The organism is Cylindrospermum sp. FACHB-282 (assembly GCF_014697195.1).
Classification (GTDB): domain Bacteria; phylum Cyanobacteriota; class Cyanobacteriia; order Cyanobacteriales; family Nostocaceae; genus Cylindrospermum.
In genome coordinates this window covers 1-115,343 of record NZ_JACJRJ010000015.1, presented here as the reverse complement: position 1 = coordinate 115,343, position 115,343 = coordinate 1, and the positions used below count along the sequence as shown (strand labels likewise).

Below are 115,343 nucleotides of genomic sequence, written 5' to 3'. Positions count from 1 at the left end.
ATACTGAAAGTGCCTCTGTGACTGGCATTGAAAGACATAAATGCTTACGTATTTTAGATAAAAATTTTGAGGCAACTCCAATGGTTTGGCAGCGCCCAGACGGTAGGCAATCTTACGAACTGCGTCCCATTAGCTTTCACTCCGGTTTCACCCGCTATGCAGCCGGTTCTGTTCTCGCCAAATGCGGTGATACTCAGGTACTTTGTACCGCCAGCATAGCTGAGGGAGTACCCAAATTTTTAGCTGGAACTGGCAAAGGTTGGTTAACTGCTGAATATCGAATGTTGCCTTCTGCCACACAACAAAGGCAAGAAAGGGAATTGTTGAAATTATCAGGACGGACGCAAGAAATTCAACGTTTAATTGGCCGCAGCCTCCGGGCAGCATTGGATTTTGAGGCGTTGGGAGAACGGACGCTGACTGTGGATGCTGACGTATTGCAAGCCGATGCTGGCACGAGGACAACAGCGATTACAGGCGGATTTGTGGCCTTGTCTCATGCAATATCTCAATTATTGCAGCAGTCGGTATTAAAGCGATCGCCTCTGCGCCGACAAATAGCCGCAGTTTCTGTTGGTTTATTGCAGGGAGAGCCTTTTTTGGATCTCAACTATATTGAAGATGTAACTGCATCAGTTGATTTCAACGTGGTGATGAATCAACACCTAGAAATCATCGAAGTTCAGGGAACAGCGGAGGAAGGCAGCTTTAGCCGTACCCAATTAAATCAGCTGCTGGATTTCTCAGAAAAAGGCATTCAGCAATTATTAATCGCTCAAAGGGAAGCTGTCCCCAATTGGGAAGAGCTATTTGTGGGGAATTAAGGTCACTCAATGCCAGGATTTTGGATTAACCTATGCCTTAGCTCCTCTGTTCCCAGAGTGACTCAGGAGATAAGAAGTTGCAAGTGGCGCGATTTTAATCCTCCGTTGCAAGATATAAGTCAAGACAGGGCCAAGAGAGTGAGGATTTTGGGTTGTCAGTATTAATGGCGGTAAAATTGCCACCAAAAAGAAAATTAGAGCAAACGTGGATTGTACGCTGTTTTGCCGCAGTACTGCTTTTCGGGCAAATCTGCCTGCATTTTCTGCAAGGAAAGACTTATTACCGTAAAATTCTGGAACATGCAGTAACTGCCGGGCCTGGTTCTATGGCTCCCGTGTTGCTGGTGAGTGGTTTTGCAGGGATGATTTTTACCATTCAGACAGCCAGAGAATTGGTGCAATTTGGTGCTGTCAATTCTGTAGGAGGTGCCTTTGCTTTAGCTTTTTGCAGAGAACTAGCGCCAATTTTGACTGCTAGTATTATTGCCGGACAAGTAGGTTCTGCTTTTGCCGCCGAAATAGGTGCAATGCGAGTCACAGAGCAAATTGATGCACTTTATATGCTCAAAACCGATCCGATTGATTATCTCGTGTTGCCGAGAGTCATTGCTTGCTGTTTGATGATGCCCTTGATGATGATTTTTGCTTTAGTTATGGGCATCACTGGCGGAGTTTTTGCCGCGTCACAGTTTTACCAAGTTGAGCCAGAGACCTTTTTAGACTCAGTTAGAGATTTTTTAGCACCATCAGATTTGTGGATTATTGTCCTCAAAGGGTTGATTTTTGGGACTATAGTGGCTGTCAATGGTTGTAGTTGGGGGCTAACTACTCAGGGAGGAGCCAAAGAAGTAGGACAATCAGCAACAACAGCAGTCGTCACTACTTGGGTGTCAATTTTTATCATGGATTTTGTGCTTTCTTTGCTAATGTTCGAGCATCCCGCACTTTAAACCAATGTATCAAATTATATCTGCCCCCTACAAGAAAGCAAGAAAGCCTTCTTCATTAGCGGTTAGTACAACTGACTACTGACAACTGATCACTAATAATGATAAAGAACCTCTAGGTTAATTTTTTCCCACCTAATTGATGATGTTAAAAGTTTCAAAAGTTAAAAAGGGAGCAGGTCAGAAGTTCGGTATTGTATTGCTGGAAGCAGGCAATATAAAGCCATGAACAAAACGGTTGAAGTTTTACCAGATCAGCCAGCGTTGGTAGCGCGATCGCTAGAGTTGATCTTGTCGAGGTTAAAAACTGCCATAGAGCAGCGGGGACAATTTACTATTGCTTTATCTGGCGGCAGCACACCCAAGCCGTTGTATGAAGCGATTGCCAATCTTGATTTGCCTTGGGATAAAATTCACGTATTCTGGGGGGATGAACGCTACGTACCACCAGATCATCCCGATAGCAATGAACTCATGACGCGTCGTGCATGGTTAGATCGTGTAGCTATTCCAGCGGCTAACATTCACGCCATACCTACTTTAGAAGCAAATCCAGAGCAGTCGGCTGTTAAATATGAACAGCATCTCCAAGAATTTTTTAATTCTGCACCTGGAAAGTTTCCCGCAATAGATGTGGTATTGCTGGGAATGGGTGATGATGCACACACCGCATCTTTGTTTCCTCACACCGAAGCGCTCAAAGTAAGCGATCGCTTAATTACTGTGGGTAACAAAGACGGCAACCCCCGCATAACCTTCACATACCCATTGATCAACGCAGCTCGGAGTGTAATTTTCCTTGTTGCTGGTGCTAACAAACGACCAGCCTTAGCGCAAATCTTCGCACCCGTAGCGGATGACTTCGCTTATCCATCCCGGCTAATTAAACCCCAAGGGGAACTTTGGTGGTTGCTAGATTCAGCAGCAGGTTTGGAACTAAAACCTTAAATCTCTCATCAGCAGTAATTGTTAGAATCGAAACCTAGAATCGCTCCGCTGCTTGCCAGTACTATTTTACGATGATCTTGAACAAAGGCTTAAATCCATGATCGTCTGCCCTAATTGCAATCATCCCAACCCAGACGGCGCTGTTCAGTGTGAAGCTTGCTACACGCCTTTACCAGCTACCACTAACTGCCCCAGCTGTGGGGCAACTGTGCAGGCAGATGCTGCTTTCTGTGGTCAGTGTGGCTATAACCTACACTCAAATGTCGTCGCTGCAACCGTTGCTCCCGACATCGCCGTAGAAATACCGCCCTTAGTTTCCCCTGAGCCACTTTTCAATCTTGTAGAACCCATCGCCCCTGCCGCTACTTCAAGCTTACCACCCACAGCAATGGCAGTTGCACCAGCACCAGCACCAGAAATGCCAACCATTGCTGTTGCACCCCTAGCCACTGGGCAGGGAATTCCGACTCCACCAGTACCAGCACCAGCACCGGAACCAGTACCAATGGCAGCTGCTGAACCGGAACCAGCACCAGTACCAGCACCAGTACCGGAACCAGAACCAGTACCGGAACCGGAACCAGAAACAGAAACAATAACACCAGCAGAAGCATCCACCCTAAATGCTGCAAGAACGCAATTGCAGCAAGTGATGGCGCGGTTATTCCACGTCCAAAGCGACCGAGAAATTGAATTACCGCAAAATCTTTCTGTGATTCATATCGGCAAGCCCAATGACCGAATTCCCCCTGATATAGATGTTTCAGGATTTCCCAATTCAGAAATTGTCTCGCGGATTCATGCAGATATTCGCGTTGAGGGCGATGCTCACTATATAGAAGATGTGGGTAGTTCCAACGGCACTTATATTAATAATTTGCCGCTATTACCGGGGAACAGACACCGCTTGCGTCCAGGCGATCGCATCAGTCTAGGTAAAGGAGATATGGTAACATTCCTCTTTCAACTTTCTTAGTTGATGCTGACTCAAGGGTGAGACTTACCTAGAGCGCGATTACACCCCGGATTGCTGTTTCTAACGTAGAAAGTTGGACTTTGGACGGGCGGCGGTTGACTGTAGTTTTCCGTCGTCACGCCTAGGGGCAATTCTTCCTATTGCTGACTAACTGCACTGTGATTAAAAGTCGATTAGGATGGATGAAATAGCACCAAGGCAGTTGCGGTAATTACTTCAAGGAAAGTGACATCATGAGGGAACCAGGAAAACATTTTCAACCCTTGCTCGCCAAAGAAGCCCCGCCAGAAGTTGAACGTATGGGACTAACTTGGCTGATAGCAGCTGCTTTCACCACGACTATTTTGTGGCAATTACCAGCAGGCGATTACATTTTATACCCATTCACTATCCTAGCAACTTGGTTTCACGAAATGGGTCACGGCTTGATGGCTCTGATGTTGGGGGGAAACTTTCAGAAATTAGAGATTTTTGGCAATGGCTCCGGCGTAGCAACTTATACGATCCAAACATCATTGGGGCCAATTGGCCCGGGGTTAGTTGCAGCAGCTGGGCCGATGGGGCCCCCAGTTGCCGGGACATTTTTGCTGTTAGCTTCCCGCAGTTTTACAGCAGCCTCCCTGAGTTTGAAACTTCTAGGGGGTTTTTTGCTACTGTCAACATTAATTTGGGTGCGTTCTGCCTTTGGATTTGTAGCCATTCCTCTGCTAGGTTTAATTATCCTGGGAATCGCCTTGAGAACTCCCCGTTGGGTACAGGGGTTTGCTATTCAATTTCTGGGTGTGCAAGCTTGTGTGAGTACTTACCATCAACTAGATTATCTATTTAGCTACAGTGCTGGGCCTCTGGGACTCTCAGATACAGCGCAAATGCAGCGTTATTTGCTATTACCTTACTGGTTTTGGGGTGGGTTAATGGCGATCGCATCTCTAGTAATTCTAGTTCAAAGTCTCCGCGTCGCCTACCGTTCTGACTAAATGACAACTCTCAAAACCTTGATTGCTGAATTAGATACAGAATGCGCTCTACTCAGGCATCCTCTAAAATTTAGAGTAAACGTTGTTCCACAACCTACTTCACTTTCTACAAAAATTTCTCCTTGATGCCGTTCCACACTTTTTTTAACAACTGCTAAACCCAGCCCAGTACCAACGATATTATCAATATTTTGACATCGATAGAAAGGCTCATAAATTTTTTGCTGTTCTGCTGGTGGAATGCCTATTCCTTTATCTATCACCTGAAAAACTAAAACTTCTGGCTCAGAATTTAAAATCAAATATATCTTACCTCCAGCAGATGAATATTTAATAGCATTTAAAAGCAAATTACTGAGGATAGAATACAGCAGTTTTTCATCTAAATTTGCACGGAAACACTGACCATTATTCATAAATTCTATCAGATGTGGTATTGTCCCAAAAAGCTGTAAATCTTCCACCAAATTTAAACAGAAATTTTCTACATTGATCAATTGAGGTTTGTAATCTAGCTTACCTGCTTCGGCTCTAGTTAAAGTCAATATATCTGTTAACAGATGATTCATTAATTTGGCAGAAGATTGAATGCGGTAGAGATTTTTTAATTGCTTCTCATCCACTAATTCTCCAAGAATTTCCCCCAATAACTGAGATGAAAGTAAAATTACACTTAAAGGTGTACGAAATTCATGAGAAATCATCGAAAACAACTGAAGTTTTAATTCCCCAATTTCTTTTTCTTTAGACAGAGAGAATTCTAAAGACTCAATATGCTTACGTTTTACCCATTGACGATCTAGGACAACGCATAAACTACAAATTACTAGAATACTTAAAATTATCCCGACTATTTCCATCAATATTCTTAAGCGAATACTGTTTTCAGATTCCTCAAGTGAATTCAGCAAGTAACGTTGTTCTTCAGCTTTAATATCTGCCATCACAGATAGAATTTCTTCTCGAAGTTTAACGCTGCGTTCGGTAATATTAGTTTGCACCTGTAATGCTGTTTTATCTTTTTCATAAAGTTCTATTGATTGCTTGAGAAGAGCTAATCTTTGATTTACCAATGAATTCAACCGGGCAAATCGCTGTTGCTGACTCAAACTAAGATGTATCTGCTTTTTTAACAGCATCAGTTCAGACTGCATATTGATAACTTCACTTGGATAACGGTTTAAATCTTGTTTACTCCCCAAAAATATTGACCCTCGCCGCGTCGATTCTACAACCGTCATTGCCGCAAAAAAGTTTGACAAAGTATTAAGAGTTTGGTAAGTTCTCTGTACCCTATAAGCCCCCTGTTCGATTTCATTTGTGTTCTTAAATGAAGCGAAGGTGATTAATCCAATAAGCAACAGAGTTAAACCAAACCCTCCAGCAATCCATTTTCCTTGGAGAGACCATTTCATAAAACACCTTCTTAATAAAGTTTGTGAAACAAGAGCTTGTTTTATCACTGCCTATTCTATACAGTCGCACTGCATAGGTGATAAAGTTAAGCCGATATTCCGCAGGTTTTTCCCAAGGGAACAAGGAATAAATTATGCGAATTCTTGTGGTTGAAGATGATACTCAACTAGCGGAGGTACTGACAGAAGCTTTAAGCAGACGCCAGTATGTAGTAGATGTTGCCAAGAACGGTGAAGCCGCTTGGAACTCAGCAGAGTCAATGAAGTATGACTTAGTGGTGCTGGATGTGACACTGCCTAAACTAGATGGTATAAGGTTTTGTCAACGCTTACGTACCACTAGCGCCAGCAATCCAGCATATCGAAACTCCGGCGCACCCGTGCTAATGTTAACAGCCCGTGATACTGTAGCCGACAAGATAGCTGGGTTAGATGCAGGAGCAGATGATTATGTAGCAAAGCCATTTGACTTAGAAGAGTTAATGGCTCGGATACGTGCTTTACTTAGACGCGGTAGTTCTGCAACCTCAATGAGTTTGTCTTGGGGAAAACTGTACTTAAATCCAAGTACCTACGAGGCTACTTACGATAGCTACCCTCTGTCATTAACCCCGAAAGAATATACAATTTTGGAATTACTGGTTGCTAATGGCAGAAGAGTGTTGAGCCGTTCTAGCATTATTGAGCAGGTTTGGTCAGTAGACGACTCTCCAGTAGAAGAAACTGTTAGGTCTCATATTAGATGTTTGAGGCAAAAGCTTAGAGTTTTAGGTGCGCCAGAAGATTTTATTGAAACAGTTCATGGGCTGGGCTATCGCCTCAAATAGGAATAACTTCCCTTTGGACAAAGTTATAATTTTGTCCAGTATTTTTTTCTGCACAAATTCTGCACAAATTCTACACGGCTATTGCATATATAGGTTATATGCTCTTATTCGGATGTGATAAAGCTAAAAATTTCAATCACTCAATAAGAAGGGGAATTGTGGATGAAAGAGAAAAATACATATCATGGATGGGTGATTGAATTAATACCATTATCTGAAGGTTACGCATTTAAGTGTTGGATGCCAGATGAGCAAATAGGAATTAGCAATAACCATATTTATCCTGGACTGTATCAGGCTGTTAGGGCAGCGAGGAAAAGGGTAAAACTGGAGTCTGCAAGTTTAGCACTTATTTGTTTCTTAAATGAATCTTACGAAAATTGCCATCTTAGTCACAAAGAATGTTCGGCTCTCACAAGTTCTATCTCTGACTTTACTACCTCAGCCAGTTCACCTAAAATTTGAGACTCTTAAACTTAGCAGATGAATAACCAAATTCTTTGTTTCTACAAAAACACAACTAGTAAAATTCAAATTGCTTGCATCTCAAACATTGCTAATTGGCGCTTCGAGCAAGTAGTGTTTCCAGGAGAACAACTTTTATTTGAAGCTGCTCCTGACGCTGAACTCAGAATCGATACTGATACCAAAACAGGGGCAATTGTCACAAATAGAATTCTTTGCTTAGATATCCAAGTATTAGAGTGATTATTAATTATTTAAGTAAATATACAGTGTGTCGAAAATTCTACTTAGAAAATGCATTCAGAACTTTTTGTGAATATCAAAAACGATTCTCGCGGCAGCGGTAGGTTTTACAGTGTTTAACTGTCAATCGGCTTCTCTTCGCTAGCGCCCCCCAGGCAAGAGAAGCACACTGACAAAATTGGTAACAATTCGCCAGATGTAACTAAATCTAAAATAATTGTCGAAAAGTGTCCGGAAATACAAAAAACAGGGCGTCTATTGTTACACCAAAGAACTAAAACATCATGAATATCAAACTTGACCAAAACACCCCTGATTATCTGGCATCGTTATTTATCTCTCTAATGAAAGAGGGCATCACCGCGAATCAAATCATGGTGGGTATTGTTCAACTAGCAACAGACACCCAAGATTTAGATGGCATGACTGCATCAGTTGATTGTCTCCGTTGCCTGCTTGGGACATTGCCCATAGATACCAGTGCTGAGGGTGTTTCAAATTTTGTAGCGTCTTTAGCAACAAAGGGTGTCACCACCTTAATGTTGCTGGATGCCTTGGGTTTTGCCTGCCATCAGTGCGCTTTGGCGGACTTTGCAGCTATCATTCACTTAACTTATCAGGAATTGGAAGCGGACAAATTAATATCGAAAGTGCTAGGGGAGTAAGAAGTAATGACAAACAACTTAAATTTGTTAGTCAAATCTAACCAGTGGATAGACTCATCAAGCACTATGGTTTTTCTGTCGCATTTATGGCCAGTTGTAGCGAAGCGGTGACTGAGGGCTGCGAGTTGACTCTTTCACCCAAATTAGGGCAGTTCTACAGCACTCTGTCAACAACTGGCGATGGGGTGGGAGTACAGAGGCATGGGGGCAAACCATTCCTCGTTTAACTTTTTTACTATCCCGTTATCCCTCTTGATATCCCATTAAAACTGCAATAGAGAAATTTGTGATGCCAAATTGCCAAAACCTTTCTGTCTTTATTTAAAGGTGCCGAAACTGAACCCAGAGCCATGGTTTGGGGTTCGCCAGTAGTGCTTCTACCCACCTTCTCAACTTTTTCTGAGCAATATTTCCTTAGATAAAAAGCCCATGCTGTAGCTCGCATTTGCGGTCAGCATAGGAGTACGTGCCGGAGGGGATGGGATTGCATTTGGCTTTAACAGCCAACAGAAAGTATTTTTTGATACACTGAAAATGTGGTGCATTTTTGCCGCTAGTTTTCAGTAAATCAAGAGATATCCGCTAATGAAGTCAAAAAATCCTGCCAAAGCTTTTTATGAAGTCGTCACGAAATCTGCTGATACAGGCAAAGACATACTGACAAATATCACATTTTTTGTTGGGGCAGGCTTTTCAAAAAGTTGGGATATCAACTCTCCTACGGGCAATGACCTTTTTACTTTTCCGAAAGAATTTATCCAAAATTCTCCATCAGAAATTAAAGATTTATTGACACAGCCTGGTTATTCAAGCATTCAAGATACGTCTCCTGAGAAGTTTAAGGAGTTAGTTTATCAATTAAATATGCAGCTTAAGTATCCTGGCATTAGAACACGTTATATGGATGAAAATAGTATTAATATTGCACTTGACGAACTCAAAGCGCTGACACAGAAGAGATTTGAACAAATTACATCAATTAATTATTTTGATGACCAAAGAGGTTGTTTTCCCTTGCCGACACAAATAACTGAACAGCAGGAGAATATCCTAAAGTTCTTTAAATGGTTAAGAACCCAACAAAAAGAATCTTTTGGTTTTTCCACTGGGGTTCATGTTGATTTTATATCAACTAACTACGATTATGTAATCGAGACGATTTTAGATAATGTTATCGATTCCGAATGTGTCCTAAGAAATACCTACCGGGGCATAACTCCTAATCTAATTTGTGGTCGTAAAAATAAGAATGTTATTCATGATCATTGGGCAATTGATAATATTCTCAAGATAAATGGCGGTTTTGAAATTATAAATAATCAAAACAATTATCATTTAGATTACCGCCAACGCTCATTTGAAGAGATTAAGCTGAAGCCACCAGAACTGATGATGCCATCAAAAGAGCAGAATTATACTAATCATTATTTTTCTTCGGTGTTTCCCAAAGCAGTTCGCCTTCTCCATGAAAGTCGTGTTTTAGTAATTGTGGGGTATAGCCTTTCTGAAGAAGATGCTTTATTGAGCTTTCTAATTAGACAATTTGCCGAAGATTTACGAGATGTCCATGGCAAGTATATTTTTTATATAGATTACACAAATGAGGATTATTTAGTTCAAAAGCTGCGGAATTGTTTTAAGTATATAAATTTTATAGATGTTGATAATGTATTTGCTTATTCTGGGGGCTTTACAGACTGGATTGAGCAGGTAATTGCATATAAAAGGACTGCTTAAATGATTAAAAATTAACAATTAAAAAATTAAATAAAAAACAGGTTTTAATTGTTAATTTTTAATTGTTTACGGTTCATTTTCCTCACAGAACCCGACATATCGCCCATGCCATAATTTGCCGCTTTCTGTTAGTCCTTGTGTTCGCACCGTAATTTTCACGCCTCCGGGGTTGGCTCCATGGCGACGGACTATTTCTAGCATATCTTGCTGTGTAAAGCCCGTTCCCACTAACCCCATTGGTACTAACTTCCCTTCCTTTTCTTGGGCTACCATGATGGCGCTAAAAGGTCGGCTGGGGTCATTTTTGGAGGTTAAGCCAGTAATTACCAAGTCTAATTCGACGCAATACTTTGTCCGCACAATTGCCAATGTTCGGGTATCTTTGCCGCCTATATAAGTACAGTTTTTGAGTAGCCAAATTTCCCCTTCTCTAGCTTCCAACTGCTGTTTAGATGCCAGTTCGGCTTTTTCCTGGCTGGTACGGGCTGTAGGGACTACCTCAAAAAAATCTGCTTGCAAGCATTTGCCAATTTCTTCGCCCGCTGCAATTCTTTCTGCCTCTGTGACGGTTGTCAAGTCTTTTCCTGAAAACCACAAACTCTTAAATATGGCATAAACGGGCGTTGGGGGAATATTTGCTGCTCCTGCGGCTATATTGACGGTGGCTGCTTGAGAACCTGTACGATGTTCGCTGAGAGTGACTGAGCGGTAGTACAATTCGCCATCCAGTACAAAAGATCCTAATTGGGTTGCAGCTTCTAATAATGCTTGGTTGATTTCAATTGAGGGTTGCTCTTTAATTCTCGTGGAGCGTGACTGGTAATAAATCTGTTTTTTGGTAGCAATGACAATTAACCTATTACCATCGCGTTTCGGCTGTCCCCAATAGTCGGGTGAGTTAATGTAGTAGGTGCGGCTTGATGCATCTACCGGCTGCATGGTAACAATGTGTCCTGGCTGCAAATGAGGTGGTAAATCTTTTACAAGAGTCAGGGTTTTCTGAGTTTTTGTGGTTGTTGCATCAGAGTGAGTTGAAGTTATGGGGGAAGTAGTTTTTTCTCCTGTTTCTAGCTCAAATGCTTTATTCCAAAACCCTAAAGCCATGTCTGGGTATCCTTCTGACTCGGCGCATATTGCTAGGTTAACAACTTTAGGTAGAGCAATTCCCCGACCATAATCTGCAAGATATTGGATAGCTCCCGCAGTACCCATCAAGTGTAAAGAGCGTTGAAGAATGCGGTTATTCCAGCGTTCTCGGATTTCTGCCGGAATTCTCTTGTTGGTATTTCGCTTTGATTCAATGTATACAGTGATATTCATAAATTTTTATCAGGGTGAGAGGGATGGTGTTGACTGCTGGTATCAAAGGCATGACTCACTCTGGAACAGTATATAGTATATATGTACTGCTTAATTTAATTGTCGAGATGATTTTTAATATATTTGTACTATCTAGAGACAGCAGTGAACTCCTCGTTTCTAGGTTCTACTTGTCCATGCTCTTAAAGCTGTTCTGTACCGAGTAAGGGAGGCAGAGCCTCCTAATGAGCATTCCCAGTCAGAGACTGGGAACGAGAGAACGAGAGAAACGAGACAACTTAAGGTTGGGGTTGGGTGCGGATTTCGTTGGCACAGGGACGAGCTTGTTCAAAGTCGGTCATGTTAGCCAAGGTTGTATCAGCGATATTGCGGAGAGCATCGGCTGTAAAGAAGGCTTGATGTCCGGTGATGAGTACGTTGGGAAAGGTTGTCAGGTGCTGGAAAACATCATCTTGAATGATTTCATCGGACAAATCTTCAAAGAATAATTCTGATTCTTGCTCGTAAACATCTACACCGAGATAACCAATTTGACCGGACTTTAACCCCTCAATGACTGCTTGGGTATTAATCAGCGCGCCTCGGCTAGTGTTGATAATCATCATACCGGGTTTCATTTTGGCGATCGCATCACTGCCGATTAAGTGATGAGTTTCTGGAGTCAGAGGACAATGGAGGGAGATAATATCGGAGTTAGCAAATATCTCCCCTAGTTCTACATAGGAACCACCCAGCGCTTCTATTTCTGGGTTGCGATAAACATCATAGGCGAGGATGTGACAACCAAAGCCTTTCATAATGCTTGCCAAAATCAGACCGATTTTGCCGGTGCCGATAATTCCGACTGTGCGTCCATACAGGTTAAATCCCAAGAGTCCCTCTAGGGAAAAATTGCCTTCCCGGACGCGGTTATAAGCACGATGAATTTTGCGATTTAGGCTCAAAATCAATCCTACAGCGTGTTCTGCTACTCCATAGGGTGAGTATGCAGGTACACGGACAACGGTAATTCCTAACTCTGCGGTGGCTGTTAAGTCTACGTTGTTAAATCCGGCACAGCGAAGAACTATCAGCCGAGTTCCCCCTGAAGCGAGAATTTTTAAAGTTGGGGCGTCAACTTGGTCATGCACAAATACGCAAACCGCCGGAAATCCTGCTGCTAAGATGGCGGTGTCCCGATTTAGACGGGGTTCAAAAAACACTAACTCGTGTTGAATTGGGGAATTTGCAGCTGACAAAAACTGCCGGTCGTAGGTTTTTGTGCTGAAAACTGCTACTTTCATGGCAAAACCTCTGGCTTAAAGCTGCATATTTTCTTGTAAATGATAGCTTGAGGTTTTGAGGTGCTGATGCATCTTTTATCTTTACCAGTGTTGGGGATTGGGGTTGCTGGGGAATTGCGGAATTAAAGCAAATATTTAGGATTCAGGATAAAGGGCGGGCAAGATGCCCACCCCACAAGAGTTATATTAAATGATGTTATGCAAATTATAGAATTTTCAGCTTACCTAAAATAGATTAAGTAGGTGATATAAACTAATGCACATTAAACGAGTCATTATCAAAGACTTTCGCTGCTTCGAGCATCTGGAAATCAACCTAGATCCTGACATAAATATTTTTGTCGGCAATAACGGAGCGGGGAAGAGTGCATTATTAGATGCGATCGCAGCGGCAATGTTTCCGTATGTGGCTCAAATTCAGGAAATTGTAGACAAAAAGTATCCAGAAGACTCGTTCGTTTTGCAACGAGACTTGCCAGCAAAACAAAAGGGCAGTAAACGAAAAATTAAATCAGAGTTCACTGTATCAGCTACGGATTTTCCAGATTGGACAATAGTCTATAAAAAACCTCCTGTTGACGATGATAATAAAAGGATAAAGTTAAATCCCTTTGAATTTCAGTTATTAGAAGGAACTAAACAGCTTTATTCTGTGATACGAAGCAAACTACAGAAATACCCAAAATCTGAGCTTTCTATTATAGCCTATTATAAAGGCGATCGCTATTTAACTAACATTGGCGATATTGAAAATATTTCTAATCAATCCTTTGATAGATTTGATGCCTTAAATAACGCCTTTAATCCAACAGCTAACTTCACAGATTTAGTTAACTGGTTTTTCGTGCGCGAGTTTCAAGAATTGAGGGAGGGAAAAAATCAGAAAGATATCAACTTTGAATTTCCTGATTTGAAGCAAGTACGAAATGCTATTTCTACTATTATTGCACCGAATGCTCGTGTTTATTTCTCACAGGTAACATCTGCTAAACTGATGGTTGAGTGGGAAACGGAAACAGGAGAAACAAGAGAACTTTTACTAAGTCAATTAAGTGCTGGTTATCGCAATATGCTGGCTTTAGTGATGGACTTTGCTCGGCGTTTAGCCCAAGCGAATCCAGATATGGAAAACCCGTTAGCAGCAGAAGCCATTTTGATGATTGATGAGTTAGATTTGCATTTGCATCCAACTTGGCAACAGAAGATTATACCTGATTTAAAGAAGGTATTTCCCAACACTCAAATTATCGCTACTACTCACAGTCCCGAAGCTGTGACAACTGTAAAGAGGGAACAGGTATGGCTGCTGGAAAATTACCAAGTCAAGGAATGCCCATCACCTACTAAGGGGATGAAGAGTTCAGATATTGTTAGATATGTTTTAGGTTTGAATGAGTTGCGACCAGATACAGAAGAATCAAGGACGCTCACAAGGCTTTTTGAAGCAATTGATAATGGTCAATTAGAAGAAGCAAAACGACTGCGGGAAGACTTGCGAGATTGGGAATCATTTGATTCAGATATGACTAGGGCGGATATGCAAATTCGTCGAATGGAAAGGAGGGGTGTAGTGTGAAAAAGGTGCTTAAATCCGCAGAGCCAAAAGAACTTCAACAGTATAGACAGCGATTTTCTTTTCAGGTGAAGCGATGGAGTGATTTAAAAAGTAACCGAGCAACATTCAATGCAATTCGTATTACCTTAGCTGCTGATCAAAAAGGACTTTGTGCCTATTGTGAAATGTCTCTTCATGATAAAAATCGTTCTGTCGATCACTTTATTCCTCGTAACCAATCAACACCGGAAAAAAATCATGATCTAGATTGGCAAAATATGCTGGCTATCTGCCTTCCACCTGGTGGAGTAAAAGATGATGATCTACAGAACTCACAACAACTACCGCATAATTCACCTTGCTGTGGCAAAAAAAAGGATGATTTTATCCCTGATGGTCGATTGTTAAACCCGCTGGAACTGCCAAAATTACGGTTATTTAAATTTAGTAGTAAAGATGGAGAAATTAGACCTGATGAAATGGCTTGTATCGAGGCTAATATTTCTGTATAACAAGTTCAGTTCACCATTGAAACACTTGAACTCAATGTTCAAAGATTGAAGGATCAAAGATTGGTCATAATTGAGGAAGTTACTAAAGAGCTTGATGATGAGACAATTGATCTAACTGTTTTGGAGGAGAAAGTTGCAGCAGAATATTTTGGTGACGGTGCAGGTAATTGGCCTCGGTTCTTCACAACTTATCGCTGGGTGTTAGGTGAAGGTGGAGAAAAACACCTTACCCATATTTCTTATTCAGGATGATCTCGCTATTCCTGAAGTTCTGCGATGAGGTTGAGAATTTGGCGGTAATACTGTGTATTTCCTTGTTGGTGATAGAGTTCGGCGGCTTGCTGAAAATCTAGGAGCGCATTTTGCTCACTTCCTAAATTCCGGTGGACATCTGCCCGCACAATGTAGGCTGTAGCCCAGTCAGGTTGTAGCTGCAAGGCTTGATTTAGGTCTGTTAACGCTCCTTCTAAGTTTCCCAATAAAGAACGGCTACGACCCCGGTTAAACCAGTCTTCAGCTAGACTTGGATCAAGGGCAAGTGCTTGATTGTAATCTTCTATTGCTTGTTGATATTCTTCTAGGGCATAGTGAGCATTTGCGCGATCGCTATAAAATGGGGCTGAGTCAGGATTAATCTGCAATGCTTGGGTGAAATCTGCGATCGCACTTTCATATTCTTCTAAAGCATAGCGGGTAGAACCCCGGTTGTAATAAGCTTCTATCAAATCGGGATTAATCTGCAATGCTTGGCTATAATCGGCAATTGCTCCTTGTTCATCTCCTAGCAAGCGGCGAGAATTACCCCGATTGCAGTATGCTGGAGCAAAGTTAGGGGCAATTTCTATGGCTTGGGTGTTATCTTCAATTGCACCGGGGAAATCTTGCAAGGCTTCGCGGACAATTCCTCGCCCATAATAGGCAACGGCTAAGTTAGGATTAATCTGCAATGCCCGATTATAATCTTTAATTGCGCTTTGATAGTCTCCGAGAGAACGACGAGCCGCCGCGCGATCGCAATATCCCTCAGCTAAATTAGGATTAAGTTGCAATAGTCGGTTGCTATCTTCAATTGCACCTTGATAATCTAAGAGTCGGTGACGCGCATTCGCCCGAAAGCCGTAAACTACAGCTAGGGTGGGATTTTCTTGCAACGCTTGGTTATAATCGCTGATTGCTTGTTGATAATTTCCCAAGGTGCTGTAAACCAAACCCCGCTCATAGTATGCTTGCACATCATCAGGATTTAATTTCAGGGCGGCGTTAAAGTCTGCAATAGCTCCATGATAGTCTTGGAGGTGAGCCAGAACTAAACCCCGGTTATAGTAAGCTTCCCCAAAATTGGGGTTAATTGCTAATGCACGGTTGTAATCGGCGATCGCCCTTTGATAATCTGCTAGAGCGTAGTAAGCATTACCCCGGTTATGGAAAGCCTCTGGTAGGTTAGGATCTAGCTGGATTGCTTGGTGATGATTAGCGATCGCTTCCTCATATTTCCCTAAAATATAGAGAATATTCCCGCGATTGCTGTAAACTGCGACAAAATTAGGATACCACTGCAAAGCTTCATGGAAATCTGCAATTGACCCTGGATGATCACCCCCATCAAAACGCGCTAAAGCCCGGTTGTGGTAAGCTTTAGCCAGGTCAAAATTGATATTTTGAGTTAATTGATGTTCGATAGCTTGGTGATAATCTGCGATCGCCTTGTCATACTCAGACAAAGCAAAGTAAGCTTGACCCCGATGGTAGTAAACCAAAGACAGACCCGGATTTAGCCGTAATGCCTCATTATAATTGGCGATCGCCCCTAAATAATCCCCTTGCAAATCTTGATTTAATCCCTGACTTAAAAAATATTCAGCATTCATATAACTTATTTGGGTTATGAGTTTATGGTGATTACTCATCCGTTAGCAAAACACAGAGGATAAATATTGAGAAATGCGGTAAATATCCTTGATTTTCATCAATTTTTGTTTATCCCTAGTTTTCAGATCGGCTCTCAAATGGATATCATAATTTATAAGACTTACTTTCCTGTACAAACCTCCCCACTTTTCAGGCTTTTTTGATGCATCTCTTTACCCATCCTAACCGTAGTGTGCGTTCCCTAACGCACAATCTATAGAACGTTCAATCAATAAAATCGATGATCATATTTACCATTTTTTGTCAATGCGTAAGTCCTAATTTAAACCACTAGTGTCAAGAGAGATTACACCTTCAGCCATCAAAATTATCCAGGCATAAGCAATGAAATATCCTTGGTTAAAATTTATAACATTGATCATATTCACACTCTTCTTCAATCTTACCTACCATCAGGTTACATTAGCCAGCACAAATCCGCAGCTAAATCCTAAAACCACTTCTGACTTAGTCATTTATTCCAGCTACTCACCAGCAGCCATAACACCAGATAACTCTCAGCTAGTTGATATCCAATCAATCAACAAAAAAATTGTCCTTGATATCCGCTATGCCACACCCAACAACTTTTTGAAAAAAAAGCTATATACAGACACCAGATGCATATTGCGAAACCTAGTTGCCAAAAAGCTCTCACAAGTTCAAGAAGAATTAACTAAAAATAAACTAGGATTAAAAGTCTACGATTGCTACAGACCATTGTCAATACAAAAACTAATGTGGAAAATGCTACCAAATGAAAACTATATTGCTAATCCTAGCAGAGGTTCTCGACATAATCGCGGTGCAGCAGTAGATTTGACACTGGTAGATAGTAAAGGTAAAGAATTAAAAATGCCTAGTGAATTTGATACCTTTACCCCAGCTTCCAATAGAAACTATAACGGTGGCACTCCCGAATCTCGAAAAAATCGGCAATTACTACAAGACGCCATGCAGAAATATGGATTTGTCGGACTACCAACAGAATGGTGGCACTTTGATGCATCAGGTTGGGAAAAATTCCCAGTAATTGATGCATCATTTAGCGCAATTCCTCGTGCCAGCAATTAGGTCTTAATATCAACTGCCAACAAATATAAGTTATGCTACTTATTGTTGGCAAACCATTTTTTAAACCATAAGCTTTCTCCTTCTCCCTACAATTTGCTTCCCAAGAATTTATGATATTTATTAGGGGAAAGTCTTTTTAATTTCCGATGGATCTCGTCCATCAGTGAAAAGGATTATAGCTCTAACCCAAACATTAGGATAAACCCAGCCTAGCCACCCGTTAAGGCTAGGGGCAAAATACCTTCCTTGTGATTGATAAAATACTTGTTTAACAACTATAACTGCATCCTGAACAGAGTTATTACCCTCCTTCAATGTGACTTCCATCTTAACCCAAACTTCTTCACCTTGTGGAACTTCCTGCCAAACTTCACAAGCATCTTTTACTGTGAAACTGCCATAAAAATCTACGGGCTGAAGACTGATTGGATCACATTTTTTTAATTTATCAATAGCTGTATCTTGTTCATTCATTTGGCTTTCTTAAGCCTAGTAAAAAATTGATAAGAGATTATACCAATTTCCTATGATTTTTTTACTTAAAATTTAGTCGCGTAGGTTGGGTTGAGGAACGAAACCCAACAAAAATCCTGTTGGTACTGAGTAACCATCCTGCGCTTTACCCAACCTACAATTTTATCACCTAAAATTCACTTTCTGGCACTAATAATAAAGTACAACATCTTTAACCCGCGTAGGCGGGTTTTGCCTGTGTAGCCGCGACTTCTAGTCGCTTCAAGTCGCCCAAACTTCAATTCCTGACAAAAATCAAGTACAACATCTTTAACCCGCATAGGCGGGTTTTGCCTGTGTAGCCGCGACTTCAAGTCGCCCTTCAAGTCGCCCAAACTTCAATTCTAAATCACTAATATCCTTCAGATGAGCCAACATCAACTCATCTCGTTGATGCCAAACTCCAAATATCTTTTCCCTACCATCATCAAGAGTTTCTGAATCAATTTTATAAACCTCATTTACCTGCTTCAGCTTCAAACCCAACAAACTTAACAATCGGCTGAGAATTTTAATACCCGAAACACTTTCCTTACCCCTTACCAAATCAATTCCCAGCGCCCTTTTAATGTGTTTACTACTCTGAACAGCAGCATTTTTCAGCCAAATTAAATCAGCATCCTCTTCCTTAAATACTCTGCCCAACTCCAAAAATTGCAGCATTCCCAATGCTATCATTGCCTCAACCTTCAGAGTATAAGTTTTTAAATCTGGCAGAAAAACCTTACCATCACCCCAAGACAATTGCTGATGCCATTCTTGCTGATCTCTAACATAAAAATACTCACTTTCATGAGTCAGATAATAGTGGGTTAACAATTGTCCATAATATCTTTTATCATCCTGCAACTTCAGCAAAGGAGTAACTTCAACGCCATACCGTTGTCTCAAAATATATTTATTAATTTGATTGCGTTCTCCATCACTGAGAGAATGTTTAGCTAAAAACTGCTCATATTCCACATAATCAATATCCCTAGCCTGAGCCACAGCAGTCGCCGCCGCTAATTGATTTTGCTGCTTAATATCTTTAATTTTGCGTTTAATTTCTTTAGCTTTTTGACGATTTTCTGACCAATCTTTCTGGACTTTGACAATTTCTAATATTAACCTTTTGCGGGTTGCTACATCTTGGGGGTCTGCCGCAAAAAACGCCAGACGTAAATCTCTAATAATATTATTGTGAACAGCATTACTCCGCATCCAAATTTGATGCCCATCAGTAATTAAACCATCTTGCATTGATTGACGGTAAAGGCGAATAGAAGCATTTACTCTCGCTGATAACTTTGCCCAAGTTCTTAAATGAATTGGGTCATAAACTAAAGGTAAATCCACATCTATTTTATGTAGAGGACTGAGCAAAGCTAAATTTTCTTTTTGATTTTCTTGATACCAATAAGACAACAAGCGATAATTTGTACTACCACTACCAATTAAACCAATACCGCGTTTAGCACACCAGACAACACGCGGCACATCATCCCGCACTCTGGCTAAAGCTTGACGTGCTTCTGAGTCAGAAATTACCCCTTGAAAAATCCCATAAACCCGGTCAAAATGTTGGACATCAATACTAATACCCGTACCTAAGCTAGGCGTAACAAAAACAGTATCATATTCAGTAATTTTTTGATTAATAGCTGCTATAAAATCAACCGCAGCATGACCAGGTGTATTAGTAGTGTGGCTACTAACTACCAGAGTATTAGGAAACTGCCGCCGCAACTTTTGTAAACGCTCCTTTAAATAACCTTCGATAGTTTCACAACTATACCTTCCAGTGCGACTATCGGTAGTTACATAACATTTGCGTCCTGCAAGTAAATCCAATTCCAATTGATGAATTAGCGGCGTTGGGTTCGGTGAATCATAAAACGTCACATCCCAACCTTGCTCAGGTTTCCACTGATTAACAAGTACCCAAGGCGTTAATTTAATTCCTGCTAAACCCTGCAAATATTCCAAAGAAACATCTGATAAATCAGCATCTTGGGCAATTACTAACCCCCCAGTTGTCAAAACTGTAGAAATAAGTTGTTGAAATACCCTGAGAATTTTGACACGCTTTTGTTTACAAGTCTCACTATTCAGTAAATGCCACAAAGATTGCTCAACTTCATCTAAAATAACTATCGCCCCATGCCAATCTTCTGGGTTAAGTCTCCAAATCGAATCAACGCACAAACCAAAAGATTTTGTAATGGGTAATTGAAATTTTGTAATCGGTAATGTGGGTTCATCTTCCAAAAACCATTGTTCTTTACCTATCCCCCAATTAATCCCAATCTTTTCACACAAAAATCGCCCCAACAGAATTCTGTGAGTAATTAATAAAACTGGCTGATTTCTGCTTTTCGCTTGCTTAACAACAGTTTGCAGTCCTGTAGTTTTACCTGTTCCTTTTGCTGATTTAACTCCCACTAATCCAGATGTAGGGAAACGAATCTCTTCTAAATAAGCACAGTTGACGGTAAGCGCAGCGGGAATAGTTAACTCATTATGGGGTTTAGTTTGGGCAAGGTAAACTTCTAAATCAACACTTTGGCGATAGATTTTTTCAAAACTACTTGCCCCTTTGCTAACAATAAATTCATCAACACCTTTTTCCATCCCTGGAAGTTCAATAACTTTCACAGGGCAACTTTTCTGCTGGAATAAACAACCCAGTTGGGAAATGGCATTATTGACGGCGGCAATTTTCTTAGCTTGAGTTTCAAAATCAAAGCAGATATAAAAGCTGCGGTTTGTTATAGCGAAAACAGCTAAATCAGGTATCAGTTGACGACGGGTAATTTTGCCAAATTCATCTTTAACAACTCGGTAACCGCTGGTAATTCCCGGAATAGCAATTGCTGCATATCCTTGTGTTAACAGTGTTGCCGCTTTTTTCACACCCTCGCAGATGATGAGGGCGATGTTATTTTCCATCACCCATTGCCAAAAACCTTCCGCTTCCCCATCAGCAGAAACGGTGATATTTTCAGGTATGGCTAAATTGTAACGTTGGGCGATTTGCTGCCAAATTTGCAGCGTTACCCGCAGACAAAACACCCGTGTTGGTGTGCTGGGAGGATGTTCGTATTTAATAGATTTGCCATTTTGATTTTGTCGGGGTTGGCTTGGCTTAAAGCATCCCCATTCCATCATTTGCCAATTATTTAGGGGGTCTAGTCCAGAACACCACCAACCACCTTCTGTAATATGAGCATAACGCTGCAACCACCCACTTTTCACCATTCCGGTGTTGGTGCGGGGGAGTTGTTCAGAAATCAGCAAGTATTCATAGGCATTTGCCCCTTGGAGCGATTTAAAATTAAGTTGGCTCAAGTGTAAATCTATACCACTACTCTTGACTAATTCTTCAAGGTGTTGGGGGTGTAAATAATGCAGATGCATGGGCTGAGGCGCTAAGGGAAGACAATGAAGTTAAAACCTTAGCACGCATTTTCTGATTTTTTAATAAAAAATTGGTCATATTGGCATGATGCTTTTGTTACATCGTTGTGTGATATACTTCGGTTAACACACAAATAGGTTATTTCGGCTGTTGAATGGCGGATGTGATAGGTTCCTATTGTAATATTTATGCGCTATAAAGTTTTATTTATCAGTATTTTTATCTTTTAGTAAATAGTAGAAATGTACTGCTAGCTTTAAACAGCAGATTTTGTCAAGGTGTAATAGCCATCTGGACAAATGTAACAAAAATAACTAAAACTTTTTAGAAGTATTACAAATATATATCGCTGGTCTGATTTTAATCTGAGATAATAAAGTATCCTCAAGATTGTGTTATTGTCCACATCTTTTCAATGCTTCGTTGTCGATTCACCTAAAACTAGATAGCATTTTGGGTTTTCTCGCTTCGTTGATTATTTTTTTAACAAACCACAAAGAACGCGAAGGACACGAAGGGAAGAGAGAAATTCCTGTAGGGTGCGTTCCCTAACGCACGAATTAATATTTTCAATTTTTATTAATTAAATGGGCGATTAGAAATCGCGTCTACACAAACAAAACCCACCTCCGTGGGTTAAAAACCTCGAATTTTTCATTAGTTGATAAACCTCAATCCTGTAGGGTGGGTTCCCTAACGCACGAATTAATATTTTCAATTTTTATTAATTAAATGGGCGATTAGAAATCGCGTCTACACAGACAAAACCCACCTCCGTGGGTTAAAAACCTCGAATTTTTCATTAGTTGATAAACCTCAATCCTGTAGGGTGGGTTCCCTAACGCACGAATTAATATTTTCAATTTTTATTAATTAAATGGGCGATTAGAAATCGCGTCTACACAGACAAAACCCACCTCCGTGGGTTAAAAACCTCGAATTTTTCATTAGTTGATAAACCTCAATCCTGTAGGGTGCGTTCCCTAACGCACGAATTAATATTTTCAATTTTTATTAATTAAATGGGCGATTGCAAATCGCGGCTACACAAACAAAACCCACCTCCGTGGGTTAAAAACCTTGATTTTTCATTAGTTTATAAATCTCAATCCTCTAGGGTGCGTTCCCTAACGCACGAATTAATATTTTTAATGATTTACAACTTTGCGTAATGACTCACTGAAATAAAGAATTTCATAATTAGGTGCAAGTTCTTTTTGCAGTTGCTTCCAAAGACTAATTCCTTCTTCCTCAAAAGCCGCTTCTTCTTCAGCACTGAAACCTGGTGAGTTAGCAGGATCTTCCCAGTTCAATTTTGCATTAAAAATTTCTTCCCATTTTTCTAAACGGGTAATAGTTTCTTTACTTAATGGCAATATTTCCGGGTCAATATTTCCAACTTTATCAGAACTTGCCCACCATAGCGGATAACATCCATAATCAGCCATGAGTTTGATTTTTTCTGCTTTATCCTTCTTCGTCAATTCCCAACTCCTGACATAATTCGTTGATATTTTGCGGTTTTAAAGTTCTAGATTTTCCTCTTTCTAAAGCAGTTAACAGACGTGCTGCATTTTTAGGTGAGCGAAGTAAATAAGTTGTTTCCAATAAACTATCTAGTTCATCAGCAGCAATTAGGGCGACGTTTTCACCGTCTTGTCGGGTAATAATCACCACTTCTCTATCTGTAATTACTTGTTCGCAGAGTTCAGATAGGTTGTTACGAGCATCAGTCAAGTTTGTCTGGTGGGACATGGTGGGATTTTTCCTAATGCTGCGGTTGATTTTGCTTTAAGCTGTCTGTCTTGTATCATGTTCTGCACTTCCCCAGGCTTCAGGTAGAGGGTTAACCCAGGAGATAGGGACAGAAACAACATCTAGACTTTCACTATCTTGAAAAACTTCTAGAATATATCCTGGCTCTGGCTGAGTTTTGGTAGGATTTACATGATCTAACACAACTCCCCTATTGCCAGCTTTTACAAGGCTGTTAGGAACATCCTGCTTCAGTTCTACCCACTGAAATAAGCTAGCTGTTGTCATTGTTTAATTCTCCTGTGACCTATCAGTTAAGCATTATATCTAAATGTTGGGTTTCACTTTGTTCAACCCAACCTACTGGCTAATTCTGTATGGTTTTATTGACATTTTAATACTAGCAAAAGTAGCTTTTCTGAAGCGTCTTTCTTGGCTTCTTTTTTTGAACGACCAATTCCATCTGCTTTTAAATATTTTCCTCTAAAGTTACAACTAGCTCTGATAGTAAATATTGGTGTATGAGCTTGACCCTTTTGTTCTATATCAAAATAGTCTGGTGGAGAAATTCCGTATTTGGCTAGCAATTCTTGTAATGTAGAAATAGGATTTTCTATATTTAGACTACTTGTTTCTACATGGTTATAATTATTTGTTGTGTAGGGATTCCTGATTTTATTAAAATCCAGTAATTTAGAGACAATTTCTCTACATTTATCTAGTCCTTGATCTAGATAAATTGCTCCTATTAATGCTTCTAAAATATCAGCTAGTACTCTGTCAGTAATTTGTTGTCTAATGCTTGTACTCGGAATAATTACTATTGAACTGAGGTTGATTTGTTGAGCTATAAGAGCTAAATTTTTGTCTTCTACAAGTTGAGACCTAACTTGAGTAAACCATCCTGGTTGATCTACAGAATAATGTTTTATTAAATATTCGGATACTAAAAACCCTAGTATCGAATCTCCAAAAAATTCCAGAACTTCATATTGTCTAGTGGTAATTGCTCTTCTATATTTGCTTAATTCCTGTGGAACAATACCAAATTTGATTTGAATCCATTGGCTTAACTCTCTGTCATTCATAGACTTTTATATATGGTTTAAACACAATAAAAAAATAAGAGTAGCTCAAAAAAGAGTACTCTTATATCATAATCTGCTTAAAGCTAATAGTTAACCGTAAATCTACGCACCGACTGATTCCTTCGCAGCGTACAATACCTCAGTTGTAATTTCCTTAAACCCACGCTCACGGGCAAACTTTTCAGTGTTGCGCTTCACTTTACCGCGCACAAAACCAGGGATTTTGTTGAGTTCTGCTTGACCATCTTTGCTCCAATTCAAATCAGAATCAGCAGAAATTCCTCTACTAATTACTTCCTTGGTGTCGTGTCCACCAAAGATTTCTAAGAGGTGATCTTCCATTCCTAAAGTGAAGGAATTGTAGATTAAATCTGTGATTTGATTTGTGCCTTCGTAACCCATAAATGGTTTGTAACCAATGGGGAAGTTTTGCACGTGGATTGGTGCTGCAATGACGCCGCAGGGAATGTCCAAACGCTTACCAACGTGGCGTTCCATTTGGGTACCGAAGATGGCGGAGGGTTCAACGCGGGCGATCGCATCCCCAATTGCGCCATGATCATCTGTAATCAGCACTTCGTCGCAATATTCGCTCACCTGTTCGCGGAACCAGTCAGCATCATATTTGCAGTAAGTCCCAGCCCAAACAACATGAATCCCCATTTCCCGCGCTAAAATCTTGGTCATGGCCGCAGCATGGGTATTATCCCCAAATACCACCGCTTTCTTACCAGTCAAGTTCTGACAGTCGATAGAACGAGAGAACCAAGCCGCTTGAGATACGTGGAGAGTTTGCTCATTGATGAACTCTTCATAGTCAACTTCCGCACCTTGGGCGTTAACCACCTGCTGAATCTTGCGAATACAACGGGCTGTTTCAACCACACCCATCGGGGTAATATCTATATAAGGTGTGCCAAATTGCTCTTGTAAGTACTGGGCTGTGGCTAAACCGAGTTCACGGTAAGGAATCAAGTTAAACCAAGCTTTCGGCATTTTCTTCAAATCGTTCACCGAAGCACCTTCAGGAATTAAAGTATTTACCTCAATCCCCAAATCAGCCATTAGCCGTTTGAGTTCGGTGCAGTCGTGATTGTTGTGAAAACCGAGGGTGGAAGTACCAATGATGTTAACGGAAGGCTTTTCGGTTTTACCTTCTGGTAGTTCCCCCCGCTTCCGGGCTTTCTCAATGTAGTATTGGACAATTTGATGTAAAGTGCGATCGGCGGCTTGTAGTTCGTTGTAGCGGTAGTGGTTCACATCCGCTAGCATTACGTCCCCTTTCGCTTCCAGCTGCGCCCGTTCGACAAAGTTGTGCAAGTCCTCTTGCAAAATGCTGGAAGTGCAGGTGGGAGTTAAAACAATCAAATCTGGGTGTTCCTCGGCATCTTTGCGGGTGATGTTATCTACCACCTTTTCTTGGGAACCACGGGCCAAAACGTTGCGGTCAACGACGCTGGTTGTCACCGGGGTAAAGTTTCTCTCCCGCGATAACATGGAGCGCATGACGTTAAAGTAGTCATCGCCAATGGGAGCGTGCATGATTGCATGTACGTTTTTAAATGAACTAGCAATCCGCAAAGTGCCGATGTGGGCTGGCCCTGCATACATCCAGTAAGCTAATTTCATGTTTGTGTTCTCCCTTCTCAACTGAAATAACTATAAGTGCTTGATTAATTAAATCGTTTCTGATTTTCTCAAACCTACTGGCTAGGAAAAAATAAGGTTTGTTGCGGGTTGTAGAGGAGGCGATGTGGCTGAAACCTAGTTACTGCTGGGGATGCGGCTATCTATTTAAACAACATTTATGTTGTTTTTGTAAAAAAATCTTAATATTCCCATAAATTTGTTTACCAATCTCTATTTCCCTAGTCGGTTGCGTTTTCAGCAGTCACGGTCAACCGCAAAAATAGAGCGAAATGATATAATAAGTGTACACTAAAATGTACACTTATTGATATGCCAAAGTACCTCACCATTACGGAAGCTCGACGACAGCTGTTAGATTTACCGGATGGGTTAAAGGATGAGCCAGTAATCATCACTAAGCATGGTAAACCGGTGATGGCAGCAATTAGCTTTGAGCAGTATGAATCTTTGTTAGAAACCCTAGCAACATTATCTGATCGGGATTTTGCCTATAAGCTACAGGAGAGTATAGCCCAAGGAAAACGGGGAGAATCCATTAGCTGGAAGGATGCAAAAGCTAAACTTGGACTCTGATACACCGCAACCAGGTAATGTAGAGTTTGAAATTCGGTTAACACCTCTAGCATTAGAGATGTTGGCAGATATCAAAGATCAACGTCAACAGCAAGCTTTAAGCTTACGCATCGACAAGCTGAAGACAGATCCAGAAAAGCAAGGAAAACCTTTAGTTAACAAGCTTAAGGGTTATCGCAGTGTGAGGGCTGTGGGTCAACGCTACCGGATTATTTATCAAGTAGAACTTGATCAAGTGCTGGTTTTAGTCGTTGGTGTGGGACTGCGAAAAGAGGGCGATAGAGCGGATATTTATACTTTGTTGCAGAAATTGTTAGAGGAATAAGTGGGTAACCTATTGTTAAGTAGCTGGGCATATTCCTCTTCTGTCACTTTCCCAAGATGAAAAGATGTAACCCCTACCACACACGAGTTTTACGGCTAGTGAAACCAGAAGCCAACGCCGTAACTGCACTCAGTCCAGCGTTGGGTAGTTTACCGAAAAATTGGGTCTAAAGCCCCGTCCTTCTAGGACGGCTTTATATTCTATAATATTATTTTATCTGCAATATTCCATGATAAAATATACAGATGATAGTAAGAGAAGCGAAGCTACTAAAGGGGACTAAGGAGCAATACCAAGCTCTTGATGATGCCATTCGCGCTGCCCAATTTATTAGAAATAAAGCAGTTCGCTATTGGATGGATAATCAAGGGGTTGGTAAAGCTGACTTATATAAGCTGTGCAAAGACTTAGCAGCCGAATTCGACTTTGCTTTGAAGTTAAACTCTGCTGCGCGTCAAGCCAGTGCCGAAAGAGCTTGGGCTGCTATCTCTAGTTTCTATAAGCGTTGCAAAAAGCAGGAAAAAAATAAAGGTTATCCGAAATTTCAAAAACATTGTCGTTCTGTAGAGTACAAAGTTTCGGGATGGAAACTTTCAGATGATTGCATGAGCATCAATTTCACTGATGGATTTCAAGTTGGCTCTTTGTCTTTATTCTGCAATAACGAAACACGCCTTGACCTTCACAGACTTAAGATTAACCGTGTACGAGTAGTCAGAAGAGCAGATGGCTATCACGCTCAATTCTGTTTTGATACTGACCGCAAGGAAGTTGGGGAATTCACTGGTAACGTTGTTGGATTGGACTTGGGGTTAAAATATTTCACCAAAGACCAAAATGATAATGCTGTAATTTATCCCCAATTTCTGAAAAAGTCAGAAGGTCGACTTAAAAAAGCTCAGAAGCGGTTGAGTAAAAAGTTTGTTAAAGGTAAAAAACCTCAGTCAATCAATTATCACAGGTCGCGGAAACGATTAGGTAGAGTTCATCTTAAAATCCAAAGACAGCGTAAAGATTGGGCTATAAAGCAAGCCCGATGCGTAGTTCACTCTAACGATGTGATTGTCTATGAGGATTTGAAGATTGCGAACATGGTCAAAAATCACCATTTGGCTAAGTCTATTTCTGACGCTAGTTGGTATCAGTTCACTCAATGGCTAGACTACTACGGAAAAATCTGGGATAAAGCAGTAGTAGCGGTATCGCCTAACTACACATCTCAGGACTGTAGCCATTGTGGACATAGAGTAAAAAAATCACTTAGCACCAGAACTCATTCATGCTCATCCTGTGGGGTTGAAATATGCCGTGATACGAATGCGGCGATTAATATCCTGAAGAAAGGTATGAAGATATTAGGATTTGAATGGCAGAGCAACAGTACCTTTGGGCAAAAGGGATCTGCCTCGCAAGAGGGAAAGCATAGGGAGAAAACCACCAATACTATTGATAGGAAACTTGATATAGCAAGCGGATTTCTGTGAACTATGAATTAGAATCCCCGTGCGTTCACGCCGGGGAGTATGTCAAACTTCTAGACAGCTACAGATTTACCAGTAGCAGGAAGCATTGAAGGATCAATTGAAATCCCTAACCCCTCAGCTACACGACGACCATAGGAAACATCTGCCCGGAAAAAGTGGCAAATTTGACGCATTTGGATATCTTGCCTTGCTTGACCGAGACTGCCGATAATGTTTTTAACCAGACGCTCTTGTTGCTCAGGATTTAGTAACCGATAGAGATCACCAGCCTGGGTGTAATCGTCGTTTCCTGGACGATGATTGTAACGATCAATGGCAACATCACCTAGATGTAGGGGTGGCTCTGCATAAGATGAAGTTTCTTTGGGCGTACCCTCAGCACTATTCGGTTCATAGTTGAGAGCGCTACCGCCATTGTTTCCTAATGCCATTAAGCCATCTCGCTGGTTATGTATGACTGGACATTTGGGCTGATTGACGGGTAGTTGCTGATAGTTACCACCCAAGCGATACCGTTGAGCATCTGGGTAAGAAAAGAGGCGGGCTTGAAGAACTTTGTCTGGAGAGAAACTAATGCCGGGAACTACTGCGCTAGGGCTAAAAGCGGCTTGCTCAACTTCGGCGAAATAATTCTCAGGGTTGCGATTTAGCTCTAAAATTCCGACTTCGATTAAGGGATATTCTTTTTGCTTCCAAACTTTTGTTAAATCAAAGGGGTTGTCTGGATGTTTTGCGGCTTGCTCTTCTGTCATCACCTGAAGACACATCCGCCATTTGGGATAATCTTTTTGAGCGATCGCATTAAACAAATCACGAGTTGCATGGTCGGGGTCTTCTCCCTTAATCTTAGACGATTCCTCATTGGTTAAGGTTTGATGTCCTTGCAGCGTCTTGAAGTGAAATTTGCACCAAACTCTTTCCCCTTGAGCATTAATCAAACTGAAGGTGTGGCTACCAAAACCGTCCATGTGTCGATAGGTTTTGGGAATTCCCCGATCTGAAAACAAAATCGTCACTTGGTGGAGTGATTCAGGACTGAGTGACCAGAAATCCCACACTGCATTATGGTCTTTGCAATTGGTTTGAGGATTACGCTTTTGGGTATGGACGAAATCAGGAAACTTCAGCGGGTCGCGAATAAAGAAAACAGGGGTATTGTTGCCTGCAATATCCCAGTTGCCTTCTTCAGTGTAAAACTTGAGGGCAAAGCCTCTAGGGTCACGCTCGGCATCTGCTGAACCCTTTTCTCCTCCAACCGTAGAACAGCGAAGCAGGACTTCTGTTTTTTTACCAATCTCTGAAAAAAGTTTGGCTTTAGTGTAGCGGCTAATATCATTAGTAACAGTAAAAGTACCGAAAGCCGCCGCACCTTTGGCATGGACAACCCGCTCAGGGATTCGTTCTCGGTTGAAATGAGCCAGCTTTTCCATGAGATGGAAATCCTGCATTAATACAGGGCCACGCGCTCCAGCGGTGAGTGAGTTCTGGTTATCAGCAACGGGGATACCGTCAGCAGTTGTCAATTTTTGAGGTTCAGTCATGGGTAAAGAAGCTCTCCATTAAGTGACTTAGATTGCCAAAAGTGTACTTTGGGCAGGTGAGATACGGGCGCTCATTTATCAAGCAAATTAAATCATAGTCATATCGACTACGTAGATAGAGCATAATCGATATGACTATGATATGCAACAAACTTGTTTTGTATGGGAGCAGGTGAGGGAATTCGTCAAACAGCTAATTTGGCGCGATGGGCCATGGCAATCAATCCATTTAGTAGCGGACTTATGCATTGACAAAAAATGCTAAATATGGAATCTAGTGGTGCGCCACACTAACTTTGATGGGTGAATAAGTTCGTAGTCAGGACTTTAGTCCTTGCCTTGAGCGCTTCAGCGCTGACTACAAACCCAGCAAAGTTGTCTTGCTAGACCACTAGTGTTATTCATTAAAAATCTTAATCCGTAGGTTAGGGAACCCACCCTACGGGTAGGATGCGTAAAGAGACGCATCAGAACACCATAGGGAACCCACGCTAGGGGTAGGATGCATCCCCTGACGCATCAGAACACCATTAAAAAAGCCCAAAATTAGGATGAATTTCCAAAGGAAGTAAGTCCTAGGTTAGTTTATTCGGATAAATTAATTGCTGGGTTACGGGGAAAGAAACCTCTAGGCATAAGCTTAAACCCTATGCGGTGTGTTGGCATTACGGGCCAATCTTCTGGACGGGGAATATGAGTCATGCCCATTGTGTACCACAAAACGACATCTTCACCCGTTAAAGACTCGTTATCGGCGATGTATTTTGGTAACCCTTGTCCGGCTTTGGTTTGGTTGGGATAATCACCACCTGCATAGAGTTCGCTGGGTTTGTATTTTGTTACCCAAAGATGATGAGTGGCAAATTCAGCTTTTTGGCGGATTTTCGCTCCTTCAACTGGATAAAATATGGAATTCCCTCCTGGCATTAGCATATATCCAGGCGCCATCCCTAAAGCGTTCTTTTCATCTGCACTGGCAATCATCCATTCTCGACTCTGTTTCATGTCCAAATCGCGAACAGCAGCGGTTTCTGTTGCTAGTGGGGTTTCTTCTACTACAATGGCATTTCCTAAAGGGTTTTTCTCGTTGATGGGTAAGGCTTTGACATTCATTTCCATCACAGAATTCGCCTGACCATCTACATCCATATCTAGGCGATAATTAAAAAAGTGCTGGTGATTTACCCCAAAGATATTTTTGGCAATTAACCGACCATAGGAATTATCATCAGACTGTTTTTCAGCCGTTGTTCCCTGTGTCAATACAATACCCGTTAACTCATTCTCAACTTCTAAAGTGCCATCTTGGTGAAAAATCCAATTGATGCCGTAATCATAGTTGTCAATTGCTGCTGTCATCTTGATGACTAATTCACGACTACGACGCACATCATTACGCTGGGTGTTTAATTCATAATGCTTCCAGAGGATGCCGTTATCTCTCTCGTAGATGCCAATAACGTTTGGCATTGTGTAGGGTTCACCGTCACTATTAGCAAACACTGCATCGAGTAAAACGCCATTTTCTGGAATTTCTTTACCTAATTCCATTTTGTTTGCTAACAACCCAAGGCTGTATTCCCCAACATCAAAGGCATTTCTAAATGTCCAGTTAGCCGCGGGATCGCCATAAGGTACTACCATTTCTGATAAGCCGGCGCGGTAAAGAATTGGTCGGTTTTTGTCTCCGTTGTTGTAATTCACTAAGTACAACACCAAGCCATCACGGGGATGGATTAAATAACGAAATTGCCAACCTTGCCAGCTAATTTCATTACCGTTAATTTGAAAGCTTTTCCCTTGAGGTTGGAGAATTGTTAATGCTTTTAGTGGTGAAAGTAATTTGCCTAAAGACTGAATATCATAGTCCCAGTTTTCTTGAGAAAAAGGAACTACACCGTTATCTACAAAACTGGCGATTTTACCCTTGTTCAAATCCACTGTTGCTAAAACGCCTTCGATGGGACTACCGTAATAATTCCAGCGTTTGCCTTTATAGTAAGATAAGGCGCGACACAGACGATTACCTGCGGTTTCTTCTTGTTGACTCAGGATTCCCGGCGCCCAGCAACTGATTTGAACTTGATCGAAATCTGTAATTTCCCGCTTTTCCATGGCTTTTTGCCATTGGGGATGAGATTTGACTACCTCCCCTGCCAATTGATAGTCTAGAGGGAGTAAAGCGGGTTGAGCATTAGGGATCTGTTGCCAATAACTTAAGGTTTTGGTTTTTAGATCAACAATTCCCTCAAAAGTTTTATTTTGTGATCGCTCATAGATTACCAGAAAAACCTGGCGTGTAAACGGTTTACCTGGTGTAAAATTTAGAACTTCTTTTTTATCTGGTTCTTGTAAGGCAATAATGGGGAAAGCTGCCGTTTCGCTCAAGGTATTTTGTTTTTTGACTACCGCAACAGCCGTACTAATTTCTGCCTCTGTTAAGGAAGTCAAAGGATGGGAAATAATAGGCTGTTGAGCAGACACTAATCCCATCAATCGAAGTGAGATAGAAATTAAAACAATGATGGCAATAGCTAGCGCAAAAAACAGTCTCAGCCTCTTAGTCATCACTTTAGATTTTTACAACAATGTGTAATTATCTATTTCCTAGCTATGGCTCAGAAACCGTATGATTAAGTGACTAATTCTTCAATAAATTGCCCACAGTATCAGCTATTACCCAATAACCAAACGGCGCAAAGATTCAGCACGACGTTTAGCAATGGCGTTATTGGGGTCTAATTTGAGCGCTTCTTCATACATTTCTAGCGCCGGAGCATTTAATTTTTTCCGCTCGTAAGCGTGACCAAGATTATTCAGTGCTGTTACGTAGTCGGGTTTATGTTTGATGGCTTCTTTGTATTGACGAATAGCTAGATCATATTGCTCTTGGGCAAAGTAAGTATAACCCAAACCATTGTAAATGGGGGCAATTTCTTCTCCTTCTTCGACCGCTGCTTTAATAGCTTTTTGAAACAGTGGGATTGCCTGGGCAAATACTTTTTTTTCAGAATAAATACTGGCTAACTCATAATATTCTTGAGCCGTGCCTTTGTCTTTATCCAGCTTTTTTCGCAACCGTGACAAAGAGCTTTCAAGCTTACGAGTTTTAAATATTTCGCGGAAAACAATCACACCTGCAAATGTGAGTATGGCGACGAAAATTGAAAGATAAACAACCGCTAAATTTTTATCCATTGCCTACGAATACAAAATACAAATAAAAGGTGCTTCTATTTTTATGATCAGATTTTTGTCAGTTGTTTTACTCGACTAATGACCCTTCGGGTTCGCCAGTTGCTCATGGGGAGCCACTGCGTTGGACGGGTTCCCCGGCTTAAAGCACGTGGCGTGGAAACAAGACGGTTCTGCGCACTGGCTCACCAATAACTAATGACCAATGACTATTGACCATTGACTAATCCCCAATATTGGGCGCGTTCTTTGAGCCAGCCGGATTCGATGTAACCAGCGATCGCATTATTCACCCGTCGTCTTAACTCATCGTACTGCAATCCCTTGGGCATGACTACAGACAAGGGAAAGGTTGATAGGTTGGTTGGCAGTAGGCGATATTGGGGATATTCTTGCACCCAACCACTCAGAACGCTAGTATCGGCGGCAAATGCATCGGCGCTGTTGCTTTCGATTAGCTCTCGCCCTTGGGTGTAGGAATTCACTCCCACCAATTCAGCCTTCGGTATAAAATATCGAATTTGGGCAATAGTGCTGGAGTTGTTGAGTACAGCAATTTTCCGGTTAGCCAAATCCTTTAACTGGTTAATTGCAGTATCCTTTGTAACTAAGCTTGTGCCATCAAAGTAGTAAGGAACACTGAAATTAACTAAGCGGGAGCGGGACTCGGTTGCTGTAACTCTGGCGATCGCCAAATCAACTTTTTTGTCTAAAACCACAGAGAGGCGATCGCCATTGGCTACTGGTTGCAACTTGACAGCATCGGCAAAGCCTAGCAAGTCAACTGCCAAGCGCTTTGCCAAATCAATCTCTAAGCCTTGTAAATTGCCCTTAGCATCTCTAAATCCCAAAGGGCGTAAGTTATCCTTAACGGCCATTGTTATATAGCCCTGCCGTTGAATTTCTGGCATTTGGGCGGCAGATGCAATCCATCCTCTCCCCAGCAAGAGGAAGTACAAACACAAAATAAGGGTAGCGGACAATATCAGATGTAACCGATTAATTCCTGACCATCTGTTACATCTTTTATTCATCCGTTGCCACCTTTATCCTTTATATTGACTTGCTAATTCAGCGACTTTGCCGAAGCTAGCGGGATCGAGGACTGCCAATTGTGCCAACATCTTGCGATTTAGTTGGATATCAGCTTTTTTCAAGTTGCCGATCAACTGGCTGTAACTCAAGCCATGCTGTCTGGAAGCTGCGTTGATCCGGGTGATCCAGAGACGACGGAAATCGCGCTTCTTCTTTTTGCGATCGCGATAGGCACTCCGTAGGGCCTTCATTACCTGTTGGTTAGCGGTTCTAAACAGAGTTGAGTGAGAACCACGAAACCCTTTAGCTAGTTTGAGAACTTTATTGCGGCGTTTACGAGCTACATTACCGCGTTTTACCCGGGTCATAACTTAATTTCCTAACTTAATTCCTGAAAAATTTACAAATATGGCAGCATCAAGCGCACGTTGTCTGCGTCAGTTTCATGTACAAGGCCGGTTTGGCGTAAACCGCGCTTTTTGTTAGAAGACTTGTGCTCTAGAAGGTGGCTTTTGAAGGCTTTGCGACGCACAATTTTACCGGTGCCGGTGGCACGGAATCGCTTCGCAGCTGCTTTACGGGTCTTGAGTTTAGGCATGGTTTGGCTTTAATTCAACACGATCCATCATTATATACTATGAGATTTCGACAAACATGGCTGAAGACACAAATTTATTGGCTAAGAGTCGCGCTGACTTTGGGGTCTAAAACAATTTGCGAGCCAGATTGATTTACATGGTAAGTCCAAGATTGCTGCTTAACCTTCACAATTACTTCCCAGCCTTCCACGGGGTCGAATATCTGGGTGCAAATTTCACCAAAGCCAAAAACGCAGGGATTACTGAAGGTTTTTTGTGTAGCTTCAGTGATTTTTAAAGCATTACTTGGTACTCCAGAACGCTTTGAGGCATCGGTCAAAACTGCTTTGGCGATTGCCTTTGGCAATTGGTTAGTACTAGATACAGTGACTTTGGGATCTAAAACGATTTGCGAGCCGGATTTATCCACATGATAAGTCCAGGATTGATCCTTCACCTTGACAACTACTACCCAGCCCTCGATGGGGTTATATTCCTTAGTGCAAATTTCCCCAAAATTGAAAATGCAGGGATTACCAAAGGTCTCGGATGTAACTTGAGTAATGGTTAAATTAGCAATTCCTACCCCAGAAACCTTAGCAGCATCCTGTAGCACTGCCCTAGAAATAGCTTTTGGCAGTGTGTTTTGGCTATTTTGGGACAATTGCATCTGTTCTGCCCTGGGAAGCGCCACACCAGTTTTGTTGCTAGTGATGCTGAGTCCACAAGCTAGTAAGCTGCTTAATGCCAGAGTTAAAACAACGCTTTGAGGAAAGAATTTCATCTCTTACACCTGGAACATAATAGTTAATCTGACGCTGTATTCAGAAAGCTGTTTCCAGTCCTCCCAACATAGGAATAACAAGATCCCCGACTTCTTAGAGAAGTCGGGGATCTGAAAAGTGTCTGAGTTTTACGCTTACCGAGTAATCCTATAAAAATGCTAGTTAAAAACCCAAAAAGTTTTTAGGTTTGAACGTGTTTATAAATTGCAGGATTAACCACATATTCAGGAAACTGGCGCTTTAATGCTGGAAAAACGGGACAAGGGGCTTGATCTTGCAAATTTTCTGGTTTACTCCAAGTAAAGGGCGCTTTTTGGGCAGCCGACATCCACAACAGCCGCTTTGCTCTAGTCATGGCCACGTAAAGTAAACGGTACTCTTCAGCGGTTTTTAGATGCTTTGCTTGTTCCCAAGCTTGGGTAACATTGGGGATGTTAGATCCATTGTGGTGGAGAGCAGCGCGAATTTGGGCGCGGGCTACTTCTGATAAAGTAAAGTCACCTAAAAACTGGCTTTGGGGAGGAACCCAAAACCTACCAGGAATTAAGTTTTCGTGGAGAAATGGCAGAAAAACATAGTCCCAATCCAGCCCTTTGGCTTTGTGCATGGTAATAATTGTCAGTTGACCGGCACGGGTGTAACGCGCTTCTGAGTCTTCTGTGTCCACTGGTTCAAAGCGTTCGGAACTGACGATTTCACTCAAAGCCGACAGCATCGCCCCCATGGAACTATTACCAGCTATTTGTTGATTTACCCGTTCTGCGAGTTTGTCGGCGGTTGCTAATTCTGCCTGTTCGTACTTTAATGCCAAGGCGAGGAAGAAAATCATCTGAGATAGGGGCAGTTCTAAGCAGGCGCGGAGTAAACTACGACATAAGCGGGCGGCTGTTTCGACTGGCTCTAGTTGGGTTGGTGCTAGGGGCCCAGGATATAAAAATTCTTCTGGTAGACTGGCGAGGGTGTTTAGGTCTTGGGTGGGAATTAATTGGCGCTGTACCAATACCTCTAGGGCGGCTTTGAGATAATCGGGGGAGTGGGGGCGAGAGCAAAATTGCAGTAATACTAAAATCTCTTGGGGAACACGAGAACGACGTTCGCTTTCTTCCACATCAAAAAGTCTGATTTTATGCTCTTTGCATACAGGTGCAAGATTCTGGGCTAGCCATCTTCCTTGGCGATTTTCCCTAACTAAAACCGCTGCACAAGACTCAGGATTTTGAGTAAATAACTCTACTACTCTGTGTCCCAGTAACTCAACTGTGTGATGGATATCGCGGGGAGTGTAAAGTTCTAGCCCCCGTCCTACTTGGTCTGGGTTAGCATTTTTTTGAGGGTCATCAGGGTCAACAGGACAAATTTTCTGGAGTTCAAAAGGCTTTTGTCTGTTATTTGTGGCGACTGATGGCAGACTATTCACACAGAGAAGAGCAAAGTTAGCCGCTTCAATGATAATTCTTGTACTGCGCCCTGCTTGATCCATTGTTGCCAATAGTTGATGGCGATCGCACTTTTGACAAAATTCCCGAAAATAAATCGGATCAGCCGGTGTAAAAGTCGAGTTAATTGCCTGATTGGGATCACCAACTCGCACTAAATTGAGTGAGAAATCATCAAAATTATCCCCATCTCCCCCATTACAAGCCAATATTTTTAACAATTTCGTCTGAAGAGGGCTAGAATCTTGGGCTTCGTCTTCAAAGACGGCGAAAACTTGGTTTTGTTCAATACGGCGGGCGTGATCATTTTTGAGTACTCGCAAAGCGGCCACAATCATGTCGTCGTAGTCGATGAAGTCACGGGAGCTCATTAAATTTTGATATTCTTCATACAACCCCGCGGCTACCCTTAAAATTCCATATTCATCTGTGGTTTGCTGACTCCACTCCCGGAGTTTTTCTGGCGATGTATCAGAACTTTTGGCTTCATGAATCACGGTATAAGCCAAATCTGGCAATACTTCTGTCCGTAGCACCGACTGACGACGTAGTCCTTCTGTCTCTTCACCATCAAATTGATTACCAGCCAACAGCCGAGAATAAGGCTCCGGATTCTGAGCAATCCATTGTTCTACAGCATTTCTAATCAAGCGGTGGCTTTGGTTGGGAGTGATTAAGGTGACATTTTCTAACTGCAACCGGGATAAGTCTGGATGGCGGCTGGCAATGTTTAATGCTAGACCATGGAGGGTATAGACAACAAAACCTGTTTGCGGTAAAGATAATTTATCTCGTAAGGTTTCGCGGATTTTTGCTTTAATATTGGCAGCAGCGGAGCGTGTAAAGGTGACAACCACCAGCTGAGTTTGGGAATTTCTCCGGGAATTTTCATACTGACGGGCTATGGCAATTGCTGCTGCATCTGCCATGCCCTTTGATTTACCAGCACCAGGAACGGCAGAAATAGCCAGAGGACCAGATTGCCAATCAGCCATCTGCCTTTGTCCAGGACGCAAGAGTTGGCGAATTGCGTCAATCTTCTCCCGCAGCACAGAAACCCGCGATTGCTGAGATAATTCTAAGTGGAGAGATTCTGGAGGGATAAGAGCGGTAATTTTCGGGTCTGACATAGAGAATTTTAGATTTTAAACGTAATTCCTAAACCGCAGATATGAATAATCTTCGGTTATTTTCTTTGTTTATCTGTGGTGAAAAATCTTCAATTACAAATTAATAGATGGCTAATAACTCAATAATGACAAATCGCCGACTTTCTCTACATTATCTGGGTTTGGTTGGGGTGATTGCCCTTGGTGCTATCTTGCGTTTTTGGCATCTAGGCTTAAAACCTCTGTGGATGGATGAGGTGATTACTGCCATTTTCAGCTTGGGTAAAAATTACCATGATTTGCCTTTGGATGTAGTCTTTCCTCTGAACCGCGTGCAGGAAATTTTTACTTTTCAGCCTGGGGTGAGTTGTGAGCAAATTGCCGCAAACATTGCTACTCAGTCTACCCATCCGCCGCTGTTTTTTTGTGGAATGTACAGTTGGTTAGGGTGGATGAGTCCTTTGGGGACAGAGTGGATGGCAAAATTGCGATCGCTCCCGGCTTTATTTGGTGTATTGGCGATCGCCGCAATTTATGGTGTCAATCGGATTGCTTTTTCCCCAAAATCTGGAATCATCGCCGCGTTGATCATGGCAGTTTCCCCCTTTGCCGTTTATCTTTCCCAAGAATCAAGACACTACACCCAACCTATGCTAATCATCACTTTAGCATTATTCTTGCTGATGCAAATTCAGCGAGATATCTTCGAGCATTCTCGAATCAGGTTTTGGGTTTGGCTGTTATGGGCAATTATTAATAGTATCGGTCTTTATGTTCACTACTTTTTTGCTCTCGCTTTTATTGCCGAAATCGCTACACTACTTCTGCTGATGTATTGGGGTAGGGCAAAAATAAAACAGCTTCGCCAAATCTGGCTAGTACTAATCCTCTCTACCAGTGGCGTTGTCATTAGCTTCCTTCCCTGGTTGTTGGTGACATTGAGTCATGTTAACCGTTCAGAAACCAGTTGGTTACCATCTCCCACCATCGTTGCACCTCTATATCAAACTCTAATTAACTGGGTGCTAATGGTAATTGCTCTCCCTGTAGAAAATCAGCCCCTACCAATTGCCGTGATTTGTGGCTTGTTAATGGTGATATTTGCTATTTGGCTGGGTAGGCAAGTATTCTCAGGTTTAAAGCTGCTGTGGTCACAAAATACCACTCATTCAGCCACACTAACGCTTTTAAGTTTTACTATTTTCGTTTTGTTACAATTTTTTGCTATTGCCTATTTATTTGGCAAAGATATTACTGTCGTTCCCCGCTATAACTTTGTTTACTATCCCAGTTTTTGCGCTCTACTAGCAGCCAGTCTAGGGAAAATTCAAAATGCAAAATTCAAAATTCAAAATTCTATATTAATTTTTTTGCTGGTTGGGATGATTAGTTCTATTTTTGTTGTTTCTAACTTGGCGTTTCAAAAGCCCTTTCAGCCTGAACAAGTCGCCAAGAATATGAATATAGAACCAGCAGTACCCCTAATGCTAGTGGTGAAATATAAAAGTTATCAAGATGTGGCATTGGGATTAAGTTTTGCTTTGGCAGTAGAGAAAATCAGAAATGATGATCTAAAAAATCCGGTTCGGCACAATTCCGCTATAAATGCCGATGGTTTGGCTTTTTTACAGGAATCTCCTGATTTTTTTGCTGTGATCAGCAAGCTTTCTCCACAGTCCACACCAGGAATATCTCAGTTAAATTTGTGGTTTGTGGGGCCAGGAATGAGACGGCGGGACTATCCCCCCCAATTAGCACTTGCTAGGCAAACTAGCTGCACTATAGACCCCACACAGCACCATCGCATTGGTGTTCCCTATCAGCTTTATCGCTGCGCCAATGTTCTGTAACTAATATTGGGAATTGGGAAAAAAAATTACCCATTACCCATTACCCATTACCCATTACCAATTACCCATTACCCATTACCCATTACCCAGTTATTCGTCAATTTGCCAAACATCCTTAGTCAAGTTTTCATCAAGGATTTTCTTAGGACGGACAATCACAATAATTTTCCCTAGCAGGGGAACTTCTGGGGCAGTTTCAAACCACTTAAAATCTAATTCACCTGCTTTGTCAACTACAAAGTAGCTGGATTCATCCCATTCTCGTTGTGCCCGATCTATAACTACGAGGACTGGGGTTGGCTTGTTTTGTGACTGCAACGGGAAGATATCGCTATTGGCAATAATTACTACTGGATCTTCGGCACCCAACAGCACTTGCCAACCTGGTAACGGTACCCAAGCTTGTTCGCCGCTAAATTTGACAATGCGAAATGGTTCAATTTCAGTAATTATTGGTACAGCTTTTAAATCTTGTGGTGTTAATGGCAACTCACCAACCAAAGGTAAGATGCGGGGTAATTCTTCTTCCGACTCTAGGCGGTAAAAGGGTAAGGTTGGGGCTGGACGCTTGGGTGTGACGGTAAAATCAAGGAGTAGTTCTTCGATTTTTTGTCTAGCTGTTTGGGTGTGAGCAAAGCGCAAACCTTTGGCGATCAGGCGCGATCGCTCTTGAAAATCTGAGTATTGGCGTGCTAATTTCCAAGCTTGATAAGCGATCGCATCTCCTGGATGGGCAGAAAACCCTTCTGGCAAGATGGAGAAATAAGAGTAATCTTTAATTCCTTTGGCTACATCTCGCACCTCTTCAATGCCGAGTTTATGGACAAAGGTCAGTTCAGCCGCTGCGGCCCGGTCTTCTTGGGCGAGCAAACGTAGTTCATATAATACCTCGCTGCCGCGTGTGCTGTAGTGCGATCGCGCTGCCTCTGAGGCGCCAAACTTTTCTAAAGAGCTATAAACTTGGGAGCCAACAGTCAACTGATTTTGTAGCAGTGGCTCAAATCCAGTAGCTTCAAAAATTTCTTGGCCATTGTAACCAGCTTTTTGCAGATAGGCGATCGCTACTCCCCATTCCACCCAGTTACCTTGCTTCTGCCTCAACTTGATCAGCAACTCTTGTGCTAAATCATTATTAGTAGGATCTTCGTGATTTTGGGTGTTGGGTGGTAGATCAGTCATAAAATTTCTCAGATGTTTGGAAACCCAGTGGCTACACAGCCCTGGCAATAAAAACGTCGTTAACAATTCTGGAGTAAGAGCTTTAACTTATTTTAATCTTAATAAGTGCCCGCACAAAATTACTCGACTGCCAGCTAAAATCTGGAGTTATCAACAACTCTTAGCAGTCACCATCGTAAACTAAGGTAGGGAATACCGCACAAATTATTTATCAGACGGTAGCAATAAAGGAATCTCAAACTAAACCCTAGTCGTCAGTAGTCATTAGTCAGTTAAAAGTTGTCCCCAATACAAGCTATACACAAGTTTTCCGTAAGGAGTGTGAATATTTATTGATTTACGCCCAGTTACCAAAAAAAGGCAGAGGGCAATAGGCAATATATTTTTGGACTCTGCCACAGGGTTTAAAGTCCCTAAATTTATTTACAAAAATGGTAAAAGGATTTTTTCTCGCGCAAAGCCCTTTTAAAAAAGGCGTTCTTGTTTGAAAGCTCTACAATTTATTCATGGGGCTTCCCTTGTGCCTTGTGTCTTCTGGCTTTTGCCAATTCATTTGGTGGGGATGGCATCAATTTTCTTGGGTTCGGAATTTGGGCAGGCAGCTTTTTCTGCTGTGATATTCACTTTTAGATGGGTGAAATCCGCCCTATTTTTCATCTAGAAGGCTATTCTTAACTAAGCTTGGTATGTAATATAACAAAACGGTGAAAATTTCCAGCAGTTATCTTATGAATAATCCCAATCTCGAATTTAATAAAGCCCCCCGTCCGTTAATGACTCTCGAACGACCGAAAAAACTCAAAATCCTTGTAGTAGACGATGAGCCAGATAATCTTGATCTGCTTTATCGCACCTTTCGGCGGGACTTTCAGGTTTTAAAAGCTGATAGCGGCATCAACGCTCTAGAAGTATTGGCAGCAGAAGGAGAAGTGGCAGTTATTATCTCCGATCAACGGATGCCGGAAATGAAAGGTACAGAGTTTCTGAGCAAGACTGTACCGCAGTTTCCCGATACGGTAAGGATAATTCTCACCGGGTTTACTGATATTGAAGACTTGGTAGAGGCAATTAACGCTGGGCAAGTCTACAAATACATTACCAAGCCTTGGGATCCTGGGGAACTGAAGGCTGTAGTGCAAAGAGCCGCAGAAACCTACGACTTGCTTAAGCAACGGACAGAAGAATTGCGCCGGGCCCATGCCCAAATGGAACTGCTGAATGTTTTGGTGGATTTAACCCAAGCAGCTTCTAGTTTAGAAGAGACTCTAGCACCCATTGCTAAGGCTTTTAGTGAAACTTTTGCGGCGGATGGCTGTATTTTACAACTCATAGAGGGCAATGCCCTGGTTGCGACTCAAGGAACTTACAGCGAAACGGGGACAATAGAAAATTGGCTAGCACAAGACCCCCTGACCCAAGATGCGATCGCCACTGAGAAAATCCAAATATCCTTGAATATACCTAAAGATTCTAAATTAGATGGTATTAATCATTATAGTAATAATGGTGTGCAAGCACATCTAATTATCCCTATTAGCTACCGTTCGGAAATTTTGGGGGTGTTGTCACTACAGTGGAAACAACCCTGCACTTTGCGAGAAGACGAAATCAAGCTGATTCATTTATCAGCAGAACTAGTAGCGATCGCCCTTACTAGTAGTCGTAACCATCAACCCACTGTGTAGTTATTTGTCCTACCATTGACTAATGATCAATGACTAACGAAATTCGCGCTATTTTTAACCGTATTGCTCCAGTGTATGACCAGTTAAACGATTGGTTGAGTCTGGGACAACACCGAATATGGAAAGAAATGGCAGTAAAATGGAGCAACCCCCAACCAGGAGATACTTGCCTAGACTTGTGCTGCGGTAGTGGAGACTTAGCCCTCCGTTTGGGACGGCGTGTCGGCTCAACAGGACAGGTATATGGAGTTGACTTTTCCCCAAACCTCCTAGAAACTGCCAAAGAACGCTCACATTGGCAATACCCCCAAAGACCTATTACTTGGGTAGAAGCCGACGTGTTAAATTTACCCTTTGGCGACAACCAATTTGACGCCGCCACAATGGGCTATGGTTTAAGAAATGTTAAAGATATTCCTCGCAGTCTTCAAGAGTTATACCGTGTCCTCAAACCTAATGCCAAAGCTGCGATTTTAGACTTTCATCGACCCAGTAATGAGCAATTTCGCGCCTTTCAGCAGTGGTATTTGAACCATTTCGTCGTCCCACTAGCAACTAATTTAGGCGTCAAGGAAGAATATGCTTATATCAGTCCCAGCTTAGACCGTTTTCCCATCGGAGGAGAGCAAATAGAGTTAGCGCGTCAAGTTGGTTTTGCATCTGTAACTCACTATCCTATCGCTAACGGTATGATGGGAGTGCTAGTGGTCAGCAAATTTTAGATTTTAGCTAAAACAAAAAGAAGCCTCTCACTCACCCCCATAGGGGAGTGATGAGATGAATTTTTGGGCGGTAAGAAGTCCCACCCCCGATCAATAGCGACTATCACTCGCTGAGGGAGTGGGGTGGGCGACGAATCGCCAAGCTTTGAACTAGGGTTCTTAGCGCTTCAGACATCGGTATATCCAAGCTTTGTGCAAACTCCTTCAAAAGTGCCAACTCTCTATCATTAAGCCTTGTTTCAACTCTGTTTATTCTAGACATATTTACGACGATTCACCGTAACCATGATATGCTTAAGTAGTGCAGGTTTAATCAAATTAATAGCTAACGGCTTCCTGCACTCTGTACCTTGAAAACTCAGAGTATGGGGTTCTACCCAGTAACAGATACTTATGTTTGCTTTCTGTGGGTAGGTAAAACTCTGACAGTACATAGGTTGAACATATTTTGTACTTGTTCAATTCTGCGGAGGGGCATCTCGTGGAATTAAAATAAAGCTCAGTTAATGTCCGACGGGATACCGGGAGTCTCTGAGAAGCCTACACTTTATGCAAGCATAAAGTGTAGGAGTATGTCACATTGGCTAATAGGTAATGGCTAATGGTTTTTTCCAATTACCTTATTTCCCAATTACCTTTTTTCCAAACGCTTATCCCCAAATCCTAATCCAAAATCCAAAATCCTGTGGATTGGTCTCATCTTTGGCTTTATGTATCGGCCCCTGTTCTGGGTGGAATAATTGGCTATTTCACAAACGATATAGCCATAAAAATGTTATTTCGTCCCTACAGGGCATTTTATATTTTCGGACGAAGAGTACCGTTTACCCCTGGATTGATTCCCCGCAACCAGGAACGTCTAGCGAAGAATATCTCCGATACAATTATGGGGTCACTGTTGACGCCAGAAGAATTGCAAAAACTGGCGCGGCGTCTTTTGGAAACCGAACGAGTCCAAGGAGCAATTCTCTGGTTATTACGGCTGGCTATCGAACAAATTCAAGTTGATAAAAACCAGAAAAGCGCCAAAATTGTGGCGGGAATTTTGCGTGATTTGTTAGGAGAATCTTTGCCACGACTCCTCAAGGTTTTGGCGCGACGGGAAGATTTTTTGGAAGTGCAGATCAATCAAATTTTTGACCTGGTATTGCTGGAATTTCAACTGAGTGAAGAACAAGCCACGCGGCTGGCAGATTGGTCGTTGGAGGTAGTGCTACCACCGGATATACTGCGACAGGCAGTAGTTGATTTTTTGACTGATCGCACAATTCAAATTATTGATGAAAGCTTTCGGGAAAAAACCAGCGGTACTTACTGGGTAGTGGCAAATTTATTTGGCTTACGCAATACGCTGACGCGACTACGAACATTTTGCTTAGATGAAAAAGAGGCTACGAACAAACGCTTGCAAGAATTGAGTCAAGATTTGCAAATGCGCGATCGCCTCAAGAAAATCCTGCAAAATTTATCTTTACAAAACTTGCCAATGGGGACAGTACGCCAACTGCGAAAAACCACCAGGGAAAGCGTCCGCCATTACTTACAAAGCAGTGGCAGCGATGTGTTACAAGGATTAACCGACTCCGTTGACTGGGAAAATATTTCTGTCTTGCTTTTAGATCGTCTTAGTACTTCACCTGTTGTCAGTTCTTCCTTAGAAGTCGTCAGTCAAGAGTTAGCTCTAATTTTAGAGCGCTATTTGGAAAGAGATTTAGAAGTAATTGTGGCTCAGGTGATTCCGATTTTGTCGATAGATCAAGTGATTGTTGATCGGGTGAAATCAACTTCACCTGCTGATTTAGAAGCGGCAATTGAGGGAATTGTCAAAAATGAATTGCAGGCAATTGTGACTTTAGGCGGTGTTTTGGGTTTTGTTGTTGGGTTGTTCCAAACAGCATTTTTACTGTTGAACCAATTATAATTTTGGTTCTTCAGATTCCCCCTAAAAACAATCTTTATTGAGGCTCTGCTTCATATTCGTGAACATAATAGAATGTTTACAAAATTTGCGCCAAATCTAGCATAAATCCAGGCAGTACCTCTTCTCCTGATAAACTAGTAGGCGATTGCAATATCTCAACTTCTTGCTGTGGGCGATAAATTTCTACCCGTTGGTTTTGAGGATCAATTAGCCAACCTAAACGTACACCGTTGTCAATATATTCCTGCATTTTGCGTTGCAGTTTTTCCAAATTATCTGTAGCGGAGCGTAATTCGGCCACAAAATCGGGAGCTATGGGCAGAAATTTGGCTGGATCTGGATTGAGGGCTACTAATCTGTCTCGTTTCACCCAAGAGGCATCAGGAGAACGATCTGCACCATTGGGGAGTTTAAAACCTGTAGAAGAGTCAAAAGCCAAGCCTGTACCATCAGCATCTGTCCAATTACCTAAGCGCTGCGTTAGTCGGCTATTCCGATTTCCAGTTTCCCATCCCGTTGGTGGCATAATAATTAATTCTCCCTCAGCCGTCCGTTCTAGGCGCAAATCTCGATTGTGCTGACAGAGTTGTAGAAATTGTTCATCTGTTAACTCAATGCTGGGGTGGAGGTTGAGGATTAGAGCAGTCATATTAACCTCTTAATCTTCCTAAATTTAGTCTAACATTTATAGTCGTCAATTATCAGTAAATAGAATTTGGTTTCATTCTTCCTCCAGATTTAGTTAAAAGTCGTTTATTTTATGTTCTTTAAAATCTGTTATTAATCAAGTAAAGCTAAATTCGATTCAAGTTAGCCGCGTTATTTTTTCAAGAATTAGTTCTCAAAATAGGCTGTTTAGTTGCTGCTAATTTTTCTAGCAGAATAGCAGCTTGAGTAGGTGCATTATAACTGTTAATTTTGGCTTTCAGCAGTTCCGCCCGATGTCGATATTCAGGTGAGGCGAGAATTCTTTTCACGGCTTTTTTTATTTGTGTTGGTGTTGGTGTATTGGTTTGCAAATTAATTCCCACACCTGCCCACTCAATGCGGGTACAGATTTCTGGTTTCTCTTCAGTTTGACCTGCTGCAACCATCGGTACACCATTTGCTAGGGCAATTTGTACACCGTTGTATCCACCGTTAGTCACCATGACATCTACATAAGGTAACAGATGGTAATGAGGAATAAAAGGTTCTAACCTGACATTTTTTGGTATTGAATCGAGTTTCAAACTATCAACTGGTTTACCACCTGTAGTTGCCACAACTAAGACGTTTTCATCAGCCAGTGCTTGAATTGTGGGGAGAATTAAGTCATCTGCCTGGGTTGATACAGTGCCTTGGGTGATATGAATAACTGGCTTACCACTTTATTGTTTTTATTCTGACTAACAGAATTTTGTATCCCTTACGGGAGCCGTAGGCTCTATTTTGCATTTTGAATTCAAAAAAGGTCACTTAAGATAATGTTCGTGAGCGAATGTGAAATAGATAATTTTAAATTTTGAATTTCCTATTACTTACTAGCGGTTAACTTGGGATAAGCAATGCGTTTGTGATGAAATTGCTGCCAAACATCTACGAATATTTGAGCAATTTTTGACATTTCGTCCCTTGTCAGTCCAGAATCTAGCAGCTGTCCATCTTGCCATCGGGCCCGGAGAATATTGTTCAGCATTGTTAAAGCTTGTTCACTGCTGGCGTCTTTGAGCGATCGCAAAGCTGCCTCACAGGAATCAGCCAACATGACAATGCCTGTTTCTCGCGACTGGGGAATTGGGCCATCGTAGCTAAAATCTGCCTTGTCTACTTTTAAACTGGGGTCTTCCTTAGCCATTTGCTGTGCTTGGTGATAAAAATAGGCGATCGCCATCGTTCCCTGATGTTCGGGAATAAAAGCTTGAATCGCCTTTGGTAAACTGTGTTTACGTGCCATCACCAACCCTTCAGTGACGTGCTTTTTGATAATTGCCGCACTTTTCCAAGGGTCATTAATCTCCGTCTCATGTTTATTCGGCCCCCCCATTTGATTTTCAATAAAGCCTTGGGGGTCATGCATTTTACCAATATCGTGGTATAGTGTCCCAGCCCTTACCAGTTCGACATTACATCCCAGTTGTTTGGCAGCAGCTTCAGCCAGAGTAGCGACAAACAGGGTATGTTGAAAGGTGCCCGGAGTTTCAGTAGCGAGTCGTTTTAACAAGGCGCGATTGGGGTTCGCCAATTCTGCTAATCGGATCGGCGTGACTAAATCAAAAAGTTTTTCCAGATAAGGACTCAAGCCCAAAGCCACAATACTCCAAGCTAAACCGGATAAGGCAAAGAACACCGCTTCTTGAAGGACGAGATACCAAGCTGAACCAAATGCCTCACCGATCAACATCTTCAAAAGCAGATAAATACCGCCTTGAGTTAAGGCAATAGCAACACCCAATAGCGCTAATTCCTCACGCGATCGCAGCCTTTGGGCTACACAACTGCTCAAGATGCCTCCAGCGGCACCAGCCAAAAGCCAAATCTTCCCGATTTCCAGACTAAAGGGTAATATCAGCAACAGCAGCATCACCACTGTCAAACTCAAAGTAGGTCCGTAGAAGCTACCCAACAACAAGCCCAAGGCGCTCCAGGTAGTGTATGGCACACCCATCGCTAACAGCCCAGGGGTACTCACAGTCAGCAGCAATACCAACAGGCGATCGCGCTGTCGCCAATGACAGTTAATTCGTCGTTCTACCCAAACAAAAATACCAATTGCTGAAGTAATCAAGGCTGCCAACCCTAGCAACCCCAGCCAATTCACCTCCCGGCGAATCAGGTGATAATGCTCCAACACCGCAAAGTTCCAGAATGTAATTTTCTCACCCTTTTTGACAATTATCTCTCCTTGGCGCACCTTGATGATTACGGCTGGCACCCCGGCAGCTGCCTGTTGCGCCCGTTGTTTTGTTTGCTCTTCATCTTGCTTCAAATTTGGCTTGAGTACAGCCAACAACAGTTTGACTGCCAAGGGTTCGGCGTCACTGGGTACAAGCATCTGCACCTGTAGGCTCACGGCATCATGTAAAATATTCGGCGGTAGTCCGTAGGAGATGCCTTGGGTAAGAATTCGCTCTAAACTCTGGTGGATTCCCGTTTTTGTTTTTCCCCAGTCCTCATCTGATAAATCCAGGAACACAGTTGACTCATAAACTGTTTCTGGGCTGACAGTATCCAGCTGAATAAGTTTGGCGATGGCTTGGGAGTATCGTTTCCGGGCTTGAGAAATTTGGGCAATTACTGAAGACAAGCTTTGTTCTGAAGTCGTGTTCCGGTAAGCTTCTAGTTCCGCCACTATTTGAGTTAAGGGATTGTTCTGAGTACTGTTAGCGTAGCGGGGCATAGTCCGTGCTGATTGGGAAAAATTCTCCTGTGATTCTTGATTCTTCAGCTTTGGGAGTGAAAAGCCTAACTTTTGCTTTCTACTATTTTCTAAAGCTACTTGCATCTCTTGCCATTCTGAGTGAGAACAAGGGCGGAGATAACGCTGGCTAGAGATGGACAAAGCTAAAGTGTCAAAAAAAGGAAAAGGCCCAGCAGCGGCCCGAATTTCATTACCATCATCCAGAAGTCGTTGCAACTTTTGGCTGATTTGTTCATTTATTTCCCCATCAACCATCAGCACGGGGATGGAACTTTGGCTAACGGCTTTGCGCTGGGTTGTTGTTTCTTTGTGGTCTTCTATACTAGCTGTATAGGGTGCTATAACCGTCTGTGGCGCAAAAGTCCCCACTTTTAACTGGGGTTGATTATATGATTTATGCCCGATAACCCCTGTGAGAGATACTACGGCGAATACTAAAATTACTGAGGAACGCTGTTCATGGATCCAGCCGAAAACAATTGCATTAATGCCACTGTTAGGGTTAGCCGATCTGGATGGTTGCTTTGGTTTTCGCTGTCCGCCTGTGTGACTATTTGTTGATAAATACAGAAGTATATTCTTGAGGACAGCCAATGGATTTTTCCGCCTGGAGCTTTTACTGCTAGTACTATTCCCAAGCAACTTACCTTTACGCCATAGAACTTTGTACCATCGCCGCAATTGCCTTAATTGTTGGGTCAAGGACTGCAAAAGTTGCTGAGTTTTCATTACCTCTGGCTGTAGTTGCTTACCTTGATATCTGGTTAAAAGGATTAACCGAAAAATTGAGTATAAAAAATTACTAGTTTTAGTAGCTGCTGCCTGGATTAATCCGATTGTTGAAAATTGAAAATAGCCTTAACGTGAGCGGATGACGCGAGGGGCTGCAAACACAGAAATGGTTGCGGAATCAAAAGATGTGGTAGATCCTTCTTGTTTGCCAAGATTATACACCCCTGACCATACAGCCGCGAGTGCATCAGCTAATTCTACCATCTGGTAAAAGCTGCTCAGTTTCTGATATTGGGAAGAATTTGTAGGCGATAGCCATATCTGCCAATTTGCGGGAATGCCTACTGTGCTGTTATATGCCCCTGATAAAGCGCCAGTTATTGCACCTGTGGCTTGTGAATCGTCGTTGTGAGTAGCCCGCAAAACTGCCAGGCGGAAATCTTCTAAGGTACTCAGAAAACAGTAAAATGCGATCGCAATGACCTTACTCAGCTTTTCTTGCCGACTTAACTCGGCTTGGGCCCTTTCTAAGCCAGCCCTCTCATTTAACAAAGTATTGACAATTAATAGTTGTTGTGGTATAGAAGTTGATGTGTTTCCGAGAAACGAAATTATCTGGGGGATGAGGTGGAGTTGGTCAAGTTTTTCGGTGAGGGATTGAGCTAGAGCATATCCTACTGCTAGTGTTGCATCCCTAACCAATGGGTCATTTTCCCAGATTGGCGCTGCTTGCAGCAAGTTTTCCCGTAGTTTAATCTTATTTTCGTGATAAAAAAGTGCCACTGGTAAGGTGGCGAAAATTATTTGTGCCGAAGAGACATCAGTTACTTGCAAATCAAGGGTTGCTTGTTGCTGACGCTTTAACCAATCATCTAAATCTAAACAGCCAAATTTAATTAAACTTTCAGTACTCAGAATCACCCTTGTGCCAATACTACAGGGACAAGGGATCTGTTTTTCACCAACCTTGGCTAAACTTTCCCCTAGGAATGCTCCAAGTATTGTGCCTCTAAACCGACTTACGAGAGAGTAGCGCATAAAATTTAGGATTTTAGATTTTAGATTGAAGAATTTCAGCCAAAATCTAAAATTGGCTGATCACTGAAAGTCATAACCAGCCTCTATGTTACCTCTATGTTAATTTATGCTTACCTAGGTACTTGCTCTTTCATCTTTTCTGAGATAATCAACTAAAGCTTGTAAGCCCAACAAATAGCTTTGGACACCAAAGCCACTAATTTGGCCAATGGCTACCGGGGCGATGAAAGAATGATGGCGGAAATCTTCTCGGCGGTAGATGTTACTTAGGTGGACTTCTACTGTAGGCAAATTCACAGCAGCGATCGCATCTCTTAATGCCACACTTGTATGGGTATATGCCCCCGCATTGATTAAAATTCCCTGATATTGCCCTAATGCCTCATGAATACTATCTACTAAAATTCCTTCATGATTTGACTGCACAGGAATAACCTTCGCCTGTAACTTGATTGCTGCTGCTGCTAAAAGGCGGTTAATTTCCGGCAAGGTCAAGGAACCATAAATTCCTGGTTCGCGCTGTCCTAGCAAATTTAGGTTGGGCCCATGCAGTACTAGAATACTTATTGGTGGCAACGTCAACTCCAGCATCTTGAGAATCTTAGCGACGGCGCGAGCGATCGTTTACAGGAATCGGAATCAGTTCCGGTTCCGGCTCAACCTCTGGCCCCAGTAAGGCTTCAATTAGCTTGCGTGCTAATTCCTTAAGCTTTTCCAGTACCTTTTCTATATAGTCCATTGAACTGACCGCTCCTGAGATACTACCTCAATTTTTGATTAACTCTCTTGGCAGAAACTGGGTATTTTTGCACCTTTGGCTGAAGAAAGGCGTTGACACACTGCCTTTTTTGGGGCATGAACCACTTTTAAAATTTGGTCTTGTGTTCTCCCTTACCTATAAGAGTATCACATTAGCAACCTACCAGTTAGTCATTAGTCATTAGTCATTGGTCAAGAGTCAAAAAACTCGCTGATGATGGACTTTCGACTCTTGACGGTTGACATTAACTGGCCTTACGTATCTTTTTTTTTCGTGCTGGTCGTTGGCGACTTAGTGGAAGACTTAGTAGTTGACGACTTAGATTTAGAAGTCGTTGATTTACCATTGGTCTTGCGCGGAGATTTGGCGGTTGAGGCTTTAGCTTCCAGCAATGTCAGCGCTGTAGACAGGGTTACATCTTCCACCTTTTGACCTTCTGGAATGCTCACATTAGTTTTGCCATGCTTAATGTAAGGTCCATAGGGCCCATCATAGATGTTTATTGGTGACCCCTCCTCAGGATGGGTACCCAATTCCCGTAAGGCAGCCTTTGACTTGCTATTTGTAGAGGTGCGTCCCTTTTTCGGTTCAGACAACAACTCTAATGCACGTTCTAGAGAAATTGTCAATACATTGTCAACAGCTTTCAATGAGCGATAGTCTTTCCCTTCCTTACCCTGGTCATGAACGACATAAGGGCCAAAGCGTCCTAAACTGGCTTGAATTTTGCCACTGGTTACTGGATGAACTCCCAATGTTCGTGGTAGTGCCAAAAGACCAACAGCCAAATCCAGGGTGACATTTTCTGGTGTGACACCTTTGGGTAGAGAAGCTTGTTTGGGTTTGGGATTTTCGTCGGTCTTGTCACCTAACTGGACATAGGGCCCATAAGTACCGATTTTTACATAAATCGGTTCACCGGTTTCGGGATGGCGACCAACTTGGTCAGGCCCACTGGTTTTTTGCCGCAGTATTACTTCTACCTGTTTGGGATCGAGGTCAGCTGGTGTCAGGTCTTTGGGAATGGAAGCGGTAACAACACCGTCACCATTTTCGACTTCGATGTAGGGCCCATATTTACCAATACGGACTTTAGCATCTAAGTTTTCCAGTGCTACTGTTCTGGCAAGAGTTGCATCAATTTGGCTTTCCTGTTCCTTAACCAGGGTTTCTAGACCTTTCTCTCCCAAATAGAAATTCCGCAAGTAGGGTAACCACTCAACTTCGCCATCAGCGATGTCATCGAGAGTTTGCTCCATCTTGGAGGTAAAGCTGGGATCAACAATATCGGGGAAATATTTTTCCAGCAGGTCGGTAACGGCGAAGGCGGTGAAAGTGGGGATGAGGGCATTACTCACCAATTGGGCATAACCCTTGTCGATGATGGTGCCGATGATGCTGGCGTAGGTACTGGGACGGCCAATGCCTTCACTTTCTAGGGTTTTGACGAGAGTGGCTTCGGTGTACCTGGCTGGGGGTTGGGTTTCGTGACCAACGGCTTCCAAGTCATTACACTTGGGATGATCCCCAACTTTCAGCGGCGGCAAAATTACTTCTTGGTCTTCCAGTGCTGCTTCAGGATCGTCGGAACCTTCGACGTATGCCCGTAAAAAACCGGGAAAATCAATGCGTTTGCCAGAAGAACGAAAACCCGCGTCTTCAACTTGTAGCTGTACAGTGATTTGTGTTTGCCGAGAGTCCGCCATTTGGCTAGCGACGGTGCGCTTCCAAATTAAGTCGTATAAGGCAAGTTCCCGACCGCCTAAACCAGTTTCTTGGGGAGTGCGGAAGCTGCTACCTGCTGGGCGAATGGCTTCGTGGGCTTCTTGTGCGCCTTTAGATTTGGTTGTGTATTGCCTTGGTTGGGGGCTGAGGTAAGGTTTGCCGTAAAGTTGTTCTACACAGTTACGGGCTGCGGCGATCGCCTGCTCTGACAAATGCACCGAATCTGTACGCATATAGGTAATATACCCTTGCTCATACAACTTCTGGGCAATACGCATCGTGTCTCGTGCCGAGAGGCGCAACTTGCGGTTAGATTCTTGTTGCAGGGTCGAAGTTGTAAAGGGTGGCGCAGGTTTGCGCGTTACTGGGCGTTCTTCGATGTCCGCTACATTCCAGGTTTTCCCCGTTAGACGTTCTTTGAGAGCGACTGCTTGTTGCTCTGTCAATAACACGACATTGCGCCCAGCGGTAATTTTTCCCGTCGCGGGGTCGAAATCGCTGCCGGTCGCGATTTTGGTTCCTCCCAAGTTGACCAACTGGGCGCTAAAGGGGGTTTTTTCCTGCACCAAGCTAGCTTTTAAATCCCAGTATGTACCTTCATGGAAAGCACGGCGTTGGCGTTCTTTGGTGACTAAAAGCCGCACCGCTACAGATTGCACCCGCCCAGCGGATAATCCCCAGGCGATTTTTTTCCATAGCAGGGGAGATAGGGTGTATCCTACCAATCGATCTAAAATCCGCCGGGTTTCTTGGGCACGAACCAACTTTTCATCAATAGTGCGGCAGTTTTTCAAAGCTTTTTTGATGGCTTCTTGGGTAATTTCGTGAAACACCATCCGCTTAGTCGGTACTTTTGGCTTGAGCAATTGGTATAAATGCCAACTAATGCTTTCACCTTCCCGGTCTTCGTCAGTTGCCAGGATTAATTCATCGACATCTTTTAGAGCCTCTTTGAGTTGGGTGACAATTTTCTTTTTATCCTTGGGGACTACATACACCGGTTCAAAGTCGGCGTCTATATTTACCCCGAGCTGCGCCCATGTTTCCCCTTTGACAGCAGCGGGAATTTCGCTTGCTGACTGGGGTAAATCACGCACATGACCCATAGACGCTTCTACCCGATAGTCTTTTGGTAGGTAGTTGCGAATGGTACGAGCTTTGGTCGGAGATTCGACGATGACGAGGGTTGACATGGAAATTTCAAAAAAAAGAATAGCTGCAAAGCTAAACAGTCAAATTGAGATAATTTCAGCGAAATGTCAAGATAAAACGTCACCCTGAGGGCGGTGATTTAATCCTCACACAAACTGCCCGTTAGGGCGAAAATCCGCTCAACTCCAGGCGCAGTTCTTCCCAGATGTCTGGGGAAGTAAACGCCGGGTGTGGAATGCCAGCTATTTCAATCTTTAACTTATCTAGCGCATAATTGGCGAATACAGTTTTCAAAATACCCCTGAAGTGTAATACTGTGATACCTTCTGTCGTTGAGGACTGGGGGATAGGAGAAATTCAAATTTATAAATTATAGATTACCTCACTTTCCCCATTTGCCACTCCCTCTCTTACCTGAACCCATAGAGGTTGTGCCAAAATTAAATCAAACTTGAGAGTAAAAGCGAAGTAGGGTTTATACCCATCCCGTAGAGACCAAACTATGGAACTAATTCGTCAAGGTGATGTCATTCTACTGCCTGTGCCATAAATTGAAGGACAAAAGATACCTGACTTAACTTTGGCAGCAGCGGAAGATACCGGACATCAGCACCCCATTCCTCAGGGCTTTGTTGTCCCTAGAAGCTGGATGAAAATTAGTCTTTTCCACATCTTAATTTTTAAGACTGATAGATGAATGCAATTTTGGTGAAGAACAATAGATAGAATAAACAGAGTTAGCCTTAACTTCTGATCGCCAAAACCTATACATCTCATGGATTTTGCTAATCTTGCATCCCAGTTAAATGCTGGAACGATTTTACCAGAGGGGATTGTAATTATCACCCTCTTAGGGGTTTTGATTGTTGATTTGATTTTGGGGCGCACATCCGCACGCTGGATTGGATATCTAGCGATCGCAGGTTTACTAGCTTCGATTGTCGCCCTATATTTCCAATGGGATGCTACCAATCCCATTTCTTTTAGTGGTGCCTTTAATGGTGACGACCTCAGCATTGTCTTTCGCGGGATCATTGCTTTGTCTGCTGTTACCACAATCCTGATGTCAATTCGCTACATTGAGCAGAGTGGCACCGCTTTAGCAGAATTCATCGCGATTTTGCTAACTGCTACCTTAGGAGGGATGTTTCTCTCCGGGGCTAATGAGTTGGTGATGATTTTCATCTCACTAGAAACCCTGAGTATTTCCTCTTATTTATTGACAGGTTATACTAAGCGTGACCCACGCTCTAACGAAGCGGCGCTGAAATACCTGTTAATTGGAGCTTCCAGCACAGCCGTATTTTTATACGGTGTATCGCTACTATATGGTCTATCCGGTGGACAAACGGAATTAAATGCGATCGCCAACGGTATTGCCACAGCTAAAGTTGGTCAATCATTAGGTTTGGTAATTGCCCTGGTTTTCGTAATTGCCGGTATTGGCTTCAAAATCTCCGCCGCACCTTTCCACCAGTGGACACCAGACGTTTACGAAGGTGCTCCCACCCCAGTAATCGCCTTTTTATCTGTCGGTTCCAAAGCAGCTGGGTTTGCCCTAGCTATCCGCTTACTGACAACAGCCTTCCCCCTCGTCGCTGAGGAATGGAAATTTGTCTTCACGGCCCTCGCCGTTCTGAGTATGGTGTTGGGTAACGTAGTTGCCCTAGCACAAACCAGCATGAAACGGATGCTAGCTTATTCATCCATTGCCCAAGCTGGGTTTGTGATGATTGGCTTGATTGCTGGTACTAACGCTGGATATTCCAGTATGCTATTTTACCTGCTGGTCTATCTGTTCATGAACCTGTGCGGCTTTACCTGCATCATTCTGTTCTCCCTGCGGACAGGAACCGACCAGATAGCCGAATACTCTGGTTTGTATCAAAAAGATCCACTCCTAACATTGGCGTTGAGTATCTCCCTGCTTTCCTTGGGTGGAATTCCCCCACTAGCTGGGTTTTTCGGGAAGATTTACTTGTTTTGGGCCGGTTGGCAAGCCGGTCTTTACTGGTTAGTTTTGCTGGGACTAGTTACCAGCGTCGTCTCCATCTACTACTACATTCGCGTAGTTAAGATGATGGTAGTCAAAGAACCTCAAGAAATGTCCGACGTAGTCAAAAATTATCCAGAAATACGTTGGAATTTGCCAGGATTTAGACCTTTGCAGGTAGGGTTGATAGTGACTTTAATCGCCACTACGATAGCAGGGATTTTGTCAAATCCGCTGTTTACCTTAGCAAACAATTCAGTTGCTAATACTCCCATGTTGCAAGCAGCAATAATTGTCAACACTCAGGCAAGCATAATTACCACTGAGCAACCAGAAGCTTTGTAGGTTGGTAATGGGTAATGGGTAATGGGGAAAGTACTTCTCCTCTGCCCCATGCCCAATTACCCATTAAAAGTTAAAAGTTAAAAATTAAAAATTAAAAGTTAAAAGTTAAAATAATAAAGAAGTTGATGCTTGGTGTTCTAATGGGTAGGAATAGTAATCAGAAACTCCGAACCCTTTCCCAGAATTGATTTTACCTGTAGAGTTCCCCTGTGTTTTTCGACAATGATTTGCCGGGCAATTGATAATCCTAACCCTGTGCCTTGACCTATGGGCTTGGTGGTGAATAAATTGTTAAAGATTCTTTCCTGAGTTTCATCTGACATACCCACCCCATTATCTTGAATCCGAATCATGACATGATTTTTATCTTCAGTGAGAGCAGTCTGAATTTTAATTTGATGAGGATTTGCCTGAATATCATGGAAACTCCGCCCAGAATTGGATTCTTCTAAAGCATCAATCGCATTAGCTAGCAAATTCATAAATACCTGATTTAGTAGTCCGCTGAAGCATTCTATTGGGGGTAAATTGCTGTAATTTCTGAATACTTGAATATCCGGACGGGCTGATGTTGCCTTTAAGCGGTGTTTGAGAATCATCAGGGTGCTGTTGATGCCATCATGAATATTGCAGGAAGTTTTGCGATCGCTATCTGCTCTCGAAAAGGTTCGCAGACTAGTGCTGATATTGCGAATACGCTGAACACCCTCTTTCATGGAGGCTATCAAATTAGGCAAATCGGTACGTATATATTCCAGATCAATGGCTGCGATTTCCTCGTGAATTTCTGGAACTGGCTCAGGATAGTACTTTTGATAGAGGTCGATGATGCGAAATAAATCCTGTATATAGTTCGTCGCAGGTTGTAAATTACCAGCAATAAACCCAACGGGATTGTTGATTTCGTGTGCTACTCCAGCTACAAGATTGCCCAAAGCAGACATTTTTTCCTTCTGTATCAGCTGGAGTTGAGATTCTTGAAGGTCATTTAATGCCTGGGAAAGTTCCGCAGTTCTTTCTAATACTCGTGTTTCTAAACTTTTAGTTAAATTTCGCAATTGCAGATGGGTTTTAATCCGAGCTAATACTTCATCCTTTTGAAAGGGTTTAATGATGTAATCAACTGCGCCTAAATTTAGACCTTTTACTTTACTTTCTGTATCAATAATGGCAGTCATGAAAATTATGGGAATATCACTAGTTTCCGGATTTTCCTTTAATCTTTTACAGGTCTCGAAGCCATCTATTCCTGGCATCATTATATCTAACAAAATTAAATGCGGCTGTCTAGATTGAACCTGCTTGAGAGCTTTTTCTCCATCAATCGCCGTAGTCACTTCAAAACCTGCATCTATCAACAAATACGAGATAATTTCTAGGTTAGTAGCGGTATCATCAACTACTAAAATTAAACTATTTTCTTCTTGTATATTATTCATCTTCATTCCTGCCAAATTAATTTTTAATTATTTTTTTTGTTCATTTTATTAGTCTTTTTAGGTTAATTTACTGGGCTATTTAAGGCAATATTGCTAACTATTCTGGTTTGGGACTATGATTTTATAGAGATTAATATCAGTATTAGCTATAGCCACATAAAGCTAATGGCTCGTGGATTGTTTTTATTCGCGTTTTTTACTCCTATTGCCAGGTGTTGCCACCTTATAGTTCCCAGAAACTCCCACAATAGAACAGTTGCTGGAGAAAACTTACCAATAATGGCTGCGTCAATAGACCCCTGGGATAAATATCTAATACCAAACTGGGACATTGCACAACGGTTGACTGGTATGAGTTTAAACAGTATCAACACCACAGCGATGGAAGTCAAGCAAGTCACCAGAAAGACAATTTAGCTATCGGTATCATGAAACCCACTGCTGTTCCGGGCGAGTTGCTTGAGATCACAGAGAATGATCAGTGATTATTTTATCAGAATGTTAGGGTCTAATACCCATACCCTACAGCAACGCCCTTAGCCATGAGGTCAACTTAGAGCCAGGGCGATTAGAAAGATACCTCCGGCTCCCGTAAGGGATACACGGCTATACAAACCTTCGCGTAGCGTCCTGTAGGGATAGTCCACCGACCTGGACTAAGGAAAAACTAGATGTTTGAAACCCATGCAGGTGTCCTTCCCGAAGAGAAGCAGCTTTGCCTCTTGCCTGTGTAGTTGCGGTTTCTATCCGCCGATTTAAGCTTAAGTTGACACCAATGGCTAAGAGCGTATGTCTTCACTCTTGCTACAGTCGGGTGATGTAACAGTTTTCAATTTTGAATTTTGAATTTTGAATTTTGATATGTCTTCACTCTTACTACAGTCGGGTGATGTAACAGTTTTCAATTTTGAATTTTGAATTTTGAATTTTGATATGTCTTCACTCTTACTACAGTCGGGTGATGTAACAGTTTTCAATTTTGAATTTTGAATTTTGAATTTTGATATGTCTTCACTCTTACTACAGTCGGGTGATGTAACAGTTTTCAATTTTGAATTTTGAATTTTGAATTTTGAATTTTGAATTGTTTATGTGTTATCGCCAATTGCCTATATGTGTCGAAGAAACCATTTGCAGTATCTGGCAAATCTGGACACAAGGCTTTTTGAGCTTCTGGAAGCTTGTACCAGGGGATCGTGGGGTAAAGGTGATGGACATAATGATATCCACGGTTATGAACTAAAAGGTTAGTCAGAAAACTAATGTTTGACCTGGTTCCTGACTGAGTATTAAAATGATCCCGTAGTTCTGACCAATATATAAAACAGGCAAAAGGCCATAGTAGAGGAATAAACCAATACAGAATTAGTAGATGGAAATTGCCTGAAAGATAGAAAGTGAGAATAATCAACAGCCAAAAAATAGATAATTTAAAACCATTCTGGAACGGACGATAGTCCAAAAGCTTTAGCTCATAATATATTCCCGTATGTAAACCAAGAAAAAGATAGAAGGTAGCTAATCCAATTAAGGGCTGAATAAACCAGATAAAGAATAGGTTATTATTGGGTTTGTATACCCCTATTTGTTCATAAAGCGCAATTGAATAATCTTGCTTTTTGCCTAAATATTTATGATGAGGTAAATGATGTTTACGATAATTGGCAACTGTGCTAATGACAGGAAAAGCGTAGAGAAGCTCTAAGTTTTCGTTCCACTCTCTTTTTTTAAATAAGTTGTAATGTGATGCCTCATGGGTTAGTACTTCTCCGAGAGCAAATTGAAATAAGCCAATAATCCAAATGGAGAGGAAATAAACAAATATATTATTTGCCCAAATGCTGAAAGCAGCTACCAAAAAAATCGCACTCCAATCTCTGAACAAAGCTAAGGACGCTTTGAAGTTGTTCTGTTCTACAAAGTCACTTGGCTTGAGTTGTGTCATAAAATATCGCATCCAGCGCTATGGAATTGGCCAAGCGCCGGGAATATGTCAAATTTAATAAATGTTGTTTGAGACTAGTACCGCTTTGCTTGACAGAGTACTAGCCTGCAAAATATCCCCTAACTGAGTTTTGAATATATCTAGATAATCGAGGCATAACCGGATGCTCCTCCAGTCTAAAAGAGGATGGACGTCGTAAACCCCTATCTTAAGGTAGGGAAGTGGTTTGTCGTCGCCTATGTCTAAGATGTGAATGATCAATTTTGCCATTGTGTACGTACTACAAAAAACAGCACTTTTAAGAAGTACCAGCAGTAAGTTAATTTACTTGACACCTTGGCTATACTTAAGTTTAGACGAAACGGCTAAACAGCTTAAGCACCTAGCGAAAGCAGCAGGTACTAATTTTTATAATCAAGCTAATACGGCTACCCTCGTACCCATAGAATTTCCAGCAGATACTAAGGCTAATACTGAAAGTAAACCTATAGCCAAAGTAATTTCAGCCCTAGAACGCATTGAGGCTGATGATTACTTTGAGCATATGTGCAGTGCGGTAAAAGATCATCTGCAAAATAATCGTGATGCGGATGAAGATGAGATCGAGTCATCTATTGATAGTCTCAAAGCCGAGAAAGAGGGAGCAAATAGTCAATTAACTCGTTTTTTGAACTTCTTAGACGATGAAGCATTAGCGAGAGTGAGATTGACGATTACCTTTCGGATTATGCAGGCGATCGCAGAACATAGCCGCACCCATCTGCAACCCGGACACCAAATGTTAGCCGAATATGTGCATCGAGTCACCAGTCTGTTAGCAGATGTTAGTAATGCCTGTAATAGCGCAGTATCAAAGGTTTCCTTGGGTAGCTGTGGCAGGTAGGTGGGTTTTTAGCCAATTAGAAACCACTTTTAGCGATCGCTATTTTATGGTATCCAGCGAACTGAATCTTCTCAACACCATCTTGATGTAAGCGGGATTTTTTTTACAACGCAACTTGGGGTTTGAATCCCCAATCCCTAGTTCAATTGTCTGATTTTTACATTCTTTCCTCACTTTTTTTAGCTTGTATCTTGCAGCACCGTACCGTGGTAAGATACGTCTGGCACAAAAAATCAATACCCATTATCCATAGATTCACTGCTCACATAGCTAAGTTTGGCTGTGTTTGGGTACAAAATCGTTTGACTATCCCATCTAAGCCTAAAGGAGTTGATTATATTGTGGACATCTTCTCTCAAGCAATTCAAGATAATCTAACCACCCTCGCAATTATCGGTTTTTCGGCAGGGATAGCAGTCTTGTTTGTGGCCTTTTTGTTCTTTTTGGTATTTTTATTCAAAAAAATGAATGAATTACTCACACATCGCTTCTTATCTTCTCAAGGGAGAAAAATCTATGGGCAAGTTTTTTCTCCTTACGAAAAGAAGTTAGGAATAGTTACTAGTTTGATATTTCTTGACTTGACGCTCCTAATTATTCCTAAGCCAGATTGGCTCAAATATTTAGAAGTTGCTCTTGGTTTATCACTAACTGTTGCAGTTGGCTGGTTAGGCTCTCGCTTGTTTGACAAGTTTTTTGATGCTTACCTGCGAGAATCTGCAATCAAGGGAAAAATCAATGGTGAGTTGTTAGTAGTAGTTAACTTTTTAGCAGACACAGTCATTTGTGTTACCATCATTCTAATTTTTGCTCAAATACATCAAATCAATGTATTGGGTTTAATAGCAAGTTTAGGAATTGGGGGATTAGCCATTGCTTTTGCTGCTCAAGAAACTTTACAGCAATTACTAGGCGGAATCGTCATTTATATTGATAAACCTTTTGTAGTTGATGACTATATCGGCTTACCTGATGGCACATTTGGTAAAGTTGAATCAATTGGTTTACGTTCTACTAAAATTCGTAATTCTGGGAAAGGGACATTAACTATAATTCCTAATAGTTCTCTGACTCAAACAAGCATTGAAAACTTCACAGTAGCCAGAAAAGTTGTTTCCCTAATTTATTTAAATTTCTATCAAAACATTCCTGAACAGGAAAAAGCTTTGATTCGTCAAGTAATTTTAGAAAGTACCAAAGATTTATTTGGAATCGACTCTCGCAATACCGTGGTAAACTTCAAAGATGTTTTTCAAAATGAAAATTCTAATGTTACCCAAGCTCAAATTAACTTTTTTATTCTTGGTTATGGTGAAATGGGAATGGATATGCGCCATCAGTTATTAGATATGGCCAAACAAAATATTACTCTGCAACTGAAAGAATACGGCATTTCTTTTGATATCGAAGAGAAACCAGTCAATATTGATGCACCCATTACTATCTAACGACAATGGAAATTCTGCTAACGAATATAAAAAAATGGCTTCTTTTGGATGAGGAAACACGTAAGTTTTTTATCTTACTGGGAGTAAACTTCGGCTTATTCTTTCTGTTTATTATCCTGTCTTTACTAATTGGGAAATATACTGCTCAGATTATAAGCACAATCATTCGGAGATTTTCGCCCCAACAAATAGCAAGGATTTATGAAAGCTTAATTACCCCCCTAGAAAAAGTTCTTCAAGTTACAGGTACTTTATTTCTGATTAGCTTCTGTTTAAATTTTATTCAAATATATGCAGGATTTTATCAATTTTTAAAATTTTTCATCAACTTAGCAGTAGTTATCAGTTTGGCTACATTAGCATCAGGCTTATTTAGGCAAATGTTACGAATCTACGGAATTGATTTGCTTCGGAAAATTGGTCTAGAAGTTGATGAATTACTGCTGGTTTTTGAAACTATTGCTAATACCATTATTGGGTTTATTTCCGCTTTGGCATTTGCTCAGAGCCAGAATATTAATTTAATTGGGCTACTTGCTGGTTTAGGTATTGGGGGAATAGCAGTTGCTTTTGCGGCTCAAAATACCTTGGAACAGCTTTTAGGAACAATTGTTTTGTATCTAGATCGTCCTTTTGTTCCTGGAGAATATATTCGGATAAATTTAAGTTCTCAAGGTATATTATTTGCCCGTGTCGAAGCTATTGGTTTACGTTCGACTAAGTTGAGAACTCCTGCTAAAAGTACCCTTGTCATTGTGCCAAACTCAATGATGGCAAATGCGGATGTTGAAAATATTACCAGGGGAAAAAAGGTAATGGTTTTGCTTTATCTTGATTTTCCTCGAAGCTTAGACAAATCCGAACAAGCATTGCTCGAAAAAGTTGTTAAAGAAAGTACCGGTTCTTTATTTGGGATTGATCCTGATAGTACAAAAATTAACTTATACCCTCAAGAAGATCAGCCGGGAACTCGCGCTAGGGTGAGTTTCTTTATTCTGGGTTCAAATGAAAATTCGATTGACTTCCGGAAGCGTTTACTAGAATTGGCGAATGAAGGTATCTCTAAAAAGCTGATTTTTTATGGCATAGATTTCACGATGCAAGAACCAACACTCTATGTGGATTCACCTGTGACAATTTAAGTTTGCCTTAAACTATTCAAAATTCAAAATCTGCCTAGGGCAGGCTGCGCGAACAAAAACACTTGTTTTTATTCCCTTCGGGTTTCATTAAAGTTATCCAAAATCTATTCGTTAAATGCGTCAACTCGGTGCGCAGCGCGGCGTCACCCAAGATTTTGTGTGAAAAAGAGATTATATAAGCCGCCAACAAGCGTTGGCTTACCAATTTTGGACAGGTTTTTTCCAAGGGACTAGTAGTCTGTCAAGAACTAATTGACGGGTAAATAAATCTTTTAGTTTTTCTTCTTCCTTCTTCCTTCTCTTCGAGACGCTTCGCGAACGCGCTCTACAGCCCTTTGGGCAAGAGCCTACGGCACGCTTCGCGAACGCTGCGCGCGAGCGTCCTTCGCGGTTGGTTTCTTTATCCGTCAAAATTTATTTGACAGACTACTAGGACTTAACGGACAGAAAATAGCAAATATGGGGTATAGTTTGTGTCGTTAAAAATCATGATTCGTGCTGGGCAGCACCTACAGGTAGGATGGGTAAAGAGACGCATCAAAAAAACCTGAAAAGACGGTAAATTTGTCAAGGAAAGTAAGTCCTAGGGACGCTAGGCGAAGGACTAAGGGGGAGGCGAATTGCGGATTTAGCTAACTGTTGCTCCCTAGATTTATTCGCTTGCAGTAGGAGGCGTTGGAGCCGATGGCGATTGAGATTGTTGGCGAAAACGACGTAAAGACGCCCTTAACTTGCTTTGACTGGGAGATGAAGCTTCCTCACTGCGTCGCCGCCTATTGGATCTTTGTGATCTAGTTGATGAATTGGCAGCTACTCCTTGAGGCTGTGTCCGGTTTGCTGTAGGAGTTTCTGCCCTCTGACGACGAAGCCGACGAACAAGTGAAGATTCTCTGGGTTTTGTTGCCGCAGGGGCTGAAGATGAAGGTGTAGACTCTCTCCTCCTCCTGTATCTAGTTGTATTAGTATCTTCGGAAGCAGCCCTTGTATTATTACTAATTGCTGCTATTAACCGCCGTCTGCGTCTTGGTGCACCCTCTTCGGTTGAATTTGGGTTTGCAGCCGTAGTTTGAGTTTGTCTAGCTACTGTTTCTCTTTGTCTAGTACGTTCTTGGGCTTCGCGATGACGTCGTGAGCCTCTAATAGCGTAATCAGTGGCGATTGAGACTCCTTGTCTACCACCAGATGCAGGTTTTAACTTCCAGTCACGCGCCTGTCTAATGGTCTCTTCATCTAATTCGCGGTTCCCACTGGAGCGAGCAACCCGGACATTAGTAACATTACCTTTTTCGTCAGTATCAACAGCCACTTCCACTCTACCTTCAATTTTCCGTCTTCTTGCAGCCTCTGGATACTTAGCGTTGCATTCGCGACAAGCTGCTCGACCATTGCCGGCAGAATTACCCGTATTATTACTGTTTTCTGATGGAGTTTCTATCTTGGGATATCTTGGTGCTGTGGCTATTGAGGGAGCATTTCCTGGTTGATTGCCAGTACCTGAGCCTGAGCCAGTACCTGAGCCTGAGCCTGTACCTGAGCCTGAGCCTGTACCTGAGCCTGTACCTGAGCCTGTACCTGAGCCTGAGCCAGTACCTGTACCTCTAACAACAGTAGAAGGCCCGTTTCCATTAGATTGATTTGATGCGATCGCACTATTGCCCACAGTGCCCTGGCTGGCCCTAGTTTCTCTTAACCCCCTTAACAGCTCTGTGAGTTTTCCATTAGGTTGTGCTACAGGTTGAGAAGACGGAGTTTTAGCCACTGAGTTAGACTCGCTTCTTGATGCTGATTGTGACACAGGGTCAGGTTTTGTAGTTACTTCCGGCTTGAAGGATGGAGATTTTGGCGAAAAAGAGGCTGTTTCAACTGGTTTTGGTTTCTCAATTACTTCGCTAGTTTGGTTGGATGATCGTTGAACTGGCGGGGTTTTTAGATTAGCCAAAAACTTTTGTACTGGCGCAGTTGACGCTTCTACAGGCTGTTGTTGAGATTGCAGTGCAATTTCACTACCTCCAACTGTTCCTGAACCTCCAGGGGAACCACTTGCAGTGAGGATCTCTTGGGGTGGTGGTTCAACCAACTCAGTTGGAGCATCAACTATTGCCACCTCTATCGGCTCATTTTCTGCTTCCGGCGCGATCGCTAAAAAATTGCCTATACCTGAAGCGAATACGCCAATGTGTAGGATTAGCGAACCCATCAGACTATAGACCATAAAAGATCGGAGAGCCGCAGCTTCTTGGGATCGTTGCTCAAAAGCAATGCCGGAAAAGCTCATAGCTTATTGCTACCTATTATCACTAATTTAGTTATCCTATGATACTTAGATACAAATATCAAGGGAGAAAATTTTTAACTCCTGACATTGCTACATACCAGTCTAAAAGGCATTTTTATCTGGTAGTGACAATATCTTTTCTCAAAAAGCGATTTGATTATCTCAGATTTTATGGTAATAACAATATCATTAACTTGAAAAATGTTCTCATCTTAGCTAATCTCTTTTTTGAGAAAGACTGGCAATCTTGCTCCCTGTTCTAGTAGTCTCACAGTATATTTTATGGGAATTAAAAATCTGTTTACGGCAGGCGGTGTCGTGATGTGGCCCCTGCTGGCATTTTCAGTATTGGCAGTGGCATTGATCATGGAGCGTGTGCGGTTTTGGGTGATTATCAATCGCCGTCAAAGCCGTGTGATCCGAGAGGTATTGAATCTATATCGCCTCGATAATGTCGTGAGTGCTGTGGATAAACTGCGACAAAATGCAGATTTGCCTTTGTCGCGAATTTTTCTTGCCGCTTTAGAATTAGAAGAGCCGACTCCGGAGGAATTTCGTCTAGCATTAGAAACTGAAGCACAAGCTGAGATACCTTCACTCAAACGCTTTCAAAATTTCTTTGACACAATCATTGGTTTGGCCCCACTGCTGGGACTTCTGGGTACGGTGTTAGGGTTGATTGCTTCTTTTGCCTCTCTAAATCTTGGCGATGTGGGAGGTACGAAAACAACGGGTGTAACGGCGGGGATTAGTGAAGCGTTGGTATCTACGGCTTCAGGATTGGTAGTAGCTATTTTTACCCTATTTTTCGCCAATAGCTTCCGAGGACTCTATCAGCGGCAAATGGCACTCATTCAGGAATATGGCGGACATCTAGAATTACTTTATCGCCGTCGCTATGAACGAGGAGGAGAGAAGTCTTATGCGATTACCAGATGAACCAGATATTCCTGTGCAGATTAACATCGTGCCGATGATTGATGTGATATTTGCAATTTTGACGTTCTTTATCATGTCAACACTATTTCTCACACGTTCAGAAGGATTGCCTGTAAATTTACCGAAGGCGGCAACGGCAAATCAACAGCAGGTAGCGACAAAAATCACCGTGACTGTAGACCCACAAGGACAGGTGAGCCTGAACCGCAAACCAACTACCATTGATGCTTTGAGCGAGGAAGTGCGTATTTTAGTTGGTTCTAACGCCGAAGCTTTGGTGATTATTAATGCTGATGAAAAAGTAGAACACGGTCAAATAGTGAAGGTAATGGATCAGGTGCGTCAGGTGAAGGGGGCAAAATTAGCGATCGCCACTCAACGCCAATAGTCTATCTACTGTTAAGGCAGTTTGCGGTTGAGTAGACCACACTATAGAGACGTTGCATCCAACGTCTCTACAAAGGTTTTAAAATCAAAGTTTTGAAGTTGACAATTCAATGTTGATCAGCAATATACAGTTGTTTGGGCTTGTGGATTTTTGGCGCTCTCCCAGCAAACGCCATATCCTCAGAGTGTTTCCAAAAAAATTATTTCGGATTTTACCGTTGATACTCAGTTTGATCTTAACTGTAGTTGTGGGCGGTCAAAGTATCAGTGCTCCACCCAAATCCACGGAAATACTTTGGGATACCTATGGTGTGCCCCATATTTACGCTCAAGATGACCGCAGTGCTTTTCAAGCCTTCGGCTGGGCACAGATGCAAAGTCACGGTAACTTACTTTTGCGGCTTTATGGTCAAGCGCGGGGGCGTGCTGCCGAATATTGGGGAGAGAAATACCTAGAATCAGACCGTTGGGTGTTAACTACCGGAGTTCCAGAACGCGCTCGTTCTTGGTATTTGGCACAGAGTCCCAGTTTTCGCAGATATCTTGATGCTTTTGCCAAAGGCATCAATGCTTATGCTCAGGAACATGGGGATCTGATAGACGATGAAGTTGAGGTAGTACTGCCAGTCAAGCCAGAAGATGTACTTGCTCACCTAAATCGGGTACTTCATTTTACCTTTGTCGTCAGTCCAGAAAAGGTTGCAGGTATTAGTGAGCAGGAGCCAAAAGCAGGGTCTAATGGTTGGGCGATCGCACCTTCACATTCTGCCAGTGGTGCAGCGATGCTACTTGCCAATCCACACGTCCCTTGGTCAGACTTATTTCTGTGGTACGAAGCCCAACTGACCGCACCAGGTATGGATGCTTATGGGGCAACTCTCCTGGGGGTTCCTGTATTAGCGATCGCCTTTAACGATAATTTGGGTTGGACTTATACAGTCAACACCTTTGATGGTTGGGATCTCTACAAACTCAAATTAAAAGGTAAAGGTTATCTTTTTGATGGTCAAGTTCGGAACTTTGAAACCAAAACCCTGCCATTAAAAGTTAAGCAACAAAACGGTACCCTAATCGATCAACCCCTAGTAGTCAAACATTCTATCCACGGGCCTGTAGTCACACAGCAAGAGGGAAAAGCCTTAGCATTGCGGGTTGTGGGTCTTGACCAATCAGGAATCCTGCAACAGTGGTGGGATATGGCGCGGGCAAAAAACCTCAACCAGTTTGAAAAAGCACTCCAACGTTTGCAACTCCCGATGTTTACCGTGATGTATGCAGACCGTCAGGGAAACATCATGCACCTGTTTAACGGTCAAGTACCAATTCGCTCTCAGGGAGACTTTGAATACTGGACAGGTGTGATTCCCGGAGACACATCTACCACCCTATGGACAAAAACCCATCCTTATCAGGATTTACCCCGCATCGTTAACCCTGCCAGCGGCTGGTTACAAAATGCTAATGACCCACCTTGGACAACGACGTTTCCAACAGCCATCAACCCAGATAACTACCCGCCCTACATGGCACCACGGTTTATGGATTTTCGGCCCCAGCGTTCGGTGCGGATGCTGCTAGAAGACGAAAAAATCTCTTTTGAGGAAATGATTGCTTACAAGCACTCAACCCGGATGGAACTAGCGGATCGGCTACTTGATGACTTGATTCCCATCGCTCGCCAGCAGGGAGGAGAATTAGGACGACGAGCAGCGGATGTTCTCTCAGCTTGGGATAGACAAACCAACGCCGATAGCCGGGGGGCAGTACTATTTGCCGCTTGGGCAGAAGAAATAGATTTAGAGCAAGGGTTTAGCATCCCTTGGAGTGAAAAATCTCCCCTGAACACACCCGATGGTTTAGCCGATCCTCAAGATGCCGTTACCAAACTCCTAGCCGCAGCTAAAAAAGTAGAAAAAGCTTATGGAGCGCTAGATGTGCCTTGGGGAGATGTTTTTCGGCTGCAATATGGCAATCTAGACTTACCTGCCAATGGTGGCCCGGGCTTTCTGGGAATCTTCCGCGTACTCAGGTTTGCACCTACTGCTAATGGGCGTTTTCGCTCAGTCCTGGGTGATTCTTATGTAGCGGCCATTGAGTTTTCTCAACCAGTAAAAGCCAAGGTACTTAACAGCTACGGTAATGCTACTCAACCCGGTTCACCCCATATTGAGGATCAATTGCCACTGTTTGCTCGTCAACAGCTAAGAGATTGTTGGCGCGAGCGATCGGATATCCTGGCCCATTTAGAACAACGCCAGGTTTTCTAACCCTAACGCCAGCAAGGGTGGAGTTTCTCTGCCGTTCTATAAGAGTTAACAAATACTAACAAGTTATAGCAATCCTATTTGATTTGTGAACAGTTTTTTTTTAAACGAACCGCCAAGACGCCCGCGCGCAGCGATGCCCGTTGGCGTAAGCCTGCCGTTAGGCATAGGGCTGTAGAACGCCAAGGGAAAGAGAATAATCAGAGAGGTTGCAAGTTTCACAAATGATTTAGGATTGCTATAGATTTGAGCTTATTTCTTGCTTCAACTAAGGTAAAAATCCTCCCTCTCGCAGTGCCTTAATGCTATCTTTAACAGCCTGGATCACATAATCAACATCTTCAGCCGTATGGGCTGTAGATAAATAACCACTTGCACCCAAAAGATGAACACCTCTATACATCAAGTGATAACGTAATAAATCCAGACTCGCAGATATAGAAGCATTTCCCCCAGAGCTAGATTCTTCCGAAGCAGCAGGGCCGAATAGTGAGCCAAAATTCGTCATCCGCAGCGGTACATTATCTTCTGCAAAATAAGCATTCAAAGCGGCAACGAATTGGGAAGTACGATGATTTAACTGCTCTTGCAGGGCACTCCCCTGAGTCTTCAGATGCTGAAGAACTGCCCGTGCAGCCGCCATTGCTAATGGATGCTTGCAGAAAGTCCCCGCAAAAAAAGTCTTGTTAGCACTTGGGTAAGAAGAATCTGCATAATTCCACATACCACCGTCAATTGCATCCATATAGATAGATTTGCCAGCAATAATGCCAATTGGCATCCCACCACCAACAATTTTTCCATAAGTGGCAATATCAGCCTGCACACCAAAATATGCCTGTGCCCCACCTGGATGAATGCGGAACCCAGTCACCATTTCATCAAATATTAAAGGTATTTTTGATTCTGTGGTTAATTGCCTGAGTTGGTGGAGAAAAACTTTTGGTTGTAAGCCTGGCCTGCTAGTTTGTACAGGGACAACGAGAACCGCAGCCAGTTCTTGTTCATGAGCTTTGATGATTTCTAAAGATTCAGGATTCCCATAGTCCAAAACCAAAACATCTTTCACAAAATTTAGCGGAATTCCCGGAGCAATGGGAACTGTATGTAACTCTCCATCTACAGTTTGTGTTTTGACTAAAGTGCCATCAAAATGACCATGATAAGAACCCGAAAACATAGCAATTTTTTCACGCCCTGTTAACGTTCTTGCCAAGCGAATTGCCGTCATTACAGCTTCTGTGCCGGTATTACTAAATGCTACCCGCTCCATATTAGTTAGTTCACAAATTAACTCAGCCACTTCACCAACTAAATCTGATTGTGGGCCAATTTGTATGCCTTTTTCCAGTTGCTCTGTCAATACTTCTTTGATAAATGGTGGATTATGACCAAAGAGATTAATTCCCAACCCCATCATCAAATCTACATATTCGTTGTCATCAACATCCCATATTTTGGAACCTAGAGAGCGTTTAGCCACAATTGGATAGTACATTTGCTTGAGAGGCAAACGAAACTCTCCTAAATTTTTATTATCAGCTAGAACCGGGCGATAAACTTGCGAGAGTTGTTTTGATGTTTTTGTTCGCTGGTTGTAGCCAGCAATAAAATTTGCTAAATATTGCTGCTTTAATTCAACAGCAGATAAATTGTTGGGTTTTTGTTCCAGATCAATTTGTGATGTTTGTGCATTCATAAATTACCTATCTTACCTGAGCAACAGTTTTTCAACCAACAAACTTAGCTTTGAGGGATAAATCCCTCACTACGAACAAAATTGCTTTGAGGGATGAATCCCTCACTACGAACAAAATTTAGATTTAATGATGTCTACCTACTTATTCAACCGCTTGCGAGCAGAGAAATAAGTATTGCCCGGAGATTTATTAATGGCAAAATCACGTTGAGCATCATAAATACCCAGTTCAGTAAAACCCGCCTTTTCTAAAGCAGATTTAACTTCAGTAATGGAATAACATTTTTCTTTTATTACGGCATCTAAACGTTGCCAAGTTTCCTCTACCAAAGAGAATATCGTCAAGTTAAATTGAGCTATTTTGGTTTCAGAGTTATAGCTATTTTGAGCAGCCCAAGCATACTCCTCTTTAACTTTGCCAGTCAAACTACCATTCCAATTTGACTGATACTCTTCTTCAAAAAACATATAGAATATGAACAAGCCATCGTCTAATAGTGCCTGATACACGTTATGAAATATCTCGGTTAATTCTTCAAGCTCCATCACATGATTGAAAGCGCCAATCGAAACAACAGCATCAAAGGTATGTGGAAAGTTAAAGAAGCGTGCATCACCTAAGATAAATTTTCCCTCTCCTGCATTTTCCTGAGCATAACGCAGCATTCCTTCGGAACCATCAAGACCAGTTACTTGATATCCTTTGATTAACAATTGTTGTGCTAGATGTCCTGTACCACAACCGAGGTCGAGAATATGCGCCCCCGTAGATAGATGTGGTAATAGCAATTTTTCTAAGGCTGGTAGTACTTCTTGAAGTACTCCTGGTGCCCAGTCTTCATTATATACTCTTGCCAAAGGATCGTAGCCAGAATAACGAGTTTTAGAAGTCATAAAACATTTATCCTTGATGTAGAAAAATTTTCACTATTTGACAAATGTCAAAATTTAGTTAACTAGGACTGAACGGACAGAAAATGGCAAATATGAGGTATGGTTTGTGGGATTAACAATCATGATTTGTGGGTTAGAGAACGCATTAAAAAAGCCTAAAAAGAGGGTAAAATTCTATTGTCTCTAAGCCCTATAACTTCAGATAGCGACGGCAAACTATCCAAAAATCCCTGCTTTAACAGATATTTAAAATAGGTATCCAACAACTGATTATTTATTGCTGGACAAACTATCGAAGTATCTGCAAGTCCATCTAGGGTATTGTGGCAGTCAAACTGCAAAACTCCTGAGTTGGGCGTTTTTTCCTGATAATTAATTGCCGGGAAAAATGGCACAAGTGGATATAAAGGATGTGCTGAAGAACCTTTAGTAACCTTGAGCAATTCTGCTCTCCACTGCTGATAGGAAATTTGCTCAATTGGATAACCCAGCATCCGAAACTGGTTAAGCAGCATACTGGAGTTGAGAATCTGGGAATTAACCAAGTGAAAATTCTTGTTCAGAGATTTTTCTTGTTTTGATAAATAGACAATAGCTTTGCTGACATAATCAACAGGAACTATGTTGTCTTTCATCTCCCTATCCGGTAAACTTCCTAGTTGAATACAGCCGATAATTAGTCTGTATAAAAAATCATTGGGATTAAAAACACCAGTTTGGCTGTGTCCTGATATTCGTGATGGTCGATAAATACAAACTGGTAGACCTCTTTCACCCGCAATTTTGACTAACTTTTCGGCAACCCATTTAGTTTGCGAATAACCATCACTAGATACAGGAGCATCATCAAGGTTATCTTGTTCATGAGCTACTTTAGTCCCCGAAAAACCACTTAAGGAGAAAACACTAGAAGCAGAAATGAAATGTACAGGTTTGGTTTTGATGTAACTTGCCAAACGCAAAACTTCTTGAGTACCTAGTACATTGGCTGCCTTGAGAACTGAATAGGGATAAATATGATGAACCCAAGCGCCATTGTGATAAATTACATCCACTTGATGTGCTAGCGATGCAAATTTCTGCTCTTCTAACCCCAACAGTGGCTCAGATAAATTACCACAAATTGGGATAATTCTGGAAGTTAAAGATTCATGCCAAAGTAAATATTTTTCTAGACTAGCTTGCAGCTTTTTCTTACCTTCTTCAACATTTGGGCAGCGCACCAAACAATAAATATCGGCTTTTGTCTGCTGTAAAAGTTCAGCGAGTAAAAAAGCTCCTAAAAAACCTGTAGCTCCCGTTAAGAAAATACTAGTAGGTTCAGTTACAAAAGTCTCGAATTTTGGGGGTTGGATGGTAGAATCTAAAACTACTTCAGCTGGCCAATCTACTGCTTGATGATCAAAAGTTTGATTTTGCTCTATTTTATCAGCTAAACCTGCTACAGTCGGATTTTCTAACAAACTGCGTAAAGACACATCTAACTGAAACTTATCTCTTACTTGGGAAAGGAGTTGAGTTGTGAGTAAAGAATGTCCTCCTAAATCAAAGAAATTGTCATGAATGCCAATTCGTTCAACTTTCAAGACTTCAGACCAAATTTTAACCAACATTTCTTCAGTTGGGGTGCTAGGAGCAACAAAAACACCTGTCAATTCTGGCCGCACTTGGTCAGGTGCTGGTAAATTTTGCCGATCTACTTTACCGTTTGGTGATAAAGGTAGTTCTTTTAATAAGACAAAAGCAGATGGTATCATGTACTCAGGTAGTTTTTCCCTGAGAAACTGGCGCAGTTCGTTAACTGTGAAAGCTGCATCTCGGTTAGGCGTTGCATAGGCTACTAAACGCTTATTATCTGGGATATCTTCGCGCACTATAACTACAGTTTCCTGCACTCCTGGATGCTGAGTGAGTGCTGCTTCAATTTCGCCTAATTCAATTCGGAATCCGCGAATTTTTACTTGGTTGTCAATGCGTCCGAGAAATTCAATATTTCCATTTGGTAAATAACGAGCTAAATCACCAGTTTTGTACAAACGTGCCAATTTTGATTTTTTAAATGGATGAGGAATAAATTTTGCGGCTGTCAGTTCTGGCTGGTTGAGATAACCTCTAGCTAGACCTTCACCACTAATACAAAGCTCACCAGCGACACCAACAGGAACCGGATGTAAATGAGAGTCTAGGATATAAATTTGTGTGTTGGCGATAGGACGACCAATTGATGGTTGGGTTTGCTCATTCTGAAAACAGCAATGGTAGACACTGCTCCAAACTGTTCCTTCTGTTGGACCATATTCGTTAAACAGAGAGGCTTGAGTTTGTAACTCTAAATGACGGCTTACCAACTCTGTTGAACAAGCCTCGCCGGCAACAATTACGGTACTAAGTGAGATTAATTCATCAGGTTTTGCAGCTTCTAAAATGAGAGCATATAGAGAAGGTAGACATAATAAATGGGAAATGTGTTTTTGAGAAATCAATTTGATCAGTTTGTCTACTTCCCCTTGTAAGTCTGGTTGGGGAAGATGAAGAATTCCTCCAGAGCAAATTGTCCAGAAAATACCGGCGACAGAACTATCAAAAGCAAAGGAAGAAAGTAATAAAAAGCTGGTGATAGGTTCTTGGTAGTAAGCAATGCGAGCAGTAGTGGAGTGGACTAGGTTGCGATGTGATATCTGCACTCCTTTTGGTTTACCTGTAGAGCCGGAAGTGTAGATCATATAAGCCAAATTTTCGGGATTTACACTCAGGGCGGGATTGTCGTTGCTCTCCCTAGCAATGGTTTCCCAGGCTGTATCTATGCAAACCGTCTGACTGCTGTGTGGGGGTAAGCTAGCTAGTAGGTGTTGTTGAGTTAGTAAAACGGATGTTTGAGCATCCTGTAATATGTAGGCTATACGCTCTTGGGGATAGGCTGGATCGATTGGTACATAAGCGCCACCCGCTTTGAGGATGGCTAAAATACCAACAAGCATTTCTGGCGATCGCACCACACAAATTCCCACTAGTACTTCAGAACCAACTCCCAGTTTTTGCAGATAGTGAGCCAGTTGATTTGCGCGGGTGTTAAGTTCGCTGTAGGTGAGTTGCTGCTGCTCAAAGGTAACAGCAATACTGTTTGGTGTGCGTTCTACCTGTTCTGCAAATAGCTGATGGATGCATTTGTGTTGTGGAAAATCAGCTTGGGTTTGGTTGAACTCAGTCACCAGTTGATGAAAATTGCGATCGCCTAAAATTTCTAACTCACTAATCCTCATCTCTGGATTCTCAACAGCACTTTCCACCAACTGATAAAAATGCTCTGCTAACCTTTGAATATCTTCTACACTCAATAAATTGGCATCATAATGGAACTCTGCATTTAAACCATCATGATCAACTACGCAAGCCAGCTTAATTTTGAATCTGTCAATACATACATATTCCTTGACAATTTCAAAAGATACTTCCCCTTGAGAATAATTAGCTGATTCTGGCTCAAAATCAAAACAAATTGGGCAATAAGCTAAGTTATCAGCATTTTCATCAAAACTCGAAATTTGTTCCCAAACAAAACACTCCGACCACTTTGAAATCTCTTGTGCAGCTTCAGCCACTTGCAGCAAAATTTGGCTAAATGTAAATTTATCTACCAATTTAACCTGGAGTGGTAAATACTTAGCAAATAACCCGAAAGCATCTTTGAGTTCATCATATTTTCTGCCAGGATAATTTATCCCAACTATTACCTTTGACTCTCCATTAAGTCGCCACAATAAAATCTGCCAGCAAGTTAATAAAAATACAGCAGTTGAAATCTCATATTTTGCGGCTGTAGCTGAGATTTTATCTAGAAAATCGACAGAAATATTTGTTCTCAAAACTTGAGGATCAAATGCTCTATTTTCTTTAACCTTATTTGCAGCAAAAGGAACTTCTAAATTTAGGATATTAGATAAATCTTGCTGTTGCCAATATTCTTTACCTACTTCTGCATCTTCTGATGATAACAACTCATGCTGCCACTCAGTAAAATCAGCATATTGCAGCGGTTCATCTGTTAGTTGGTCGCTGTGTAAAGAACCGTTGTATAAATATCCAAGCTCTCGCACAAAGTTTTTAAGAGTTGCCGAATCGCCACAAAGAGCAGGCATCCTGATAAACAGGATATATTTATGAGACGATAAAGTAGCCAGAGAAATATGTAAAAGTCTTTTTTTGGTGAAATTATCAGATATCTGACTTAATTCCTGGAAGACTTCCTCAATCTTATCTGTTTGTTCCTGGATATTTAGCTGCTCAAAATTGTAGATATGAGCAAAATTTATCTTGTGATTGTTAATCACTTGCACTGGAATTGTCATACCAGGTAGACAATGAAAACTAGTACGCAAAATTTCATGGCGCTGGACAATATCTTCCAAGGTTGATGTTAATATTTCTACATTGACATTTCCTGTGATTAGCACAGCACACTGGGCATAATAAGCAGTGCTTTGGTCAAATTGTTGCCATAAATATAGATGCTCTTGTTGATGGGAAAGACGAAATCCTTCAAGAGTTTCTGCTAGCATAAAAAATCTCCATATTCCTATTTTAAAGGTCTTTGCTATTTAATGATTCAGCCATTCCCACTAAAATTTTTCTGGGGGCAACAAATGGTTGGCGAGCATGGACAGCTAACATATTATCCAGCATTAACATATCTCCTTTTTGCCAGGTAAATGCTATCATTTCTTGCTGATAAGCTGCACGCAGATGCTCTAAAACTGCCGATTCAATCGGAGAACCATCACCGTAATAGGTATTAGTTGGTAAGTCTTCTTCCAGAAAATTTGCTAATAATTGTTTGCTGATTGTTGGCGCTAATGTGGAAACATGAAAAAAGGTAGCGTGATTGAACCAGACCATTTCATTAGTTAGAGGGTGTTTGATAACAGCTGGCCCAACTTGACGAGTTCTTAATTTATTACCATTTTTCCATTCAACTTGAATACCTTGGCTGTAACAATATTCTTCAACCTTTTTTTTGTCTGAAGTTTGGAAGACAGTTTGCCAAGAAAGACCGAATCCATCGCCAAAGTTACGCATATACATTACTTGCTTTTCAATAAAGCGATCGCGTATTTTTGGATCAATGCGCTCTAACACTCTGCGACAACTACCAATTGGTGTTTCTCCTCCCTGTTGTGCAGGACTTTGGCAAAAAAAGAAGATTTTCAGAGGAAAAGTAGGAGAATAAGCGTGTTCATTATGGGGAAAAATACTTTGATCAGCTGGATAATCTGTTGAAGTATAAATTCTCCCACCTACTTGTGTTCGTGGTGAGGCTCGATAACGATATTCCATCGCTTCCCCACAAATTGCAGCAATAATCTGCTCAAATTCATCTATTGACTTCACCTGGAAATCCCGGAAAAGTATCGCTCCATATTTTAATAATTCTGCTTGGATAAACTCCCGGTTCTTCTTAGCCCAGATTTGTAAATCAACACCTTTGACAGCAGGTTTGATCACCAAAGGAAAATTAGCTTCTCTAGGTAAAAACTCAGTCTTTATTAACTCTTCTTCAGATATATTAACAGCTTTGCGTCTCACAGTTCCCAGATTTAGCAAACTGGATTTTTGATTTTCGGTTTTTTTCATAACTTGTCTCCTAATGGCGCTGAAGGACTACTAATAGACTTGCGCTTAATCTGAGTTAATTTCTTGTGAATAGTAGTTTGATAGTGTGTTTCTCTCTTCAGTTGCTGCTGCTTGTCTGCTGCATGGAGAAATTCTTTGAACTCATGCAATTTTGCTTCTGGGTGTGTGGCAATTTTGTCTAGAAGTGCCGCAAAAATTCCCACCATGCGGACAATAGTGCCAGAATCAAATAAGTCTGTACTATACTCCCACAAACCAAATAGTCCTTGCTCCGTCTCATTTAGCTCTAGGAGTAAATCAAATTGCACTGTTTCATTTTCAACCTTCAGGGGAATAAGCTGCAAATCTGAAAGTTTTAAAGATGATGTTTGGATATTTTCTAAAACGATTTTGACCTGAAACAACGGCGTGCGATTGAGATTTCGTTCTGGATTGAGGAGATTGACCAACTTATCAAAGGGCAAATCCTGGTGAGCATAAGCGCCTAGGGTGATTTCGCGGACTCGTTCTAGTAACTCCCTAAAAGAAGGGTTTCCTGATAAATCTGTCCGCAATACTAATTGGTTAACAAAAAACCCAATTAATCCCTTGGTTTCGCCTTGGTTGCGGTTGGCAATATCTGTGCCGATAACTATATCTTCTTGTCCCGAATACCAATGCAGCAGATACTGAAACGCCGCTAGTAGGGTCATAAATAATGTGATCCCTTGCCGCTGATGCAGAGCCTTAAGCTTGTCAACTAAGGCTTTAGGTAACACCATAGATTGTCTAGCACCGCTATAAGTCTGAACTGCTGGTCGAAGACGGTCGAGGGGTAATTCGACTAAAGGGAGCTTACCGAGATGTTGCTTCCAGTAGGCAATCTGGGCTTCTAGTGCTTCTCCTTGCAACCACTGCCGCTGCCAAACAGCAAAGTCTGCATACTGGATTGGTAATTCAGGCAATGGTGAGGGGTTCCCATGGGAGAAAGCTTCGTAAAGGACTGTAATCTCGCGAATGAGTACCCCCATAGACCAACCGTCAGAGACGATGTGATGCATTCTCAAAAATAATGTATGCTCTACCTCAGTCAGCCGCAGTAGAGTAACTTGCAGTAAGGGGCCTTTGGCTAAGTCAAAGGGCTGCTGCGCTTCCTGATGAGCCAGTCGCAGAACTTCAGCTTCTCGCTGATCTGCGGGGAGTTTCTCTAAGTCTAGGACTGGCAGATTTAAGGTTAAGGTGGGAGCAATTACCTGGAATGGTTGCCCATCAACTGTAGTAAATGTGGTTCGTAAGGCTTCGTGACGCCGCACAACTTCATTGAGACTACTCTGCAATGCTGGTACATTTAGGCAACCTGTCAGGCATATCGGATAAAAGAGATTGTAGGCGGTGTTTCCTGGCTCTAATTGGTCGAGAAACCACAGACGTTGCTGGGCAAAGGATAGGGGAAAAGAGTCAGAATTTCGGTTTTGGGGGATGATTTTTGTTGGTGAGCCTACTGCGGTTTTTTGATTTTTCAATCGTTGTAAAAACAATTGACGTTTCTCAGGAGAAAGGTCTGCAATCCGTTGGGAAAGGTTACTCATTTAAATTGCCTCTTGCCTCGCCAGTATTTTCTGTGCCTCATCTTGAGATAGTTGCTCAATTTCGGCTAAGGCTTGAAACAGTGCGGCTTCCGAAGCCTGTTCGGTGAGTTTTTGGACAATTACTACTGCCAATTCAGCTATGGTGGGTTGATTAAAGAAATTTTTATAAGACAGTTCAACTTGGAAGATTTTGCACATCTGAGAAACTAGCTGTGTGGCGAATAATGAGTCTCCGCCCAATTCAAAAAAGTTGTCGTGAATGCCGACTTTTTCAATGCTCAAAAGTTTTTGCCAAAGGTCGGATAAAGTGCCCTCGACTTCATTTTGAGGCGCAACATAAGCATTCTCCAATTTGGGGCGGGGATGAGTCGGTTTAGCAGGTCTGAGTTGGGCTAATTTTTCTGCCAAATATTTGACCGTAGACTGCCGCTGCACTAGGTGCTGAAAGTTTTGGCTGGAGACAATTACTTGGGGGACAGGGCTACTCAAGAGAATGCGTCTAAAGGCATCAATGCCTTCAGTTAAGGTGATTCCGGCTGCTAGTTTTTGTCCAGTTATGCCCTGATGCCGTGCTTCTATAGCAACTGCCATACCTAGATTTTCCCATCTATCCCAGTTAATGGAGGTAATGAACCTGTCGTTATATTTAGCGGTACTGTAGTGAGCAAAGGCATCAAGAAAGGCATTTTCGGCAATATAATCTACCATTCCCGGCACGCCTAAAAAGGAGTTAAGGGAGGAACAGAGGATGAAGAAATCTAATTTAGTGTTCTGGAAGAGAGCATCAAGTACACGGGTGCCTTTGACTTTTGGGGCTAGGGCATCGGCAGCTGCATCTGCTGTTTTGAGTTGTATCATCCCTCCTCCGGGGACGGCTGCGGCATGGATGACGCCGTGAATTTGACCAAATTGCTGATGGGCTTGTTTGAGGACTGCTGACATTTGCTCGGTGTTGGCTACGTCGGCAGTAGCTACCATGACTTGTGCACCTAAGGCTTCTAAATGTTGCAATTGGCGGATTTTGCAGCTTGTTGAATCATGTTGATGATGAGCAGATAGCCATTCTGGCCAATCGTCGCGGTGGGGAACAGCTGAACGCCCAATCAAAATGAGTTTTGCCTGTAGGGTTTGGGCTAGGTATTCGGCAAGTGCTAACCCCACACCACCTAATCCCCCTGTAATTAGATAGACGCCCTGTTGTCTGAGTCGCGGATTTTGGGCAACATTGGTGTTTAATTGGACTGGTTCAAAGGTTTGTACCCAGCGATGATGTCCACGATAGGCGATCGCCTTTTCGGTGTTTGCCAGGGTGAGTTCTGCTACTAGCCATTCTACTAACTGTGCTTCTTGGCTACTTGCTGATGCTGGCAATAAAACATCGATGCTGCGGCAGCTAATATTGGGGTATTCCAAGGGTACAACTTGACACGCACCCAAAATCAGGGCTTTCTCTGGGTAGAGTAAATCTGATCCTGTGACTTCTTGCATATTATTGGAGACAATGGCGATCGCGATCGCCATTGTGAAATTTTGTTCTCCTAATGCCTGTGTGAGATACAGCAAGCTATAAAACCCTAAAGTTTCATCCCTTTCCCAACCGTCTGGATAGATATCTGCGGTCACACTCCACAAATGAACAATTCTCTGGGGAATTTTCCCCCTAAGACGCAATTCTTTGAATAAAGCGTCGTAATCATCCCGTTTGCCGGGGTTGATTGTATAGCTAGGTGGAGAAGAATCACCACTAAATTGCTCCCCAACTCTGACGATAATCACATCCTGACCTTGGAGTTCCAATCTTTGAGCCATTTTTTCACCCAAGCCGCACTCATCCACAAACAATAAGCAACACCCTGCCGTAACTGCCTCAAACTGTGAACTAATTGGTGGTAAAGACCGTTTCCAAGAAGGGATGTAAAACCAGTCAGCAATATCCAGTTTTTTGGTGTCTGTAAATTTGCTTGGTAGTTCCTTTTGCAGTTCAATCCAGTAACCCTGACGCTCAAAGGGATAAGTTGGCAAAGGAAGATGACGGCGTTTTTCATGGATATAAACACCAGACCAATCGATTTTTACACCTGCCAACCAGAGTTGACCTAAACTTTTGAGTAAAAATTCAACATCCGATTGCTGTTCCTGGGGATGGCGAATTGAAGTCAGTACCATCAGTTCCTCAACCTGATGCTGCTGGACAAATCTACTTAAAGTCCTGCCCGGCCCAACCTCCAACAGAATAGACTTAGGTTGTTTAAGTAACTCAGCAATTCCTTCTTCAAAGCGTACTGGTTGCCGGAGATGCCTAGCCCAATAATCAGGATCTGTTGCTTCTGCTGTGGTAATCCAAGTGCCGGTGACATTAGAAATAAATGGAATTTGGGGAGAACTGAGTTGAACTTTTTGTAACTGCGCTGTAAATGGCTCAATTACCGAATCCATCATCAACGAGTGAAAGGCATGGGATGTATGCAGTTGCCGACAAGCTACACCCCTGGCATCTAACTGCTGTGCCAATTCCTCTACCGCCTCGATGCACCCAGCAACTACACATAAGCCTGGTGCATTCCTGGCAGCTAAAGACAGGGTTTCGCCCAACAGGGGTTGAATCTCCGACTCTGGAAGTTGAACAGAGAGCATCGCCCCCTTTGGTAATTGCTGCATCAGTTGTCCACGGGTAGCAACTATTGCTAAAGCATCTGCCAATGAGAACACCCCAGCAATTGTTGCTGCCACATATTCACCAATACTGTGACCAATCATCGCCTCTGGAACCACTCCCCAGGCCATCCATAACTTAGCTAAGGCGTACTCAATCGCAAACAAGACTGGTTGAGTAATTGCCGTCTGTGTCAACTGCTGTGCTGCTGTCTCGGCGCTACTGGGGTAAAGTACATCGCGCAAATCTAGCCCTAAATGGGGTTTGAGCAGTTCGCAGCAACAGTCCAGATGTTGTCGAAAAATCGGTTCTGTTTGATCAAGTTCCCGGCCCATGTTGACATATTGGGAACCCTGACCGGGAAACATGAACACAACTGGGCGATGAGTGGGGGTAAAAATTGTTGGCGGTTTTAAGTTTTTCAACCCCTTCACCGCATCATCTAGATTTTCACACACTAACATCCGGCGATGCTCAAAACTTCGCCGACCCATAGCTAGAGTGTGGGCGACATCGGCTAAATTTAAATTTGGCTGTTGCTGGAGATAATCAGCTAAATTTTTGGTGGCGGTTTCTAGGGCGGTATCCGTTTTGGCAGAGAGCAACAACAACTGCCAAGGGCGAGAAGGGCTAGAAGCTTCCAGCACTGGTGCTTCTTCTAGAATTACATGGGCATTAGTACCACCAATACCAAAAGAACTGACACCGGCGCGCCGGGGAATGCCGTTTACCTGCCATTGTGAAAGGGAAGTATTGACGTAAAAAGGACTGTTGGCAAAGTCAATTTGGGGATTGGGTTGTTCAAAATGTAAGCTAGGGGGAATCTGTTGATGCTTGAGGGCTAAGACGGTTTTGATTAAACCCGTTACCCCAGCAGCAGTATCCAAATGCCCGATGTTGGTTTTAACCGAACCAATTGCACAGAAGGATTTTTTTTGTGTACTGGCTCTAAAAGCTTGTGTGAGTGCCGCAATTTCAATCGGATCTCCTAGAGAGGTGGCTGTACCGTGGGCTTCAATATAGGTAATTGTTTCCGCTTCAACTTCTGCGATCGCTTGAGCAGTTTGAATTACCTTTGCTTGTCCTTCTATCCGAGGTGCTGTATAACTGACTTTGAAAGACCCATCGTTATTCACAGCTGAACCTTTAATCACCGCTTGAATAGAGTCTCCATCAGCAAGGGCGTCTTCTAAACGCTTGAGAACTACAATCCCCACTCCTTCGCCCCCAACAGTACCCTGTGCTTTAGCATCAAAGGCGCGACAGTGTCCGTCGGGAGAATGAATTCCTCCTTCTTTGTAAACATAACCAGCTTTGCGCGAAGAACTAATAGATACCCCACCAGCTAAAGCCATATCGCATTCACCATTCAACAAGCTTTGACAAGCTAGGTGAACAGCTACCAATGAAGTTGAGCAGGCGGTTTGAATTGTATAACTAGGTCCTTCTAGATTAAGTTTGTAGGCAACACGAGTTGTGAGGAAATCTTTATCACCAGCTATTGTCAGTTGGTGAGAGTCTATTGAGTCAATCAGGTTTTGGTTTAAACAAATGTTGAGTAAATAGCTGCTCAAACCAGATCCAGCGAAAGCGCCAATTGTGCCTTTGTATGTTTCGGAGTCGTAGCCAGCGTTTTCCAGGGATTCCCAAGCACATTCTAAAAAAAGGCGATGTTGAGGATCGGTGATTTCTGCTTCTCTGGGATTAAAGCCAAAGAAGGCAGCATCAAACAATTCAACATCTTTTAATACAGCCCGTGCTTTGACATAGCGAGGGTTTTTTAGCACCTCTGGATTTATTCCAGAATTTAGCAGTTCTTGCTCATTGAAAAAATCAATCGACTCTACGCCATTTTGGAGATTGTGCCAAAATTCATCAATATTTTTTGCACCGGGAAATCTGCCGGATAATCCAATGATTGCTATTTCTGAGCCATTTTGGAGATTTGTTTGTGTTGCTGTATTCATCTATTTAGTAAACCCGTAAATTTAGCAATGTTCTTTGAGGTATATTTTTTTTTGCAACGAACCCCAGAGCCAAGAAAAATATAGTTTTTATAAATCATTCGGTAACGAGATATTTTTCATGGATTTCATTTTTTGCAGGCGGCTTTTTTGCTGCGCTTTACCAGCAAGAATTTTGTCAGTTTCAATATCTCTTGGTTGTTGAGTTGATGTTGGCTTTTTGCTTTGACTGAAATTTTCTGCTAATGAACTAATAGTTGGATATCTAAACATATCGAGCATAGATAAATCGGTCTGTAATATTTCCCGCAATTGGCTATTTACCTTAACCATGAGTAATGAATGGCCGCCGAGTTCAAAGAAGTTATCGTGAATACCTATCTTTTCGATATTCAGAGCCTGTTGCCAAATTTGAGCAATGGTGCGTTCGACTTCGGTTTGTGGCATCACATAACCAACTTCTAACTCTGGACGCATCATTTCTGGTGCTGGTAGTCCTCGCCGGTCGATTTTGCCGTTGGGTAAAAGTGGTAGGGTTGAAAGTAGAACAAAAGCAGCAGGTATCATATATTGTGGTAACTGCTCTTTCAGAAAGCTACGCAATTCTGTGACTTTAGGTGTCTGCTGTGATTGATATTGAATATAAGCCACAAGGCGTTGATCACCAAGTTCATCTCCCCATGCTAAAACCACACTTTGGCTGACATCAGGATGTTGGTTTAATTTGGCTTCAATTTCGCCTAGTTCGATGCGGAAACCACGAATTTTTACTTGGTCATCGATGCGTCCAAGCAGTTGGATTTCTCCATTGGGTAGGTAGCGAACTAAGTCCCCAGTTTTGTACAGACGTGCCCCTGAATTTTGATTGAAAGGGTTAAGAATAAATTTTTCGGCAGTGAGTTCAGGGCGGTTGAGGTAGCCCCTAGCAACACCAACACCACCAATATAAAGTTCACCTGGTACTCCGATGGGAGTAGGTTGCAAGCAAGAGTCTAAAATGTAAGTTTGGACATTTTGAATTGCTTTACCAATGGGAACTTCTAACTTTGTCGATTGTGACAAGTTGCTGATAGTTGCCACGATGGTTGTTTCTGTAGGGCCATAAGAATTGATTAATTGCACGTCTTTGCTGACGTGCTTGTGCCATAAAATTAAGCGTTCTGAAAGTGCCTTTTCTCCACCAATAATTACTAAACGCAGTTGTTCGGGTAGGGGTAAATCCTTTTCAACTAATTCGGTTGTGAGTTGATGCCAAAAAGCTGTTGGTAGATCCAAAACAGTTAATTTCCAATCGCTGCATTTTTCTAGAAAATCAGGTATTGAACTGAGCATGGACTCTGTACGCAGCACCAATGTAGCCCCTTGGGTTAAACAAGGAAATATCTCCTCGGCTGCGGCATCAAAACTGATGGATGCAAATTGCAAAATGCGGTCACTTGGCTGTAGACCATAGTGCAAGCAAGCAGCGTGGGTATAGTTGACTAAGGATCTGTGCTGAATTGTTACACCTTTAGGTTTGCCTGTAGAACCGGAGGTATAAATTACATAAGCTAAGTTATCTGGTGTTGTCAGGTTGTTAAGGTTCTGTTGACTTGCTTGGGCGATCGCATTTTCATCGCTATCTAGGCAAATAACTTTTGCATCATGTTGAGGAAGTCCGGCAACTAGCTGTTGTTGAGTGAGTAACACTGATATTTGGGCATCCTCTAACATGAAACCCAAGCGTTCTGGTGGATAAACAGGGTCTAGTGGTAGATATGCACCCCCAGCTTTGAGAATGGCTAAAATACCTACGACCATTTCTAGCGATCGCTCTACACAAATCCCCACCAATACCTCTGGCCCTACTCCCTGTTGTTGCAGGTGGTGTGCTAGTTGATTAGCGCGTTGATTGAGTTCCCGATATGTTAGTTGCTTGTCTTCAAAAACTACAGCTATGGCATCAGGCGATCGCACCACCTGCTCCTCAAATAACTGATGAATACATTTATCCAGGGGATAGTTTGTTTGAGTATCATTCCATTCCACCAGCAGCTGATGCTCCTCTGCTGCCGTCAACAGGGGCAAAGTTGAGATTAGCTGGTCAGGATTAGCGACTATGCCTTCTAGCAACGTCTGGAAATGTCCTAACATCCGGGTGATGGTAGCTACATCAAACAAATCCGTGTTATGTTCCATCACTCCCATCAGCCCTTGCTTAGTGTCCGTCATGGATAGAGCCAAGTCAAACCTAGCCGTTTCCCTGTTGGACTCCACAAGGAGCAAAGACAAGTCTGGTAGATCCAAAGTTGTAGCTGGAGTATTTTGGAGTTGAAACATCACCTGAAAAAATGGTGCATGACTAAGGTTCCTTTCCGGCTGTAATTCCTCCACCAATCGCTCAAAGGGCAAGTCCTGATGAGCATAGGCACTTATAGAAACCTCTCGCACTCGGTGCAAAATCTCCCGAAAACTTACAGCACCCCCAAGGTTAGTTCGCATCACCAGGGTATTGACAAAGAAGCCAATTAGCCCCTCAATTTCGAGCCGGTTACGACCAGAGATAGTAGTGCCTACCAGGATATCGTCCTGTCCACTGTATCGGTAGAGCAAAGTATTGAAAGCTGCCAGCAAAGTCATAAATAGCGTCGCCTTGGACTCCTGGCTTAAAGCTTTAAGGGCTTCAGTTAAAGGTTGGGACAGTACCAGAGATTGCCTCGCACCGCTATAACTTTGAACCACCGGGCGAGGGCGGTCAGTCATTAAGTCCAATAGCTTTGGCCCATTGCTCAACTGCCGCTTCCAGTAGGAAACTTGAGCATCTAGCACTTCTTTTTGCAACCACTGCCGTTGCCAAAGGGCAAAGTCAGCATATTGGATTGGCAGTTCTGGGAGTGGGGAAGGCTGACCTTGAGCAAAGGACTGATAGAGCGCCATCAATTCACGGATAATGACCCCAAAAGACCAGCCATCACAGACTATGTGATGCATCGTCCACAGTAGCAGATACTCAGTTGCGCCCAATTTCAGCAGAGTCACCCGCACTAGCGGCCCCTGGGACAGGTCGAAGGGAAGTTGAGCCTCCTCAGTGGCTAACCTTTGAGCCTCAGTCTCTCGCTCCTTTGGAGGAAGGGACTGTATATCTACTATCGGTAAGTCCAGGGTCAAACTTGGGGCGATAACTTGGCTTGGTTGCCCTGCCAATACACAAAAAGTCGTGCGTAAAGCTTCATGACGCCGCAGGATTTCATTAAGTGTCTGCACCAGTGCAACCACGTTAAGCGCTCCCTTCAGGCGCAAAACTGTGGGTTCATTGTATAAAGGTTGATTAGGCTGGAACTGATCTAGAAACCACAGCCGCTCTTGGGCAAAAGATAGGGGAAAACAGTTAGACTCTCGACTTTGGGGTTTGATTTGTGTTTGTGAGCCGACAATCTCTTTTTTCTGGTTAAGCCGTTGCAGCAAAAGCTGACGTTTCTCCGGGGAAAGTGCGCCGATTTGTTTGCTAAAGTCACTCATTAGGCCTCTCCTACTTCAATCAACTGTTCTTGGGAAGTAAGTATTGTCTGCACTTCCTCATCTGATAGTTCTTGGATTTCTGCTAAGGCCTGAGCTAGTATTTTCTCATCTGTCTGTTGAGCCAGTCGTTGAACAATCGCCTCAGCTAATTCAGCTACAGTAGGAGTTTCAAAAAAGCTTTGATAAGGTAGTTCTACCTCAAAGGTTTTGCACAGCCGAGAAACAAGCATAGTAGCAAACAAAGAATCACCTCCCAACTCAAAGAAGTTGTCGTGAATGCTCACTTGTTGATTACCCAGAAGTTCTTGCCAGATTTTCCCTAGGGTAAACTCAATCTCGTTACGGGGAGCAACATAAGCCTTTCCCAAATCGGGGCTAGAACGAGTGGGTTGAGACTGATTCTCCTGCACCAATTCCTCTGGCAAAATCTCCGGCTTTTTACGCCATAAGTCTTTTTGTTCAAGAGTCGCGGTAAATGCTACAGGTGTCTTCTTCTCTACCGACCCAGAAGCTTGAGCCGCAAAAACATGATGCCCGAAAGCTTCAGTTTCCGATAAAGTCACCACGGAAACAAACCCAGAGGAACGTAGTGCTGTATCCCACTGCTCCTTTGATAAAAATGGATTACCTTTGCTGCGTTCTTCATCTGCCAACAGATTCATCAACAGTCCGCCAGTAACATCAAACTCTGGTTGAGCTTGGGTAATCTCCCACAGCAGAAGGAAACCGCCTGGAGCCAACAAAGAGCGGACATGCTGGAGGGTTTCTCCTATATTGCGAGTAGTATGTAGCACATTAATTGCTACCACCACATCAAAGCTGTGGCTAGAGTACCCTTGTTGGGTTGGAGGTTCCTGGATGTCTAGAAAACGATATTCGACAAATGGATAAACGCTAAACTTCTGTTGGGCTTGCTTCAAGAACCAACCGCCCACATCGGTAAAGGTGTAGTTTGTTTGCTCTAAGGGCAACACAGGCAGTAATTCTGCCGTGGCGATACCAGTTCCCCCGCCGATTTCCAGAATTCTGAGGTTTACCTTTGGTGATAATGACTTCACCACATCTTCCAAGCTGGCCCGGATAATCTTCTTGCAGTGGTTATACAAAGGTGAGTCTACCTTTGTAATTCCTTTGTTTTGCACAGCAACGTGAAGTTCCAACGGCTCTTTTTCACCAGTAAGTACGGCTGCCAGATTTTCGCCACATTTTTCAACGAGATTTACCAATCTGGATGCATCTGCAAATCTGACTTTAGCTTCTTGTAAAAGAGCATTAATAGAGTCTGTGGAAACTGGCAGCAGGTTGGCAAAACTCCCTGCATCTTGCTGTAGCTGGCCTTGCTCTACTAGCACTTGCATCCATCGATGTAACAATTGTTGGTAGCGAGGAATAATCTGACCTTGCTCAAACAACTGCTCAAGAGAATACTTTTCGTCAGCTTTGCTAAAAGTACCTAAACGCCTCAGAGCCTGATTCATGTAGGCAGCACATAAACTATCCAAGCACTGTTTGTTTGCCAGATAAGTTTGTTCGTCAAGTTCCTTGATTCCAGCACGGTCTTGTTTGTGACAAGCGTTGACTAGAGATTTCCAAAGCTCTGATGCTGTTGATTGTGGCTGAAACTGTACAGCGTCTGATGTCGGTTTTTGGGGTTCAATCCAGTAACGTTGGCGCTCAAAGGGATAAGTTGGCAAAGGAATCCGATGACGCCGTTCATTGGCATAAAAACCTGACCAATCGAGTTTGATTCCATTCAGCCAAAGCTGACCCAATGTATTCAACAAAAAGGCTAGATCAGATTTTTGTTCCTGGGGATGACGTAGCGAACAGAAAACCAACTGACCCTTTGCCTGTTGTCTGGTGAGGGTACTCAATGTCCGCCCAGGGCCAACTTCCAGAAAAATTTGATTTGGCTCTTTGAGTAACTCAGCAATTCCCTCACCAAAGCGTACTGTTTGGCATAGGTGCTGTGACCAATAACTGGGATTTGTGGACTCAGATGCAGTAATCCAAGTGCCCGTTACATTAGACAAAAAGGGAATTTTGGGAGAATTAAAATTTACTTTTTCTAGTTGCTGAGTGAAGGGTTCGATGATTGAGTTCATCATCTGGGAATGAAAGGCATGGGAGGTGTGCAAAGGGCGACAGTCAATTCCTTGTTTGGTCAGATGATTTTGCAAATCATCAATGGCCGACTTTGGCCCCGAAACTACGCAACGGTCTGGGGCATTGCTCGCTGCTAGGGAAAGTTTTTCACCTAGCAAGGATTGCACTTCTTTCTCTGGTAGTGGTACAGCCAGCATTTCACCAGCCGGAAGTTGTTGCATTAGTCGTCCACGGCTGGCTACTAGCACCAATGCGTCTTCTAGAGAGAACACGCCAGCCAAGCAAGCGGCTACATACTCGCCAATGCTATGACCAATCATTGCTTTGGGATGCAGACCCCAGTCTATCCACAACTTTGCTAGGGCATACTCAATCACAAATAGGGCTGGCTGGGTAATATAAGTTTGTTTTAACTGCTGTGCGGCGGCGGCTGTCTGTTGTTCCTGTGGGTATAGTACAGTGCGTAAATCCAGACCTAGGTGAGGTTTGAGCAATTCGCAGCAGTAATCAACCTGTTGGCGGAAAATTGGCTCAGTCTGGTATAAGTCTTGCCCCATTCCTACATACTGTGTCCCTTGACCAGGATACATAAACACAGTCTGTTGCTCACAAAGTTCGGTGAAGTTGGTGCAAGACGGTTGTGTGTCTGTGGTTTCTAGGGCTTGCACTGCATCGTTAAGGTTTTGGCAAACTATCACCCGACGATGGTTAAATTCTTGACGACCTACCTGAAGTGTGTAGGCGGCATCGGCTAAATTGAGTTGGGGATGGTGCTGGAAGTGCTGGAATAGGTTAACTGTGGCGGTTTCTAATGCTGATTTGGTTTTAGCTGAGAGGACTAACAATTGCCATTGGCGCGAGGCACTGGAGGCTTCAATAGTAGGGGCTTCTTCTAGAATTGCATGGGCATTGGTGCCGCCAATGCCAAAGGAACTGACTCCGGCGCGGCGGGGGTTGCCGTTTGATTTCCATTCGGCAAGAGTATTATTGACGTAAAAGGGGCTGTTGGCAAAATCAATCTGCGGATTTGGCTGTTGAAAGTGCAAGCTGGGGGGTATTTGTTTGTGTTTGAGCGCTAAGACGGTCTTGATTAAACCTGCAATCCCAGATGCAGTATCTAGGTGTCCGATATTAGTTTTCACTGAACCAATGGCGCAGAATTTCTGCTTGTTTGTGCTGGGGTGAAAAGATTTGGTTAGGGCTGCAATTTCAATCGGATCTCCAAGAACTGTCCCGGTGCCGTGGGTCTCTATGTAGCTGACCATGTCTGGCTCAATTCTTGCCATGGCCAGGGCTTCGGCGATTACTTTGGCTTGACCTTCGACGCTGGGGGCTGTGTAGCCAACTTTGGCAGACCCATCGTTATTAATCGCGCTCCCCTTGATCACAGCATGAATACAATCTCTGTCTGCGATCGCATCTATTAGTCGCTTTAAAACTACAATGGCTACACCGTTACCGTTGACAGTTCCTTGTGCTTTGGCGTCAAAGGCTCGACAGTGTCCATCGGGTGACAAAATTCCCCCTTCTTGATATACATAACCAGTTTTTTGTAATGCAGATATGGAAACGCCACCAGCTAAAGCCATATCACATTCATGATCTAGCAAGCTTTGGCAGGCTAAATGCAGGGCAACTAAGGAACTAGAACACCCTGTTTGGATAGTAATAGCTGTCCCTCTGAGGTTTAATTTATAGGCAACTCTTGTCGTTAGGTTATCTGTCCGATTGTTATGCCTAATTTGGTCAAAACCAACTAATTTTAGTAATTTTGTGTTGCAAAAAAGATTGAACAAAAAGTAGCTGCTAATGCTTGCACCACCGTAAATACTAATTTCTCCTGGGTAGGTTTCAGAATTGTAGCCAGCATTTTCGATAGCGTCCCAAGCAGATTCTAAAAAGAGTCGGTGCTGTGGATCCATGATTTCTGCTACTCTGGGCGAGTAATCAAAGAATGAAGCGTCAAATAATTCTGCGTCTTCTAAAACAGCGCTGGCTTTGACGTAATTGGGTTGGCTCAGATCACTCTCCTCTACCCCCTCGTTTCTCAACTCTTGCTCTGAAAAGAATGAAATTGATTCGACTCCATCTCTTAGATTCTGCCAATATTTCTCAAGATTCTGGGCTTGAGGAAACCGCCCCGACATACCGATTATTGCTATGTCTAATTCGCTGGGTTGATTGATGTCTTCTGGATTTTTCATCACATTTTCTGAATTTTGAATTATTTATCTGTTTCTTGTTCTTTGTTGTCTGGAAGCTATCCGACTTTCAGCCCGTTTATTACTTTCTATAAATGATGCTGTTTCACCAATGTCCTGAGTTAAATATTTAGCTAAAGTCCTGATGGTTGGATATTCAAAAAGATTGGTTATTGAGATTTGTTTCGGAAAAATTACTCGCAGTTTGCTATGAACTTGAACAAGGAGCAATGAATGTCCACCAAGATCAAAGAAGTTATCATTAATCCCCACTTTCTCAAGATGCAGCAACTGTTGCCAAATCTTAGCGATGGTTTCTTGTGTACCTGTTTGGGGTGGTTCATAGGTTGCTTCTAACTCTGGGCGCAGGCTATCTGGTGCTGGTAAGGCATGACGATCTATTTTCCCATTGGGCGTTAAGGGCAAGGTTTTGAGAAATACAAATGCTGAGGGAATCATGTACTCTGGCAATTTATGTTTGAGGAAACTACGCAGGTGATTAATGCTTGGGACTTGTTCGCGGTTGGGAACAATATAAGCTGTCAATCGTTGATTATTTTCGGCTTTGTTAACTGTAACTACGGTTTGTTGGACTCCAATATTTTGGCGTAATAAGACTTCAATTTCTGCCAATTCAACCCGATAACCCCGGATTTTTACCTGCTGGTCAACTCTACCCAAAAACTCAATGTTACCGTCACTTAAATAACGCCCTAAGTCGCCAGTTTTGTATAAGCGCGATTCCTGATTAAAGGGGTGGGAGATAAATTGCTGTGCTGTTAATTCTGGTTGGTTAAAATAGCTGCGAGCTAAACAGGCTCCACCTATGTAAAGTTCACCGGGTACGCCAATGGGTGCTGGTTGTAATTGTTGATCTAATATATAAACTTGGGTATTGGCGATTGGGCTTCCTAGGGGGACTGTTTCTGAATCGAGATTTGCTGGCTGACTCTGGAAAACCGGATAAGTCAAAACGCCTACGGTGGCTTCGGTGGGTCCGTAATGATTAAAAATTTGGCATTGGGGGGCTTGCTGTTGGATTCGTTCAACTAGTTCCCAAGTGGCTGCTTCACCACCTAAAATTAGGCGCTGACGCGGCAGGATAAATTGTGATTCTGCGGGGGCTGATGCGAGGAGGGCGGCTAGATGGGAGGGGACAATTTTCAGACAGTCAATTGAATATTCACGGCAATATTGGGCAAGGGACGTTGCATCAGTAGCACAGTCTGAAGATATGATATGCAGACAACCTCCCCGACAAAGGGCAGGGAAGATCATGGTGTTACCTAAGTCTGCACTCAAGGTGGAAACAGTCGCAAAGTTAGCTGTTGCTGGCAAGTTAAGTTTGTCGGCGATCGCCAAGGTATAATTGAGCAGTTGTTGATGCTCAATGGCTACTCCTTTGGGTTTACCTGTAGAACCGGAGGTAAATACTACATAAACTAGATTCTCTGGGGTTACTTCACTCCCAGGATTAACATCACTTTCTTGAGCAATTGTTTCCCAATCGGTATCTAGGCAAATTACCTGGGTTGTCTGTATGGGTAACACCTTGACTAGATGTTGTTGGGTCAATAACAATGGTGTTTGGGCATCCTGTAAACGGAGATTTATACCCTCTGTTGGTAATGCTGGATCTAGGGGTATGTAGGCTCCACCTGCTTTGAGGATTCCTAGCATTCCCACAATCATATTCAGAGAACGTTCTACACACAGCCCAACTAGAACTTCTGGTTTCACTCCTTGCTTTTGTAAATAGTGCGCGAGTTGGTTAGCTTTGCGGTTCAATTCTTGGTATGTTAGTTGCTTTCCTTCACAGATAACGGCAATCTGGTGAGGTGTGATTTCTGCCTGTTCTGTAATTAGTTGGTGAATGCATTTATTTTGTGGGTAATCAATCTGCGTTTGGTTAAACTCCACCAACAGTTGATGGCGATCGCACTGACTTAGTATATCTAATTGGTTAATCGCTGCTTGGGGATGCTCTGTAGCACTGGATAGCAAAGTCTGAAACTGTCTCCCTAAGCGTTCAATGGACGCGGAGGAGAAGCAATTGATATCATAATCAAATTTGGCGGTAAAAGTGCGATCGCCTTGAATGCAGGTTAATTTAACCTTGAATGGCTCAATACAACTGTAGACTTTGTCAACACTAAACGATACACCCCCAGCCAAGGACTTTTCCGGGATTTGCTGAAACTCGAAACCAATGGGGAAGGCTAAAGGATCATCATCTTCCACCGGTTCGGGAACGAAATAATCCTGCCATTCTTTACCATTTTCTAGGCTTTGGGCTAGGAGTTCTAAGACTTCAGCAAACCGTAAGTCTGCGGCTAAATCAGATTTAATCGGTATCCAGGTAGCCAGAAGCCCCAAAACTCCATGGAGTTCTGCATATTCTCTGCGATCGCTAGCCATACCAATCATAACTTCCGACTGTCCTGTAAGTCGCCAAATTAAAGTTTGCCAACAAGCTACTAAAACTACAGCGACAGAAACATCCTGCTGGTGAGCTAAAATTTCCACCTTAGCTCTTACGTCCGGATCTATGATTAATTTAAAATCATCAGTCTCGAAACTAAACTCATTTTTATATTTACGTTCAAAAGGCAACTTTAATGTAGCTAGAGATGAAACTTTTTGCTGACTCCAATATTCCTTAGCTGCCTCTGCATCCTCATCTTCAAATAATTGATTTTGCCATTCTGAAAATTGCAAATATTGCACAACTTTATCAGATAATTCTTCACCTTCCACCCAAGCAGCATAAGCACCGCTGATTTCATTCACTAAATTATAAATTGTCTGACTATCTGCACACAAAGCAGGCAAATCAACAATTAAAATATGCTTATCTTTAGACATTTTAATTAGAGACAAACACCATATTTGCCCTGACTGCTTGGCAGCGAATAAATCTTCAACATTAGCTAACTGTTCCTGCTCATTTGCATCACTTAAATCAATATATCGCCACGAAAAAGAGTTATTTTCACCTATTACCATAACCGGAGTCTTTACACCAGGTACAGTATCAAAACTTGTCCTGAGAATTTCATGGCGATAGATGACTTGTTGAATAGCAGTTGTGAAAATTTCTGCTTGCAGATGCCCCCCAATCACAACCAGGCATTTAGTGCGGAAAGCAGAACTATTCTGCTGCAAAAACCAAAGGCGTTTCTGTTGGGGAGAAAGTTGAAAACCGCTAATAGTTTCAATCATTATTTTCTACCTCTGGTAATATTTTGGCTATTAATCATTTCTCCCATTGCCACTACAATTTTGCGCTGTCCTTCATAAGGATTGCGTCCGTGTGCAACCAGCATATTATCAAGCATCAAAATATCTCCTTTCTGCCAACAAAAGCTAGTTTGAGACTGTTGATAAACTTGATTTATTTGGGAAATTACTGAATCTTCTATCGGGCTACCATCCCCATAATAAACATTCCGTGGTAGTCTTTCATCCCCAAATAAAGATAACAGAGAGTCTCGCGTTTCTCCATCCAAATATGCAATGTGGTGTAATTGAATTTGATTGAAAAATACCCAGTCACCAGTTTTAGGATGTGTGATTAGTGCAGGGCGAATTTGCCGTGTAACCAAACAATTACTATCATACCATTCAAAATCAATTTCAAACTGACGGCAGTAACTTTCTACTACAGCTTTATCCTTAGTGTGAAAGAAATTTTGCCAGCTAACATCAAGACTATTAGTGTAGTTACGAACATACATTAACTGTTTCTGCTGTAATTTCTCGCCCAACTCAGGTTGAAGTAGTTTATAAGCCTTTCTACAGTCAATTATTGGTGTTTCTCCCCCAACTTGAGACGGTTGAACACAATAAAACCAAATCTTTAAAGGCCACTGATGTAAGTGAGAACTTTCATTGTGAAACAAAATCGCTTTATCGGCTGGATAAGGCGTAGAACCATAAATTTTACCACTCACTCCAGCGCGGGGTAAATCGCCATATTCACCAAATAATTCTGGGCAAATTCCTTGGGCAAAACCTTCAAATTCAGCAGCAGAATTTACAGGAAAACCTCTAAACAGAATTGCCCCATGCTGTAATAATTGTGTTTCGATAAATTCCCGGTTATTTTTCGCCCATTCGGCAAAATCAATAGCCTCTACATCAGGCTGAATGACTAGAGGGAACTTTTCTTCTTGTTGCAGATAGCTAGTTTTAATTAATTTTGTAGATGAAATACTAACAGCTTTCGGGGCAATACTCCTAAACTTTTGGCGTTTGAGTTCTTGACGCTCCCGTTTTTGCAAATCTTGTTGTTGAATTTCTGTATCTGTCAGCATTTCTAAGCTGTTAATTTTTGCATCTGGTTGTGTCACCATGCTATTCAGTAGAGTTTGGAAGTGAGATGTAATTTGAGTGATGGTACTGGTGTCAAACAGGTCAGCATTATATTGCCACTTACCTTTAATTCCCTGTTCTGTTTCCGTGAGAAACAAAGCTAAATCAAACCTGGCAATTTTGTTTTCCATTTCCATCAGGCTTAATGTCACTCCTGGTAATTCTAAGGCTGGCATAGGGGCATTCTGGAGGACAAATAACACCTGAAATAGTGGCGGTGTGTTGCTCAAGTTTCGCTCTGGGCGCAATGCTTCAACTAATTTCTCAAAGGGCAAATCTTGATGAGCATAAGCGCCTAATGCTACTTCACGCACTCGTTTAAGCAATTCTCGAATAGTGGGATTACCACTTAAATCAGTACGCAAAACTAGCAGGTTGACAAAAAACCCAATTAATTGTTCTGTTTCCCAGCGGTTGCGGTTGGCGACATCAGTACCCACAACAATGTCATCTTGATTGGTATAGCGTTGTAGCAACACTTGAAAGGTTGCTAATAATGTCATAAATAAGGTGACACCCTCTTGGCGTGAGAGCATTTTTAGAGATGCAGAGAGAGGGGAGGGAATAATAAATGATTGACTAGCACCCCGGCTAGTTTTGACTTCTGCCCGTGGACGAGTTGTTGGGAATTGCACTATCGGAAGATTACCGCTTAATTGCTTTTTCCAGTAGGTGAGTTGGGCTGCAAGTACTTCACCCTGTAACCATTGTTTTTGCCAGATAGTAAAGTCTACATATTGGATAGGTAGTTCTGTGAGGGGTGAAGGAAGGCTAGCAGAAAATGCTGTATACAGTGCTGCTAATTCCCGCACAAATACGCCTAATGACCAACCATCAGCAATAATATGGTGAATTGTGAATAAGAAAATATGCTCCTGTTGGCTGATTTGTAAAAGAGTGCATCGCAGTAATGAGCCTTGGGTGAGGTTAAAGGTGCGTTGCGATTCTTCTAAAATCATTCTTTGAATAACTGCTTCTTGCTCTGTTGCTGGTATCTCCTGCAAGTCTACTATTGGCAGGTTGGCAATTATATTTGGGGTGATGGATTGAAATGGTTGCCCATCAACTACATAAAAGCTAGTACGCAATGTTTCGTGGCGACGCACAATTTCAGTTAAACTCTGTTCCAGGGCGGCTAAATTCAAGTTACCCTTCAGGTACACAGCCGCCGGCATATTGTAGATAGAAGTATCTGGCTGGAGTTGTTCTAAGAACCACAATCTTTCTTGGGCAAAGGATAGGGGTAAATTTCCATTGCGGGAAACAGGCTCAATGGGGAGGGTTGTTTGTCCTAGTTTTGCCTGTAAATTGTTGGCTAGTTCAGCAATTGTCGGTGATGCAAACAAACTCCGTAGGGCTAAATCTACCCCCAAGGTTTGCCGGATGCGAGAAATTAACTGTGTAGCTAATAATGAATGTCCGCCTAATTCAAAGAAGTTGTCGTTGATTCCTACCTGTTCTACACCAAGTACTTGCGCCCAAATTCCGGCTATCATCTCCTCTGTAGGATTTCGGGGAGAAACAAAGTCTGTTGTCAAATCAGTTCTAGATATATCTGCTGCTGGTAAAGCGCGACGGTCTATTTTACCGTTGGGTGTCAGGGGCAATTTTTCTAGCGTCACGAAGGCTGAGGGCAACATATAACTAGGCAGCTTTTCTTGGAGGAAATGACGCAGGGAACTAATTGTCAGTACCTGCCCTGGATTTGATACCAAATAAGCTACCAAGCGTTTATCTCCGGGAACATCTTCGCGGGCTATGACTACAGCCTGGAGGACATCTGGGTAAAGGCTCAGTGCAGCCTCTATTTCTCCCAACTCAATGCGGAAACCACGTATTTTTACTTGGTGGTCAATGCGTCCCAAGTACTGTAGATTGCCATTTGCTAAGTAGCAGGCTAAGTCCCCAGTTTTGTACAGACATGCTTCGGGCTGATCGCTAAAAGGATTGATAACAAATGCTTGAGCCGTTAACTCCGGTCGATTGAGATAGCCACGAGCTAAACCCGCACCTCCTACATACATCTCACCAGGAACGCCCACAGGTAGTAGTTGCCGCTGTTGATCTAGGACATAAACCTGCAAATCGGGAATCGGACGACCGATGGAACTCTCTATACTCAGACTCAAATCTGTTGCTGTGATTAGGCGATAAGTGACATGGACAGTGGTTTCTGTAATGCCATACATATTGACTAATCTCGGCGCCTTGTCTCCGTGACGGGCAAACCAAGGCTTTAAGCTTTGAACGTCCAAAGCTTCCCCACCGAAGATCACCCAACGCAAAGCCAAGTTTCTCGGAGTTGTGATTGTCTCCTCAGCAGCAATCAATTCCCGGAAGGCTGAAGGGGTTTGGTTGAGAACCGTAACTTGTTCTTGGCAGAGTAAGTCATAGAAGGCTGCCGGGGAACGACTCACCCAATAAGGTACAACTATTAACCGCCCACCATAAATCAAAGCACCCCAGATTTCCCACACTGAGAAGTCAAAGGCATAAGAGTGAAATAGAGTCCAAGTATCTTGTTGATTAAAGTTAAACCAAGGTTCCGTGGCAGCAAACAGGCGAACAATATTGGAGTGATTAATTAATACGCCTTTAGGCTTACCAGTTGAGCCGGAGGTGTAAATTACATAAGCCAGGTTCTCAGATGTGCTGAGGTTTGTCGGATTCTCTAGCGAGTTTTGAGTGATAAGTTCCCAGTCGGAATTAATGCTGAATACTGGAGTGTGATGTTGGGGTAAATTTTTTAGCAGGTGCTCTTGAGTTAATAATAGGGAGATTTGAGCATCTTCTAAGATGAATGCTAGACGCTCCTGTGGAAGTTGGGGATCTAAGGGTACGTAGGCTCCTCCTGCTTTGAGAATCGCCAGCAGTCCCACCACCATCTCTAAGGAGCGTTCTACACAAATTCCAATGAGTACATCTGCTCCTACACCCAAACTCCTCAAGTGGTATGCTAGTTGGTTGGCGCGGATGTTTAATTGCTGATAAGTTAGTTGCTCATTTTCAAACACTACTGCTACAGCGTCCGGGGTGCGTTCTACTTGAGCTTCAAATAATTGGTGTATGCATAGGTTGGGATAATCTATTTGAGTGTTGTTCCACTGCTGAATCTGTTCTATTTCTGGTGGAGTTAGTAAGGGTAATTCAGAAAGTCGTTGTTCTGGATTGGCAACAATGCCTGTGAGTAATGTCTGGAAATGTGCTTGCATTCGGGCGATTGTGGCGGCGTCAAACAAATCGCTGTTGTATTCCCACACCCCCATTAATCCTTGTTCAGTTTCCGTCAAAGCCAGGGTGATATCAAACTGGGCTGTTTCGCTGGGAACTTCTACCGGACTTAAACTCAATCCGGGAAGCTTTAACACCTCCACTGAGGCATTTTGCAAAACGAACATCACTTGAAATAGTGGTGAGTGGCTTAAATTTCGCTCTGGCTGTAACTCTTCTACCAGTTGTTCAAAGGGCAAATCTTGGTGAGCATAAGCATCTAGGGTGATTTCCCGCACCCGTCGCAGCAATTCTCTAAAGCTGGGATTACCTGATAAATCGGTACGCAGTACGATAGTATTTACAAAAAACCCAATTAACCCTTCTATCTCACTACGGTTGCGGTTGGCGATGGGAGAGCCAACGAGGATATCAGCTTGACTCGTGTAGCGATAAAGCAAGGTTTTAAAGGCTGCTAGCAGAGTCATAAACAGGGTAACTGTTTCCTGCTGGGAGAGAGACTTTAGTTTTTTGGTTAAAGTCTGGGAGATTAGCCAAGACTGCTTTTTGCCCCGGAATGTTTGCATAGGTGGTCGTTGGCGATCGCACCGAAGTTGCAATACAGGCAAATTACCAGCCAGTTGTTTTTGCCAATAAGCTATTTGAAGCGATCGCACCTCTGGCAACCATTGTCGCTGCCAAACCGCAAAATCTGCATACTGCAAGGATAATTCTGGTAATGGTGAAGGCTGCCCCAAACAAAATGCTGCATAAAGTGCCGCTACTTCTCTCACCAATACCCCTGCTGACCAACCATCAGCAATAATATGGTGAATAGTAAATAGCAAGATATGTTCTGCTGTTGCCAATTGCAAAAGTGTGACTTTTAATAACGGACTTTGGCTTAAGTCAAAGGAATGCTGAGATTGTAACTTAGCTAATCTTTCCACCTCTACCGCTTGCTGTTCTGGCAGTAATTCCCGCAAATCAACCATAGGTATACTCAGATTTAACGCCTCAGCAATCACCTGGATTGGTTCCCCCTTGGCACTGGTGAAACTTGTCCGCAAAGCTTCATGTCGCCGCAGAATTTCGTTAAAACTCGCCTCCAGTGCAGGGACATTTAACAAGCCTTCCAAGCGTAAAACCCGTGAAATGTTGTAAGTATGATTACCCGGTTCTAACTGGTCGAGAAACCATAGCCGTTGTTGGGCAAATGACAAGGGTAACTCGGCTGTGGGTTGCATTCGCGCAATGGGTGCAACTGCTAATTTTTGCCCTTCCCCCATTACCGTTTCTATCTTTTGAGCTAGTCCGGCTACTGTCGGCGTCTCAAACAAACTCCGCAGGGCTAACTCTACACCAAAGGCTTCCCGAATTTGAGAAACAACTTGAGTTAACAACAGCGAATGTCCACCCAACTCAAAGAAATTGTCGTCAATTCCTACTTGTTCCAAATTCAGAAGTTTAGCCCAAATCGCCGCCAGAACCTCTTCTACAGGTGTGCGGGGAGCCACAAAGGTTTTTTCTAACTCAGGGCGTGCTGTATCGGGTGCTGGTAGCCGTTGACGGTCTATTTTGCCATTGGCAGTTAAGGGTAAAGCTTTGAGAATGACAAAGGCAGAAGGCACCATATATTCAGGCAATCTAGCCCGCACATAACTAGGTAATTCATTGATTTGGCTGGGGGAATCCTGGACGATATAAGCCGTCAGATGGGTATCTCTGGCTAAGACTACTGCTTCCTTAACATTTGGATGCTGCTGCAATATGGTCTCAATTTCTCCCAACTCCACGCGGAAGCCGCGAATTTTTACTTGGTAGTCGCTGCGTCCCAAATATTCGATTGTCCCATCTGGTAAATAGCGCCCCAAATCGCCGGTTTTATAGAGTCGCGCTTCTGGTTCGTCGCTGAATGGATGGGGAATAAATTTTTCAGTTGTTAACTCAGGCTGATGTAAGTAACAACGTGCTAACCCTGCACCACCAATGTAAATTTCGCCCTTAACTCCCACAGGTGCTAGTTGCATATTTTCCAGCACATATACCTGGGTGTTAGGAAGTGGTTGACCAAGGGGGACTGTGGCAGATTGGGGATGATTGCTAAACTCAACGGAATAGGTAAGTACACCCACTGTGGCTTCTGTGGGGCCGTAGTGATTGAATATTTGACAATCTGGTGCATACTCCCGAATCTGCTGAATTAACTGCCAACTGAGAGTCTCACCACCTAAAATCAACCGTTTTCTAGGGAGCAAAGCCTGGGGTGTGGGGGATTTTAACAGGGATGCTAAATGAGCGGGTACAATTTTCAGACAGTCAATCGGATATTTGCGTGTGTATTCCACAAGTGCGGTTGGGTCAGTTGCGCGATCGCCAGATAAAATGTGCAGACATCCCCCCGTACACAAAGAAGGGAAAATTGAAGTGTTTCCCAAGTCGGCTGCTAAGGTAGAAACTAAGGCAAAGCTCAGACCCTCTGACAGATTTAACCGGTTGATGATCCCATAGAGATAATTCACCAGCTGACGGTGTTCAATTGCTACTCCTTTTGGTTTACCTGTAGAACCAGAGGTGAACAGTACATAAACAAGATTCTCTGGGGTAACGTTGCTGTGGAGATTAGTATTACTAGTTTCCCAATCAGAGTTTAAACAGATTATCTGAGCAGCATTATGCGGCAAAGTTGCAATTAAATGCTGTTGTGTCAGTACTACTGAGGCTTGAGCATCTTTTAGCCGTAAAGCTAAAGCTTCTGTAGGTAATGTTGGGTCTAGGGGGATGTATGCTCCACCTGCTTTTAAGATGCCCAATATCCCGACAATCATTTCTAAGGAACGGTCTACACACAGTCCCACCAACTCCTCTGGCCCCACTCCCTGATTTTGCAGGTGGTGAGCTAGTTGATTTGCTCGTTGGTTCAGTTGTTGGTAGGTTAGTTGTTGGTCTTCAAAGACGACAGCTATGTTGTGAGGTGTTTTCAGTACTTGTTCCTCAAACAGTTGGTGAATACATTTGTTTAGAGGATAATCTTGCTTGGTGTTGTTGAACTGGTGGAGTAATTGTTGTCTCTCCCTGGGGCTGAGAATGTTTAACTGACTGATGGTTGCATTCGGATTGGCGATCGCACTAGCTAACAATGCCTGAAACTGTCCAGCCAAGCGGGTAATGTCTTCTACAGCAAATAAGCTAGAGTCATAGTGGAAGGCTGCGGTGATGTGGCGATTTTGGCGAAGACAGGAAAGTTTGACTTTAAAGCGATCGCCACAAAGGTATTGTTGATAAATTCCCCAAGATACATCAGCAGCTACACACTTTTCGGGTTGCTGATTAAACTCAAAGCAAAGCGGAAAAAAGCGGGAATTATGAGTATTTGATTCTGCTATTTGTTCCCAACTGAAGTAATCCTGTAGCTGGGAGTTTTCACCTATAGTCTGGCAATTTTGAGATAGTATATCTATTAAATTAGATTCTGCTGTTAAATTTATCTGTAGCGGTAATAATTTGGCAAATAGCCCCAGGGCATTCTCTAATTCCTGATATTTACGTCCGGCAAAAGCCATACCAATAACTAAATTTTCTTCTTGAGTCAGACGCCACAGCAAAATCTGCCAGCAAGCTAATAAAAACTCAGCTAGAGAAGTATTGTATTGCTGAATGAAAGTTTCAATCTGTTCTCCAAGAGTAGAATCAATAATCAAAGTTTGGGTTTGCGGCTGAAACTCTAATATTTCAGGAGGTTGTTTTTCTCCAGGAATTTTTAATCTTCTTAAGTCATAAATATCCTGTTTACGCCAATAGTCTCTACCTGCTTCTGTATCTGCTCCCTCCAACAATTCATTTTGCCATTCTGCCAAATCTGCATATTGTAATGGTTCGCTATCTATGACTTTCCCTGCCACACAAGCTGCATAAGACTGGCTAATTTCTTGCACCAATATTTTTAGGGTTTCAGCATCTGCACACAACGCCGGCAAGCTAATCAGTAAAATATATTTAGATGGAGCTAAAGTCACCAAAAATAGATTTAAAGAAGAACCTTGCACCAAGTCAAATGGCTGTTTGCTTAACTGATGAAATAGACTTGTCAATAATTCTTCTTGTTCGGGAATCGAGCAACTACTAAAATCATAGCTTTCCCTCCAGGTGATGCTGTTATTTCTAATTACCTGCAACGGCATATCCATTCCTGGTAAGCAATGAAAATTACTCCTGAGAATTTCATGCCGTTCCACAACTTTTTCTAAAGCTAATTTCAAAATATTGACATCAAGATTTCCTTCTATCAAAACACCACACTGAACACGATAAGCTAGTTGGTCATTTTGTTGCAAATGCCATAAATATTTTTGCTGGGGTGATAGTCGAAAACCTTGCATTTCTTCTAGCATGAACTTTCTCCGTATTTGACACTAAATAAATTAATTACCAAATTGTTCTGCCATTCCTACTACAACCTTCCGCTGTCCTAGATATGGCATTCTTCCATGTGCTGTGAGCATATTATCGAGCATTAAAATATCTCCAGTCTGCCAAGAAAAAATTACCGTTTCTTTTTGATAAGCGGCACGAATTGCTTCTAAGGTAATATCTTCGATGGGTGAACCATCACCGTAATAAGTATTATGTGGTAGTTCTGCTTCTGTAAACTCTGCTAACAATGCTGCGCGGATGGTTGGTTCTAATGTTGATATATGAAAAAATGCAGCATGATTAAACCAAACTTGCTCACCGGTTTTTGGATGTGTAGTAATAGCTTGACGACGTTGCCAGGTTCGCAAGCGATTTCCCGGCTTCCACTCAAAGTCAATACCATTGTTGTAGCAAAAAGTTTCTACTTCTGAGGGGTTGGTGCTTTGAAACACTTTTTGCCAAGGTAAACCAAAACCATCACCAAAATTACGGACATACATTACTCCTTTTTTGAGGAAGCGATCGCCAATTTTGGGGTTAATTTGTTGCAATAGTTTTCGCGTGTCCGCAATTGGTGTTTCTCCACCTTGATCTGCTGGTGTTACACAGTGAAAGAAAATTTTTAATGGCCAAGTTGCAGCGTAGGAGTTCTCGCTGTGGAGAAAGATACTTTGGTTAGCTGGATAATCAGTTGAGGTGTAAATATTGCCTTGTACTAAACTTCGAGGGGAAGAGCGATCGCGATATTCAATTAACTCACCAGAAACTGTCTGAATAAATTGCTCAAACTCAGCCATATCTCTCGTTTGAAAGTTGCGAAATAATATACCCCCATGCTTTAGCAAATTTGTGGCAATTAACTCCTGATTACTTGCTGCCCATGTAACTAAATTCACTCCTTCTACAGTGGGTTGAATTAGCAAAGGTAAGGAATTATCAGATGATAAAAATCTTGTTTTTACCAATGCTGCATTTGTTAGATTAATCCCTTGCCTTTTTTTTGATCTGATTTGTGGTAATTCGGGAATTTTCATTATTTGTCTCTTGTTACATCATGTCCGGCTGATTAGTTATGATTCCTTGTTCTGAGCAAAAGTCTAAAAACTCTTTCTCCCCCTGCAAGAAACTCCCCTCCACCCTTGCACTCTTAATGATAAGTTTTTAACCAGACGCGATATTATTCCTCTGCTTCAACAAATACCTTCTGCTTTTAATCTTTGAGAAATTATAATTAATCATAAAAGTCCAATATTTCGTTTAATTCATTGTTTTTGCTTCAAATCACTCGATGAAGATAAAATTACAAGTCATTATTTATTAACCGTTGATTTTTCTGGAAAATTCAACTAACAGCAGCTTGGTTTGTGTAGTTTTTATCTAGTTTAAATTCATCTTTTTTGAGCATATACAATACAACTTCTTGAGCATAATCCTTATCAACAAATCTTGCCTGAAGTTTAAGACCTGCTTTTTCCATCACTCGTATAGAAGGCGCATTTATCGCAAAAGCAACAGCTAAAATACACTCTATTCCTAACTCAGAAAAACCTTTTAAAATCAGTGCTTTAGACCCTTCCGTTGCGTAACCTTTTCCCCAAGCAGCTTTTTGCAAGCGATATCCTAGCTCAATATCATTAGCATTAGCCAATTTGGGATCGAAATAAGAGGCATCTCCTATAAGTCTAAATAGGAACCAGCCAATAAACTCTTGGCTTGATTTTTCAATTGCTGCCCAAATTCCATAATGATCATATTTTTCATAGTAGGAAAAAAAATTAGGTAAAATTTGGGTTTGAATAATTCTGTATTCAGTTGGCTGTCCTAGATTAGTTGTAAAACGAACGACATCAGGATCACTATCTAATTCAAACAAGTTATCAGCATCATCTTCTGTAAATTGTCGCAAAATTAATCGCTCTGTTTCCAATAATATTTTCATGCTTGACGAATTGCCTTCCGTTTGCTTAGTTTTAGCTTTTGCAGTGAGCTATCTTCCAGCTTTTTGGCTTGGTTGAATTGTTCTTCTTTATCAGCTAAGGCAAGTATGTTAGCCAACTCATTTAAACTGATATCTGGTTGTGCAACAATCTGACTGAGAAGCATTTCAAAATGAGCGCTCATTTTTTTAATAGTCATTGGATTAAATAAATCTGTTTTATACTCCAATGAACCTTGAAAACCTGCGGGACTTTCCCAAATGCTAAACTTTAAATCAAACTTAGATGTACCGCTATCAACCTCTAGGGGATGAAGAGTTAATTCAGGCAGTTCAATAGTTGGTATCGAGGCATTTTGCAGAATAAACATAACTTGAAAGAGTGGATTGTGACTCAAGTCACGCTCTGGTTGCAATTCTTCGACTAGCTTCTCAAAAGGTAAATCTGGATGAGCATAAGCCCCTAAAGCTACTTGGCGCACTCGTCCTAATAATTCCCGAAAGCTGGGATTTCCTGATAGGTCAGTACGTAAAACTAGCGTATTGATAAAAAACCCAATTAACCCTTGAGTTTCTGCTTTGTTACGACCAGCCACAGGGGAACCAACTACAATTTCGGTTTGTTTGCTATAGCAGTAAAGCAATGTTTTGAATACAGCGATGAGAGTCATAAACTGAGTTACACCCTCTCGTTGGTTAAAGTCGTTGACAGATGCCCTCAGAGTCTGGGGAAATTCAAAGAATTGCTTTTTCCCTATAAAGGTTTGGATAGCTGGCCGGGGTCTGTCGGTGGGAAGTTGCAATATAGGTAAATTACCCCTTAACTGCTGCTTCCAGTAATTTATCTGGGTGTTTAAATTTTCTCCTTGCAACCATTTTCTTTGCCAATAGGCAAAATCTGCATATTGGATGGGCAGTTCAGGCAGAGGGGAAGTTAAGTTATGAGAAAAAGCTTGATAAATTGCCGCTAGTTCTTGAATCAAAATACCAATTGACCAACCATCAGAAATAATGTGGTGCATGGCCAGCAACAGCACATACTCCTGCTGTCCTAAATGCAAGAGTTGAACTCTTAGGAGTGGTTGTTGGGATAAGTCGAAAGGCTGTTGAGCAAACTCAGTGGCCAGAGGCAACGCTTCAGCCAAAGTTACTCCTAACAATTCTACAACTGGCAGTGTCAACTTGTAGTCAGATATCGCCTGGACTGGTTTACCATCCACATCTAAGAAGCTCGTCCGCAAGGCTTCGTGACGCTGCACGACTTCATTTAGACTTTGTTCTAAGGTGGTTACATTTAATTTTCCAGTTAAATGCACAGCAATTGGCACATTATAAAAGGGATTCCCCGGTTCTAATTGGTCGAGAAACCACAACCGCTCTTGAGCCAAACACAGGGGTAGATATCCATCACGGGGTATCGGCTTGAGTTCTGGCTGCTGAGATTTGGTACTTGTTGATAAAGATGGAAATATATCAGCGATACTGGCATCTTGTAACAAGTCAGTTACAGATATCACCACCCCAAAATCTACCTCTATCTGATTTTTGATCTCGAAAGCCATTAAGGAATCAATACCCAAAGCAGTTAAAGGTTGTTGCGGTTGCACTTGGGATAGGGGAATTTTTAATACTTGAGCTACCAATGCTTGCAGGTAAGACATTGATCCCAAGTTTGGCTGGTCGCTGCTAACAATATCTGCACTGTCCAGGATACTTTCGCCTACTACCTGCAAATTACTTGCCAAAAACTCGGCTTTACAGGCCCGGCGTTGAATCTTACCGCTAGAAGTTTTGGGAATAGTACCCGGTTTGATTAATACTACTGCATAAGCTTGCACCTCATATTCTTGGGCTACTGCCTGACGAATGGCTTTGGTGACTTCTTCTAGATGGGGTTTGGCGCGAAACTCTAACTCTTGTACCACTACTAGCCGTTCTTCGTTGTCAACATCTACCGCAAAGGCGGCACAACTACCTAAACGTAAGGATGGATGGCTGGACTCTGCTGTGAGTTCGATGTCTTGGGGGTAAAGATTTCGACCCCGAATGATAATTAAATCTTTGCTTCTACCTGTAATGAAGAGTTGGCCATTGTGCAAAAAGCCTAGGTCACCTGTTCGTAAGAATGGCCCTTCATCAGGATCTTTTAAATATGCCCCAAAAGCTTGCTCTGTCTGCTCTGGGCGATTCCAATAGCCTTTACCTATACTGGGGCCAGATACCCAAATTTCTCCAACTTCATCAGGTTGGCAATGAACTAGTTTTTCTGGATGTGCAATGATAATTTTTTGGTCAGGTATGCTTTGACCACAACCTACTAAGCTGTAAATGTTTTGAGATGGGGCAACATCTACAATTACTTTGTTGCTGGCTAGTGCTGCTTTCTGGACTTTTTGAATTGTGGGTGCTGCTGTTTTTTGACTACCGGAAATCATCAGAGTTGCTTCTGCCATGCCATAGCAGGGATAAAATGCTTCTGGGCGAAAGCCACAGGAGGCAAAGGAGGCAGCAAAGCGTTCTAGGGTATCTTGTCTGATGGGTTCAGCACCGTTAAAAGCTACACTCCAACTACTTAAGTCTAGGGTGGCTTTTTGTTCTGGGGTGATTTTTTGGCTGCACAATTCATAGGCAAAGTTAGGCCCACCACTGGTTGTGCCTTGGTAATGGGAAATAGTCTGCAACCAACGGTAAGGACGTTGGAGAAATGAAGCCGGCGCCATGAAGATGCAAGGGAAGCCACCATACAAAGGTTGGAGTATGCCACCAATCAGCCCCATGTCATGATAAGCCGGTAGCCAGGAGACAAATTTGCTGCTGGGGGAATGTCCCATCAATTGGTAAGTTGTGGCAGCATTGTGCAAGAGATTGCCATGACTGAGCATGACACCTTTGGGTGTGCCTGTTGAACCGGATGTATATTGGAGAAAGGCGATCGCCTCTGGATTGATTGCCGGTGCTTGCCAAGATGCTGCTATTCCCTGTTCTAGGTTGTCGGTAGTTAACCAGTGCAAACTTTCTTGGTTTGTTTTCTCTGCAAGTAAAGATTGGATTGTGGGCAAAATTGCGGTTGTTGTCAGGGCAACTCTTACCTCTGCATCTGCCACAATAGCCTGGATTCTGGGGGTGTTGCGCTGATTGCGCGGTGGGTAAGCCGGAACTGCGACTACGTTGGCATACAGACATCCGAAAAAAGCAGCGAGATAATCTAATCCTGGTGGATACAGCAATAAAGCACGTTCACCACTATAACCCAATGCTTGAAGTTGAAATGCGATCGCCTGACTACGCCGATCTAACTCTTGGTAAGTTAGTGTTGCTGTTTGGGTTTCGCCATCTTGCAAGAATGTAAAAGCGTAACTATCTGGCTGGATAGAACTTCTGTAGCGCAGAAGATCAACCACTGTAAAACAGTTAGCCAAAATTTCTTTTAAGCCGTTGGAAGGTTTAGTCATTTTCATGGGACGCATCTTACCTGTAGGGTGCGTTCCCTAACGCACAAATCATGATTTTTAACGACACAAACCATACCCCATATTTGCTATTTTCTGTCCGTTAAGTCCTAACCATGTCGGATGGTAATTGCTGATCAAAGGTAGGAGTAGGATTCTTTACGCACACTACCTGTAGGGTGCGTTCCCTAACGCACTAGTTACCATTAGGGCTTACTTTCCTTGACAAATTTACCGTCTTTTCAGGTTTTTTTGATGCGTCAGGGGACGCATCCTACCTGTAGTTACCATTAGGGCTTACTTTCCTTGACAAATTTACCGTCCTTTCAGGTTTTTTTGATGCGTCAGGGGACGCATCCTACCTGTAGGGTGCTGCCCAGCACAAACCATACCCCATATTTGCTATTTTCTGTCCGTTAAGTCCTAACCATGTCGGATGGTAATTGCTGATCAAAGGTAGGAGTAGGATTTTACTGAGTTATATTGCTATAACCTCTCAATTACGCAAAATCATATTAATGCAAATCTTTAGCATTTACAACCCCTTACGTAAGAAATATTTTGCCACCTCTTTCAGAACACTTAAGTTATACCTATTGACAAAGAATGTCTATCTCATGGTAGAAATTAGGTAACAGCCCTTTCGGGTCTCTTGCTTTTTACGCTGAAAAATGGCATTTTGTTGCCGGATATAAGTTGTCTAAAACGCCAGAAATACTTCCAAAGACTGACTTTTAGCAGATAAACACCTATTATGGTTTATCTGTTGCCATCAACATTCCCTTGCTAAAGCCTGTTGCTAAAGGACAGAGATAATTCTACAAACTTGATAATTATTTTCGATAAATTATGTATCACAGATAACAAAAAACTATTCTAGAAGTATCCTATTTTTGCAAAGAACTACTAATAAGTTAATGCTTAATTAGTGTCAACTGCCAGTCAAATGGTGCTATTGGGTGTGAGGGTTAATCAGAGAAACGTATGAAACGACAACAATTATTACCAAGCCTGTTGCTCACAGGTTCAGCTATCGTCTTGCTCACAACTCCGGCTGTAAGTCAGGAGGTAGAAAATCTAGAAGGGCAGAGCAAAGGTGTTCTCAATACTAAAGACACTAGTTCTACTCAAACATTACCCCTGTTAACTGCGGTACAGACATCTGTGCCAACCACCAACATCCCGCGACTGAGTCAAACAGTTCCCGACTCGCAAACTTCGCCGGCAGTCTCACAAGTTATCGGCATCAAACTGGAGTCAGTAGATAATGGTCTAGAACTAACTCTGCAAACCACCGATGGGGAAAGTTTGCAAATCCTGAATCGGAGTCAGGGCAATAATTACATTGCCGATATTCCCAAAACCCAACTACGTTTACCATCAGGCAATACATTTCGCCAAGACAACCCAGTAGCCGGAATCACTTCGGTGATAGTGGCTAATCAAGATGCCAATACTATCCGAGTCACTGTCACAGGAACAGCAGGTTTACCAGCAGTCGAATTGTTTGATAGTGATGAGGGTCTGATTTTTGGGTTGGTGCCAGTTGTATCTTCAACACCACCAGAGCAACCAACAGCCCAGACACCACCAGAGCAACCAACAGCCCAGACACCACCAGAGCAACCAACAGCCCAGACACCACCAGAGCAACCAACAGCCCAAACACCACCAGAGCAACCAACAGCCCAAACACCACCAGAGCAACCCCAACCGCAAACAGAGCAACCAGCAGCCCAAACAGAGCAACCAATTGAATTAGTAGTAACAGGTGAGGAAGATGGATATCGCATATTAGACGCCACAACTGCCACCAAAATCGATGCTCCCCTGCGTGATATTCCCGCCTCTATTCAGGTGATCCCCAAGGAAGTTATAGAAGACCGGCAAGTTGTACGTCTAAACGAGTTAGCGAATAATGTCAGCGGCGTCCAACAACAAACAGGTTACGGTGGAATCTCTTCTCAGGGTTACTTTATTCGTGGGTTTGGGTCTGGGTTTGAAACTATCCGTAACGGTTTTAGAGATTTCGGTTTTCTCTCTCCTCGTGATGTCGCCAATGTTGAGCGAGTCGAATTTCTCAAAGGGCCTGCATCAGTGCTTTACGGTAGCGCTCAAAGTCCAGGGGGCATAGTTAATACCATCACCAAGAAACCATTGGCAGATCCGTTTTACAGGGTAGGGATGACCGTTGGTAGCTATGACTTTTACCGCCCGACGATTGATTTTACAGGGCCAATCACAGAGGATAAATCCCTTCTTTACCGCCTCAATGCAGCCTATGAAAGTGCCGGCAGTTTTCGGGACTTTAATGAAAGCGAAAGTACTTTTATCGCTCCGTCACTTAGCTGGAAAGTTGGGCCGCGAACTACTATTGGATTCGATTATGAATACCAGAAGTATGACTATGTTTATGATCGCGGCTTACCTCCATTAAATATTTCTTTAAATGTTCCCATTAGCCGCTCCATCATCGAGCCTGATTTACCTCGTTCCGAGTTTAGATCCTCTTCATTCACTTACACCCTGGAGCATGAAACCAGTGATAATTGGAAATTCCGCCAGGGCTTAAATGTCCTGAACGTTGATGGACTCACCCGGATTATTCAAGGTACGACATTGGCAGCAGATGGCAGAACATTGCAGCGTCAATATCGAACGTCAGATGAGGAGCAGAATAATATCTCTCTGCAAAACGAAATTAGCGGTAAGTTCAACACTGGCTCAATTCGCCATAATGTTTTGTTTGGTTTGGAAATAGGCCAATACAAACTTGATTACGACTTTTATAGAGGATCTATTGCTGGACTCGATCTGCTAAATCCAGTATATGGTGCCCAACCAGGGCCTGTGAGTCGGTCTTTCTATGATCAATATGGTAGTCAAAATGTGGCGCTGTATGTTCAGGATTTATTTGAGTTAACGCCCAATTTAAAAATCTTGGCTGGTGGTCGCTTTGATTGGGTAGATTCTTACTACAGAGACGTAGTTGGCAATGCCTATAATATTGAAACATCGACTTCAAATTTTTCACCACGAGTTGGCATAGTTTACCAGCCTAGTAACTCTACTTCGGTCTATGCTAGTTGGACAAATTCATTTAATCCGCAGATTTTTTCTCGTAGTCGCTCAGGAGAAACTTTTGATCCGGAAACTGGGGAACAATTTGAGGTGGGGATTAAGCAGGAGTTTTTGAATAAGCGCCTCTCGGCTACTTTGGCGTATTTTGATATTACTAAGCAAAATGTACTGACGACTGATCCAGTAGATGATGCCTTTAGTATCCAGACAGGTGAACAAAGAAGTCGTGGTCTTGAACTAGATATTACAGGTGAGATTCTCCCAGGATGGAAAGTTATTGCTACCTATGCCTACACAGATGCTTTTGTTAGTCAAGATAATGATCCTGGCTTGGTTGACGACAAATTGCAAGGCGTACCCGCACATAGCGCCAGTTTATGGACAACCTATGAACTTCAAAGTGGTAATTTGCAAGGTTTAGGATTTGGAGCGGGTTTAGTGTTTGTGGATGAGCGGGAAGCGACTCTGCCTAACAGTATCAAAATTCCTTCTTATGTCAGAGCAGATGCTAGTGTGTTCTACCGCCGAAATAATTGGCGAGCTGCTCTCAATATCAAAAACCTGTTTGATACTAATTACTACGAATCCCAAGGCTATTACTTAACGCCTGGTGCGCCATTGACTGTTTTGGGAACTGTTTCCATCGATTTTTAACTTCACAAGCTGTCGTCAAGATTCAAACAGGAGCATCTAAAATGAAGCCTATGAAAATCCGCAATATTGCCTTCATTCTGCACCGCTATATCGGTTTAGCCGTTGGATTGCTGCTGATTTTTGTTGGTTTGACGGGCAGCTTGTTAGTTTTTGAAGATGAAATCGATGAACTGATCATCGCTCACCAATTTGAAAAAGTGATTCCCCAAGGGGAAAGGATTTCTGTTGAGTCGGCGCTGAATCTTGTGACAGCAGCTTATGCCAATCGGCCTGATCTTCAGCCGACATCGATCATTACCCTGCCAAAAAAAAGCACTTATGTTGTACGAATGAGTCCAAAGGAGGGCGAAAATAGGGAGGTTTTTGTCAATCCCTATACTGGTGCAATTTTAGGCGATCGCGGACAGGAAACGTCCCTCCGGTTTAAGATGATTGATTTGCATTACAGTTTGCTGGCTGGTAAAACTGGGGCAATTATCGTTGGTATTGGGGGTTTTTTGTTATTTGTCCTGGCTATCTCCGGCTTAGTTCTCTGGCCGGGTTGGCGCAGGCTGATTAGTGGCTTCAAAATTAAACTCAATGCCCATCCGAAAAGGGCACTCTTTGATATTCACAAAGTTGCAGGCATCGTTTCTGCTGTCTTTCTCACCCTGATCGCTTTCACTGGCTTCTGTTGGAATTTTGAGGATTTCACTAAACCTGCTATCTATGCCGTCACCTTTACCTCAAAGCTATCTAAACCTGTTTCTCAGCTTGTGCCTGGTAAATCACCCCTAGGTATAGATGAAATTTTACAGAAAGTTGATTCAGCTTTAACCGATGCTGTGACATCTTTTATTTTGCTACCCAAAAAGCCAGAAGATGTCTTCAGTATTTATCAGAAATTGCCCCAAGAAATTAATAGCTACGGCAACAGTGCTATTTATTTAGACCAATATAGCGGCGAAATCTTGCGGATAGATAATGCACTGAAAGCACCATTAGGCGATCGCATTTTAAATTCTTTTTATCCTTTGCACTATGGCACCTTCGGTGGCTTACCTACCCGCATTCTCTACGTTTTTGTGGGACTTTCTCCCCTGATTTTGTTCATTACGGGCTTGGGGATGTACCGCTATAAATACCCAGGGAAAAATGGCAAACAGCAGGCTATGAAAATATTTGAGCCTTCAGACCGATGAAAAATTTTCTGATCGTCTGGATCGGCCAGACGGTTTCGATGATTGGTAGTAGCATGACTAGCTTTGCTATCACTATCTGGGTATGGCAAGTTACAGGACAGGCTACGGCTTTAGCTTTGTTTGGTTTTTTTACACAAGTACCGCAAGTATTGATGGCGCTGATAGCTGGGGTGATTGTAGATCGCACCCAGCGAAAATTACTGATCATGCTTGGTGATACAGTCAGCGGTTTGGTGACGATCGCCATCTTACTCGTTTATTTAACCCATCATCTGCAACTATGGCACTTATATCTAGCTGTGGCTGTCAAGGGAACTTTTGAGCAATTCCAACAACTAGCTTACAGTGCGGCGATTTCGACAATGATCCCCAAGCAGCACTACGGCCGTGCTAGCAGCATGGGCTTTTTAGCAAGTTACGGCGCTCAAATCATGGCGCCAGCACTAGCTGGTATGGTCTACGCAACCATCGGGCTTGTAGGGATCTTAATTATTGATCTCACAACTTTTGCGATCGCCATAATCACAGTTTTGCGAGTACACATCCCCCAACCGACAATCACAGTAGCAGATACCCAAAGCCCGACAAATATTCAACAGGAAATGAGCTTTGGCTGGCGCTACATTACCGCACGCCCCAGTTTACTTGCCATTTTAGTAATAACTTCATTGTTTTGGTTAGCCCATGACATTGGCAGCTCACTTTATGCACCGATGATTCTGGCCCGCACTGGTAACAATGCCCAGTTGCTAGGACTCTTAGCCTCAGCAGCGGGAATTGGTGGGGTTATAGGAGCATTGGTTACTAGCCGTTGGGGTGGTTTCCAGCGTCGGATAGATGGAATGTTGCTGGGTATGGTGGGTGCCGGCTTGAGCAAGACTATCTTTGGTTTGGCAGGAATGCCATTAATTTGGATTCCTGCACAATTTTGCTCATCTCTCAATTTTCCATTGCTGGGCAGTTCTATCGATGCTATCTGGTTAAGCAAGGTTAAACCTAATATCCAGGGGCGTGTCTTTGCCACACGCTCAATGATTTTGCTGATAACTTCAGCATTCGCTACTTTAATTGCTGGCCCCCTAGCAGATTACGTTTTTGAGCCGATGATGATGCCTGGCGGTAGTCTCACACCTATAATGGGCAAGCTATTTGGCACTCAAAAAGGTGCAGGTATAACCCTTTTATATGCGGTATCTTCCCTGAGTTTGTTAGTTGTCGGTTTCAGTGGATATGCCTGCCGGACGCTCCGCAATCTAGACACCATTTTGCCAGATCACGACGCGGATACGGCTTAGATCGCCGATTAGAGAAGTCGGGGATCTTGTTGTTCAACACCTCCGGAAAAGGTTTTAATTTAGCTTAAACGAAAAGAAGCCCCACACTCACTCTTAGGAGTGTGGGATGAATTTTTGGGCGACGACGAATTGACCCCCAACTAATTCAAACCATAGGTTTGACAGGACGGGG

Annotated in this window: 77 protein-coding genes; 33 read left to right on the top strand and 44 right to left on the bottom strand. The window is 42.5% G+C overall.

Annotation, left to right across the window (positions count from 1 at the left end; translation table 11 throughout):
* The first annotated feature begins 80 nt into the window (after positions 1 to 80).
* The 5 genes from rph (at position 81) to H6G32_RS10385 (ending at position 4,672) form a co-directional block, all read left to right on the top strand.
* A complete protein-coding gene (gene rph / locus H6G32_RS10405; RefSeq protein ID WP_190457829.1) occupies positions 81 to 824 on the top strand; it encodes a ribonuclease PH in 744 nt (247 codons plus the stop codon).
* Positions 825 to 988: 164 nt separating this feature from the next.
* Positions 989 to 1,774, top strand: coding sequence for an MlaE family ABC transporter permease (locus H6G32_RS10400; protein ID WP_190457810.1), 786 nt, complete (start codon positions 989 to 991; stop codon positions 1,772 to 1,774).
* Between the two features lie 222 nt (positions 1,775 to 1,996).
* Positions 1,997 to 2,719, top strand: a complete 723-nt coding sequence (gene pgl, locus H6G32_RS10395) for a 6-phosphogluconolactonase (RefSeq protein WP_190457808.1) — start codon at positions 1,997 to 1,999, stop codon at positions 2,717 to 2,719.
* A 97-nt stretch (positions 2,720 to 2,816) separates the two neighbouring features.
* Complete coding sequence (locus H6G32_RS10390; protein WP_190457806.1) at positions 2,817 to 3,695, top strand: FHA domain-containing protein; 879 nt, start codon at positions 2,817 to 2,819, stop codon at positions 3,693 to 3,695.
* 233 nt (positions 3,696 to 3,928) lie between these two features.
* Positions 3,929 to 4,672 carry a M50 family metallopeptidase gene (locus tag H6G32_RS10385; protein ID WP_190457803.1) on the top strand — a complete coding sequence of 248 codons (744 nt, stop codon included), beginning with the start codon at positions 3,929 to 3,931 and terminating at the stop codon, positions 4,670 to 4,672.
* Here the strand turns inward: H6G32_RS10385 and H6G32_RS10380 are convergent.
* Positions 4,669 to 6,087 carry a sensor histidine kinase gene (locus H6G32_RS10380; RefSeq protein ID WP_242046549.1) on the bottom strand — a complete coding sequence of 473 codons (1,419 nt, stop codon included), beginning with the start codon at positions 6,085 to 6,087 and terminating at the stop codon, positions 4,669 to 4,671. The genes H6G32_RS10385 and H6G32_RS10380 overlap by 4 nt on opposite strands.
* A gap of 134 nt (positions 6,088 to 6,221) precedes the next feature.
* Between H6G32_RS10380 and H6G32_RS10375 the strand changes: the two genes are divergently transcribed.
* The 6 genes from H6G32_RS10375 to H6G32_RS10355 all read left to right on the top strand — a co-directional run bounded on the left by H6G32_RS10375 (position 6,222) and on the right by H6G32_RS10355 (position 10,024).
* Positions 6,222 to 6,914 (top strand): response regulator transcription factor, encoded by a 693-nt coding sequence (locus H6G32_RS10375; RefSeq protein WP_190457802.1) that lies wholly within the window; start codon positions 6,222 to 6,224, stop codon positions 6,912 to 6,914.
* Positions 6,915 to 7,076: 162 nt separating this feature from the next.
* Complete coding sequence (locus tag H6G32_RS26715) at positions 7,077 to 7,379, top strand: hypothetical protein (RefSeq protein WP_242046548.1); 303 nt, start codon at positions 7,077 to 7,079, stop codon at positions 7,377 to 7,379.
* A gap of 18 nt (positions 7,380 to 7,397) precedes the next feature.
* The gene (locus H6G32_RS26710; protein WP_242046547.1) at positions 7,398 to 7,622 is read left to right on the top strand and encodes a DUF1830 domain-containing protein; all 225 of its coding nucleotides are present in this window, start codon (positions 7,398 to 7,400) and stop codon (positions 7,620 to 7,622) included.
* Between the two features lie 284 nt (positions 7,623 to 7,906).
* A complete protein-coding gene (locus H6G32_RS10365; protein ID WP_190457801.1) occupies positions 7,907 to 8,287 on the top strand; it encodes a hypothetical protein in 381 nt (126 codons plus the stop codon).
* Between the two features lie 44 nt (positions 8,288 to 8,331).
* Positions 8,332 to 8,514 (top strand): hypothetical protein, encoded by a 183-nt coding sequence (locus H6G32_RS10360; RefSeq protein WP_190457798.1) that lies wholly within the window; start codon positions 8,332 to 8,334, stop codon positions 8,512 to 8,514.
* A gap of 358 nt (positions 8,515 to 8,872) precedes the next feature.
* Positions 8,873 to 10,024 (top strand): SIR2 family protein, encoded by a 1,152-nt coding sequence (locus tag H6G32_RS10355; RefSeq protein ID WP_190457796.1) that lies wholly within the window; start codon positions 8,873 to 8,875, stop codon positions 10,022 to 10,024.
* Positions 10,025 to 10,090: 66 nt separating this feature from the next.
* Here the strand turns inward: H6G32_RS10355 and H6G32_RS10350 are convergent, their stop codons facing one another.
* Together H6G32_RS10350 and H6G32_RS10345 are read right to left on the bottom strand one after the other, a co-directional pair.
* Positions 10,091 to 11,344 carry an ATP-dependent DNA ligase gene (locus H6G32_RS10350; protein WP_190457794.1) on the bottom strand — a complete coding sequence of 418 codons (1,254 nt, stop codon included), beginning with the start codon at positions 11,342 to 11,344 and terminating at the stop codon, positions 10,091 to 10,093.
* Between the two features lie 278 nt (positions 11,345 to 11,622).
* On the bottom strand, positions 11,623 to 12,627 hold the full coding sequence (locus H6G32_RS10345) for a 2-hydroxyacid dehydrogenase (RefSeq protein ID WP_190457792.1): 1,005 nt from the start codon (positions 12,625 to 12,627) through the stop codon (positions 11,623 to 11,625).
* Positions 12,628 to 12,883: 256 nt separating this feature from the next.
* Between H6G32_RS10345 and H6G32_RS10340 the strand changes: the two genes are divergently transcribed.
* The 3 genes from H6G32_RS10340 to H6G32_RS26455 are packed head-to-tail and all read left to right on the top strand — an operon-like array spanning position 12,884 to position 14,946.
* The gene (locus H6G32_RS10340; protein ID WP_190457789.1) at positions 12,884 to 14,203 is read left to right on the top strand and encodes an AAA family ATPase; all 1,320 of its coding nucleotides are present in this window, start codon (positions 12,884 to 12,886) and stop codon (positions 14,201 to 14,203) included.
* Positions 14,200 to 14,694 (top strand): hypothetical protein, encoded by a 495-nt coding sequence (locus H6G32_RS10335; protein ID WP_199328064.1) that lies wholly within the window; start codon positions 14,200 to 14,202, stop codon positions 14,692 to 14,694. Before H6G32_RS10340 ends, H6G32_RS10335 begins: the two co-directional genes overlap by 4 nt.
* Positions 14,695 to 14,754: 60 nt before the next feature.
* Positions 14,755 to 14,946: a hypothetical protein gene (locus H6G32_RS26455; RefSeq protein ID WP_199328063.1), complete on the top strand. Its 192-nt coding sequence runs from the start codon at positions 14,755 to 14,757 to the stop codon at positions 14,944 to 14,946.
* Between the two features lie 5 nt (positions 14,947 to 14,951).
* Here H6G32_RS26455 and H6G32_RS10330 read toward each other — a convergent pair whose 3' ends face one another.
* Positions 14,952 to 16,562: a tetratricopeptide repeat protein gene (locus tag H6G32_RS10330; RefSeq protein WP_190457787.1), complete on the bottom strand. Its 1,611-nt coding sequence runs from the start codon at positions 16,560 to 16,562 to the stop codon at positions 14,952 to 14,954.
* 385 nt (positions 16,563 to 16,947) lie between these two features.
* Between H6G32_RS10330 and H6G32_RS10325 the strand changes: the two genes are divergently transcribed.
* Entirely contained in the window at positions 16,948 to 17,676 is a 729-nt protein-coding gene (locus H6G32_RS10325) for a M15 family metallopeptidase (RefSeq protein WP_190457785.1), read from the top strand.
* A gap of 120 nt (positions 17,677 to 17,796) precedes the next feature.
* Here the strand turns inward: H6G32_RS10325 and H6G32_RS10320 are convergent, their stop codons facing one another.
* The 7 genes from H6G32_RS10320 to bchB form a co-directional block, all read right to left on the bottom strand.
* Positions 17,797 to 18,150, bottom strand: coding sequence for a hypothetical protein (locus H6G32_RS10320; protein ID WP_190457783.1), 354 nt, complete (start codon positions 18,148 to 18,150; stop codon positions 17,797 to 17,799).
* 309 nt (positions 18,151 to 18,459) lie between these two features.
* Entirely contained in the window at positions 18,460 to 21,588 is a 3,129-nt protein-coding gene (locus tag H6G32_RS10315) for a plasmid replication protein, CyRepA1 family (protein WP_190457781.1), read from the bottom strand.
* Positions 21,589 to 22,737: 1,149 nt separating this feature from the next.
* Positions 22,738 to 23,037 (bottom strand): hypothetical protein, encoded by a 300-nt coding sequence (locus H6G32_RS10310; RefSeq protein WP_190457827.1) that lies wholly within the window; start codon positions 23,035 to 23,037, stop codon positions 22,738 to 22,740.
* 19 nt (positions 23,038 to 23,056) lie between these two features.
* Positions 23,057 to 23,344 (bottom strand): type II toxin-antitoxin system Phd/YefM family antitoxin, encoded by a 288-nt coding sequence (locus H6G32_RS10305; protein WP_190457779.1) that lies wholly within the window; start codon positions 23,342 to 23,344, stop codon positions 23,057 to 23,059.
* A 36-nt stretch (positions 23,345 to 23,380) separates the two neighbouring features.
* The gene (locus H6G32_RS10300; protein WP_190457777.1) at positions 23,381 to 23,632 is read right to left on the bottom strand and encodes a DUF4926 domain-containing protein; all 252 of its coding nucleotides are present in this window, start codon (positions 23,630 to 23,632) and stop codon (positions 23,381 to 23,383) included.
* 95 nt (positions 23,633 to 23,727) lie between these two features.
* Positions 23,728 to 24,432, bottom strand: a complete 705-nt coding sequence (locus H6G32_RS10295) for a ribonuclease III family protein (RefSeq protein WP_190457774.1) — start codon at positions 24,430 to 24,432, stop codon at positions 23,728 to 23,730.
* Positions 24,433 to 24,534: 102 nt separating this feature from the next.
* Positions 24,535 to 26,061 (bottom strand): ferredoxin:protochlorophyllide reductase (ATP-dependent) subunit B, encoded by a 1,527-nt coding sequence (gene bchB, locus H6G32_RS10290; protein ID WP_190457772.1) that lies wholly within the window; start codon positions 26,059 to 26,061, stop codon positions 24,535 to 24,537.
* A 330-nt stretch (positions 26,062 to 26,391) separates the two neighbouring features.
* Here bchB and H6G32_RS10285 point away from each other — a divergent pair, with 330 nt between their 5' ends.
* The 3 genes from H6G32_RS10285 to H6G32_RS10275 all read left to right on the top strand — a co-directional run bounded on the left by H6G32_RS10285 (position 26,392) and on the right by H6G32_RS10275 (position 28,464).
* Positions 26,392 to 26,655, top strand: a complete 264-nt coding sequence (locus tag H6G32_RS10285; protein WP_190457770.1) for a type II toxin-antitoxin system Phd/YefM family antitoxin — start codon at positions 26,392 to 26,394, stop codon at positions 26,653 to 26,655.
* Positions 26,630 to 26,980, top strand: coding sequence for a type II toxin-antitoxin system RelE family toxin (locus tag H6G32_RS10280; RefSeq protein WP_190457768.1), 351 nt, complete (start codon positions 26,630 to 26,632; stop codon positions 26,978 to 26,980). The genes H6G32_RS10285 and H6G32_RS10280 overlap by 26 nt, the downstream gene beginning before the upstream one ends.
* A 245-nt stretch (positions 26,981 to 27,225) precedes the next feature.
* Positions 27,226 to 28,464 carry an RNA-guided endonuclease InsQ/TnpB family protein gene (locus H6G32_RS10275; RefSeq protein ID WP_190457766.1) on the top strand — a complete coding sequence of 413 codons (1,239 nt, stop codon included), beginning with the start codon at positions 27,226 to 27,228 and terminating at the stop codon, positions 28,462 to 28,464.
* A gap of 50 nt (positions 28,465 to 28,514) precedes the next feature.
* On the opposite strand, the gene H6G32_RS10270 is transcribed toward H6G32_RS10275, so the two are convergent.
* The 8 genes from H6G32_RS10270 to H6G32_RS10235 form a co-directional block, all read right to left on the bottom strand.
* The gene (locus H6G32_RS10270) at positions 28,515 to 30,005 is read right to left on the bottom strand and encodes a catalase (protein WP_190457765.1); all 1,491 of its coding nucleotides are present in this window, start codon (positions 30,003 to 30,005) and stop codon (positions 28,515 to 28,517) included.
* A gap of 585 nt (positions 30,006 to 30,590) precedes the next feature.
* Positions 30,591 to 32,573: a primary-amine oxidase gene (locus tag H6G32_RS10265; protein WP_190457762.1), complete on the bottom strand. Its 1,983-nt coding sequence runs from the start codon at positions 32,571 to 32,573 to the stop codon at positions 30,591 to 30,593.
* A 108-nt stretch (positions 32,574 to 32,681) separates the two neighbouring features.
* Positions 32,682 to 33,203: a tetratricopeptide repeat protein gene (locus H6G32_RS10260; protein WP_190457760.1), complete on the bottom strand. Its 522-nt coding sequence runs from the start codon at positions 33,201 to 33,203 to the stop codon at positions 32,682 to 32,684.
* 206 nt (positions 33,204 to 33,409) lie between these two features.
* Entirely contained in the window at positions 33,410 to 34,234 is an 825-nt protein-coding gene (locus H6G32_RS10255; RefSeq protein ID WP_190457758.1) for a transporter substrate-binding domain-containing protein, read from the bottom strand.
* A 12-nt stretch (positions 34,235 to 34,246) separates the two neighbouring features.
* Positions 34,247 to 34,603 (bottom strand): 50S ribosomal protein L20, encoded by a 357-nt coding sequence (rplT, locus tag H6G32_RS10250; protein WP_190457756.1) that lies wholly within the window; start codon positions 34,601 to 34,603, stop codon positions 34,247 to 34,249.
* Positions 34,604 to 34,635: 32 nt separating this feature from the next.
* Positions 34,636 to 34,833, bottom strand: coding sequence for a 50S ribosomal protein L35 (rpmI, locus tag H6G32_RS10245; RefSeq protein WP_190457754.1), 198 nt, complete (start codon positions 34,831 to 34,833; stop codon positions 34,636 to 34,638).
* Positions 34,834 to 34,907: 74 nt separating this feature from the next.
* Positions 34,908 to 35,597 (bottom strand): hypothetical protein, encoded by a 690-nt coding sequence (locus H6G32_RS10240; protein ID WP_190457752.1) that lies wholly within the window; start codon positions 35,595 to 35,597, stop codon positions 34,908 to 34,910.
* Positions 35,598 to 35,779: 182 nt separating this feature from the next.
* Positions 35,780 to 38,164: an ATP-dependent helicase gene (locus H6G32_RS10235; RefSeq protein ID WP_190457750.1), complete on the bottom strand. Its 2,385-nt coding sequence runs from the start codon at positions 38,162 to 38,164 to the stop codon at positions 35,780 to 35,782.
* Positions 38,165 to 38,289: 125 nt separating this feature from the next.
* On the opposite strand from H6G32_RS10235, the gene H6G32_RS10230 reads away from it, so the two are divergent.
* Positions 38,290 to 39,993, top strand: coding sequence for a glycosyltransferase family 39 protein (locus H6G32_RS10230; RefSeq protein WP_190457825.1), 1,704 nt, complete (start codon positions 38,290 to 38,292; stop codon positions 39,991 to 39,993).
* A 90-nt stretch (positions 39,994 to 40,083) separates the two neighbouring features.
* On the opposite strand, the gene H6G32_RS10225 is transcribed toward H6G32_RS10230, so the two are convergent.
* The gene (locus H6G32_RS10225; RefSeq protein WP_190457748.1) at positions 40,084 to 41,172 is read right to left on the bottom strand and encodes a RuBisCO accumulation factor 1; all 1,089 of its coding nucleotides are present in this window, start codon (positions 41,170 to 41,172) and stop codon (positions 40,084 to 40,086) included.
* Positions 41,173 to 41,900: 728 nt separating this feature from the next.
* Here H6G32_RS10225 and H6G32_RS10220 point away from each other — a divergent pair.
* The 3 genes from H6G32_RS10220 to H6G32_RS10210 all read left to right on the top strand — a co-directional run bounded on the left by H6G32_RS10220 (position 41,901) and on the right by H6G32_RS10210 (position 45,500).
* On the top strand, positions 41,901 to 42,857 hold the full coding sequence (locus tag H6G32_RS10220) for a response regulator (protein ID WP_190457746.1): 957 nt from the start codon (positions 41,901 to 41,903) through the stop codon (positions 42,855 to 42,857).
* Between the two features lie 29 nt (positions 42,858 to 42,886).
* On the top strand, positions 42,887 to 43,579 hold the full coding sequence (gene ubiE / locus H6G32_RS10215; protein WP_190457744.1) for a bifunctional demethylmenaquinone methyltransferase/2-methoxy-6-polyprenyl-1,4-benzoquinol methylase UbiE: 693 nt from the start codon (positions 42,887 to 42,889) through the stop codon (positions 43,577 to 43,579).
* 685 nt (positions 43,580 to 44,264) lie between these two features.
* The gene (locus tag H6G32_RS10210) at positions 44,265 to 45,500 is read left to right on the top strand and encodes a DUF445 domain-containing protein (protein WP_190457742.1); all 1,236 of its coding nucleotides are present in this window, start codon (positions 44,265 to 44,267) and stop codon (positions 45,498 to 45,500) included.
* 76 nt (positions 45,501 to 45,576) lie between these two features.
* Here H6G32_RS10210 and H6G32_RS10205 read toward each other — a convergent pair whose 3' ends face one another.
* The 7 genes from H6G32_RS10205 to topA form a co-directional block, all read right to left on the bottom strand.
* Positions 45,577 to 46,149, bottom strand: coding sequence for a Uma2 family endonuclease (locus H6G32_RS10205; protein WP_190457740.1), 573 nt, complete (start codon positions 46,147 to 46,149; stop codon positions 45,577 to 45,579).
* Between the two features lie 178 nt (positions 46,150 to 46,327).
* The gene (locus H6G32_RS10200) at positions 46,328 to 46,765 is read right to left on the bottom strand and encodes a glycosyltransferase (RefSeq protein WP_190457739.1); all 438 of its coding nucleotides are present in this window, start codon (positions 46,763 to 46,765) and stop codon (positions 46,328 to 46,330) included.
* Positions 46,766 to 47,016: 251 nt separating this feature from the next.
* Positions 47,017 to 49,629, bottom strand: a complete 2,613-nt coding sequence (locus H6G32_RS10195) for an HD family phosphohydrolase (RefSeq protein WP_190457737.1) — start codon at positions 49,627 to 49,629, stop codon at positions 47,017 to 47,019.
* A gap of 129 nt (positions 49,630 to 49,758) precedes the next feature.
* The gene (locus tag H6G32_RS10190; protein WP_190457736.1) at positions 49,759 to 50,670 is read right to left on the bottom strand and encodes an ADP-ribosylglycohydrolase family protein; all 912 of its coding nucleotides are present in this window, start codon (positions 50,668 to 50,670) and stop codon (positions 49,759 to 49,761) included.
* Positions 50,671 to 50,784: 114 nt separating this feature from the next.
* Entirely contained in the window at positions 50,785 to 51,261 is a 477-nt protein-coding gene (gene aroQ / locus H6G32_RS10185) for a type II 3-dehydroquinate dehydratase (protein WP_190457734.1), read from the bottom strand.
* A 10-nt stretch (positions 51,262 to 51,271) separates the two neighbouring features.
* Entirely contained in the window at positions 51,272 to 51,409 is a 138-nt protein-coding gene (locus H6G32_RS10180; protein ID WP_190457732.1) for a hypothetical protein, read from the bottom strand.
* 275 nt (positions 51,410 to 51,684) lie between these two features.
* Positions 51,685 to 54,348 (bottom strand): type I DNA topoisomerase, encoded by a 2,664-nt coding sequence (topA, locus tag H6G32_RS10175; RefSeq protein WP_190457730.1) that lies wholly within the window; start codon positions 54,346 to 54,348, stop codon positions 51,685 to 51,687.
* 734 nt (positions 54,349 to 55,082) lie between these two features.
* Here topA and H6G32_RS10170 point away from each other — a divergent pair.
* Positions 55,083 to 56,645 (top strand): NAD(P)H-quinone oxidoreductase subunit N, encoded by a 1,563-nt coding sequence (locus tag H6G32_RS10170; protein WP_190457729.1) that lies wholly within the window; start codon positions 55,083 to 55,085, stop codon positions 56,643 to 56,645.
* Positions 56,646 to 56,782: 137 nt separating this feature from the next.
* Here the strand turns inward: H6G32_RS10170 and H6G32_RS10165 are convergent, their stop codons facing one another.
* Positions 56,783 to 58,084, bottom strand: a complete 1,302-nt coding sequence (locus H6G32_RS10165; RefSeq protein WP_190457727.1) for a hybrid sensor histidine kinase/response regulator — start codon at positions 58,082 to 58,084, stop codon at positions 56,783 to 56,785.
* Between the two features lie 279 nt (positions 58,085 to 58,363).
* Between H6G32_RS10165 and H6G32_RS10160 the strand changes: the two genes are divergently transcribed.
* On the top strand, positions 58,364 to 58,501 hold the full coding sequence (locus tag H6G32_RS10160) for a hypothetical protein (RefSeq protein WP_190457725.1): 138 nt from the start codon (positions 58,364 to 58,366) through the stop codon (positions 58,499 to 58,501).
* A gap of 628 nt (positions 58,502 to 59,129) precedes the next feature.
* On the opposite strand, the gene H6G32_RS10155 is transcribed toward H6G32_RS10160, so the two are convergent.
* Complete coding sequence (locus H6G32_RS10155; protein WP_190457723.1) at positions 59,130 to 60,029, bottom strand: fatty acid desaturase family protein; 900 nt, start codon at positions 60,027 to 60,029, stop codon at positions 59,130 to 59,132.
* A gap of 54 nt (positions 60,030 to 60,083) precedes the next feature.
* Positions 60,084 to 60,299, bottom strand: coding sequence for a putative PEP-binding protein (locus H6G32_RS10150; protein WP_190457721.1), 216 nt, complete (start codon positions 60,297 to 60,299; stop codon positions 60,084 to 60,086).
* Between H6G32_RS10150 and H6G32_RS10145 the strand changes: the two genes are divergently transcribed.
* From H6G32_RS10145 to H6G32_RS10135, 3 genes are all read left to right on the top strand, one after another.
* The gene (locus H6G32_RS10145) at positions 60,283 to 60,912 is read left to right on the top strand and encodes a hypothetical protein (RefSeq protein ID WP_190457831.1); all 630 of its coding nucleotides are present in this window, start codon (positions 60,283 to 60,285) and stop codon (positions 60,910 to 60,912) included. The two genes, H6G32_RS10150 and H6G32_RS10145, sit on opposite strands and share 17 nt — an antisense overlap.
* 206 nt (positions 60,913 to 61,118) lie before the next feature.
* Positions 61,119 to 62,360 (top strand): mechanosensitive ion channel family protein, encoded by a 1,242-nt coding sequence (locus H6G32_RS10140; RefSeq protein ID WP_309232580.1) that lies wholly within the window; start codon positions 61,119 to 61,121, stop codon positions 62,358 to 62,360.
* Positions 62,361 to 62,365: 5 nt separating this feature from the next.
* A complete protein-coding gene (locus tag H6G32_RS10135) occupies positions 62,366 to 63,502 on the top strand; it encodes a mechanosensitive ion channel family protein (RefSeq protein ID WP_190457719.1) in 1,137 nt (378 codons plus the stop codon).
* A gap of 652 nt (positions 63,503 to 64,154) precedes the next feature.
* On the opposite strand, the gene H6G32_RS10130 is transcribed toward H6G32_RS10135, so the two are convergent.
* Positions 64,155 to 65,777, bottom strand: a complete 1,623-nt coding sequence (locus H6G32_RS10130; RefSeq protein WP_190457716.1) for an energy transducer TonB — start codon at positions 65,775 to 65,777, stop codon at positions 64,155 to 64,157.
* A 282-nt stretch (positions 65,778 to 66,059) separates the two neighbouring features.
* Here H6G32_RS10130 and H6G32_RS10125 point away from each other — a divergent pair, with 282 nt between their 5' ends.
* The 3 genes from H6G32_RS10125 (at position 66,060) to H6G32_RS10115 (ending at position 69,370) form a co-directional block, all read left to right on the top strand.
* Entirely contained in the window at positions 66,060 to 66,716 is a 657-nt protein-coding gene (locus H6G32_RS10125; protein WP_190457714.1) for a MotA/TolQ/ExbB proton channel family protein, read from the top strand.
* The gene (locus H6G32_RS10120; RefSeq protein WP_190457712.1) at positions 66,700 to 67,104 is read left to right on the top strand and encodes an ExbD/TolR family protein; all 405 of its coding nucleotides are present in this window, start codon (positions 66,700 to 66,702) and stop codon (positions 67,102 to 67,104) included. Before H6G32_RS10125 ends, H6G32_RS10120 begins: the two co-directional genes overlap by 17 nt.
* A 109-nt stretch (positions 67,105 to 67,213) precedes the next feature.
* Entirely contained in the window at positions 67,214 to 69,370 is a 2,157-nt protein-coding gene (locus H6G32_RS10115) for an acylase (RefSeq protein WP_190457710.1), read from the top strand.
* Between the two features lie 265 nt (positions 69,371 to 69,635).
* On the opposite strand, the gene H6G32_RS10110 is transcribed toward H6G32_RS10115, so the two are convergent.
* The 13 genes from H6G32_RS10110 to H6G32_RS10050 all read right to left on the bottom strand — a co-directional run bounded on the left by H6G32_RS10110 (position 69,636) and on the right by H6G32_RS10050 (position 108,963).
* On the bottom strand, positions 69,636 to 71,066 hold the full coding sequence (locus tag H6G32_RS10110) for an aspartate aminotransferase family protein (RefSeq protein ID WP_190457708.1): 1,431 nt from the start codon (positions 71,064 to 71,066) through the stop codon (positions 69,636 to 69,638).
* A 138-nt stretch (positions 71,067 to 71,204) separates the two neighbouring features.
* Complete coding sequence (locus H6G32_RS10105) at positions 71,205 to 71,960, bottom strand: class I SAM-dependent DNA methyltransferase (protein WP_190457706.1); 756 nt, start codon at positions 71,958 to 71,960, stop codon at positions 71,205 to 71,207.
* 155 nt (positions 71,961 to 72,115) lie between these two features.
* On the bottom strand, positions 72,116 to 76,516 hold the full coding sequence (locus H6G32_RS10100) for a non-ribosomal peptide synthetase family protein (protein ID WP_190457704.1): 4,401 nt from the start codon (positions 76,514 to 76,516) through the stop codon (positions 72,116 to 72,118).
* 22 nt (positions 76,517 to 76,538) lie between these two features.
* Entirely contained in the window at positions 76,539 to 77,588 is a 1,050-nt protein-coding gene (locus H6G32_RS10095) for a TauD/TfdA family dioxygenase (protein ID WP_190457701.1), read from the bottom strand.
* Positions 77,585 to 79,156: a condensation domain-containing protein gene (locus tag H6G32_RS10090; RefSeq protein WP_190457700.1), complete on the bottom strand. Its 1,572-nt coding sequence runs from the start codon at positions 79,154 to 79,156 to the stop codon at positions 77,585 to 77,587. Before H6G32_RS10090 ends, H6G32_RS10095 begins: the two co-directional genes overlap by 4 nt.
* On the bottom strand, positions 79,157 to 83,776 hold the full coding sequence (locus tag H6G32_RS10085; protein ID WP_190457697.1) for a type I polyketide synthase: 4,620 nt from the start codon (positions 83,774 to 83,776) through the stop codon (positions 79,157 to 79,159).
* A gap of 87 nt (positions 83,777 to 83,863) precedes the next feature.
* Positions 83,864 to 87,271: a non-ribosomal peptide synthetase gene (locus H6G32_RS10080; protein ID WP_190457694.1), complete on the bottom strand. Its 3,408-nt coding sequence runs from the start codon at positions 87,269 to 87,271 to the stop codon at positions 83,864 to 83,866.
* A complete protein-coding gene (locus H6G32_RS10075) occupies positions 87,271 to 91,581 on the bottom strand; it encodes a type I polyketide synthase (RefSeq protein WP_190457692.1) in 4,311 nt (1,436 codons plus the stop codon). The genes H6G32_RS10080 and H6G32_RS10075 overlap by 1 nt, the downstream gene beginning before the upstream one ends.
* Before the next feature lie 24 nt (positions 91,582 to 91,605).
* A complete protein-coding gene (locus H6G32_RS10070) occupies positions 91,606 to 94,800 on the bottom strand; it encodes a non-ribosomal peptide synthetase (RefSeq protein WP_190457690.1) in 3,195 nt (1,064 codons plus the stop codon).
* Complete coding sequence (locus H6G32_RS10065; protein WP_190457688.1) at positions 94,800 to 103,553, bottom strand: non-ribosomal peptide synthetase; 8,754 nt, start codon at positions 103,551 to 103,553, stop codon at positions 94,800 to 94,802. Before H6G32_RS10065 ends, H6G32_RS10070 begins: the two co-directional genes overlap by 1 nt.
* Positions 103,554 to 103,583: 30 nt before the next feature.
* Positions 103,584 to 104,609, bottom strand: a complete 1,026-nt coding sequence (locus H6G32_RS10060) for a TauD/TfdA family dioxygenase (RefSeq protein WP_190457686.1) — start codon at positions 104,607 to 104,609, stop codon at positions 103,584 to 103,586.
* A 308-nt stretch (positions 104,610 to 104,917) separates the two neighbouring features.
* Positions 104,918 to 105,514: a GNAT family N-acetyltransferase gene (locus H6G32_RS10055; RefSeq protein ID WP_190457684.1), complete on the bottom strand. Its 597-nt coding sequence runs from the start codon at positions 105,512 to 105,514 to the stop codon at positions 104,918 to 104,920.
* Complete coding sequence (locus H6G32_RS10050) at positions 105,511 to 108,963, bottom strand: condensation domain-containing protein (RefSeq protein WP_190457682.1); 3,453 nt, start codon at positions 108,961 to 108,963, stop codon at positions 105,511 to 105,513. The genes H6G32_RS10055 and H6G32_RS10050 overlap by 4 nt, the downstream gene beginning before the upstream one ends.
* 981 nt (positions 108,964 to 109,944) lie before the next feature.
* Between H6G32_RS10050 and H6G32_RS10045 the strand changes: the two genes are divergently transcribed.
* Genes H6G32_RS10045 through H6G32_RS10035 form a run of 3 tightly spaced genes read left to right on the top strand, consistent with a single transcriptional unit; the run spans position 109,945 to position 115,171 of the window.
* Positions 109,945 to 112,695, top strand: coding sequence for a TonB-dependent siderophore receptor (locus H6G32_RS10045; RefSeq protein ID WP_190457680.1), 2,751 nt, complete (start codon positions 109,945 to 109,947; stop codon positions 112,693 to 112,695).
* 41 nt (positions 112,696 to 112,736) lie between these two features.
* Positions 112,737 to 113,876 carry a PepSY-associated TM helix domain-containing protein gene (locus H6G32_RS10040; RefSeq protein ID WP_190457678.1) on the top strand — a complete coding sequence of 380 codons (1,140 nt, stop codon included), beginning with the start codon at positions 112,737 to 112,739 and terminating at the stop codon, positions 113,874 to 113,876.
* Entirely contained in the window at positions 113,873 to 115,171 is a 1,299-nt protein-coding gene (locus H6G32_RS10035) for an MFS transporter (protein WP_190457676.1), read from the top strand. Before H6G32_RS10040 ends, H6G32_RS10035 begins: the two co-directional genes overlap by 4 nt.
* The last annotated feature ends 172 nt before the right edge of the window (positions 115,172 to 115,343 follow it).

Excerpts from the sequence above, each read along its gene's own strand:
- rph (WP_190457829.1), top strand. The coding sequence starts at position 81 with ATGGTTTGGCAGCGCCCAGACGGTAGGCAATCTTACGAACTGCGTCCC.
- H6G32_RS10400 (WP_190457810.1), top strand. The coding sequence starts at position 989 with ATGGCGGTAAAATTGCCACCAAAAAGAAAATTAGAGCAAACGTGGATT.
- pgl (WP_190457808.1), top strand. The coding sequence starts at position 1,997 with ATGAACAAAACGGTTGAAGTTTTACCAGATCAGCCAGCGTTGGTAGCG.
- H6G32_RS10390 (WP_190457806.1), top strand. The coding sequence starts at position 2,817 with ATGATCGTCTGCCCTAATTGCAATCATCCCAACCCAGACGGCGCTGTT.
- H6G32_RS10385 (WP_190457803.1), top strand. The coding sequence starts at position 3,929 with ATGAGGGAACCAGGAAAACATTTTCAACCCTTGCTCGCCAAAGAAGCC.
- H6G32_RS10380 (WP_242046549.1), bottom strand. The coding sequence starts at position 6,087 with ATGAAATGGTCTCTCCAAGGAAAATGGATTGCTGGAGGGTTTGGTTTA.
- H6G32_RS10375 (WP_190457802.1), top strand. The coding sequence starts at position 6,222 with ATGCGAATTCTTGTGGTTGAAGATGATACTCAACTAGCGGAGGTACTG.
- H6G32_RS26715 (WP_242046548.1), top strand. The coding sequence starts at position 7,077 with ATGAAAGAGAAAAATACATATCATGGATGGGTGATTGAATTAATACCA.
- H6G32_RS26710 (WP_242046547.1), top strand. The coding sequence starts at position 7,398 with ATGAATAACCAAATTCTTTGTTTCTACAAAAACACAACTAGTAAAATT.
- H6G32_RS10365 (WP_190457801.1), top strand. The coding sequence starts at position 7,907 with ATGAATATCAAACTTGACCAAAACACCCCTGATTATCTGGCATCGTTA.
- H6G32_RS10355 (WP_190457796.1), top strand. The coding sequence starts at position 8,873 with ATGAAGTCAAAAAATCCTGCCAAAGCTTTTTATGAAGTCGTCACGAAA.
- H6G32_RS10350 (WP_190457794.1), bottom strand. The coding sequence starts at position 11,344 with ATGAATATCACTGTATACATTGAATCAAAGCGAAATACCAACAAGAGA.
- H6G32_RS10345 (WP_190457792.1), bottom strand. The coding sequence starts at position 12,627 with ATGAAAGTAGCAGTTTTCAGCACAAAAACCTACGACCGGCAGTTTTTG.
- H6G32_RS10340 (WP_190457789.1), top strand. The coding sequence starts at position 12,884 with ATGCACATTAAACGAGTCATTATCAAAGACTTTCGCTGCTTCGAGCAT.
- H6G32_RS10330 (WP_190457787.1), bottom strand. The coding sequence starts at position 16,562 with ATGAATGCTGAATATTTTTTAAGTCAGGGATTAAATCAAGATTTGCAA.
- H6G32_RS10325 (WP_190457785.1), top strand. The coding sequence starts at position 16,948 with ATGAAATATCCTTGGTTAAAATTTATAACATTGATCATATTCACACTC.
- H6G32_RS10320 (WP_190457783.1), bottom strand. The coding sequence starts at position 18,150 with ATGAATGAACAAGATACAGCTATTGATAAATTAAAAAAATGTGATCCA.
- H6G32_RS10315 (WP_190457781.1), bottom strand. The coding sequence starts at position 21,588 with ATGCATCTGCATTATTTACACCCCCAACACCTTGAAGAATTAGTCAAG.
- H6G32_RS10310 (WP_190457827.1), bottom strand. The coding sequence starts at position 23,037 with ATGGCTGATTATGGATGTTATCCGCTATGGTGGGCAAGTTCTGATAAA.
- H6G32_RS10305 (WP_190457779.1), bottom strand. The coding sequence starts at position 23,344 with ATGTCCCACCAGACAAACTTGACTGATGCTCGTAACAACCTATCTGAA.
- H6G32_RS10300 (WP_190457777.1), bottom strand. The coding sequence starts at position 23,632 with ATGACAACAGCTAGCTTATTTCAGTGGGTAGAACTGAAGCAGGATGTT.
- H6G32_RS10295 (WP_190457774.1), bottom strand. The coding sequence starts at position 24,432 with ATGAATGACAGAGAGTTAAGCCAATGGATTCAAATCAAATTTGGTATT.
- bchB (WP_190457772.1), bottom strand. The coding sequence starts at position 26,061 with ATGAAATTAGCTTACTGGATGTATGCAGGGCCAGCCCACATCGGCACT.
- H6G32_RS10285 (WP_190457770.1), top strand. The coding sequence starts at position 26,392 with ATGCCAAAGTACCTCACCATTACGGAAGCTCGACGACAGCTGTTAGAT.
- H6G32_RS10280 (WP_190457768.1), top strand. The coding sequence starts at position 26,630 with ATGCAAAAGCTAAACTTGGACTCTGATACACCGCAACCAGGTAATGTA.
- H6G32_RS10275 (WP_190457766.1), top strand. The coding sequence starts at position 27,226 with ATGATAGTAAGAGAAGCGAAGCTACTAAAGGGGACTAAGGAGCAATAC.
- H6G32_RS10270 (WP_190457765.1), bottom strand. The coding sequence starts at position 30,005 with ATGACTGAACCTCAAAAATTGACAACTGCTGACGGTATCCCCGTTGCT.
- H6G32_RS10265 (WP_190457762.1), bottom strand. The coding sequence starts at position 32,573 with ATGACTAAGAGGCTGAGACTGTTTTTTGCGCTAGCTATTGCCATCATT.
- H6G32_RS10260 (WP_190457760.1), bottom strand. The coding sequence starts at position 33,203 with ATGGATAAAAATTTAGCGGTTGTTTATCTTTCAATTTTCGTCGCCATA.
- H6G32_RS10255 (WP_190457758.1), bottom strand. The coding sequence starts at position 34,234 with ATGAATAAAAGATGTAACAGATGGTCAGGAATTAATCGGTTACATCTG.
- rplT (WP_190457756.1), bottom strand. The coding sequence starts at position 34,603 with ATGACCCGGGTAAAACGCGGTAATGTAGCTCGTAAACGCCGCAATAAA.
- rpmI (WP_190457754.1), bottom strand. The coding sequence starts at position 34,833 with ATGCCTAAACTCAAGACCCGTAAAGCAGCTGCGAAGCGATTCCGTGCC.
- H6G32_RS10240 (WP_190457752.1), bottom strand. The coding sequence starts at position 35,597 with ATGAAATTCTTTCCTCAAAGCGTTGTTTTAACTCTGGCATTAAGCAGC.
- H6G32_RS10235 (WP_190457750.1), bottom strand. The coding sequence starts at position 38,164 with ATGTCAGACCCGAAAATTACCGCTCTTATCCCTCCAGAATCTCTCCAC.
- H6G32_RS10230 (WP_190457825.1), top strand. The coding sequence starts at position 38,290 with ATGACAAATCGCCGACTTTCTCTACATTATCTGGGTTTGGTTGGGGTG.
- H6G32_RS10225 (WP_190457748.1), bottom strand. The coding sequence starts at position 41,172 with ATGACTGATCTACCACCCAACACCCAAAATCACGAAGATCCTACTAAT.
- H6G32_RS10220 (WP_190457746.1), top strand. The coding sequence starts at position 41,901 with ATGAATAATCCCAATCTCGAATTTAATAAAGCCCCCCGTCCGTTAATG.
- ubiE (WP_190457744.1), top strand. The coding sequence starts at position 42,887 with ATGACTAACGAAATTCGCGCTATTTTTAACCGTATTGCTCCAGTGTAT.
- H6G32_RS10205 (WP_190457740.1), bottom strand. The coding sequence starts at position 46,149 with ATGACTGCTCTAATCCTCAACCTCCACCCCAGCATTGAGTTAACAGAT.
- H6G32_RS10195 (WP_190457737.1), bottom strand. The coding sequence starts at position 49,629 with ATGAAAACTCAGCAACTTTTGCAGTCCTTGACCCAACAATTAAGGCAA.
- H6G32_RS10190 (WP_190457736.1), bottom strand. The coding sequence starts at position 50,670 with ATGCGCTACTCTCTCGTAAGTCGGTTTAGAGGCACAATACTTGGAGCA.
- aroQ (WP_190457734.1), bottom strand. The coding sequence starts at position 51,261 with ATGCTGGAGTTGACGTTGCCACCAATAAGTATTCTAGTACTGCATGGG.
- H6G32_RS10180 (WP_190457732.1), bottom strand. The coding sequence starts at position 51,409 with ATGGACTATATAGAAAAGGTACTGGAAAAGCTTAAGGAATTAGCACGC.
- topA (WP_190457730.1), bottom strand. The coding sequence starts at position 54,348 with ATGTCAACCCTCGTCATCGTCGAATCTCCGACCAAAGCTCGTACCATT.
- H6G32_RS10170 (WP_190457729.1), top strand. The coding sequence starts at position 55,083 with ATGGATTTTGCTAATCTTGCATCCCAGTTAAATGCTGGAACGATTTTA.
- H6G32_RS10165 (WP_190457727.1), bottom strand. The coding sequence starts at position 58,084 with ATGAATAATATACAAGAAGAAAATAGTTTAATTTTAGTAGTTGATGAT.
- H6G32_RS10160 (WP_190457725.1), top strand. The coding sequence starts at position 58,364 with ATGGCTGCGTCAATAGACCCCTGGGATAAATATCTAATACCAAACTGG.
- H6G32_RS10155 (WP_190457723.1), bottom strand. The coding sequence starts at position 60,029 with ATGACACAACTCAAGCCAAGTGACTTTGTAGAACAGAACAACTTCAAA.
- H6G32_RS10145 (WP_190457831.1), top strand. The coding sequence starts at position 60,283 with ATGATCAATTTTGCCATTGTGTACGTACTACAAAAAACAGCACTTTTA.
- H6G32_RS10150 (WP_190457721.1), bottom strand. The coding sequence starts at position 60,299 with ATGGCAAAATTGATCATTCACATCTTAGACATAGGCGACGACAAACCA.
- H6G32_RS10135 (WP_190457719.1), top strand. The coding sequence starts at position 62,366 with ATGGAAATTCTGCTAACGAATATAAAAAAATGGCTTCTTTTGGATGAG.
- H6G32_RS10130 (WP_190457716.1), bottom strand. The coding sequence starts at position 65,777 with ATGAGCTTTTCCGGCATTGCTTTTGAGCAACGATCCCAAGAAGCTGCG.
- H6G32_RS10125 (WP_190457714.1), top strand. The coding sequence starts at position 66,060 with ATGGGAATTAAAAATCTGTTTACGGCAGGCGGTGTCGTGATGTGGCCC.
- H6G32_RS10120 (WP_190457712.1), top strand. The coding sequence starts at position 66,700 with ATGCGATTACCAGATGAACCAGATATTCCTGTGCAGATTAACATCGTG.
- H6G32_RS10115 (WP_190457710.1), top strand. The coding sequence starts at position 67,214 with ATGTTGATCAGCAATATACAGTTGTTTGGGCTTGTGGATTTTTGGCGC.
- H6G32_RS10110 (WP_190457708.1), bottom strand. The coding sequence starts at position 71,066 with ATGAATGCACAAACATCACAAATTGATCTGGAACAAAAACCCAACAAT.
- H6G32_RS10105 (WP_190457706.1), bottom strand. The coding sequence starts at position 71,960 with ATGACTTCTAAAACTCGTTATTCTGGCTACGATCCTTTGGCAAGAGTA.
- H6G32_RS10100 (WP_190457704.1), bottom strand. The coding sequence starts at position 76,516 with ATGCTAGCAGAAACTCTTGAAGGATTTCGTCTTTCCCATCAACAAGAG.
- H6G32_RS10095 (WP_190457701.1), bottom strand. The coding sequence starts at position 77,588 with ATGAAAAAAACCGAAAATCAAAAATCCAGTTTGCTAAATCTGGGAACT.
- H6G32_RS10090 (WP_190457700.1), bottom strand. The coding sequence starts at position 79,156 with ATGAGTAACCTTTCCCAACGGATTGCAGACCTTTCTCCTGAGAAACGT.
- H6G32_RS10085 (WP_190457697.1), bottom strand. The coding sequence starts at position 83,776 with ATGAATACAGCAACACAAACAAATCTCCAAAATGGCTCAGAAATAGCA.
- H6G32_RS10080 (WP_190457694.1), bottom strand. The coding sequence starts at position 87,271 with ATGAGTGACTTTAGCAAACAAATCGGCGCACTTTCCCCGGAGAAACGT.
- H6G32_RS10075 (WP_190457692.1), bottom strand. The coding sequence starts at position 91,581 with ATGAAAAATCCAGAAGACATCAATCAACCCAGCGAATTAGACATAGCA.
- H6G32_RS10070 (WP_190457690.1), bottom strand. The coding sequence starts at position 94,800 with ATGATTGAAACTATTAGCGGTTTTCAACTTTCTCCCCAACAGAAACGC.
- H6G32_RS10065 (WP_190457688.1), bottom strand. The coding sequence starts at position 103,553 with ATGCTAGAAGAAATGCAAGGTTTTCGACTATCACCCCAGCAAAAATAT.
- H6G32_RS10060 (WP_190457686.1), bottom strand. The coding sequence starts at position 104,609 with ATGAAAATTCCCGAATTACCACAAATCAGATCAAAAAAAAGGCAAGGG.
- H6G32_RS10055 (WP_190457684.1), bottom strand. The coding sequence starts at position 105,514 with ATGAAAATATTATTGGAAACAGAGCGATTAATTTTGCGACAATTTACA.
- H6G32_RS10050 (WP_190457682.1), bottom strand. The coding sequence starts at position 108,963 with ATGACTAAACCTTCCAACGGCTTAAAAGAAATTTTGGCTAACTGTTTT.
- H6G32_RS10045 (WP_190457680.1), top strand. The coding sequence starts at position 109,945 with ATGAAACGACAACAATTATTACCAAGCCTGTTGCTCACAGGTTCAGCT.
- H6G32_RS10040 (WP_190457678.1), top strand. The coding sequence starts at position 112,737 with ATGAAGCCTATGAAAATCCGCAATATTGCCTTCATTCTGCACCGCTAT.
- H6G32_RS10035 (WP_190457676.1), top strand. The coding sequence starts at position 113,873 with ATGAAAAATTTTCTGATCGTCTGGATCGGCCAGACGGTTTCGATGATT.